Raw genomic sequence first — 114,651 nt, 5'->3', positions numbered from 1 at the left:
CACGTCCTCGCCGCCGGGGCTCGGCGTCACGCTCACCCGGTAGTCGATGACCTTCTGCTCCTCGCTCCGAGCGATGACGGCGCGGATGCGGCCATCCTGGGGCCGACGGCGCTCGGTGATGTCCATCCCGGCGAGGATCTTGATGCGGCTGACCACCTCCTGCACGGACTCGGGATCCATGTCCGTGTGGGACTGGTGGAGGATGCCGTCGATGCGGTAGCGCAGGTCCACGTCCTCGAGGTAGCTCTCGATGTGGATGTCCGAGGCCCTGCGCTCGATGGCGCCCGCGAGGATGTCGTCCACGAGCTCGACGGGGGTGGGCTGGCGGTTGGAGGCGGGGCGCTTGCGGATGACCAGGTCCGACTTCGTCTGGGCGCCGACGCCGAAGCCCGCCTCCAGGGCCTTCTCGATCTCGTAGCGGTTCAGCTTCACCGCGTGGATGGGGCGCTGCAGGTAGTCGGCGAGCTCCAGGCGCAGGGCCTGGTCCTCGGGCTCCAACATGCCAATGGTGACGGGCGCATCGGGCGTCTTCGTGTCGACCTTGCCCAGCACCACCACCACGTTGCGGCGGCAGAACGGTTCCGGCATCCGCCGGATGGAGTGACGATCGAGGGTGTACTGGGCGAGCTCGGAGAAGGAATCGGACCCCTGGGCCATGACCCAGGGCATAACACGCTCGCGCGAGGGCCCGATATGTGGCCTCCCCACCCGCGTTGTCTGTCGGCGCTCCCTGTTTGGAGGGAGCATCCAGCGCAACGTCGGCCCGGCTGGAGGGCCAGGACACGAGGGGGTTTCATCATGAGGATGTGTCGAGTGCTCGTCTCCACCGCGTGGGTGGTGGTGCTGGGGGGCTGCCCCACGCCACCTCCGGAGGAGCAGGGCCCGTTCCTGTCCGACACGCCGCTCTGGACCCTGGAGCCTCCCGAGTCGCTCCGACAATCCTGCTTCGGTGCCTCCCTCGCGCTCGGGGACGTCAACGGAGATGGGAAGCAGGATCTGGTGGTCGCGGCGCCTCCGTGCTCACTGATGCGGGGCAAGGGCTCCCTGGTCATCTATGCCGGCGAGGGGACGTCCTTCTCCACCGAGCCCGTCATCGCCGAGATGGACTGGCAGAACCCCAACCCGTCCGTGAGCGGGCGCAACATCGCGGTGTCCGTGGGCGACGTGAACGGGGATCGCTTCGCCGACATCCTCGTCCGCTCCCAGGCCGCGGGAACGCTCGTCTTCGCGGGCCAGGAGGACCTCGGGTCGATGCTCCAGGCACCGCTCTTCCGCGTGCCCTTCCTGGGCGCCCACTACAACGGCGTCCTCGTCGATCTGGATGGGGACGGGCTCGATGAGCTCGTCGTCACCCAGGGGGCGGAGCGGAGTACCACCCTCTATCGCCCCACGCCCGGGGCGGAGGCTCCGTTCACCCAGGCGCGGGTCCTTCCAGGGTGGACGCTCTCGCTCGTCCGGGTGGGTGATCTCAACGGCGACGGAGCGGAGGAGCTGCTGCGCTGGAACGGGGATGCCTCCGAGCTCTTCCTCGGGTGCGAGCAGGACCAGCCCGGCGTCTGCGAAGGGGGCCTGTCGGTCTCACCCTCCTGGACGTCCGCCGAGATGGTGCGGGGCTTCTTCCCGGATCAGAACGGGGATGGACACCCGGAGGTCGTCATCAGTGATCCGAGCCGCCTGTCGGTGCACCTCTTCCAACCGGAGGGAGGCTTCGCATCGGCGCCCATCTGGCGAGTCCTCGGGGACGGGGCGTTTCCCAGTCTCGCGCCTCCGCCCATCTTCGTGGGGGACCTGGACAAGGATGGCCAGGAGACGGAGTTCCTGCTGGGCGCCCTGGGGCGCCTGTACGCGTTCTTCCCGAAGCAGGGGCTCTCCGCCGAGCTGCGCCCGGAGTGGGCCTGGCCGAGGAGCAATGCGTTGGGGCCGGAGTACCACGGGGACGTGCGGTATGTGCCCGTGAGGGCGGGGGATCTCGACGGGGACGGCTACGCCGACATCATCGTCGGAATGGCCCCTCCGTTCGATCAACTGGCGCCGACGACGCAGCCACGGCCGGGGCGGGTGGTGGCCTTCGGCGGAGGTAGACCGCCACGCCTGGAGCCCGCGCCCTTCCTGCGGGGGGACGTGGCGTGCGGCCTGGGGAGCGGTGGGGGCAAGCCGGACGTGACGGTGGACGGGGACATCCTCTCGCGGACGGTGTTCATCGATCAGCGGAACTTCCCGGAGACGGCCTGCGAGGTGATGGAGCGCTGTGTGGGAGCCCCAGGAGACCGGCGCCTGCTGCGCTTCAGCGTCTCCATTCCGAACCTGGGCTCGAGCGCGGTGCGCATCCCATCCCCCGAGGAGCGGCCGGAGCTCTACGAGTTCGACGCATGCCACCAGCATGATCACCTCATCGGGTTCGCCAGCTACGAGCTGCTCGATACCCAGAACGCGGTGGTGGCGGTGGGCCGCAAGCAGGGCTTCTTCCTGGTGGACTACGTGGCCTACTGCGGGAACGCGCCGCCGCCGGCAAGCGTCGCCGAGGATGGCTCCCAGAGCATCTCGCCGGGTTGGTCGGACGTGTACTCGGCGGACTACCCGTGCCAGTGGCTGGACATCACGGACGTGCCGGACGGCACGTACACACTGCGCGTGGGCGTGGACAAGAATGATCTCATCGACGAGCAGGACGTACTGCCGAACTCCGCCGAAGTGACGGTGCGGCTCTCGGGCTCTACCGTGGAGGTCCTCCCGTAGGGGAGGGGCGTCCCGTGCTCCGGGGGCATGTCTCCCCGGTGCACTCGAGGCGGGAGCGCGCGCTACGGAACGGGCTGGCAGCCGCAGCCGCAGTCATCGAAGAACGGCTCCTTGCCGGTCTCGCAGACGAAGCGGATGGCCGCGCACTTGTCGGGATCCTTGGAGACGTAGGTCCGGTTCGGATCGTCGCAGTTGGGCTTCTTCTCCTTCTCGCAGATGCCGCCGCAGTCGGCGCCGCCATTGTTCGGATCGCAGGTATCCGACGGGTCGTCCACGCAGGTGAAGCCCTCGGGGCATTGAATGGCGGCGATGCCACCGCAGAAGGAACCTCCCTGGGTCTGCTCCTGCTGGGGGGAGGGCGTCACCTGCGCCTGGGCCGGGTTGCGGCACCCCGTCCCGAGGAGCGCTGCACCTACGATGAGTGCGCCACAAGAAATCAGCCGGATGGACATGAACCCCTCCTTGAGTGGGGATGAAATCGGGTGTGGAACCGCGTTGCGGTAGCCGAGAAGCAGGAAGGCAGGGCCTCTTATGGCCGCTCGGACCGCCTGGCGGGGAGATGAAATTTCCTCCCGCGCGACTTCGATGTAGATGTGAGGCCTACATGGCCAGTCGGACGATGAAGCTGAAGCAGAGCACCACCGGGAAGTCGAAGCAGGCGACCACGGGCAAGACGAGCCAGGTGGGGAAGGCGCGCCAGGTGGGCAAGGCGAAGAAGACCCCCGCGCGCGCGAGCGGTGGACTCCTGGGCCGGTTGCTGATGGTGGCGTTCCTGGTGCTCGTGGTGTTCGCGTCGTACGAGTACGCGAGCCTTCCGGACGCGGCGACCCTGCTGAAGCAGAATCCGAAGACGACGGCGCTCATCGAGCAGCGGGCGGAGGAGGCCCGGGAGGAGGGCCGCAAGCCCCGGCGCAGGCAGTCCTGGGTGGGGTTGTCGAGCGTGTCGAAGTACGCGGTCGACGCGGTGCTGCTCTCGGAGGACGCGAGCTTCTACCTGCACGAGGGCGTGGACACGAAGGAACTGGAGAACGCGCTGGAAGAGGCCATCCGCAAGGGCAAGCTGGGGCGGGGTGCCTCGACGATCACCCAGCAGCTGGCGAAGAACCTGTGGCTGTCGACGGACCGCAGCCTGCTGCGCAAGGGCAAGGAGCTGATCCTGGCGCACCGGCTGGAGGAGTCGCTGCCGAAGAACCGGATCCTCACGATCTACCTGAACGTGGTGGAGTGGGGGAACGGCGTGTACGGCATCGACGCGGGGGCTCGGGAGCACTTCGGCATCCCGGCCTCTCAGTTGTCGGCGGCGCAGGGGGCTCTCCTCGCGTCGATGCTGCCCGCCCCGCGCAAGCGCTCACTGAACTCGGGCTCGAAGGCGCTGAAGAAGCGGGCGCATTGGATCATCGATCAGATGCAGGCGGTGCGGCGGCTCGATGCCGGACAGGCCCAGGCCGCTCACGCGGAGATCGATCGGATCCTCAGCGGGAAGACGGCGGATGAGCCCGAGTCCGAGGAACCGGCCGCGGACAGCCCCTCGCCCGTTTGAGCCATGCTCCCTCCCCCTCTGGGAGAGGGCGGGGGGTGAGGGTCGTCACCCGCGCTCAGGGCCCCACGACGAAGAAGCAGTCGTCGATGCAGTCCTCGTTGGCCTCCGCGCACGTGCGCGAGTTGACACACTCCGAGCACTCGGCGACCCGCTCCTCGTGATCGTCGTCCTCCTCGGAGGCTTCCTCGCACCGGTCCACGCACCGGTCCACATTGAGGTCCGAGGCGAGGCACTCCTGGTACCGGTTGCAGTAGCTGTTGCAGTCGCTGGAGCAGCCCGTCAGACCCACCAGGGCCAGGGCCGCCACGAGCACTCCAGAAAACACGTTCTTCATTTCGTTCCTCCGTACCCGGGATGTGCTCCCTCGGGCGCGGCGTAGATACTCGATCCCTCGCCGGGTGTTCCACGAGAAGCGCAGCTTCTGTGTGGGAGCGAGCTACTACGGCTCCGCCAGACCCGTGGCGAGCAACGCGAGCCGGGGAACGATCTGCTCTTCCGTGAGGGGCACGAGCGTGCTGATCGAGTAGAGGAGGCTGATGCGTACGCCGTTGTTCCGCATCCAGCCGACGAGGTCCTCGACGGAGACGTCATCGTTCTTGATGATGAACTTCTCGTCGATGGGAACCCGGGACAGGTACAGCGCCTGAAGTGATTCCAGGGCGCTCTCGGAGTAGACCGGGTAGATGTATTTGAACCAGGGCTCGAGGTCCTCCAGGAGCCATTGGACCCGGGAGCTCTTGAAGCGTTCGATCTTCAGGAACTCCTCCAGGTGATGGCGCTCCAGGAGGATGCCGTCGTCGCCCGCGCGCCACGCCTCCAGGCAGAGATGGTGGGCCAGGATGCGATGCTGGCGTTTGCAATGATCGCGGTAGGGATCAGTGACCATGTCCGTGTCGTCCTCGTGCAGACCTGGGAGAGGTGGGGCACTGGCCGGGCCCTCGCGTCGAGCCCGGCCACGGCGTTCGCGCTCGGGAGCGCTACGGTTGCACGGACACCCAGTCGGTGTCGCTCCCGGTCATCATCTGGTTGATCCAGTCGAGGAGCACCACGCCCCGCGAGCTCGAGGCCGCCGGCTTCCCCAGCATCGTGTGACCCTGGCCGGTGGTGACGAAGTACCGGGTGTGGGGCAGGGGCTCGAGCACCGTGGCGTTGAGGTCTTCGAGCGCGTCCTGGAACTGGGTGCCGGACATCTCGAGGAAGAACCGGATCACCTGGTCCTGCTGCGAGGACAGGAGGGCCATCCGGTCGTTGGGGTACCTCCTGGCGAGCGCCGGGTAGAGCTGCGCGAAGTCCTCCTTCACGGCCGGATCCAGGGCATTCATGGGAGCGTCGTAGTTCCAGGCCTTGGCCCAGGCGGCGCGGAGCTCCGGGGACATGGCGCTGCTCTTGAACAGCGGCCCGGAGTCGTCAAGGAGGTAGACCTTCGCGTTGGGGAACTGGGAGCGGATGAGATCGTAGTTGAGCGCCGCGCCGAAGCCGCCCGCGCTCGCGCCGGTGACGACCACCTGCTCGGGGTCGGGGACCGTGGCGACGATGCGGGCCAGGAAGGCCTCCGTGTTCACTCGCCCCTTGTGGTGGAACGTCTTGGAGGTGGAGTCGGTGGTGTAGACGACCTCCGCGTTGCCGATGTGCAGGTCCCCGGTGCAGTACGGGATGAAGAACATGTTCCAGTCCTTGAACGGGTTGTTCGCGAGCTCCCGGTCGAGGATGGAGCCCGACAACCGCGAGGCCACCGCATCGAACTGGGTCTTGGTGAAGGGACCGTGCGTGGACTGGTTGTTCTTCAGGCAGGTGGTGGCGTCCCAGCAGGCTCCACCGCCGTTGAAATAGATGAGCAGGTTCTTGTTTTCGCGGAGATTGGCACCCAGGCCCGTGGGAGTCCCCTCGTCACAGGTGGAGTTGGAGAAGTCGATCCAGCTCCAGGTGTTCTCCGGAGTGGTGATGGGCGGTTCATCCGGCTCTTTGTCACAACCGGCCCACATCACCGTCACGGCGGTGAGGACGGCCCACATGCTTCTAGCCATGTTCGGGGTATGCATCGTGCGTTCTATATGTGCGTTCGCGAGGGTTGAGAAGCACGGGCCGGCTACCTGGCTCATGGCGCGCCGTGTTATGGAAGCGCCACTGCTCGTCACCGTGTGAGGCTCTCCATGAACCAGTTCAGACCCGTGGCCTTTATCTTGTTAGGCGTTACCTTGGGCGCGGTCGTCCTGGAAGTGCTGGCATACAAGTTCATTTTCAAACGAGAGTACGGCTGGCGTTCCGCCCTGGCCTCCGTCGCCGTGAGCGTGGGCCGCAACGTCACCCGGCTCCTTCCCGTCGCGGTCTCCCTCCCGGGCGCGTACTGGCTCTACGAGCATCGCCTCTTCAGCGTCCCGCAGCAGGGTGTCTGGTACTGGGTGAGCCTGTTCCTCGGCATCGAGTTCTTCTATTACTGGTATCACCGGCTCGGTCACCGGGTGCGGTGGTTCTGGCTGTCGCACGCGGTGCATCACTCGTCGAATGAGATCAACCTGCTCGCCGCGGGCCGGCTCGCCTGGACGTCTCAAATCACGGGCGCCTACGTCATCTTCGTTCCGCTGGCCGCGTTCGGCTTCACCCCCGAGTCCATCCTCGCCGGGTACGCGCTGAACCTGAGCTACCAGTTCTGGATTCACGCGGACTGGATGCCGAAGCTGGGGCCGCTCGAGGGCATCCTCAACACGCCGTCCGCGCATCGCGTCCACCATGCGGCCAACCTCGACTACCTGGACGCCAACTACGGCGGCGTGCTGGTCGTCTTCGATCGTCTCTTCGGCACCTATGTCCCCGAGCGCGACGATCTGCCCTGCCGGTACGGCCTGGTGCACCCGTTGAAGACAAACAATCCCTTCAAGATTGTCTTCCACCAGTTCGGCCCGTTCCTGCGCGATGTGATGAGCGCACGGAGCCCGCGCGAGGTGGCGGGGTACTTCTTCGCTCCCCCGGGCTGGCGGCCGGATGGCAACAGCGAGACCACCGAGGACATGCGGCGCAAGGCCGCCGCCGAGAAGCAGGCCTCGGCTTCCACGCCGGCCCACGAGGCAGGGCAGCAGGCGGTCGCCGTCTAGATTCCGCGTGGCGCACCCCGAGGGCGGTGGCCCTGGCCTCGGGCCCGGGCCGCTCTCGGGGAATGAGAGTCCCCGCACCGCTTGAAAAATACGAGCCGGGTGCAGCAGTCTGTCGGCCGTTCCTTTCTCGACAGGACCCGCCCCGCGATGCTGCCCGTAATCCTGGCCATGCTGCTCACCCAGGCCCCAACCGCCCATTCCCGTCAGCAGGGTGTTCCCATCGGAAAGGGCAAGACGCTGCCCACCGTGCGCCTCACCGCTCCCGCTGGCGGCTGGACCGTGGATCGGATGCTGCTCGTGGAGGGCACCGTCAGTGACCCCACCATCGATCCGGTGGTCCTCTCCATCAACGGCGACCGCTACCTGATGCGCACCTTCGGCGGGCGCTTCAAGCGCAAGTTCCCCGCCGCCAGTGGCAAGAACGTCGTCACCGTGATGGCCATCAACCAGGCCGGCACCGCGCGCACCCAGGCCACCAGCTACGCGCAGATTCCCCCCGTGCCGCTCAAGGCCATCCTCACCAGCGACACCGAGGGCGTCTACACCGACCTCCACGTCTACGAGCCCACCCAGGACAGCGTCTCCCCGGCCAAGGAAGGCTCGGGCCAGGTGCTCGACGTGAAGAAGATGGCCCACGTCTACTGGGCCAACACCGAGAGCCCCAGCGGTGGCACCTTCTACCTCAACGAGCAGGGCGGCAGCTTCGATGATCCCGCCTACGGCCCGTACCTCTATGTCCACCGCGCGCCCCCCAAGGGCGTCTACCTGATCGCCACCAACTACTGGCCCAGCGGCGACAAGGCCCACACCGTGGCCACCCTCAACGTGGTCCTCTACGAGGGCACCCCGCGGGAGTTGCGCCGCATGGTGCGCATCCCGCTCGCCACGCCCGGCACCACGCGCGTGCTCGCGTGGATCAACGTGCTCGGTGATGGCAAGGCCGAGGTGTACGTGCCCTCGCAGGATCCGGCCCCCAAGGCCGCCTCGTGGCCCCGCGACCTGGACGCCGCCGTCAAGGCGCTCACCAGCGGCGGCATGGACTCGGACTACTGAGGCGCCCGGTACACCATGCGCCTCCTGCTCCTGCTCCTGTCGCTCCAGGCGGCGTCGCCCGCTCCGCCCGGGTCCCTCGGGACCTTGTTGCGGCGTGAGGTCGCCCAGGGCGCGCTCGCCCAGGTGCGCCGGATGGATCCGGCCTGGCACCCGGACCAGCGCGACTGCGCGGGCCTCGTGCGCTTCGTCTTCCGCGGCGCGTACCGGCGCTTCCAGCCCGAGCGGCTCGCCACGCCCCTGTGGCGCGATGACCGGGGCCGGCCCTCCGACTTCGCCGACGCGGAGACGCTGCTGACGCACAGCTTCGTCCCGCTCGGCCGCGACGAGGCCACGCGCGAGTCGCTGCGCACCGGAGACCTGGTGGCCTTCCGCCAGGAGCGGGACTCGGGCCCCCTCTTCCACCTGATGCTCGTGGTGCGCCCCGAGGACAAGGCGCATGCCCCCACGCGCGTCGTCTACCACCCGGGTGACAAGGGGGCCGCGGTGCGCACCGGCGTCCTCCAGTCGCTCGTCACCGACGCCCCCGTGGAGTGGCGCCCGGTGCCCCAGAACACCGCCTTCCTCGGCTTCTTCCGTTTCAAGGAGTGGATGTCATGAACCCTCCGTCTCCCACGCCGGGCGCACCGCCCCCCGTTCCCTCATCCGGGGGGAGGCGTTCCCGGACCCTGCTCATCATCCTGGGCATCGTCCTGCTCATCGTGGTGGCCGTTGCCGCCTTCCTCATCGGCCGTGGCACTTCCTCCGGCTCCCCGGCCCCGGGGGCGGTGGGCTCCTCCACGGGCACGGGCCCCACTGGGACGCCCTCCAACTCCGGCCTCGTCCTCCAGGCCCTGCCTCCCGCGCCCGACAAGCCGCGGCAGATGGAGGTGCCCTCCGAGCCCGTGCGTCCCGCCATCTGGGCGGACGTCTACTCGCCGGGCGAGGTGCGCGAGGCGCTCTCCGGCAACGCGTGGGTGAAGGAGCAGCTCCAGAAGCCGCTCGGCAAGGGCTTCGTGGGTGGGTGGGCCGCGTTCCTCGACACCCGCGCCGAGGACCTGGGCGCCCAGTTCAAGGGCGCTGTGTTCGACGTGATGGCCGGGCAGTTCCTGGCCGCGCCCTTCCGCGTGGTGTGGTTCTCCGGTGACAACCGCGCGGGCACGCCCGCCGTCATCGTCCCCGAGCCGGGCAACGCCGCCATGGCCGCCTTCGACTCGATGAACAGCGTGGTGCGCCGCAACGAGATGGTGGCCCAATCCTGTCCGGGCGGGGAGGGCGAGGTGCCCTCGGAGGGCTTCAAGCTGGCGCGCTGGCTCGTGGCGGAGCAGGCGCTGTGGGCCGCGCGCACGGAGGAGCGGATCGTGTTCGGCCGGCATCCGGTGGTGGTGCTCCAGGGCCTGTGCGAGCCCCACCTGGATCTCGAGGCTCCCCGGGACGTGGACGTGGAGCTGGGCTTCGCCCCCGAGCCGCTCGGCCGCGAGGCGCAGCTGCTCACGCACGTGATGGGCATGGCCAATGGCATCCGGTTGCAGTTCGCCGTCGAGGGCAACCGGCTCGTGGGCCGCGGCATCGCCGGACGGCTCTCCGACGAGCCCCGGCTGGACAGCGCGCCCCTGTCGGATGAGCTGCTGAGGCTCGTCCCCGAGGAGACGCCGGTGCTGCTCGCGCTCCAGCTCAAGCTGCCCGAGCAGCTGGATCGCGACACCCTCAAGGCCTTCTGGTCCGGAAAGCACTACACGGGCGCCGTGCGCACGCGTCAGGTGGCGATGGTGTGGACGCCCCGGGGCTCAGGGCAGTTGCCCACCGAGGTGGCCCTGTTGTGGGGCCGGCCCGAGGACGCCGAGGCGCTCGGGCAGATCTTCTCCGGGCCCAACAGGATGGAGACGGCCACGCTCTGCGGGCACCACGTGCTGGCCTCCACTCCGGACGTGCTCGCGCGGTTGCGCAAGGCGTGCGAGGGGAAGGGGCCCAACCTGCTCAACGCCGCGGGCCCGGTGGTGCAGGGGCTCCGCGCGCCGGGCTCGGTGTCGTTTGGCGTCAACACCGGGCGGCTGCTCGGCGGGCTGATGGCGGATGGGTATGGGTCGCAGGTGACACAGGTGGATTCGAAGAAGTCGAAACAGCGCACGGCCCCGCCGGAGATCGAAGCGGCGCGACGTGACTTGGAGACGCTGCCGTACATCGGCCTGCGAGGCACGGTGGAGGGCAGCAGGTTGGTTCCGGGAGGGTTTGGCTCATGAGGTGCTTCGCTCGCATCGCGGCACTGGCCGCGCTGGTGTGCGCTGGCGTGGCCGCGGCCAAGCCGCTCTACATCACCGTTCCCCGTGCCTACGGCAGCAACGAGCCGGTGGCCGTGGACGTCGCTTTCGAGAGCAAGGGGCCCGTCGAGTTGCGGGTGCTCAAGCCCGCGGACGTCGATGCCTTCATCCGCGCGCAGGGGGACATCCGGCGCGCCTACCAGACACCCCCCACGATGGCGAACCCCGGCCACGCGCTCAGCCGCGGGCTCAACGCCACGCGCTCGCCGGGAAGCTTCCTGCTGTTCGCCCTGAACGAGGACTTCCGCAAGGCGGTGGCGCCGGGGCTGCCCGCGCGTCCGCCGCCTCCTCCGGGCCAACCCATGGCCCGCGTGTCCGAGGGTCCGGAGAAGCTCGTGGGCGTGCCTGCCGGTTTCACCGTGGTGCGCAGCCAGTGGTTGAACATGGACCTCGGTGGCTCCGAGCGCGAGTTCAACGTCCCGGGCTTCGACACCTCGCACTACTACGGCGGTTACGAGGAGCGGCGCGTGACGCTCGCGCCGCTGCCTGCCGGCACGTACATCCTCCAGCTCGTCCAGGGCCGCGTGGAGGGGCAGGTGGTGCTCGTCGTCACCGACCTCACCGTGCAGCTCAAGCAGACGGATGGACAGGTGCTGGTGCGCGTGGCGGGGAGGGATCAGAAGCCACGCGCGGGTGCCCAGGTGCGGGTGTATCTGCCCTCGGGCAAGGGACCGGCGGGCACCACGGACGACAAGGGCGAGGTGACCCTGGCCGTCCAGGAGCCGCGCCTCATCGCCACGGCCTCGGTGGGCGGGGACACCGCCATCGTGGACACGGACTTCTACTCGGCGCTGGCGGTGGCGCCGGACGTGTTCATCTACAGCGACAGGCCCATCTACAAGCCGGGTGACGAGGTGAAGTTCCGTGGCCTGGTGCGCCAGCCGGACAGCTTCCTCGCGCGACTCTTCACGCCGCGTCGGCGCGAGGTGGCGGTGAAGCTCGTCTCGGCCGAGGGCCGCGAGGTGCAGACGCGCGCGAAGGTGGACGAGTTCGGCGCCTTCAACGGCACCGTGTCCGTGCCCGCGGATCTGGGCACCGGCGTGCTGCGGGTGATGGCCGAGCTGGACTCGCAGCCGCACCAGGGCGAGGCGCGCGTGCAGGACTACGTGAAGCCCACCTTCTACCTGGAGCTGCAGCCGGAGAAGGAGACGATCGTTCCGGGCCAGACGGTGCGGGCCACGGTGCGGGCGCGGCGGTACGCGGGTGGCGTGCCTCCGGGCGCGAAGTACGAGGTGTTCCTCTACCGCACGCTGCTGGACGCGCCGGCCTGGGTGGATGACGCGGGCCTGGGCGGGCAGGGGAGCGCGGTGACGTACGGGAGCGCCTCCTCCTCGGAGGGACGGTTGAGCGTGCCCGAGCGCCTGTTCTCCACGGTGGCCCAGCGCGGCGTCGAGGAGGACCCCTGGGCGAGCGCCGCGACGTTCGATGCCGAGGGCAACGCGGAGATCGAGATTCCCGTGCCCCCGCTCGAGCCGGGCGAGGAGCGTCTGCCGTACCGCTACTCGCTCACCGTGCGCGCGCGGGATGATCAGCAGACGTTCGCCAACGCGAGCGCCGCCTTCTTCCTCTCCAAGGTGGAGGTGCTGGGGTCCACGCGTTACTCGGCGGCGGTGGTGCGCAAGGGCTCCGAGGCCACGCTGGGCATCCGCGCCACCACGCTGGGCGGCAAGCCCTATGGTGCCACGCCGGGCGAGGTGGAGTTCGTGCTGCGCAAGGCCGATGGGAGCGAGAAGAGCCTGGGCAAGAAGTCCTTCACCACGGCGGCGGATGGCTCGTACCGCGAGAAGGTACCCACCTCGGGCGTGGGCGCGGTGGTGGCTCGCGTGACGGTGAAGGACAAGGGCGGCGAGGCCTGGACGGGCGAGGACCAGATGCTCGTCATCGGTGAGTCCGATGAGCCGGTGGCGCAGGTGCCCAACATGACGCTGGCGTCGCTGTCGGGCACGCTGGAGCCGGGTGACTCGGCGCAGCTCGTGGCGCTGTTGCCGGACGGCTGGGGCCCGGGTGGCTCGGACGAGGGCCCGGTGTGGGTGACGCTCACGGGCGCGGGGGTGTACGGCACGCGGCTCGTGGAGCAGAAGGGCCGCACGCTGGTGCACTCCTTCGAGGTGGAGAAGCGCTTCGGCAGCGCGGTGTATGCCTCGGTGGCGTACCCGACGGCCTCGGGCCGCTGGGAGGAGCGCACGGTGGGCTTCCGCGTCATCCCCGCCGAGCGCACCCTCAACGTGTCGCTGCAGCCCCGCCGCGCCGAGGCCACGCCCCTCACGGAGCAGGTCATCGACATCCGGGTGACGGACCACGAGGGCCAGGGCGTGGTGGCGCAGCTCTCGGTGGGCGTGGTGGACAAGGCCGTCTACGCCATCCAGAACGAGTTCCGTCCGAAGGTGCTCGACTTCTTCTACCCGGTGGGCCGCAACAACGTGGCCACCTTCTTCTCCGCCGAGTTCCAGGGCTACGGCTATGGCGAGGCGCTCGCGCGGAAGATGGCGGGCCTGCCGGACCATGCCTTCGCCTCCATCAAGCCGCCCACGCGGCAGGCGAAGGATCTGGACAGGGACACGGCGTACTGGAGCCCCACGATCGTCACGGACCGGGACGGGCGCGCCACGGTGCGCTTCAAGCTGCCGTCCAACCAGACGCTGTGGGTGGTGACGGGCGTGGCGGCGGACACCTCGGGCCGCTTCGGCGAGTCCACGTCCGAGTTCGCCACGCGCGGCGGGCTCAACCTGTACGCCGCGCTGCCGCAGTTCCTCCGCCAGGGGGACGAGGCGCTCGCTTCGGTGCGTCTGTCCGCGGGCGAGACCTCCAAGGGCAGCCAGCTGCTGGACGTGCGGCTCGCGGCGGCCGGGGTGCTCGAGTCCGCCGAGTTGAAGCAGAAGGTGGAGCTGGGCCAGGGCGGCGAGCAGGTATTGCCCCTCACCCTGAAGGCGAAGGACTCGGGCACGGCCGAGCTGGCGGTGGAGGTGGTGGGCGGCAAGGAGCCGCTGCATGACAGGCGCGCGGTGGCGGTGCGGCCCGCGGTGCTGGACGAGCCGGTGAAGGTGTCGCAGTGGGGCGGCGGTGAGCTGTCCCTGCCCGCGGCCCCCAACGCGACGGTCTCCGGGGTGGAGCTGGTGCTGCAGCCGTCGCTGGTGGACGCGGCGCTCTCCAACGTGCGTGAGCTGCTCACCTATCCGTATGGGTGCGTGGAGCAGCTCGTGTCCACCACGGTGCCCAACGTGGCGCTGTACCAGACGCTGAAGAGGGCGGGCTCGCTGGAGTCGCTCGACACGGACAGCCAGGCGCTGCTCGCCGAGGCCCGAAGCCGCGCGGTGCAGGGCACGGCCCGCATCCTGGACGCGTCCGTCCGGGGCGGCGGCTTCGCCTGGTTCAGCGGTTACAGCTCGCCGGATCTGCCCATGACGCTCATCGCCCTGGACGGGCTGGCGTACGCGGTGGAGGCGGGGCTCGTGGACCGGAATGATTCGCGCATCACCGAGAGCATGCGCTGGCTGGAGACCCAGGAGGGGCTGCCCGTCGAGTGGGATGCCACGCGGGCCTGGGTGCTGGCGCGGCTGGACGGAGAGCGGCAGGCGGCCCGGGTGCGCGCGCTGGTGCAGGCCGCGCAGCCGGGAGACCTGTACCCGCTCGCGCTGGCGGTGCTGGCCGCGGAGAAGGCGGGCGTGATGAAGGAGCCCGAGCTCCAGGGCCGCATCGACGAGCTGGTGGCCGCGAGCACCCAGGGCTTCGTCACGCTGGCCAGCATGCCCGCGCCGAGCGAGGCCCTGTGGCGCTATCCGCTGCGCCGGGTGGGCCTCACCGCCATCCTGGGTCACGCGGCGTCCTTCGGGAAGATGGACGTGAGCAAGGCGCGCCGGCGGCTGCTGGAGGCGCTGTCGGAGCCGGGGCTGTCCACCTTCGATCGAAGCACGGCGCTGCTGCACTCGATGTGGCTCATCGAGCGAGACGCGAAGGAGTTCCGCAAGCTCTCGCCGCCCGAGGTGAAGGGGACGAAGGGCAAGGTGCGCTTCTCGCCTCGGGGCATGGGGTTGGTGGCGACGCTCGAGCCGGGGACCCGCGCGGTGGAGGTGGCGGGCTTCGAGGGCGTGGCGACGCTGCGGGCCTCGGCGGCCACGCCGCTGGCGGACGTGAAGCCCGTGGCCGAGGGCATGAGCCTCCAGCGCGCGTACTACGTGCTGCGCGAGGGCGGCAAGGTGCGGCTCGCCCCGGGTGACAGCCTCAGCCAGGGCGAGGAGGTGTACGTGGAGCTGACGCTGGACGCGCACGGCGACAACCGCAACCGCTCGGCGTACTACGTGGTGGAGGACGCGGTGCCCGCGGGCTTCGTGCCGCTGGTGGAGGACAAGGAGTTCCGCGGTCCTCCGCACGCGCTGCCGCTGGCGCCCGAGGCCCTCAAGCGGCGCTCGCTCAGTCCCGAGCGCGCCACGTTCTTCTTCGAGGAGCCGGCGTGGTGGAGCGACAGTCCGCGCACGGTGGGGTACGTGATGCGGGCGCAGTTCGCGGGCACCTTCTCCGCGCCGCCTGCCTTCATCGAGGACATGTACGTCACGAGCATCCGTGGGCGCACGGGCTCGGACGTGCTGAAGGTGACGCCGTCCCAGCGCAGCGCGGGCGACGTGAGCCAGGGCGGGTGGTGAGGACGTGATGGGGTGGGCCGCCGTGACGGTCGCCTTGCTGGCGGCCACCCCTGTCTTCCTGACTCGGGGAGACGTGACGCCCGAGGCGGAGTTGCGCGCGGAGGCCGAGGCCACGTGGAAGGCGCTGGAGGCGCGCTACGTGGCCGAGGCCGGTGGCGCGCCCGGGCGGGCCCCGGGCACCCTCTCGCTGCAACGGGGCGAGGCGTTGTTGCCCTCGCGCAACGGGCAGGGGCGGCCGGGCATGGTGGAGCTGCGGCAGGGCACGCCCGGGGTGCTGGATGCGCGGTTGCGCGTGGCGCTCCGGCACGAGCTGGCCCATCAGCTCCTGTGGTGGGCGTGTCCGGCGTCGGCGGAGGATCGGTTGTTCCATGAGGCCTTCGCGCTGTCGGTGAGCGGGGAGCTGGCCGAGTGGCGGGAGGCGCCCTACCAGTCGTTGACGAGCGCCTCGGCGGAGCTGGCGCGCAACCCGGATGTGGACACGCCACGCGCCCGGCGAGCCCTGGCGCGCGTGCTGAACGAGGACTCGGGGTTTGCAAAGGCCCTGACGCGCCGGTTGAGGCAGTGCCATGACGGGGCGCGCTGGACGGTGCCGCTGTCCGTGGACGAGCTGGTGGGCACAGCGGTGCAGGCGGTGGCCAGCGCCACGGTGGTGCTCAGCCGCCACTCGGGCGAGGTGCTGCTGGCCGAGGGCGACATCCGGACGGCGATGCCGTACGGCTCGACGCTGAAGCCCTTCGTGGTGGCCGGGAGCGCCACGCCACCGCCGGTGCTCGCCGCGCGAGCGGAGGTCGCGGAGTGGCTCTGTGGTGAGCGGCTGCCCGGGAAGGTGGACGTGAAGACGGCGCTGCTGCGCTCGTGCAACGGGTACTTCCTGGACTGGGAGGCGAGGGGGAACGCTCCGAGGAACTTCGGCCCGTGGGGCGCGGTGCTGGCCTCGGTGGGTCTGTCCAGCGCGCCCCTGGACATGGCGGATGCCATCGGCCTGCGCTCGACACTGCGGCTCTCGCCGTGGGGACTTGCCCAGGCATACCGGTTGTTGGCCGAGGCGAGGCCGGAGCTGATGGCGGTGCTGGCCGACAACGCCGCGCGCGGGACGTTGTCCGAGCTGCCAGCGTCGAAGGCCTACGCGGGCGTGGCGACGAAGACGGGCACGGTGCGGGACGCGGACAGCCGGCCGAGGCTCGGGTGGATCGTCGCGGTGGACGAGGACCTGGTGGCGGTGGTGGCGAGGCCGGGGGTGATGCCTCGCGCCTTCGCGGACGAGGTGCCCGAGGTGCTGGCGAAGGTCCGGAAGAAGCGGAGCGGGCTGGAGTCCGCGCGGGTGCAGGTGCTGGGGCTGGTGCCTCCGGGGGCCATCGAGGCGCGGTGCCGGGGCTCGGGCTTTTCCCTGGAAGAAGGCTCGCCGCGCGCCATCCCCGAGGACTTCTCGAAGCTGGAGACGCTCGTGTCGAAGGGCGCGGCGGTGTGCCTCGGGAGTCCCTGGCGGGTGCGCTTCCCGGATGCGCCAGCTGGCCGCGACTACGCCGGCATCTTCACGGGCTCTCCACCTCCGCCCTACAAACCACCCGCGGGAGTCCCCACCAGCCCGAAGGAGCTCAAGGCGCGGCGGGGCTCGGACTTCCTCTTCCGCACCACGCGACTGCAGTACACGGCGGGTGTAGTGGCGGCGGAGGATTCGGCGTTGACGGGAGAGGCGAGGGTGGCGCTGGCGCGCGTGGTGGCCCACAACGAGCGGCACGCGGACAGCCGCCACCCGGGCCGGCCGGTCTGCGACACGACGCACTGCCAGGCCTTCCTCGGAACCGTGCGGGTGCGGCCCGAGGAGGAACGGGCGCTCGACGCGCCTGCCCTCCGCTGGCGCGAGTGGCTGCCGTTCTCACAGGGAGGACAGGCGCCGTGGCGGGAGATACGTCCGCGCGGCCAGGTGGAGTCCTTGCTGGGCAGTGGCGCGGTGTCGGTGCGCTTCGCGGACGGGCGCGTGCTCTACCTGCGCACGAAGCGCGAGGGAGGCGCCGTGTTCGACGTCACCGAATCACGGCCCTGCGAGTGGCTGCGCTCCGCGCTGAAGCTCCCCGCCTGTCCCCGTTCCGTTGCCTTCGAGGACACCCAGGTGGTCTTCGAGGGGCGAGGACAGGGGCACGGAGAGGGACTCGATGTGGAGGCGGCGAAGGCGAGCGGCCTCGACGCCGGGCGGATCCTCGAGAGGGCTTACGGAGCCACCCCTGGAGCGCCACACAGGGCAGACATACCCTCACCCTAGCCCTCTCCCAGAGGGAGAGGGGAGGTTACGCGTTGAGGGTCACCTTGAAGGTGCCGGGCCGGGACTCCGAGGCCTGCCGCACGGCCTGCTCGAATTCCTCCCGGTTCCTGTACGTCTGGATGCCACCCAGCTTGAGGCTGGCCAGCGACACCCCCATCAGCACCACCTTCGAGCCGAACAGCACGCTGAGCGAGTTGATCTTCGGACCCATCGGGACCGCTCGCTCCGTCATGATGGTCCTCGCCTCGGTCGCGTAGAGCTCCATCTCCTCCCAGTCATGGAAGATGTCCATCTTCGCCTGGGACGAGATGATGCTCTCGATGGTCGTCATCGCGAGGTGGGCCAGATGGGCGTCGTACATGGCCCCCTGGAAGCGCGTGACGATGACGTGCGGAGCGGGCTGCCACAGCCGCAGCTCCCCGTTCGGGGTGGTCCAGGTCCTGGTTCCATTCACGACCGAATGAGCGAGCATGGCGGGCGAGTTATGGCAGCCGGTAATCGGAAGCAAGAGACGGCTTCCCGGACTGTGTTGTACGCATGGGAAGGGTGGAGGCGAGGAGCATACGTCATCGGTGCCTGCACTGGAGCCTCATCGTTCGAGGAAGAGATCGTTCCGTCGCAGGGTGGGGTGGCGAGCGGACGAGCCCGGGACGTCCCCTCGAGGCACGCACCTGTCCGCGCATTCGGATACGCAGAATGTCCCGCTCCCGCTGTAGGGTTGACGCCCCATGAGCCCTTCTGATGCCTCGGCCTGGACGCTCCCCTGGCGGGGACTGGGTCTCAGCAGCAATCTCGACGCGGCGGATCAGCCGCACCCCTACCGCTTGCTCGCTGGATTCCCCGGCCTCTTCGATTTCGTGGAGTACAGCGCGCCCCTGTCGCTCGACGAGACGCGGGAGCACGCCTCGCTCTTTCCCCGAATGTGGGAGCACCGCCAGGACGTGCCGGTGCTCTTCCACCCCGTGCACCTCAACCTCTACGGGCCCGAGCTGGAGCCCGTGAAGGCGCTCGAGGATCTGGATGCGCACGCGCGTGCCGTGGGCAGCGCCTGGGTGGGCAACGACATCGGCTGGTGGCACGCGGGAGGGCAGCCGTTCCCGGGCTACCTCTACTTCACGCCGCCCTTCACCGAGGCGGGCATCCGGGACTGCGTGGCGCACGCGCTTCACGTCCAGTCACACCTGTCCGTCCCGCTCGCGCTGGAGAACCCCGCCGCCTTCGCCCGACGCGGCGAGCTGCACGTGCTCGACTTCATGGCCCGCGTGCACGAGCGCACCGGCCTACCGATGCTGATCGATCTGGGGCACCTGTTCAGCTACCAGCTCGCCGCCGGGCTCCCGCTGGAGGCGGGGGTGGAGGGCTTCCCGTGGGACAAGGTCATCGAGCTCCACATCGCCGGGGGCGTCATCACCCGGCGGAGCGGGCGGGGCTACTACGTGGATGATCACACCCAGCCCGTGCGCGAGGAGCTCTTCGGGCTGTTGGAGTCACTGCTGCCTCGCTGCACCTCGCTGCGCGCCGTCACCTTCGAGGGAGACGGGCACCCGGACGAGGTGGCCCTCCTCACGCTGCGCCGCCTGCGCGAGCTGGTGCCCGCGACGCCCCGGCCTCCGCTCACACTCACTCCGGTGACGCGCGAGGCGCCGGCCCTCACCCGCGAGAGCGAGCCCTGGGCCCTCTTCGAGACGGGGTACGGCGCGAAGCCGGAGACCGGGGGCGACGTGGAGGGGGCGCGGGCGGAGACGGACTTCCGCCTCGCGGTGGTGGCCGAGACGCTCGATCGGGACTGGCCCATGTCCCGGCTGCTGCTCGCGGGCACGCGCGAGGACCTGCGTGCCTTCACGGCCTCGAAGGAGTTCCGCGAGCTCTTCGAGGGCCTGGGGCGCTCGCCGGGGCACGCCTTCGCGGCCTGGACCCGGCGCCGTCTGCGCGAGCATCCGGACGAGGGCGTGGCGGCGGCGGTCACGTTCGAGACGCTCCTGCCCAACAGCTTCATGACGCGGCCGTCCGCCGCGCCCGGGCCGGCTCAGGTGGGGCTGTCCGAGGACGTACGCGTGGGCACCTTCCCCGTGGATCTCACCGAGCTCGTCTTCGCCGCGAAGTCCCTGCGCCGCCACCTCACGGGGCGCGCCTGGGCGTGCGAGGTGCTGGACGTGAGTGGCCTGGAGGCACTCGCGCAGGTGGCGCGGCGTCCGGCCAGGGGCCCATGGAGCTTCGTCGTGCGGCGCAGGGGCCGGGGGTTGGAGGTCCTGACGGTGTCCCCGCCGTTGCTGGAGCTGCTGCGCTCGCTCGCGAAGGGACCCCGGGGCGTCGACGAGGTCCCCGCTCCGGTGCTGGCCGAGGGAAGGGCGCTCGGACTGCTCCGGCGGGGCTGACTCAGGGCGAGGAGCAGGTGCCGCAGTCCCTGGCGCAGCTATCGTACGTGGAGCCCCTGCCGGGCTTCTCGGTGAACTGGCACACGCCGTCTCCGCACGTGTAGATGTCCGCCTCGCGCAGCCGCGTGGTGATGGCCGGATAGGTGATGCCGTTGTAGGTGCAGGACACGTAGAACGTCCTCGTGGCATCCAGAGTGCAGATCTTCGCGCAATCCCGTTTGACGCGGACGAGCGGCAGGCACTCCTGCTTCTTTCCATTGCCGTGGGAGGAGAGGGCGCAGGCGCGCGCGGTGCTCTCCGCGCCATTGAGCGGGCGCCCATCGTTGCCGACGTAGATGCCCTCGGAGTTGAAGAGGTTGCCGAAGAAGCAGGCCTCCTTCTCCGGGAACTGCTGGAGCTCCCCGGTGGTGTAGGGGATGGGGTTTCCCGTGGCGCTCAGTCCCAGTACGGAGAGGGGGATGTGGACGTCGTGGTACTTCGAGGCGTGGGCCCCCAGACAGGCGGAGACGAGCCGTTGCTCGGTCAGGGTGGCGGGCGCGCCGTCGGTCCAGTCCGGCGCGAGTCCCAGATTGCCCACCCAGACATACGTCGTCCCCGTGGAGGAGGACGTGTAGGTCCGGCTCACTCCGGCGGGCGCGGCGCAGCCGACGACGTACCGCATGACCATGTCCCCGAGCTCCGGGTCCGTCTGGAACCAGGCGTCGAACTCGGGGCTGGACAGTCCCTCGAGCGACAGGCCGTTGAGGGACAGCCCATTGAGGGACAGCCCATTGAGGGACAGGCCATTGAGGGATAGCCCATTGAGGGACAGGCCGTTGAGGGCCAGGCCCTTGTGGGACAGGCCGTCACCCACCTCCAGCTCCTGGGCCTGGACGAGCGAGGCCTCGGACCCGAAGGCGCCGTCCGCCGGACCGCAGGCGCTGGTCGCCACCATCATGAGGAGCACGACACCCACATGCCGCACCCAGAGAACCTGACGACGAGAGACCTCGATCGAGCCGGTTTTCATGTCTTCCCCCCTGCGAGTGAGGTGGCGACCGGGCGCGCATGGGGTGCGCGGTTCCGGGGAGCCTCATGGGTGGGCGGGCGAGGAAGATATGCTCCAACTGCACATTAACCGTTTCACTGTAAGTAGACAGCGAGGCTTATTGGTTTGTGCAGCAGTTGTCCGGGGTGCAACACGAGAACCGTGCACTACGCGATGGATGGCCGTCCTTCAGGAGCAGGGGCCGCAGTCCGAGCAGTCATTCGGGGTGACGCCCGTGCCGCACGACTCGGTGTCCTGACACACGCCGTCGCCACAGACGAAGATGTCATCCCTGCTGATGCGCGTGGTGAGGGGCCGGTAGGAGATGCCCTCGTAGGTGCACCGCACGTAGAACGTCTGGGTCGCGTCCTTCTCGCAGAACCTGTCGCACCTGGGCTCCACGCGGACGATTGGCGGGCAGGGCTGGCTCTCACGGCCCGGCGCACTCGACAGGGCGCAGGCCCGCGTGGAGCTCTCCGTCATGTGGAGCGGCTGCCCATCGTTGCCGACGAAGACGCCCTCGTCCGTGAAGAGGTTGCCGAAGAAGCAGCCCTCCTTCTCCGGGAAGCTCGCGAGCTCCTCGGCGGAGTAGGGGATGGGAGCTCCCGAAGTGGTCGGCCCCAGCACGGAGAGGGGGACGTGGATGCCGTACTTGTTGGTGTGGGCCGCCAGGCACGCGGAGATGAGCTGTTGCTCATCCAGGGTGGCCGCGGTGCCCCGGCTCCATCCCGGCGCCAGTCCCAGGTTCCCCGTCCAGGTGTAGGTGATGCCCGTGTCGGGAGCGGTGTAGCTGCGCGTCTGCCCCGAGGGAACGGCGCACTGGACGAGGTACTTCATGACCATGTCGCCGAGCTCCGGAGCCGTCTGGAACCAGGAGGAGAACTCGGCGGAGGACAGGCCATTGAAGGCCAGGCCATTGAAGGCCAGGCCGTTGAAGGCCAGGCCGTTGAAGGCCAGGCCGTTGAAGGCCAGGCCGTTGGGGGACGAGCGGAGCGCGTCGAGCGCCTGCGTCCGGGCGGCTGCTTCCCGGCTCTTCGCGGGTGGGTCCACCGGACCGCAGGCGCTCGCGAGGGAGAGCAGCAGGAGGGCTCTCAGGAGTGGGCGGGCTGCCCGGAGGCATTTCATGGGAGTGGGATGGCTGGCCATTCGGTGTGGCATGGATGTTCCTTGTTTCAGGGGGGACACCGGGTACGCACTCGAGGGTGGATCCGGCTCCATGTGAATTCGGTCAACCCCGCTGTAACTGGAAGGGTGGAAGAACCTGGAAACGGGTGGTGTGTCCTGGGATTGACGGAGAAGGCGTGGCCCGGTGGACATCACGGAACCGCAACGTCATCGAGTGGACGCATTCCGGTGTCGTACCTGGCCCACTGCCCTCGGGGGCGCTTGCGGCCCGGCGGTCGGGCAAGGAGGGCGGGTTCCGGACAGTGTCGGGTTCTGGACGGAGCCTTGCGCGCGCCTGACCACTTGCGGTAGTTCGCGCACATGTCGTCACCCCTCGTCGTTGGCATCGCCGGTGGTACCGCCTCCGGCAAGACGACGGTCGCCCGGAAGGTCCGCGATGCGCTCGCCGACTGCCGCGTGGCCTTCGTCGATCAGGACTCCTATTACTCGGACCTGTCGGACCTGCCGCTCGCCGAGCGCCGCGAGATCAACTTCGATCACCCGGACGCCTTCGACACGGATCTGCTCCTCGAGCACCTGCGTGAGCTGAAGGCGGGCCGGCCCATCCAGAAGCCGGTCTACGACTTCGTCACCTGCACCCGGCAGAAGCACACGGTGCGCGTGGATCCCGGGGACATGATCCTCATCGAGGGCATCCTCGTGCTGCACATGAAGGCCGTGCGTGACGAGATGAACGTGCGCATCTACGTGGACACCGATGACGATCTGCGGATCCTCCGCCGGCTCGAGCGCGACATCCACGAGCGCGGGTTCGACTTCGACCGGGTGGTCAACCAGTACCTGCGCCACGTGCGCCCCATGCACATGGGCTTCGTCGAGCCGTCCAAGCACCACGCCGACATCATCGTCCCTCACGGCGGCAACAACGACATCGCCATCGGAATGATCGTGGGGGCCCTGCGCGCCAGGCTGCACCCGTCCAACGCGCAGCGGTGATTCAACCCCGGCGGCGCAGGAAGTCCCGCATCGGGCCGTGCAACCGCCTCGCCTGTGTCAGCAGGCCCGAGTGACCACACGCGGGCAGCTCGTGGTAGTGCGCCCGCACTCCCGTCGCGCTGAGCAGGTGATACGTGTCCCGTACCCGTGAAGGCGGCGCCAGCGCGTCATCCGCTCCCGCCACCAGCAACACGGGGGCCCGGACCTTCGGCAGGCTCTCGGTGACGTCTCCTCCCACGTAGGCCGTGCACAGCAGCGCCCAGGTGTTCGCGTCGAAGGTTTCCGCGAAGGCGTCGGCCTCGGCTTCCAGTGCCCGCTCGGCGGCGCACGGTTCCGGGTGCGCGGTGCGCTGCTCCTCGGGTCCGTGCACCAGCCGCAGGTACTCCAGGTACTGCTTGCGCAGCGTGCGCCGGGGGCCCTGGCCGGGCGCGTAGTGGCCCTCGTGGAAGTCCGGATCCAACCGCAGCAGGTGCCGCGTGAGGCCCAGCCGCTCGCGCAGCGTTTCGGGCAGGGCCCGCGCCGCTCCCAGCACTGCCACCGCCGACACCTGCTCCGGGAAGAGCGCCGCGAGCTGCAGGGCCACCAGCCCTCCGAGCCCCACGCCCACCAGCGCCCGCGTACGCTCCACCTTCATGCCGCGCAGCATCGCCGCCACCGCGCGCGCCATGTCCATCACCGTCACCGTGGGCAGGGCCGCGCCGTAGGGCCTCCCCGCCCGCGCGTCCACCGACACCGGCGACGTCGAGCCGAAGGGGCTACCGAGCAGGTTGGGCACCACCACGTGCAGCGTGGATGTGTCCAACGGCCGCCCCTCGCCAACGAGCTCCGTGGCCCAACCCGAGGGCCGGAACGCCGACTCCTCCGCTGGCCCTAGCGCCCGGTGTGACGACGCGAGGTCGTGCAGCAGTACCGCAACATTGTCGTCCGAGCGCTCACCGTATGCACACCAGGCAACCTGGGCACCGCCCAGAAGGCCGCCCTCCTCCAGAGGGAGTGCAACCGGTAACGTGTGGCTGCCAGTGGTCTGGTACACGCGAAGGAGGTCTCATATCACTACAGCCGTCATTCCCAGTGAGAGGAGCATCTCCGCGTGAAGCGTTATTTCGGATTCATCGTCCTCATCGTCGGCATTTTTCTCGCCGCGGTGATGACCTACCGCAGCGCGAGCGCCCGGGCCCAGGAGGCCCAGCGTGAGGCGGACTTCACCCGCATCCAGAAGGACTACCTGGAGCGGGTGGGGTGGATGCGCACCAACCCCGACGAGGCGTCGTACCGGCAGGAGCTCCCCTCCTTCTTCAAGACGTACTTCGAGCAGGTCACCTCGCACCGCAACCGCTACAAGCTGGGCAAGGAGTTCAACGAGTACCTGGCCGAGCTGGAGAAGCGCGGCGACAAGGAAGAGCGGGCCCAGGACAAGAAGGCCTTCTACGAGTACACGCGCAAGGTGTTCGACCAGATGCGCGAGGGCACCTACAGGCCGCAGTGGAGCGCCACGGACAAGGGCATGCGCCTGGACGTGCTCTCCTCGGACGTGGTGATGGTGCTCGACAGGCCGCAGGTGCGCCTGCAGCTCGTGCTCTGGGGCGCCCAGCGCGAGGAGCGCACGGACGGCAGGTTGAAGAAGATGGTCACCAGCGCCTCCTTCAAGACGCAGTGGAAGCTCACCGACGAGCGCGGGAAGCTCATCGGCGAGATGAACGGTGAGGATCCCTCCATGAAGGTCGACTTCCCGGAGCGCTTCATCGCCGAGTTCCCCCCGCAGATGGTGCTCGGCCACTACGACATGGACCTGGTGCCCAGCGAGGTGAAGAAGATGGAGATCACCTTCAACGTGAGCTCGCGCACGAACTCGGGCAGCGACGTCGCCGCCACCTACGTGTGGAAGCTGGACGTGCCCTCCGAGTGGCGGCTCGGCGCGGGCCAGACCTGGGAGGGCGCCGAGGTCACCGAGCGCTCCGAGGAGGAGATCGATCCCTCGAAGGCGGAGAAGAAGTAGGCGCCGCGAGGCGGACTCCGGGGTGGGCTCAGCCGCCCACCACCGCGAAGTGGGAGCCGAGCCGGTATGCCGAGAGCGAGCCGAGCTCGTCCAGGAAGTAGAGGTTGAGCTGGGCGTCGGCCTGCATCGCCATCAGGCCCGCGCCCGCCCGCACCTCCGCGAGCACGTGGCCGCTGTTCGGATCCACCGCGCGCACGCGCTCGCCCGGCACCAGCACCACGCCGCGCGAGATGAGGGGCTGAAGGGCCCGGGTGAGCTGCTCGCCCGCCGCGCCCACGCGCCAGTCCACCTCGCCCTCTTCGTTCACCCGCGCGGCCGCGCCCAGCGCCGACGTCACCAGCACCGCGCCCGGCAGTCGCGCCAGCGCGAACGGTCCGGGTCCCAGGTGCAGCACGCGCTGCCACCGCGTCTGTCCGCTCGAATCCACGCACAGCAGCACGCCCTCGCCCTCGAGCTCCCCGGCGATGTACAGCCGTTTCCCGCTCGGCAGGGGCGTCGAGGGCAGCGCGAGCGACATCTCGAACGTCCAGGCCGACTCCCCGGAGTGCGCGTCCGACAGCAGCAGGGCGAAGTGCGAGCCCTGGCCCAGCGTGGCCACGAAGCGCCGGCCCCAGGGCACCGGAGGCCCCAGGAAGGGCAGGGTCGCGCTCACCCGGAAGCGCACCTGTCCGTCCGCCAGATCCAACCCGTAGAGGTAGCCCGAGTCCGTCGCCAGCAGGGCGCGGTGGGCCTGGATGGTCAGGTGGCTGCGCCGCGTGCGCGGAGGCGCCAGTCGCCACATCTCCCGGCCCGTCACCTCGTTGAAGGCGAGCGCCGTCCGGTCATCGGACAGGGTGAGCAGCAGGCCGTCCTGCCTCAGCAGCGTCGGGCCGATGCGCAGGCCATCATGGTCGTGCAACCAGCGGGCTCCAGCGCCCTTTCCCTGGAAGCCGCAGACGCGCACGGCGCTCGCCGCGAGGCTATAGCCGTCCACCGAGGCCGCCACCCCATGTGTCGCCGCCCTCCGCCAGAGCTGCTTGCCGGTCTTGCGGTCGAAGGCGCAGGCCATCTGCGGTGACGAGTACACCAGCGACTGGCGTCCCATCATGAGCCGGCCCTCGTCCGCGGCCGTCAGCTTGCGCTGCTCCCACAGGTTCTCGAAGCGCAGGCGCCGCAGGCGTCCCGGTACCTTCAACGGGCGCGAGGCTCCGGGCGACGGCGCCATCCTCGCCGGCATCACGGCGGCGCCCTGCTGGGGCGGCTGCACCGCTCCGCGCAGGTGCGAGAGTCCCTCCCGGCAGCGCTCCGTCAGTTCCACCAGGTAGGGGTTGCTCGCCAGGGAGCGCTCGCGCTCGGACAGGGCCACCGCCAGGGCCTGGCCCAGGTGGTACATGGCCGCCACCAGCGCCTCGCCCTGGAGGGGGAGGGTGACTCCGCCGAGCCGCGCCTCGCCCGCCTTCAGGTCCAGCGACATCTCCGGACGGACCCCGGCGGGCTCCAGGCCGTAGCGCGACTCGCCCAGCTCCACCGCTCGCGCGAGGTCCGCCGCCTGCCGGGCCAGCTCCAGCGCGGTGAGGAAGGGCGGCCCCGGCGCGCGCCAGGCCACGGGGCGCTCCGGCAGCGCCAGCCACACCTCTCCCGGGCACAGCAGCGAGGCCAGCGCCGGGCCCTTCTCCCTCGCGGAGCGACGCAGCACGTCGTCCGTGTCGTCCAGCGCGAAGCCGAAGCCGGGCAGGGCAGGGGGCGCCACCCGCCGGGTGAAGGGCTCGGGACGCGGCTCTTCCCGGTGGTGGGTCGGCTCCTCCAGCTGTTCCAGTGCCCGCTCGAGCACCTGCCGGTGGGGCTCGGTCAGCCTCCGGGGGGCCACGCGGGCCATGTCTTCCCGGAAGGCCCGGCCGCATTCCAGGGCCGCCTCGGCGAGTTCCTCGGCGTCCAGCCTGAGCGGTGGGCGCAGCAGCCGGGCCGGCCGGGAGAGGCTCGCGACCTGGAGCTCGATGTCCGCTCCTGAACGTCGCAGCACCAACTCCAGGTGCGCCTCCGGCAGCGACACCTGGGCCAGCCTCCGGCCGCCCGAGTGCAACGCGGCCACGGCCTCCACCAGCGCCGGCACCGTCTCCACGAGCGATTCTTCCACCGCGCCCGGCAGCAGATTCACTCCGTCCAGTTCCAGTGCGACGGAATCGTGCGGTGGGTCCGCGGGTTCGCGCTTCCACCGATGTCCGATGCGAAAGCGGATCATCCCTTCCCCATTCGTTGACAAGCCAGAATAGCGATGGCTAGCATCCGCCGCCTATACGGACCTACATTTTTGTAACCGTTCGAATTTGTTGGGGAATCGCCGATGACTTTTTATGAGGCCGCTCTCCGCGTGTTGGAGAGCGAAGGTCGTCCCCTCACCTTCCTCGAGATCACCGAGAAGTCGATCGCCCAGAACCTGCTGTCCCACGTGGGTAAGACGCCCGAGCTGACGATGTTGTCGCGGCTCGCGGCGATGGCTCGCCGGACGCGCGATCGCAAGGTGGTCGTCACCGCCAAGGACACCTTCGCTCTCGCCGACTGGGCGTTGCCGGAGGATGCCGAGGCGCTGGCGCTGACGGGGGTGATGGAGGCGCATCCAGAGGAAAGCCTGCCGCCCCTGCGGCCTGCCGAGCGTCACCCGGACCCGCGCACGGACAACGTGAGGGTGGCCGGCCGTGGCAGTGAGCGCAAGCGCCGCCGGGAGGACGAGGATGAGGCGGGCCGTGGAGGCCGCCGTCGCCGCTTCCCGCCCATGCCGGAGGTGGTGTTCGAGATCCTCAGCGAGAGCGAGCAGTCGCTGCGCCCGGAGCAGATCCTCGAGCAGGCGCGCTCCAAGGAGCTGGCCGCCGAGGACACCACGGTGGAGCTGCTGCTCACCGCGCTGTTGGAGGACAACCAGCGCCGCATCGACGCGGGCCGCCGTCCGCAGTTCTCCTTCTCCCGGGAGACGGGGGCGGTGACGCTGGAGCGCGCCGGTGCGCCGAGCGAGGCGCCGCCGCTGGAACTGCAGGCCGCGTTCGCCGCCGCGCTGGGGATTCCGCTGGAGGACGGGCGTCCGGTGTTGCCGAGGACGGGCGCCGCCGCCACCGCCGCGACGCCCGAGGCCCAGGCCGATGCCGCGCTGCTGACGACGGCGCGCACCGCGGTGAAGGACGCGCGCAAGGCCGTGGCGCGGGCGCTGCGCAAGCGCCTGGGCGAGCTGGACGTGGGCACCTTCGAGAAGTCCGTCGTGAAGATGATGCACGCGTTGGGCTTCCGCGAGTTGAAGGTGGCCAAGCGCTCCAAGGAGGGCCCGCTGCTCACCGCCCGCAAGCGCGAGGGCAGCGTGGAGCTGCGCTACGCCATCCGCATGCTCAAGGGCACGCCGTCGCTGGACCGTAAGGCGGTGCAGGAGCTGCGCAAGGACCTCGGCCACTACTCGGCCCAGGTGGGCCTGCTGGCGTGCGCCGGGGACGTGCGGGGCGATGCGCGCACCGAGGCCCAGGCGACCGGCTCGCTGGTGATGCTGTGGTGCGGTGACGCGCTCGGCGAGAAGTTCCTCGAGGCGAAGGCCGCGGTGAGCGTCACCACGGTGGAGCTGTACGACGTGGACGACCGCTTCTTCGAGGTGGCGAAGCTCGAGGCCGAGGAGGCCCAGAAGCGCCGCGAGGAGCGCCAGCGCGAGAAGCAGGCCCGCTCCGAGGAGGGCGAGGAGGCCGGCGAGGAGACGGAGTCCCCGCGTGCCGCCGCGACCGCCGAGAGCGAGGAGGCGCTCGCCCAGAAGCGTCAGCGCCGCGAGGAGCGCCAGCGCGAGCGGGAGCAGCGTCGCGAGGAGCGCCGCCGCGAGAGGCAGGAGCGGCAGGCCGCCCAGGGCGAGCAGCAGGGTGAGGCCGCGGCCGGAGAGCCCGGAGCGGTCGCCGTCGCGCCCACCGAGGCCATCGCGCCCGCGGCGCTTTCCGAGGACGAGCAGGGCGAGGAGGGTGACGACGAGGGCGAGGACGACGATCTGGAGGCCGCGAGCGCCTTCGTCGGAGGCCAGGCCGAGGGGGGTGCTCCGGGTGAGGGCGCCGCCGCGGGTGAGCGCAAGCGCCGCCGCCGTCGCCGCCGGGGCCGTCGCGGTCGGGGTGGCCGGAGTGCCGAGGGCGGCGCTCCGGGGACTCCGGGTGAGGCCGCTGGGGCCGCCGAGGGAGCCGCCGTGGCCGTCGCGGTGACGTCCGCCGAGGTGTCCGTCACGACCACCGAGGTGACCGTCACTCAGGCCGAGGTGTCTCCGACCGCCGAGGCCACCCCCGCCGAGGCCTCCACCGCCGAGGCCACCCCCGCCGAGACCGCTCCGGCCGCCGAGGCCGCTCCGGCCGCCGAGGCCGCTCCGGCCGCCGAGACCGCTCCGGCCGCCGAGGCCGCTCCGGCCGCCGAGCCCGTGCCCTCCGAGGGGCTCGCCACTTCGGGCGAGGCCACCCGGACGGCCGCCGAGTGGCAGACGCCCTTCCCGAGTGTCGAGAGCGCGGCTCCGGCCGAGGCCCAGCGCACCGCCGCGGAGGAGTATGCCCGGGTGGCCGCCAGCCACGCGGAGTCCGCCGCCGAGGGGGCCCGTGCGCCCTCGGAGTCGGAGCCGGAGACCGCCAGTGGGCCTGCTCCCTCGGGGGGCGGCTCGCCGGAAGGTGGGACGACCTGACGTCCTCGCGCTCTCCGTGGGTGAGGGGAGCGCGAGACTGGGCTAGGGTAGGCCGGTATGAAGCCCGGCCTGCTCATGACCCTCGTGGCATTGATGCTCGGCGCCTGCCGCTCGCGGGAGCCGCGCTTCCCGGTGGAGCAGCTCTCGCTCAAGGGCGCGACGGTGGTCGACAACGGCCTGCTCGGCTGGGCCCCATCGGATGTCCAGGAGCTCTTCGCCGACACGCTGCGCGCCCGCCGCCACTTCGAGCTGCTCGAGGAGGACGACAAGGCGAAGCGCGTGAAGGGCTCCTGGTCCCTCACGCTCGAGCTGCCCTTCACCCGCGAGGCGCTCCGCGACGGCAGCGCGTATTCCTTCGCCGAGGTGGGCGCGACCCTGTCGCTGGAGCGGCGGGGCGCGGAGGACGACCAGCACTACCAGGTGGTGGGCCTGGGCGAGGTGCGGGTGGAGGCGAAGGACGCCGAGGCCCGGCGCAAGGCCCTGCGCGAGGCGCTGCGGCGGGCGCTCGCCCAGGTGGCCGAGGCCGCCGAGCTCCAGATGTTGGCGGCGGATCGCGAGGACGCGGCGCTGCTCCAGGATCTGCAGTCACAGGATGAGCGGATACGCGAGTTCGCGCTGCGCGTGCTCGCCGAGCGGCGCAACCCCGCGGCGGCGCCGCTGCTCATCCGCCAGCTCCAGGACGAGGATCCCCAGGTGGTGCGCCAGGCCATGGGCGCGCTGGTGGAGATGAAGGCGCGGGCCGCCGTTCCCGCGCTCATCGATCTGGTGAAGGACCGGGAGAGCGGCTTCGTGCAGGAGGTCGTCTTCGCCATCGGTGAGCTCGGCGGTACCGAGGCCGAGGCGTACCTCTTCACCGTGGCACAGGGGCATGATCAACCCGACGTCCAGGCCGCGGCCCAGCAGGCGCTCGACACACTCTACGCAGCACACAAGCTCGCCAGTCCGGAGGCGCGCGGCAAGGACCGCGCGGAACACTGAAAACATGAAGCTTTCGTCTGTCGTCGTTCGAGCGGGCCTCGGGGCCGCGCTGGTGATGGAGCTGGCCGCATGCGCGGGCCGGCAGCAGGTGTCCGCCGAATCCGAGTCCCGTCCCTCCACCTCCCTGGCCGCGTACTACCCGCTGGCGGTGGGCAACCGGTGGACGTACCGGATCAACGGCCGCGCGGACAAGACCGTGGACGTGGAGGTGCTCAAGGAGGAGGACGGGTACTTCCATGACAACCAGGGGGGGCAGCTGTCCGTGGACGGCTTCGGCATCCGGGATCGCAAGCGCTACCTGCTGCGTGGGCCGCTCACCGAGGGGAACGAGTGGACGAACGTGGTGTCCGTTTCCTCCACCGAGCGCTACCGCATCCTCCAGGCGGGAGTGCCCTGCGAGGCACCCGCCGGCTCCTTCTCCCACTGTGTGCGGGTGGAGGCGCGCAACCGCGTGGATGCGACCACCACGCTGGTGAACGCGCTCACCTTCGCCGAGGGCGTGGGGCTGGTGCGCGTGGAGGTGTCCGCCGAAAAGAGCAACGGCGAGCGCATGCCGCAGACGTGGTTGGAGCTGGCGTCCTATAAACTCCAGGACTCGGGCACCTGACGACGGGCAAGGGGACACATGAAGGAGATCGGCATCGCGCTGTTGGGGCTGGGCAACGTGGGGTTGGGGACGTATCGCATCCTCAATGATCACGCGAAGGACATCGAGCGGCGCCTGGGCGCGCGGGTGCGTGTGCGCCACGTGCTGGTTCGCGAGGTGGGCAAGTCCCGTCCCGAGGATGTGCCCACCGCGATCATCACCCATGACATGAAGACCATCCTCGAGGATCCGGAGGTGGCCGTCGTCGTGGAGGTGATGGGCGGGCTGAGTCCGTCGCGCGAGTACCTCGAGCAGGCCATCGCCTCGGGCCGCCATGTGGTGACGGCCAACAAGGCGCTGCTGTCCACGCATGGCGAGGCGGTGTTCTCGCGGGCGCTGGCGCGCGGGGTGGACGTGTACTTCGAGGGCGCCGTCTGCGGCGGCATCCCCATCATCCGCACGCTGCGCGAGGCGCTGGCCTCGGATCGGGTGGAGTCGCTCACCGGCATCGTCAACGGCACCACCAACTTCATCCTCTCGGCCATGGCGGGCGAGGGGGCCTCCTACGCGGACGCGCTCCGGCGGGCGCAGGAGCTCGGCTACGCGGAGGCGGATCCCACGCTGGACGTGAGCGGCATGGACGCGGCGCAGAAGCTGTGTCTGCTGGCCTCGCTGGCCTTCTCCGCGCGCGTGTCTCCCGAGTCCATCCTCGTGGAGGGGATTACGAGCCTCACGCCCGCGGACATCTCCCACGGGCGCGAGGCGGGCTATGTGCTCAAGCTGCTCGCCCAGGCGCGCCGGTCCGCCGAGGGCCTGGACGTGCGCGTGCACCCGGCCTTCATCCCCGCCGCCAGTCCCCTGGCGGACGTGAGCAGCGCCTTCAACGCGGTGCTGCTCCAGTCCGCGGCGCTGGGGGCCTCGCTCTACTCGGGTCGGGGCGCCGGAGCCCTGCCCACGGGCAGCGCGGTGGTGTCCGACATCATCGACACCTGCCGCAACCTCCTGGCCGGGGTGTCCGGGCGGCTGCCGTTGCCGGTCGCGCCGAACGTGCAGGACGTGCCCCTGCTGCCCTCTGGCGAGCGCCGCGGGCCCGTCTACCTGCGCTTCTCCGTCAGCGACGAGCCCGGTGTGCTGGGGCGCATCGCCGGCGTGCTGGGTGAGAAGGGGGTGAGCATCAACTCGGTGCTCCAGCGCCCCCCTCGTCCCGAGGATGCCCACGCCACCATCGTCGTCTTCACCCACGCGACGCGCGAGGCGGATGTCAGCGCCGCGGTGAAGTGGATCGACTCGCTGAGCAGCACACGTGCACCCACCCAGCTCATCCGGATCGAGGAGGGTCCGGGAGTGTTGCTTGCCAGCCGGTAGGAGGGCAGGCGAGCATTCAGCCGATGGCCCCCCGCCCGGCGGGGCTGTTGAAAGCCGGGTCGCCGATCCCTACCCTGGGAGCCCTTTTTCCAGGGAGGTTCGCGGAATGGGTGTCACCGAGAACGCCGAGCAGACACAGCAAGAGCTCATCCTCGGCTTCCTGGCGGACGGGCGAGACGAGTACACCTCGGGAGAGGCGCTCTCCGCCAAGCTGGGCCTGTCGCGCACCGCGGTGTGGAAGCACGTGCAGTCGCTGCGCGGCAAGGGTTACCGCATCGACGCCGTGCCCGCTCGGGGCTATCGGCTGGTGGACGTGCCGGATCGGCTGTCGCCCCTGGAGCTGACGCCGCTGTTGTCCACCCACCACGTCGGGCAGGCCATCCACTTCCACCCGTCGCTGCCATCCACCAACGAGGCCGCCTTCCGGTTGGCCGCGGACGGCGCCGAGCACGGCGAGGTGGTCATCACCGAGCAGCAGACGGCCGGCAAGGGTCGCCGGGGCCGCACGTGGGTGTCGCCCACCGGGCTCAACCTGTACTTCTCCGTCATCCTCCGGCCGGAGCTGCCGCCCCAGCGGGCCCCCGAGCTCACCCTGGTGGCCGCGGTGGCGCTCGCCGAGGCGCTGCGCGAGACGGAAGCCGAGGCGCTCATCAAGTGGCCCAACGACGTGCAACTGGGCGGGCGCAAGGTGGCGGGCATCCTCACCGAGCTATCCGCGGAGCCGGAGCGGGTGCACTTCGTGGTGCTCGGCATCGGCGTGAACCTCAACGCGGGCCCCGAGGATTTCCCGCCCGAGGTGGCCGCCACCGCCACGTCGCTCTCCCAGGTCCTGGGACGGCGCGTCAACCGGGCCCTCTTCACCGCCGCTCTCTGGGGTCGCCTGGAGGAGTGGTTGGACCTGCACCACGAGGTGGGGTTCGATCCGGTGCGCCAACGCTGGACGGAGCTCTCCTCCACGCTCGGTCAGGAAGTGCTGGTGCGTACCGACCGGTCGGAATTGCGTGGTGTGGCTGAAGACATCGACGTGTCGGGTGCACTCATGGTGCGGACGGCGGAGGGCTCGTTGGAAAGGGTGCTCGCCGGGGATGTGGAGCAACTCCGGCCCCGCTAGACTGCGTGGCGAGCCATGCTTCTCGCCATCGACGTCGGCAACACCAACACCGTTCTCGGGGTGTACGACGGCAAGCGCCTCCTGGACCACTGGCGCCTGGAGACGAGCGCCCGCCGTACCTCGGACGAGTACGGCATCCTGCTGCGCCAGCTCTTCCTCTCGAGTGGCATCGACCCGGACCGGGTGGACGCGGTGGCCGTCTCCAGCGTGGTGCCGCCGCTGCAGTCCAACCTGGAGCGGATGAGCGAGCGCTACTTCAAGACGCGCCCCATGTTCGTCGGGCCCGGTGTGAAGACGGGCATGCCCATCCTCTACGACAACCCGCGCGAGGTGGGCGCCGACCGCATCGTCAACGCGGTGGCCGCCTATGACAAGCACCACCGCGGCCTCATCGTCGTGGACTTCGGAACCGCCACCACGCTGGACACCGTGACGCCGAAGGGCGAGTACCTCGGCGGCGCCATCTGCCCCGGCATCGGCATCTCCATGGAGGCGCTCTTCCAGAATGCCTCCAAGCTGCCCCGGGTGGAGCTCGCCCGGCCTCCGCACGTGGTGGGCCGCAACACCATCCACTCCATCCAGTCCGGCCTCTTCTACGGCTATGTGGGCATGGTGGACGGCATCTGCGCCCGCATGCAGGCGGAGCTCGGCTTCGAGGTGCGGGTGGTGGCCACGGGGGGCCTGGCGTCCCTGGTGGCCAGCGAGTCGAAGATCATCCACGAAGTCGACGAGTTCCTCACGCTCGAGGGCCTGCGCATCATCTACGGAAGGAATCACGCGTCATGAGCACCGCTCCCCAGACCTCTCCCGCGGCCCCCGGTGGCTGTCCCATCTCCGCCGAAATCCTCCCTCCCAACATGCGCAAGCACGTGGATCCGGCCGCGCCCGTGCCCCTGCGGATGATGGCCGCCAAGGCCCTGGTGCCCGCGGCGCCCGCGGACATGCTCGGCACGCTCTTCATGCTCACGTTCGATCCGGACGCGAGCGTGCGGGAGACGGCAGCCAGGACGGCCGCCGCGCTCCCGGACCGTTTCTCCGCCGGCCTGCGTGACGAGCACGTCGCGGCCCCCGTGCTGGGCTGGTTCCTGCCGCTGCTGCGCGCCAAGGACGTCTACGCGGAGATGCTGGTGCTCAACCCCTCCACGCCCGACGAGGCCGTGGCCGAGGTGGCGCGCGACTGCAGCGCGAAGATCTGCGAGATCATCGGGCACAATCAGCTGCGCGTGCTGCGCCACGAGAACATCCTGCGCGCGCTCTGCTCCAACCCCAACGCCAGCCCGGCGCTGATCGACAACGTCTGCGACTTCGCGGTGCGCAGCGGCACGGCGATCGCGGACGTGCCCCAGGTGCAGGCCGCCCGCGTCCGGCTGTTCGGTCCCCAGGCCGCCGCCGCTCCCCCGGATCCCGGCCCCACCGCCGAGGAGATCCTCAAGGAGTTCGGGGAGGACGTGGCTCAGGAGAAGAAGGAGGAGGAGGAGGCCGCCGCAGCCATGCCGGAGGGCAAGAAGCTCAACCTCACCCAGCGCATCATGAAGATGAGCATCGCCCAGAAGATCAAGCTCGCGACGCTGGGCAACAAGGAGGCGCGCGGCATCCTCATCCGCGACACCAACAAGCTCGTCTGCACCGCCGTCATCCGCAGCCCCCGCATCACCGATGGCGAGGTCCTCACCTGCGCCGCCAACAAGGCCGTCAACGAGGAGGTGCTGCGCATCATCTACAGCAGCCGCGAGTTCACGAAGAACTACAAGATCAAGATGGCGCTGCTGAAGAACCCCAAGCTGCCGCTCTCCGTGGGCATGAAGTTCCTCAACACGCTGCGCGAGAACGACGTCAAGGAGCTCAGCCGGGACAAGAACGTCCCGTCCGCGCTCCAGGGCGTGGCCAAGAAGATGATGGAGAAGAAGAACGAGCCCAAGAAGGACGAGAAGTAGGGCTCGGGGTGATGCGGTTCTCCCTCTCCTGTGCGGAGAGGGAGGGGGGCGGCGGAATCAGGCGACGGCTTCCTCGTCGTCGTCGATCGCCGGCTGCTCCTCCAGGAGCTGCGTGGCGATGGCCAGCGCCTTCTTCGTCTTCTCGCGCAGCTTCTCGTCGGACTTGATGCGCGTGTAGAGCCGCGCCACCCGGTCCTCGTTGCGCGCCACCGACTCCTCCATCTCGGCGATGCGCTTGCGCAGCTCGTCGGCCTCCTGGCTCGACTGCGCCCTCACCGCCTCCACCTCTTCGCGCAGGATGTCCGCCTCGCCGCGTGCCGCCGCCAGCTCCGCGTCGAGCTGATCCGCACGCGCCCGGAGCTCCTCCACCTCGGCCGCCTGCGCCTGGTACTGCTCCAGCTCGGCCTGCAGCGCCGTCAGGCGGGCCGTGGCGCCACGCGCCTCCTCCTTGACCGTCGTGAGCTGCTGCTCCATCCGACGGCGCTCCGCCATGAGCTGGTCCGCCTTCGTCTGCAGCGTCTTGAGCTGCGCGTCCCGCCGGGCGATCTCCTCCGAGGTGCCGTTGGCCTGCTGCTCCAGCGCGAGCGTGCGATCCTGCAGCTCGACGATCTCCTGCTCCTTCTGGTTCAGCTCGGTCTTCAGCCGGAGGATCTCCCGATCCTTCCGGTTGGAGGCCTCACGCAGCGCCAGGGTGGCCGAGTCGTTCTTGCCGACGGAGGCCTTCGCCGTCTCCAGCTCCGTCGTCCTGGTCTCGAGCTCGGACTCCAGCTCCTGCACCCGCGTCTCCGCGGTGCTGGCCTGACTGCGCGCGTCGTCGAGGGCACCTTCCAGCTCGGCCACGCGGGCGCGCAGGTTGCGCAGCTCGGCCGCGTCCGCCGCGGACATGGCCGGGGCCGCGGGCGTGCTCACCGCGGGACGGGCGGGCGCCGCCGGGGTGGGGCGGGCCGCCGACGGGGTGGCCACGGGCACGGACGCGGGCCGGGTCACCGCCGGAGCGGGAGTGGGAGCGGGGCGGGCCACGGGAGCCGGCGTGGGCGCGGGAGCCGGGGGCATGTAACCCACCACCGTCTTCTCGTTGTCCAGGCCCAGCGCGTCCAGCGCGTTCTCGTCCTCGCCGCTACCGTCCAGGCCATCCAGTCCGGAGAAGTCGTCCTCCGGCGAGCTCAGCTCGGGCGGGGCCTCCACGGGCTCCTCGAAGCTGCCCGTCACGGGCTGATCCAGGCTGTCGCCGAAGGGGTTGTCGAGCAGCGCCAGCTCCTCCCCGTGGCTCTCCAGCGGCTCGCCCTCGATGGCGAGCTCCTCGCCCTGCACCGGCTCCTCGCCGAGCCCATCCAGCCCACCCAGCGCGAGCCCGTCATCGACGAGCTCCCCCGCGGGCAGCTCCGGGAAGCCGATCAGCCCACCCACACGCTCCACCAGCTCGTCGGCGTCCACCGGCTTGGCCACGTAGTCGTCCGCGTGCGCCTTCAGCTTGCGGTGCTGCGCGAAGCCATCCGGGTTGCCGATGATGATGATGGGGACGGTCTTGAGATCGTCGTCCTTCTTCAGCTTGCCGCAGATGAGGTAGCCGTTCTGGCCCGCCGACAGGTCCACCGCGAGCACCACCAGCTCCGGCCGATCCCGACGGATCTGCTCGACACTGCCCTTGCCGTCGGTGGTCTCCTGCACCGCGAAGCCCCGGGCCTCCAGGGCCTGGCGCAGGGTCGCGGAGAGGGCGGTGTCACTTTCGACGATCAGGATGTTCTTGGACATGGAGGAGATGCCAGACCGGAAGGGCGTGCGCGTCCCGCGTCGGTACGGGGGAACGGCGGCGCTGGAAAAGTCGCTCGGGGAGGCTATCGGTGCCTCCCCGGACCGTCAATCTTCGGTCCAGTCGGATTTCCAGGCAGTCCAGCTCGTGGGGCGAGCGGGCAACCCCGGCGCGCGGAGCCGCGCGTCCTCAGGGCTGCAGGGAGACGGGCCGGGCGGCCACGTCCGGAGTCACCGGGCGGGAGGGCAGGGCCTTCGCCTTGGCGGCGCTCTGCTCGGCGATCATGCGGCGGATGTCCGATTCGTCGAGATCGCTCACCAGCTCGTAGACGATCTCCCCCTCGCGCCACACGGCCACGTTGTAGCCGAGGCTGGAGCCCACCTGTACGGAGGGCAGGGGAGGGGCCTGCACCTCGCGCCGGGCGTCGTCGAAGACGAAGAGGCCGATGCGCCTGGACGGCTTGCCCTCGTTGTCCGGCTTGCGCTCGTAGCTGATGTACGCGGCGGGACGATCCGTCACGTTGGAGATGCGCGCGCCGGACAGCTTCACATCGGGCAGCCGGGGCACGGAGACGCGGTGATCCAGCTTGCCGTCGAACCAGGCCTCCACGTTCTCGTGCGAGGCGCCGGAGATCTCCGCGGGCAACAGCTTGGCGTGCCGCCGCGCGGCGTCCTCCAGGAAGCGCTGGTGCCGCATGGGCTGCAGCGCCGTCCACGTGCCGCCCGCCACCACCACCACCACGGCGGCCGCGGCGCTCGCGCGCAACCACCAGAGCCGCGTGGCCCGGCGCTGCTCCTGATGGATGCCCAGCTGGATTCGCGAGCGCAGGGCGTCCGGAGCCCGGGTGGCCTCCACGGCGTGTCGCGCGGCCCGGCGCAGCGAATGCCTCAGCCGGGCCTCCTCGTTGACCCGCTGGGTGCACTCGGCACAGCCAGTGAGGTGCGCTTCCACTTCCATACGTTCCTCGGCTTGGAACTCACCGTCGAGGTACGGGTAGAGGATCGAATCGAGTTCCTGGCAGGTCATGGCGCTCAGGGGAGGGGGCAATGGTGAAGGGCCCTCGAGGAAATATCGTGAAGAAATATTTCCGGGCCCAACAACCTCGATCTACCCCACCTTCTTCCTGCGGCGATATTCGTCGAGGCTCGTCGGAGAGTCCGCGTTGGCGGCACCATTGGTGCCCGCGCCCTCGACGTTCCCCTCTTGACGCAGCACGCCAGTGCCCTCGGCGTACTCGCGCAGCGTCTTCTGCAGCAGCTTGCGTCCGCGGAAGAGCCGGCTCATCACCGTTCCCACGGGGCACTCGAGGATCTCGGCGATCTCCTTGTAGGAGAACTCCTGCAGGTCCGCGAGGATGACCACCAGCCGGAAGTCGATGGGCAGCGCGTCGATGGCGCGCAGCACGTCGTCCGACAGGAGGCGATCGAAGAAGTACTGCTCGGGGTTGGCCGCGAAGTCCGTCGCGTCCCGGCTCACGAAGCGCTCGTGCACCGCCTCACGCTCCACGCCCTCCACCACGCTGCGCTCCTTCACCTTGCGCCGGTAGCGGTTGATGAAGGTGTTGGTGAGGATCTTGAAGAGCCAGGCCTTGATGTTGGTGCCGCGCTCGAACTTGTCGAAGAAGCGGTAGGCCCTCATACAGGTGTCCTGCACCAGGTCCTCGGCATCCCGCTCGTTCTTCGTCAGCCTCAGGGCCGCGGAGTACAGGGGGTCGAGATGGGCCAGGGCCAGCTCCTCGAATTCCGCTTTCGTCCGGTTGTTCTGCCTGAAGTCCAGCATGCTCCCGCCTTCCAGAGGCCCGAAATCACAGGCAATTGAGTCGTTACCTACCCGGCAATGTATGCACGGGAACAGACTGGGCAACAACACAAAGCCCACCGGGCGCCGTTTGCACGGCTGCCCCGGCGGGCGGGAGACGTCTGGCGGAGGGATTTATTCCTCCTTTTCCGGAGGATATGTCCTCCGGACGCATGTCGCAGTGTTGACTACCGGCCAGCCTTCGCGCCGATGGCGTCGAAGATGGAGACGTAGTTGTAGCCGAGGTCCTTGGCGACGGCCTCGTAGGTGACCTGGCCGTTGTAGGTGTTGAGGCCGCGGGCCAGGGACTTGTCGGCCTTGATGGCCTCGACGAGGCCCATGTCGGCGATCTTCCGGGAGTAGGGCCGGGTGGTATTGGTGAGGGCGTAGGTGGACGTCTGGGGCACCGCGCCCGGCATGTTGGCCACGCAGTAGTGGACGACGCCGTGCTTCACGAAGGTGGGGTTGTCGTGGGTGGTGGGCACGCACGTCTCGATGCAGCCGCCCTGATCCACCGCCACGTCCACCACCACGGAGCCGGGGCTCATCTCGGCGACGAGCGCCTCGGAGACGAGCTTGGGCGCGGCCGCGCCGGGGATGAGCACGCCGCCGACGACGAGATCCGCCTCGCGCACGCTCCGGGCGATGCTCTCGGTGTCCGAGGCCAGGGTGGCCACGCGGCCGAGGAACACGTCGTCCAGGTAGGTGAGCCGCTCCAGGTTGATGTCGATGAGGGTGACCTCGGCGCCCATGCCCACGGCGACCTTGGCCGCGCAGGTGCCCACCACGCCACCGCCGATGATGGTCACGCGACCGCGGCGCACGCCGGGCACGCCGCCCAGGAGGATGCCCTTGCCCCCGTGCGCCTTCTCCAGACACGCGGCGCCGACCTGGATGGCCATCTTGCCGGCCACCTCGGACATCGGCTTGAGCAGCGGCAGCGAGCCGTCATCCAACTGGATCGTCTCGTAGGCCACGGCCGAGGCCTTCTTCTTCAGAAGGGTGCGGGTGAGCTCGGGGTCCACGCCGGCGAGGTGGAAGTACGTGTAGATGATCTGCCCGTCCTGGATGCGCTCGTACTCGGGCGCGATGGGCTCCTTCACCTTCACGATCATCTCGGCGCGCTTCCACACCTCGTCCGCGCTCTGGACGATCTGCGCGCCCACGCGCTGGTACTCCGAGTCGGGGATGCCGGAGCCGACGCCGGCGTTCGTCTCGACCAGAACCGTATGGCCCGCGCTGGTCAGGGCACGGACACCCGCCGGAACCATGCCGACACGGTACTCGCGGGTCTTGATCTCCTTGGGAACACCGACAATCACTTGAGGAACCTCCGAAATGTCCGCGATAAGGGACGAAAAAGCGGGCGGACCCTAGGCAGGGGCCTGAGGGGAGTCAAGACGCGCTCCGGCAAGGAGCCGTACGGCTCGTGAATGCGCGTTGCGTCGAATGGCCCGCCCGGCAGTGATAGTTAACGAGGTCATGACTTTGGCACCGAAGCTGTTGTTCGCGGATCCCAAGGGCCGGGTGATGGAGCACCCCTACCTGCTGGCAACCCTGCGCAGCGGGGAGGAGCTCGTTCCCCCGCAGGACAAGCCCATCCCCCTGCCGTCCGCTGGCCGGCTCGTCCATCTGCCGGGCCGCCTGCCCGTGGGCATCCACCCCGAGACGGGCGAGCTGGAGCTGGTGCGCGAGATGAAGGTGGGTGGGAAGACCTTCGTGCCCAGCGCGGTGGGCGCGCTGCTGCCGCCGGGCTACACCCGCACCTTCCTCCCCGGCGAGGTGAAGGCGGACGGCCCCGTGCTTCCGCAGTGGGCGTACACCGCCGCGGCATGGGGCGAGGACGGACCGGTGGCCTGGGCCATCCACACCGACAAGCGCTCGCACTGGGATCCGGAGAAGTACTCCACGCCCGAGCTGAAGAAGATCGTGGACGCGCACCTGGCGCGCTTTCCGGACAACCGCGTCCTCAAGCAGCTCACCACGTGCGCGCTGCTGTACCGGTGCTTCACCTCGCAGAACATCTTCTACGTGCGTGACGAGGGCGCCATCCCCGCGTCGGTGATGTGCAACGCGCGCTGCGTGGGCTGCATCTCGGATCAGCCGGCGGACGGGCCTCCCGCCTCGCACGAGCGCATGAACGACGGGCCCACCGCCGAGGAGATGGGGCAGATCGGGCTGTTCCACCTGGAGAACGCCCCCGGCCGCACCATGGTCAGCTTCGGCCAGGGCTGCGAGGGCGAGCCGCTCACCCGGTGGAAGTTCATCGCCGAGGCCATCCGCTACATGCGCGCGCGCACCTCGCGCGGCTCCATCAACATCAACACCAACGCGAGCCTCACGAAGGGACTCGAGGCGCTCTTCGACGCGGGGTTGGATGCCATCCGCGTGTCGCTCAACTCTGCGTCGAAGGAGCTCTACGAGGCCTACTACAAGCCGGTGAAGTACGGCTGGGAGGACGTGGAGGCGTCCATCGCCCTGGCGCGCGAGCGTGGCGCGTACCTCGCGCTCAACCTGCTGCTCTTCCCGGGTGTCACGGACCGCGAGGGCGAGGTGAAGGCGCTGGAGCGGTTGGTGAAGAAGTACAAGGTGGACCAGGTACAGACGCGCTCGCTGTGCATCGATCCCATCCAGTACCTGGAGGTTGCGCGAGACAAGGGCGCCGGGGGAGAGCCCGTCGGCATCCGCGAGCTGCTGCGCCGGCTCAAGGCGGCCCGGCCAGGGTTGGTTATCGGTAACTTCGCGCGCGGGCTGGAGGAGCGTCAGAACGCGGCCAGTACCGGTCGGTAGAATGAGGGCCTTCTCCTCGGGGGGCCATCATGCAAGAGCTCGTCTTCCTTCCAACGCACCGGTTGGCCAGGCTGGTGCGCGCACGCGAAGTGTCCGCCATTGAATTGTTGGAGGCCCACCTCGGGCAGGTGGCCCGGCACAACGTGCGGCTCAACGCGCTGGTGACGGTGGACGGGGCGCGGGCCCGTGCCCGGGCGCGCGAGGCGGATGCGGCGCTGGCTCGCGGCGAGGTGTGGGGCCCGCTGCACGGCGTCCCGGTGACCGTGAAGGACTCCTTCGAGACGGCGGGGCTGCGCACGACGAGCGGCTTCGACAGGCTGGCGCGCTACGTGCCCCGGCAGGACGCGACGGTGGTGGCGCGGCTGAAGGCGGCGGGGGCCGTGCTGGTGGGCAAGACGAACCTCCCGACGCTCGCGCTGGACACGCAGACGCACAACCCCCTCTTCGGCCGGACGAACAACCCGTGGGACGTGGAGCGCACCCCCGGAGGAAGCTCGGGAGGAGGGGCCGCGGCGGTGGCCTCGGGGATGAGTCCGCTCGAGGTGGGCAGCGACATCGGCGGCTCCATCCGCATCCCCTCGCACTACTGCGGGGTGTTCGGCCTCAAGCCGAGCGAGGGCCTCATCCCCCTGTCCGGCCACATTCCCGGACTGCCTGGAGCACCGCGCGGCGTACGTCACCAGGGCGTGGCCGGGCCCCTGGCGCGCTCGGTGGAGGATCTGCGGTTCGCGCTGCGGCTGCTGATGGGACCGGATGGCCGGGACTCCGAGGTGGCGCCGGTGTCGCTGCCAGAGGAGTCCCGACGGGAGCTGCGCACGTACCGTTTCGCGTGGACGGACAGCCTGGGGGGATTGCCCGTATCGGCGGAGACGCGCTCGGCATTGGATGGCCTGGCGCGCGAGCTGCTCCGGGCGGGCTGCACGGTGGAGCACTGCTCACCGGAGCTCGACTTCGAGCAGGTCTGGGACACGTGGGGGCGGCTGCTGGGAGGGGAGGTCGGCTCGGTGATGTCGACGATGCCGCGCCTGCTGACCGCCTTTCAGTTCGGTTCCATGAAGGGAACCTCCGCGCTGAATCGCGGCATCCTCCGAGGTCTTCAGGGGAGGATGGTGGACTACGCGGAGGCGCTCACGGTGAGGGATCGGCTGATGTGGAAGCTGGAGTCCTTCCTGTCCCGATGGGATGCGTGGCTGTGCCCGGTGACGGTGGGCCCGGCCTTCACGCACCGCTCATCCGGCGAGTGGCTGGAGGTGGACGATCAGCGCGTGCAGTACCTCTCCGGCACGCTGGGCCACACGAGCCTCTTCAACGTGACGGGGCACCCGGTGGTCGTGGTGCCGCTCGCTCGATCGCGGGTAGGGGCCTTGCCACTCGGCGTCCAGGTGGTGGGCCGACGCTGGCAGGACGAGGCGCTGCTGTCCGTGGCCGAGGCGCTGACGGACGTGACGGGCACCTTCCAGCGCCCGCCGGACGTGTGAGCCCCGACGCTACTCGTTGCCGGTGGCGGAGGGATTGAGCTCCTTCGCCACCAGGTGGCCCAGCACGGCGTCCTTCGGCACGTAGCCATCGGCGCCGGCCTCGCGGCAGATGCGCTGCAGCTCCTCCACGTTCTCACCGGAGCACAGCAGCACCTTGATGCCCTTGAAGAGGCTGTTGCTCTTGATGAACCGGCAGAACTGCTCGCCGTTCACGTTGGGCATCCGCACGTCCAGCAGGACCAGATCCGGACGCGTCTGCTTCTTCAGGATGATCTTCGTCGCCTTGTCCGCGGAGTCGGCGATGTGCACCTCGAAGCCCTTGGTCACCAGATCCGCTTCGATGATGCGCGCCGTCATCTCGCTGTCGTCGACGATGAGGATGCGGGGCTTCCTTCCAGCCGCCGCCGCCATCTTCGCGGCGGACGGGAATCCACCCGGCGCGGCCGGAGCGGCGGGCGCGGGCGTGGCGGCGGGGGAGGGGGCCGCTGGAGCCGGAGCCTGCGCGGGCGAGGCCGCCGGGCCCTGCGCGGGAGCGGCCGAATGTGCCGGGGCCGCCGGAGCGGTGTGGGCCGTCGGCGCGGTGTGGGCCGTCGGCGCGGTATGAGCCGCCGGAGCCGGGTGAGCCGCCGGAGCCGTGGGATGCGCCGCTGCGGGGGCCATGGGCCGCGTCGGAACCTGCGTCGCCGGAGGAGCGCCATGCGCCGTGGCCGCCGGAGCGGGAGCACGAGGGGCCGCCGGAGTCATCGCTGGATGCGCCCCCGGCGTGGGCACCTGCGCGGCCGGGCGGGGCGTGGCCACCTGTCCCGCGACGGGAGCACGAGGAGGGGCCGCCGGAGTCATCGCCGGATGCGCCCCCGGCGTGGGCACCTGCGCGGCCGGACGGGGCGTGGCCACCTGTCCCGCGACGGGAGCACGAGGGGCCGTCGGAGTCATCGCCGGATGCGCCCCCGGCGTGGGCACCTGCGCGGCCGGGCGGGGCGTGGCCACCTGTCCCGCGACGGGCACACGGGGGCCGGGGATCGCCTGGGCCTGGGTCCCCGGAGCGACGCGCGGCGGAGGGGCGACATTCGCCTGGGGCGCTCCAGGGCCGACAGGCCGGGGAGCGGCCGCCGTGGGGGGCGGCCGGGTCGCCGGAGCCACGGTGGGCGGGCGAGGGGCCGCGGCGGTGCCCGTCGGACGAGCAGCCGGCGCGGCGGGCGAAGCCACGGGCCGTGCGGGTGCGGTCCCACTCGCAGTGGGTGCTCCGAGTATCCTCATGATACCGCCGATGACCGCCTCGAGACCTCCGCCCTTGAGGATGTAGGCATCCGCGCCCGAGTTGCGGGTCTTCGCCGCCAGTTCCTCCTCGGAGATGTCCGAGTAGAGGACCAGCTTGGACGTGACCTTCTTCTGCGTCCGGAGGTACTCGACGACGTCGTCGCCGAACATCTCGGGCATGTTCACATCCATGAGGATGAGCGCGAACGGTCCCTCGGTGAGCTTCTGGTCGAGGCTCGCCAGGTCCGTCGCCCCGGTGGCCTGGTAGCCAGCCGAGGCCAATGCCCGGACCGTGAGTTCCACCAGCATCGGGCTATCATCGATGACCAGTACGCGAGACATCTGCCTCCCCAGGAATACGACAGTCACCCTACACCGTTGAGACGGCCCGGACCATGTGATTCGGTCCACCCTTGACCCACTTCGCTCGCCTCCGGATACTTTGGCGCCTTGACCAATACTCCCCTTCAGCGTGCGCTTCGAATGGCGCCCGACCGAGCCATCGCGGGTCAGGCTCGGCCGGAGCAGGAATTCTTCTGTTTCCGCGCGGGTGAGCTTCGCCTCGCGGTTCCCAGCGAGAATGTCCTCGAGGTCATCCGTACGGGGCTCCTCACGCCCCTGCCTCGAACCCCGTCCTTCCTCCTGGGTGTTACCGGCCATCGCGGCGAGGTACTCCCGGTGATGGATCTCCTGCGCTTCCTTGGCAAGGGGGAGGCCCGAGTCGGGCCCAGGACCCGACTGTTCATCGGAATCAGCGGCAACTACCGCGTCGGCGTGGTGGCGGACGCGGTGCTCGGCCTGCGGCGCATCCCCCTGGCCAACATCCTTCCTCCTCCCCTGGGTGGAGACGCGGCCGTCGAGCACCTGCTCGGTGTGGCCGAGGGGGCCTCGGCCCAGGAGTCGATCGCCCTGATCAACTTCACCAAGCTGCTGCAGAGCGCCCGGCAGCGGGCGGTGGTGCGATGATCTACGGCGATGATCAGTCGCCCGAGCTCGACGAGGTCGACGTCCTCTTCTTCGAGGTCGGCGACATCGTCTATGGCACGGATGCCTCGCAGGTGCTGCGCATCGATCGCTCGCACCCGGACGATCTCGAGCTGCCGGATCTCGGTCCGCTCAAGCGCGGCAATCGCGCGATCGTCTTCGACACTCCCGAGGGGGAGGGGCACCTCAAGGTGGACGTCATTCGCGGCGTGCGCCCCGTCCCCATCATGGATTTGCGGCGGCTGCCCCAGGTGGCTGGCGCCGCCCCCTACGCGGTCGGCGTGTTCCTGGATCAGGAACGCCCCGTGATGCTCATCGATCTTGTTGAAACCTTGAATGCTCAAGGAAGGCACTGACGGCAATGTCCCCCGCTGACACGAAGAACGAAGTTGTCCCGACGGAGGGCTCTGTCCCTCGTGCGAAGAAGGCCGGCTCCCTCAAGCCCCTCACCGACACCGTGATCGCGGTGTTGGCGGGCAACCTCGAGGCGCGCGTGCCCAAGAACGCCGTCGACGACGATGCCGCCGATCTCGCCAACCTCTTCAACCAGCTGCTCGATCGTCACGCCGCCGCCGAGCGCCGCAAGCAGGTGGCCGCCCAGGAGATCGATCAGGCCATCGACGCGCTCATCACCCTGGTGCGCGAGGGTGACCTGGCCCAGTGGAACACCTCCACCGAGGATCCCCAGCTCGGGCCCCTGCTCGAGGGCTTCGGCAAGGTGATCGAGACGCTGCGCACCTTCGTGCGGGAGATCAACGAGGCGGCCCTGCGCCTGTCCTCGTCCGCCAACCAGGTGCTCGCCGCCTCCACGCAGCACGAGACGAGCTCCACCGAGCAGGCCGCGGCCATCCACGAGACTACGGCCACCATGGAGGAGCTCAAGCACGCGTCGGCGCAGATCGCCGAGAACGCCGGCAGCGTGGCGCGCGTGGCCGAGGAGACCCTGGGTGCCGCTCGCGCGGGCCGGGGCGCCATCGGCGAGTTCATCCAGGCCATGCAGCAGATCCGCAGCGACGGTGTCGCGGTGGCCGACTCCATCGCCAAGCTGTCCAAGCGCGTGGAGCGCATCGGCACCGTGGTCGAGGTGATCGACGAGATCGCCGACCGCTCGGACCTGCTCGCGCTCAACGCGGCCCTCGAGGGCAGCCGCGCCGGTGAGGCGGGCAAGGGCTTCTCCATCGTCGCGGCCGAAATGCGCCGCCTGGCGGAGAACGTCATGGAGTCCACCAAGGAGATCAAGAACCTGATCACCGAGATCCGCGAGGCCACGGCCGCCGCCGGCACCGCCGCGGATGCCTCCAAGGAGGCCACGGAGTCCGGTGAGAAGCTGGGCGCGGTGGCCGCGCAGGCCGTCGAGGGCATCCTCGCCGGCGTGCAGGAGACGAGCGACGCCGCCCGCGTCATCAACCTCGCCACCCAGCAGCAGCGCACCGCCACCGAGCAGGTGGTGGCCTCCATGGCGGAGATCGAGGACGTCACGCGTCAGACCACCCAGGCCTCCAAGCAGGCCACGGGTGCCGCCGCCGAACTCACGCAGCTCGCCGGTCGTCTGGCCGAGCTCATCAAGCGCTTCAAGGCCGACTGACAACAGGAGAGGGAGGGGCACGGGGCGGATCTCCGTCCCGAGGCCCTCCGGTCATGGACACCGAGTCCCTCAAGAGATCCCTCCTGCAGAAGTTCCAGGAGGTCAGCGCAGACCGTCTCCAGAAGATCCAGTTGGGCGTGCTCGATCTCGAGAAGCCCACCGCGGATCAGGCGGCGGACGAGGTCGCGCGCGAGCTGCACACGATGAAGGGCGAGGCCCGCATGCTGGGCCTGGCCGCCATCGGTCAGCTCGCACACGCGGCCGAGGACGTACTCCGCGCCGAACGCGACGGGAGGACCGCCACCGAAGTGGCGACGGACCTCCTGTTGCGCGCGTGCGACATCATCTCGGATCTCCTGGAGGACACCGAGGGCGCCCAGACGGGCACCCCGGCCTCGCAGGAGATGGTCGAGGCGCTCGCCGCCGCTTCCGGGCATGCGATACCGCCGATCGGGGGCATCAAGTCGCCCTCGCAAACGGCCATTCCGGTGGTGCCCGCCGCGAACGTGATCGTGGAGCCCGCCGAGCCCGTCTTCGTGCCTCCTCCGGCTCCGCCTCCCGCCGCCGTGGCGCCTCCCGCGCCGCAGCCCCGGGCCACCAAGGCCGAGCACGCCCACGAGGAGACGCACACCACCAAGGCGCTCGCCGATCGCAGCATCCGCGTGAACGTCGAGGTGCTCGACTCACTCGGCCTGCTCGCCGGTGACCTGTTGGTGGAGAGCGCGCGCGGACGCCTGCGCGCCTCCGAGATCGAGGCCCTGCTCAACCGCTTCTCGCGCCTGGGCGACCGCTTCCTCAAGCTGGCCGAGAAGCTGGACGTGCCCAACGTGCTGCGCAACGACCTCGAGCGCATCGAGGGCGATCTGCACATGCTGCGCGACGATGCGTTCCGCTTCGTCCGCAACAACGGCGACGGCATCGAGACGCTGCACGGCAACCTGGCGATGATGGCGGACCACGTGGCCGAGGCCCGCCTCGTGCCGCTGTCCACCGTCTTCGACGCCTTCCCGCGGGCCGTGCGCGACATCGCTCGCGCCCAGTCCAAGGAAGTGGACTTCATCGTCGAGAACGCCGACCTCGGCGTGGATCGCTCGATGTTGGCCGACGTGCGCGACGCCCTGGTGCACCTGCTGCGCAATGGCGTGGACCACGGCATCGAGTCACCCGACGAGCGCCGCATGCTCGGCAAGCCCGCCGCGGGCCGCCTGCGCATCCGCGTGCGTGCCGACGGTGACATGCTCAGCATCGAGCTGGACGACGATGGCCGCGGAATGGATCCGCAGAAGCTGCGGGCCGTCGCCGTCCGCAAAGGCCTGCTGACCGAGTCCCAGGCCGCCTCCCTCTCCGAGCGCGAGGCCATCGAGCTCGTGTTCCGGGCCGGCTTCTCCACCCGCGAGGAGATCACCGACATCTCCGGCCGCGGCGTGGGCATGGACGTCGTCAAGAAGAAGGTGGAATCGCTGGGTGGCTCGGTGGGCATCGTCAGCCGCCTGGGCCGTGGCTCCACCATCACCCTGCGCCTGCCGCAGTCGCTGGCGTTGATGAAGGTGCTTCTGGTGCGCCTGGGTGACGATGTCTACGGCATGCCCGCCGCCGACGTGGTGGCGGTGATGCGCGTGAAGCCGGACGACCGCATGGAGGTCTTCGGCACCCTGGCGGTGAAGCACCGGGGCAAGCCCATCGCGCTGGTGGGCCTGGGGCCGCTGCTGGGCGTCAACGGAGGCAACCGCTTCGACAAGCCGCCCGCCGTGGTGGTGCGTCATGGCGACGACCTGGCCGCCCTGGTGGTGGACGGCTTCGTGGACGAGCGCGAGGTGGCGGTGAAGCCCTGCGGCGGCGAGTTCCTCAAGGGCGCCGCCTTCATCGCCGGTACCGCCGCGCTGGAGGACGGCCGCATCGCCGTGCTCCTCCACGTGCCGGACATCATGTCCGAGGTGCGCCGCATGGCGCGGCCCGTCACCCAGAACCAGGCCACCAAGCGCCTGCGGGTGCTGCTGGTGGACGACTCGCCCATCGCGCGCGCCACCGAATCCGCGCTCGTCAAGGCGCTGGGGCACACCGTGGACGAGGCCCAGGACGGAGAGGAGGGCTATCTCAGGGCCCAGTCCCAGCAGTACGATCTCATCCTCACGGACGTGCAGATGCCCCGGCTGGACGGCTTCTCCCTCACACGGAGGCTCAAGACCACCGTGGGGCTGGCCCGCATCCCGGTCATCATCCTCTCCTCGCTCGCGTCGCCGGAAGACCGGCGGCGCGGCGCCGAGGCGGGGGCCGATGCGTACCTGGTCAAGGGCGAGCTCGGTGTGGAGAGCCTCGCGCAGACCATCGATCGTCTGACCTGATCAAGGGGGCCGCTTGGACGTCGGCGCGTCCGCATACCGGGTGTTGCTCGTGGGCGAGGTGCTTCGGAGCGCCTCGCGGGGGTTGTTCGACGGGGTGGTGCTCGCCCCGGCCGGCAACGTCTGCGAGTTCTCCGAGGCCCTGGAAGGGGTGCAGCGCTTGCACCCGGACGTGGTCGTGGTGGACCTGTCGGGCCCGGAGGCGCTCAAGGCCATTCAACGGGTGATGGCGGAGCGGCCCGTGCCGGTGCTCGCGCTCCACCCGGGCGCGCTCTCCGGCGCGGAGGCCTTCCAGGCGCTCGCGTACGGGGCCGTGGACGTGGTGGATCGGCCCGCCGAGCCGGGAATCGACTTCTGGCAGACGGTGGGCCGCAAGCTGATGTTGCTCGCCGAGGTGCGCGTGTCGCGCCCCGTGCAGGCCCAGAAGCCGAACGTTCGTCCCGCGCCCACCGACGCGCCCTATCCGTTGGTGGCCATCGCTTCATCCCTGGGAGGGCCCAAGGCGCTCTCCGTGTTGCTCAAGACGTTGCCCCGCGACTTCCCCGCGCCCGTGTGCATCTGCCAGCACATCAGCGACGGCTTCACCGAGGGCCTGGCCCAGTGGCTCGGCTCCGAGACGCCGCTGCGCGTGGTGGAGGCCAACGACGGCGAGGAGATGGCGCCCGGCTCCGTCTACATCGCGCGCTCGGGCACGCATCTGGTGGTGCGCCCCAGGGGCCGGCTGGTGTTGGACCCGAGCCCGCCAGTGCGCGGCTTCCGGCCCTCGTGTGACGTGCTGCTGACGTCGGCGGCGGAGTCCTTCGGGACGCGCGTGCTGGGCGTCATCCTCACGGGCATGGGCCGCGACGGCGCCCGGGGACTCAAGGAAATCCGCGAGCGCGGTGGGCGTACCATCGCCCAGGACAAGGCGAGCTGCGCCGTGTACGGAATGCCCAAGGAGGCCGTGCGGCTCGGTGCCGCCGAGGAAATCCTGCCGCTCGATCAGATAGGACCAATGCTCGTCCAGTGGGTGCAGACATGCTGACGGTGACCTCCAGGGCCCTGCAGCAGCTGGCCTCCCTCCTGCTGGAGCGGGCGGGGTTGAAGATCACTCCGGACGGCTATCACAGCCTCCGGCTGGCGCTGTCCACGCGCATGCCCGCGGTGGGCATCGAGGACGCCGAGGAGTACGTGCGGCGCCTGCGCACCGCGGAGGACGAGCTGCGCGCGCTGCTGCCGCTCGTCACGGTGGGGCACACGGAGTTCTTCCGGGATCCCAAGCAGTTCCGGGCGCTGGAGAGCCGCATCCTCCCGGAGGCGCTGGCTCGGGCGCGGCGGGAGAACCGCCGGGTGTCCATCTGGTCCGCCGGGTGCGCCACCGGTGAGGAGCCCTACAGCCTGGCCATGGTGCTGGCCGAGCTGGGCGCGCTCCCCTTCGAGGTGGACCTGTGGGCCACCGACCTGAACCTCGCCGCGGTGGAGGCCGCGAAGCAGGGGCGCTTCTCGGGGCGGCGCGTGTCCGGCATTCCCCATGATCGTCGGGTGCGCTTCTTCCGGCCCGTGATGGAGGGGTACGAGGTCGTCTCGTCGCTCAAGGACTACGTCCGCTTCGACGGGCAGAACCTCGCCGTCCCCGTCTTCGAAAAGGTCAAGCCGGAGTCGTTGGACCTCATCCTCTGCCGCAACGTCATCATCTACTTCGACCTGCCCACCATCCGCGCGCTGATGGATCGTTTCCTCGCGGCGCTGCGGCCCGGGGCCCTGCTGCTGCTGGGCTACTCGGAGAGCCTCTTCAAGGTCTACGACCGCTTCGAGATGGTGGAGATGGAGGGCTCGTTCGTCTACCGGCGGCCCGTGAAGTCTCTGTCGCCGCGCGCTCCGGGCTCCGGCCCGAGGCCCATGACGATCGGCTCGCTGCCCACGGTGGGTGAGCGCCCGATGGACACGAAGCCCCGGGACTCGCTGTCCATGATGCCGTCCACCCGGGCCCTTCAGAAGACGCTCGAGGTGTCCAAGCAGCCCCCGCCGGCCCCCCGCAGGACGATGGAGGTGCCCGCGGCGAAGGCGCCCGAGGCGGCCGCGTCGACGAGCCCCTCGGCCCTTCCCACCGAGCCGCCCCGGAAGTCGCTCGAGATGTCCTCGGCGAGCGCCGAGATGCCACGGACGCGCACGGGTGAGATGCCCGCGTGGTCGCTGATGCTGGCCCCGGGCGAGCGGCTCAACGCGGCCGTGCGGATGATCGAGCGCGGTGACTTCGTGTCCGCCGTGTCAACCGTGGAGCAGCTCCTGGTTGACGAGCCGGGCCACCTGGACGCGCTGCTCACCGTGGGCAACCTCTACTCGCTGACGGGGCGGATCGTCGATGCGCGCGAGGCCTTCGCGCAGGCCATCAACCGCGAGCCCCTGTGCGTGGAGGCGCGGGTGTTCGGCGGACTGGCGGCGCTGCAGGCCGGAGAGCTCGACGAGGCCCGCTCGGAGCTGGGCAAGGCGCTCTTCCTGGAGCCCTCGCTGGCCATCGGGCATTACCTGATGGCGCAGGTGCACGAGCGGCTGAAGGACCACGATGCGGCGCGGCGCAGCTACCGCAACGCCATCTCGCAGTTGCGCTTCCCTCAGCGCCCGCTGGCCGGCCACTACCCGGAGCTGCCGGACTCGGCCGAGGCCATCTCCCGCGCGGCTCGTTACGCGCTCGCCGCGCTGGAGGAGGGCCCGCTGCTGTAGGCCGCTACGCCAGGCCCTTGTCCACCTCGTCGGCGCTCTTGCTCGGGTCGAGCACGGTGCTGAACTTCTTCTGCAGGTAGGACTTGGCCTGGCCGCGCAGCAGCATGCCGGGGTCGGTGCCCTCGCCCTGGATGGCACCGTCGGTGATGGTGAAGCTGGCATCCAGGTTGATGCCCATCACCTTGCCGATCACCTTCGCTCCGTCACCGGACCAGTCGGCCTTCACGCCGTACTTGTCCGTCCAGTACTTGAGGAGCTGCTCGACGCGCTTCCTGGCGTCGTCCTTGGAGAGGGTGTGGGGGACCTCGAACTTCATCATGCCCATATGGCGCTCCTGGGAGTCGTGATGTTCCCGCCCGGTCTGTCTATCGATCCCCGGGCGGTAGGGGAACCCGGGTCTCGCCGCCGGGCGCGCGGAAGTCAACAGTGCTGTGACTTTCTGTCGGATCCACGCTCCCCCGAATCCACGAGATTCCCGCTGCATCGGTCCCCGATTGGGGTTTGATGCCGCCCCGTGTCCGGACAAGGAGTGATTCGAGTGTCCTCGTTGACCCGTTGGTTGTCCTTCGCCGTCGTCCTCCTGCTCGCCGCGCCGGGCGTCGCCCGGGCCCAGGAGGAGTATTCCGCCGATGCGCCGGTGCTTCCACCGGACACGGCCTCGCTGCGCACCGAGCCCCAGGCGCCGCTCTCCCAGGAGGAGCAGCTGCCTCCCGCCGCCACCTCGATACCCGAGAGCGAGGATGGCGCCATCCTCGATGGCCGGGTGCGTTACGGCGCGTTCCTGTCCGGGCCGGGCAGCCTCACCTTCATCATGCACCACTCCCTCATGGGGGCCCTGGGCGGCTTCTTCACCCAGGGGATGGCCAACGGCTTCAACTTCGATCGCAGCGCGCGCGAGGCCATGCTGGCGGGCACGCTCATTGGCGCGGGGCTCGGCTTCGGCGCGTCCGCGTGGTGGCAGTTCCACAACTGGGTGGACAGGCCGATGAGCTACTTCGGCATCGCCAACTCCGTCATCGGCGGCATGTTCGCCGGTGGCTTCATGGACATGCTCACGCGTGATCAGAGCCTGCTGACCTGGTCCGCCCTGGTGGGCGCCGAGTTGGGCGCGTGGCTCACCGCGGCCGTCGGCGGCGGCCAGCTGCCGCTGGATGATGGCCTGCTGATCGCCTCGGGTGGCGGGTGGGGCCTCATCTACGGCGCGCTGCTGCTGGCCATCGTCCACTTCTCCGGCTCGAAGATCGAAGGGAAGACGTGGGTGGACTCGCTGCTCATCGCGCCGGGGATTGGGGCGACGGCGCTCGCGCTGGCCACGATGAAATACAACCCCACGCCCTCGCAGATCATGCGGGCGAACCTCTTCGGCGCGGGCGTGGGCGCCGTGGTGCTGGCGCTGTCCGCGCTGGTGCTCGGCGGCTTCGACCAGCCCACCCCCTACGTGCTGTCCTTCCTCGGCTCGGCGGGTGCCATCACCACCGTGAGCCTCCTCTGGGAGGAGGCCGCCGAGCGCCCCAACATGGCGCGGAGCGGCTCGAGACGCTCCAAGGCCTACCGCTGCGTCTGGTGGTAGCTCGTCCGCCGAGCGGCCGAGAGGGCCCGGTGGCCGGGGCGAGGGCGCATTCACATTGTTGTGGATATGGCGCGTGTCCTCCCTTTCTCCGCACTGCTCCCTTCTCTCGAATCGCACCTGTCGGCCGATGAGGCGGGTTGTCCGTTCAACGCGCCGCCCCGGTCCTCGTTCATCCGCCCGCTGTTGGATCGGGTGGACCCCACGGCCGAGCTGGGGCGGTTGAGGGCGGCGGGCGCGGTCCTTCGCGACACGAGGCCGGCCCTGTATCTGGCCGAGGTGTACAGCCAGGCGGGCGGGCTCGGAGGACCGCCGGTGCGCTTCCTCCTGTGCGGCCTGGCATCCGACGCGGCCGAGCCCCTGGAGACCGAGCCCTACCGGCCCCGCTCGGCGCAGGTGGAGCCGGCCGTCACCCTGGCGGCGGATGATCATGGGGTGCTCCGCGCCCTGCTGGCGGAGGCGGCCGAGCGTAGCAGCGTCGTGTGGCAGGGCACGTTCGAGGATGCCCCGGTGTCGCTGCGGCGCATCGAGCCCTCGCCGATGGCCCGGCGCATCCAGGAGGTGCTCGACGATGCGCCACTGCGTCCCCTTGCCGAGCTGGATGAGCGCAGGCCCAGTCTGGCCGCCATCGTGCCGCTGTCGGATCCGGGGCTACACTTCGAGCCGGTGCACCGTGCCATCCAGGGGCTGGAGACCTTCGAGGAGGAGACGTTCCTCGCGCTCGTGACGGCGTACGCGCGCATCTATGACCTGGAGGAGCCACTCACGACACCTCGAGGCGTGGCGCTGGCGAACGAGCGGCTGGCCACGCTGGTGCGTGGACACCACGCGGTGATGCTGGTGCTGCCTGGAGGGCGGGGGAAGATCCTCCGCTTCCGTCAGGGGTTGGATCTGGCGCACCTGAAGGCCGCGCCGCGCAACCCGACGCTGCGCAGCCTGGACCTGGCGCTGCTCAACGCGCTGGTACTGCGCACGGTGCTGGGCATCAAGGATCCCGAGGATCCCGGTCACCCACAGGTGTTCGCGGTGCAGGGGCTGGAGTCATTGGTGCGAGGCGTCCACGCGGGGATGTTCCAGGTGGGCTTCGCGCTCAACCCGCCGCCCCTCTGGGAGGTGCGCGCGGTGATGGAGGCGGCGCAGACGCTGCCACCCAAGACGCTCCGGGTGGAGCCCGCGCCACCGGCGGGACTCCTATTCCTGGATCCAGAGGCCTAGTCCCGGAGTGGGCGTCCTGCTGACAGAAGCGCTGGAGTGGCCCCAGCGCATGCCGCTCGAGCTCCGGCCCGGGGCCGGAGAGACGCTCGATTCCATCTGTGGCGGTGAGGTGAAGGTGCTCCAGCGCCGCCGCGGCTATCGCTTCACGTTGGATCCGGTGCTGCTCGCGCACTTCGCCGTCTACGATGCCGGGACGATCCGGGGGCCGTTGATGGACCTGGGCACGGGCTGCGGCATCATCCCGCTCATCCTGGCGCGGCGGTTGGGCTGCGACAGCATCACCGGGCTGGAGTTGCAGCCGAGCCTGTTCTCCCTCGCCGAGCGCAACGTGTACCTCAACCGCTGCGAGCGGGAGGTGTCGCTGGTGCGGGGCGACCTGTGCTGCGTGTCCCGGCTGTTCCCGAAGGCGAGCTTCTCCCACGTGCTGTGCAACCCGCCGTACCGGGCGCGGGAGCAGGGGAGGATCAGCACGGACATGGAGAAGGCCATCGCGCGGCACGAGATCGCCTGCGAGCTCGAGGACGTGGTGCGCTCGGCGGCGTATCTCCTGCGGTGCCGGGGGAGCTTCTGCGTGGTGTACCCGGCCTCACGGCTGTCCGAGCTGATGGCCGCGCTGCGCGTGGGGAGGCTGGAGCCGAGGACCGTGCGCATGGTGCACTCGCGCTCGGGGCGCCCCGCGAAGCTCGTGTTGATGCACGCCGTGAAGGGCGCTCCCACCGGGCTGAGCGTGCTGCCCCCGCTCGTCATCCACGCCAATGACGAGCAGGCGTTCTCCCACGAGGTCAGCGCGATGGTGGAGTAGGCAGGCGCGTCCGGCTACGAACCCTTCTCCCGAAGGGTCCGGAGCACGATGCGATCGACCAGCCCTGGCGCGACGAGCTTGAGAAACATGCTCACCTTCGCCCTGGCCGTCATCACCACCTCACGCTCGCGGTTCTCCATGGCGCGAGTGATCCACGCCACGCAGGTATCCACGTCCATGGTGTCGCGGTCCTCGTCGCGCTTGCTCTCCAGGAGTGGCTGGCCGTCAGGACCGAGCGCCCGCGCGCGGATGTCCGTGGCGACGAACCCGGGAGACACGACCAGCACGTCCACGCCCGTGCCGAGCAGCTCGATGCGCAGTGAGTCGAAGAACCCCTGCATGGCGTGTTTGCTCGCGGCGTAGCCGGACCGTGTGGGCACCCCGGTCTTCCCGGTGAGCGAGGAGATGGCCACCAGGAGCCCCTTGCGCGCCTTGATATGGGGCAGGGCGTAATGGGTGCAGTACACGGAGCCCAGGTAGTTCACGCGCATGACACGGTCGAAGAGCGAGAGGTCGGTCACCTCCTCGAAGCGCACCCACATGGAGATGCCCGCGTTGTTGATGAGGATGTCGACGCCACCGAAGGCCTCGACGGCGCGCTCGACCAGGCGCCGGCACGCCTCTAGATCCGTGACGTCCGTCCCCACGGCGATGGCGCGTCCCCCGGACTGCTCGCACCGCCGCTTCACCTGGGCAAGCGCCTCCTCGCCCCTCGCCGCGAGCACCAGGTTCGCACCTCGTGAGGCGAGCGTAACGGCGAGCTCTTCCCCGATCCCCGCGGAAGCTCCCGTGATGATGATTGTCTTGCCTTGCATGCTGGACGTACGGGCATTCTTCCAGCGGCGCGGTGTCCTGGTATCCATCGCCATATCCTTTTCGTGTCTCTTCGGCTTCTTCAGGGCTTCGGCGGCAGGGTGATGCGCAGTCGGTCTCGGCCCACCACGACTCGTCCGTGGTAGTGCTCGCTCATGCCGCGCTCGAAGACCTTCTCCGCGAGCCAGTTCGGCGGGCTGGGGATCAGATGGGTCAGCACCAGCGTCTTCACTCCGGCGCGTTCAGCCAGCTTCGCCAGCTCGAGTGTGTCCGCGTGGTAGTGGATGATCTCCGCGATGTGCTGGGATTGACCGGTGTAGCCCTCTCGCTTGCCGACCTCGAGCGCACGATCGATCAGCGCACGGCACAAGGCTTCGTGGACGAGGATGTCCGCACCCGCGGCAGCCGCGGCGACATGCGGGGACACCTTGGTATCGCCCGAGATCACGATGCTCTGGCCCGCGTAGTCGATGCGGTAACCCAACGCGGGCGTGACGGGCTCGTGCTCGACGAGAAAGGCGCTGACGCGAACGTCGCCCGCCCGGTAGATCTCCCGGAGCTCGCCGTGTGCGGTGGGTTCTACCTCGTGCGCGGTGGTGGCGGCTTGTTCTGCCCTCAGTTGGTCCGGACGACCGGCCGTGCGGAAGCCGATATCGATGCTGTAGGCCTGCGCGAGCCCGGTAAGCACCTGCTGCACCCCTCTCGGACCATAGACCGGCAGCGCGGTCTTCCGGCCGTAGATCCAGGAGTCGTTGATGAGCATGTCGAGCCCCCCGAAGTGGTCTGAATGCCAATGGGTGATGAACACCGCATCGACTTCGCGCGTGTGCAGGCCCAGCAGATTCAGACTGCGGCTGGTGCCCTCGCCCGCATCGAAGACCAGGAGTTGATCCCCAGCGACGATCGCCAGACAGGGAGGCAGGTGCTTCTCGTCGGCCTGCGGCGTTCCGGTCCCGCACAGCACGAGATGGAGGCCGGGACCGAGCTCTACCGGTGCGTTCGCATGCTCCAGCGTCTGCCGAATCTTGCTATCGACGTAGGGATCATAGGCGGCGTAGCCGATCAGGAAGAGCGCGAGCGGTAGGAGCAGCAATGAATATCGCATCAGTGAGCTCCTCGGGATTCGTCCACGACGTGGTTGCGCTGCACACCGAGGTTGATGGCGCCGTCTGGGCTGACAATGCGTGACTCGACCACGTCGCCAGCCTTCAAGTATTGGGTCCTCCGCGCCTGAACCTTCACGAAGAGCTCCCACTTCTTCTTTTCCGGTAGGAGCGCTCCCATGCGCTGCATGGCGGGGGAGGGGATGGAGAGCGCGCAACCGGCTGGCGTTCCGGTGGCGATCAAGTCCCCGGCGAAGAAGTCCTGCAGGCCCGAGAGCTCGGTGAGCGTCTCCGCCGGGCCGAACACGAGGTTGGCGGTGGAGTCCCGCTGCCGTACCTCTCCGTTCACCGTGAGCGTGAGCTGGAGTTGCTCGAGCCGTGGGATGTCCTGGGCCTCCAGCAGGCACAGATAGGGGCCGACCGGTCCGAAGGTACGGTAGCTCTTCCCCTTGTAGAACTGCATCTGCGGAATCTGAACGTCGCGCGCCGAGTAGTCGTTGACGATGACGATGCCGGCGATGAACTCGTGCAGGTTGGCCTGGGTGACCGTGACCCCGCGGTCGAGCTCGCGTTTGAGCACCAGGCCCAGCTCGATTTCGTAGTCCAGGAAGCGCACGTGCGAGGGCTTCACCAGTTCGCTGTCCGCGGGCACGATGCAGCTCTGCGCCTTGGTGAAGATCATGTTGAAGGTCTTGGTGTCCGGATCCATGCCGGACTCGATCATGTGCTGCCGGTAGTTCGCGCCCTGGCAGACGAACTGCTGGTTGCGCGTTACCGGCGAAAGCAGCTTGACCTCTGTTTCGGCGAGGCTCGGGCCCGAAAGCGTGGAAAGCTCGCCGATGCTCGTGCCGCGGATGAAATCACCCGTGGTCGCGAAGTCGGCTGGAACCGGTGTGATCCGGTTCTCGCGTATCACGCCCCACCGGGCGCGGCCCTGATGCTCGAAGCGCACGACATGCAATGCCATGACGGTCTCCCTCGAAGGTGTCTAGCCAAACAGACGTGCCAGCGTGATCAGCTTGCCGACGCTCAGGTCCGGGCTACGGCGCAGGTGGCGCAGGGTCCGGATGAGAGTCGCTGGCGTGAGCCTGGGCTGGGTGAAGCCGCGTGGCATCGGCTGGCCCCATTGCGCCATCGCGTCGCGAGAGGTCGGGTGGATGCCAGTGGCCACGTCAGCGGTGAAGAGATCGCCATCGGTGTAGTGCTCATGCTTGTCGCCGTAGGGGTCGTGCCAGTAGTCGAAGATCTGGCTGCCGAGGATGTGGCGGCCGATGCCCCAGGCATGCCTCCACCCCTTGTCGCGCAGCACGCGCTGACCCATGCCGACGGCGTCCGCGTCCACGACTTCGTAGGCGCTGTGGCTGTAGGTCGGCACCACGCCCTGCGCCAGGGCCAGCGTGTGATGGTCGGCCGGACGGTCGCCGAGATCCAGGCGCATGAAGGCGACGGCCGGCGAGCCATCCGGCAGGACCTGCACGTCGGAGGGGATGAAGCCGAAGTGCCGCGTGTACCAGTCGGCGGTCGCCTGGAAGTCCGTCACTTCGAGCACCACGTGGCCCAGGCGGATGACTTCCGGCGGGGAGACGGGTGGCCGCTGCGTGTCGTTGATGCGCGGGCGCTCGTCCGCGAAGTTGAGCTGCACCGGCGCTCGGTGCGGCAGTCCCGTGGCCTCGGCCGCGCCGGACACGGCGTGCACCGTGAATCCGGAAGGATCGGTCAGGCGGATGCGCTCACCGCCGCCCGGCCAGGGCACCGGCTCGATCTCCGAGGCGCCTGGCAACGTCGCGAGTTTCTCCAGGTCCTCGCGCGAACCCAGGCGCAGGCCGAAGCCGACGAAGCGCGGTTTGTTGCCTCGGAGTGCGACATAGCAGAACGGCGTGGGTGCCGTGCCGCGCAGGAATAGCGCTTCGTTCGTGCGCGCGACCACGCGCAGGCCGAAGTCCGCGAGGAAGCGCTCGGTGAGCTCGAGATCGGGACGCTCGAACATCAGGTAGGCGAGTGCCTGCGCCTTCACCGTCGGGTTGGGATGACGGGCAGGGTGGGGGGTCGGAAGTCTCGTCATAGGACCGCTCCATCGTTCATGCGGTAGGGGAGGGCGGGGGCGATGTCGGCCGCTCGTGGCGCGCCGAGCAGAACGAGCGCTTCGCGCACGAGGCGATTCACCTCGGTCACTGGACCGTCGTGCAGCACGGTGCGGTCCGGGCGTACGATCGCCGCCCAGCCGAAGGGGGCCGCGCCTGGAATCAGCGCTTCGTGCAGGTCCTCCCAGGAGTCGCCGTGCGCCGCTCGATGCAGGCGCTGGCCGCGATGGCGGATCTGCACGACCTTGCCGCCGCAAGCGGCGAAGTCGGCCCGCGTCGCCTCGTCGAGCCGCGCGCCGGCGTCCAGGCCGAAGCCGATCAGCGTCAACGAGGGGCCGAACACGTCGTCGCTCAACCGCGTCGAACCCTCGGCGCCGCGCAGCCAACCCTGGGGCAGCACACCGCCGCGGACGAGGTGCGAGGACGCGCGCCCCGCCACGAACAGTCCGCGCGCGAAACGGTTCTTGGGCTTGATGCCCAGCTCCGCGACGTAGGTGCTCAGCGGCGGCACGAGCCGGATCAGCCGCATCAGGCCATGCATCAACATCGCGACGGCGGCGTTGCCTGGCATCACCAGCCTGCCCATCCGTCTGGCCAGTGCGATCATGGCCTTCGCATGCGGGCGGCGCTCGGTGTCGTAGCTGTCGAGAATCGACGGTGCGGCACGGTGCCGCAGCACCCAGGCGAGCTTCCAACAGAGGTTGGCGGCGTCGCGCAGGCCCGCGACCAGGCCCTGGCCCACGAAGGGCGGTGTGATGTGGGCGGCGTCGCCAGCCAGGAACACGCGGCCACGGCGGAAGGCATCGGCCACGCGCGCGTGGAAGCGGTAGACGGCCTTGCGCTCGATCACCATGTCCTCGGGCCGGCCCCAGCGTGAGAGCAGGCGCCGGATGCTTTCGTCGGTCGCGATCTCCTCGGGCGATTCACCCGCTTGCAGCATGAATTCCCAACGTTCGCGCCCGCCCGGCGCCACCATGTGCGGTGTGGGCCGTCGCGGGTCGCACAGGAACTCCACGTGGTCGATCGGCCGTGGCACGTTCCGAGCGTCGACGATCAGCCAGTCCTCGGCGTAGGTGCGTCCCTGGAAGTCCAACCCGATGAGCCGACGCACGATGGAGCTGGCACCATCCGCGCCGACGACGTAGGTCGCCTCCACCGAGGTCGTGCTCCCGTCGGCCCGCTTCAGTATCGCGATGACCGTCTCGCCGCGCTCCTCGAGCTCCGTCAGCTCCACGCCCAGCGCCGTGTGCACGGTGGGATGGGACGCGACGTTCGCCCGCAGCGCCTGCTCCAGCTCGGGCTGGAAGAAGGTGACCAGCTTCGGGTGGCCGTCGATGGAACCGCCGGTGTTGAAGCGCGCGAACTCGCCGCAGTAGGGCGAGTGCATGCACACGTAGGGAATCGCGAGGGTGGCGAAGGCGTCCTCGGAGAGCCCGGCGAGCTGCAGGATGCGCAGTGCTTCGTTGTCGAGCGCGATGGCGCGGGGATGTGTGAGCAGCTCCGGCGAGCGGTCGATGACGAGCGTTCTCACGCCATGGCCACCGAGCAGGTTGGCCACCACGGCGCCAACCGGGCCGAAGCCGACCACCAGCACATCAATCTTCGAGGGCAGGTTCATTCCTGAAGTTGATATGTGCATCATAACTGATGATTTTGTCAACTTTGAGCCGGATGCCTATATTGGCCGCTGTCTCCTCTTTCCCGACACCATGCCGAAGACCACCGTCCCGAAGCGCCCGCAGCGGTCGCGCCAGTCCCCGAAACCGTCGACGGATGAGCCCACGGAGAAGGAGCCGCGCGGCGCACGCCGCAAGCGTGAGACGCGGGCGCGTCTGCTGGAGGCGGCGCTGCAGTTGATGTCCGAGCGCGGAATGGAAGGGGTCGCGATCAACGAGATCACGGAAGCCGCCGACGTCGGCTTCGGCTCGTTCTACAACCACTTCGAGTCCAAGGAGGCGATCTACGAGGCGCTGGTGGACACCGTCTTCGAGGACTTCGCCGATGCACTCGACCGGCTCACGGCGGACATCAGCGATCCGGCGGAGGTTCTCGCGGTCTCTGTCCGCCACGCCCTCCGGCGTGCACAGCGGGAGCCCGTGTGGGGCCGCTTCCTGGTCCGCGAGGGCCTATCGGCACGCGCGGTGTCACGCGGCCTCGGCCAGCGCCTGCTGCGTGACATCCAGAAAGGCCTCGCGGCCAAACGCTTCAAGGCCGAGGATCCGCTGATGACCTTCATCGCCGTCGGCGGCACCGTGCTCGGTGCGCTCTCGGCGGAACTGCATTTTGGCACGCTCGACGCGTCGCAGGCCGCGCCGCTCGACAGCCTGGGCCTGCGGGGTGATGAGTTGCCGGAGCGCACGGCCGCCATGCTGCTGCGCACGCTCGGGCTTTCCTCGGCGGAAGCGGGGGCCGTCTCGCGGCGTCCGCTTCCCGAGGGGGGATTCGTCACGGACCCGGCCGGGAGCACCCCATCGGAAATGCGCACGAAGGCCAGGTGAGGTGGCCCCGCGCCGGAGTCACCGCTGCTCCGCGGCCTTCTGCTCGCCGTTCTCCTGGGGCTCCTGTTGCTCGCGGCAGAACGCGAGCTGCTGCTTGATGGCCTCGAGCGGCACCGCCAGCTCCAGCTTGAACTCGTCGCCATCCGGCCGCACCTTCGCGAAGTCCAGCAGCTGCGCCAGCTTCTCGTCGCCGTCCGCCTGCGCCTTCATCCGCGCCAGCGACAGCGCTCCTCCCAGCGACTTGCCCAGGTCCGTCACCTTGTCCGCGTTCGGCCCCTTCACCTGCGCCGTCATCGCGAAGTCCGAGCTCGCGTCCACGTGCAGCTCCACGTTCTCCGCCACCTCGGCCAGCCTCGTCGCCAGCTCCTGCTGATCCGGCGGGAACATCTTCTTGAGCCGCTCCACCGAGATCACCCCGTACATCTCCCCGTACGTGCTGCCCTCGGAGATCACCGGCGGCTCGTCCGGTCCGCGTCCCTCCACCCGATCGATGACCTCCTTCACGCTGTCCGGCGTCCTTCCGAACACCAGCATCTGGTTGTTCCACAGGCCCACCGGCGGTCCATTCCTCTTCGCCAGGGTGCCGTCCGGCAGCTTGCGCTCGGACTGGAGCTCGAAGAGCCGTGCCCCGTCGCCGTAGTCGTAGTTCGTCGAGCCCCGCCCGGTCAGCAGCTCCTTCAGGCGCTCGTCCCCGAAGTTGCCCGAGATGATCACCCCGTCGTCCGTGAGGACCATCCGGTCCAGGTCCTGCAACGGATCCACGCCCGTCTCCTGCTTGAACTGCTCCAGGTCCTTGCCACCGCGGTTCATCAGGCACTCGAGCAGCAGCTCCCCGATGGGGGAGTGGCGGATGGCGTTGGCCTCGATGACCATCGCCGTCTTCCCCTTGCCCCGGGGCAGCGCCGCCAGCACCGGATCGCTCGGGCGCACCGGCTTCTGCTCCGCCGCCGTCCCCGCGTCCACCACCGGCATCACGTACGTCCGCCGGCGCTCCATGCGCTCGCGCTCCTGCGGCCGGAGCCGGTTCGGGAACGCGACCCTCTGCGGGGCGGGGGCCTCCTGCTCGCCCTGCCCGGACAGCATCAGCCATGCGGCCAGGCCGAACAGCACCACCGCGAACACCAGCCACAGTCCACGACGCCGCTGCATCAGTAATCCCTCCCCTCGAACCACCAGAAGCCCACGGTCAACACTCCCAGACCGAACACGAACACGCCCACCAGCAGCATCGTCAGCGATTGCACCCCCAGCGGCGCCGAGGCCGCCAGGTCCATGCTCGCCTGCGCCAGCGAGGACAGCCGCGGCAGCAGCAGCGTCACCCCCTTGAAGAGGTCGCGGCTCAGCCCCTCCTCGAGGAAGGGCGCGATCTTCGTCCGGAAGCCCGCGATGATGCCCGCCACCAGGGTGACTCCCCCCAGCGCCGCGCACAGCGCCGCGCTGCGGATCAGCGTCGCCGTCGTCAGCATCACCGCGTACACCGCCGCGAAGCTCACGCACGCCAGCATCGCCGCGATCACCGGGCCCGCCGTCCAGTACCCCGTCTTCACCCCGAAGATGAGCACCAGCCCCACCGAGCCGTACAGCGCCCCCATCACCGCCAGCGTCATCACCCCGAGGAACGTCCCGGCCAGGATGTTCCAGCGGCGCAAGGGCAGGGCGAGCAGGTGCTCGATGCGGCCCGGCGACAGCAGGCTCGGCGCGAAGTCCGAGCACGAGACGGTGCCGAACAGGATGCCCCCGTAGAAGACGATGGCCGATGCCGCCATGAACACCGGCTTGAGCGCCACGTCCACCGCGCGGATGTCCGTGCGCATCACCTCGCCGAACAGCCGCGAGGCCGCCAGCGCCCCGTCCACCACCTCGATCTTCAGGCTCAAGGACAGCGTCACCAGCACGGCCGTGACGCCCAACAGGAAGGCCAGGATGAACTTACGCGAGGCCGCCTCGCGCAACACGTAGCCCGCGATTCCCAGCACGCCCCTCATGCCGCCACCCCCATGGCCGAGGCCAGCACGGCCTCCAGATCCTGTCCGTCCCGCTTGAGCTCCACCAGTAGCGCTCCCGTGGCCCGCGCCTTGTCCAGCGCCGCGTTCAGCCCCGCCACGTCCGCCGCCTCCACATGGTACAGCCCCTCGGCGCCTCCCGCGGTGAAGCCCGCCGCGGTCAGCGCGCCCGCGTCCGCTCCCGGCGCGAAGCGCACCGCCCACCGCGAGCCGGCTCGCGACAGCTCCTCCAACCGCCCCTCGCGCAGCACCTTGCCCTCCCCGAGGATCGCCACCCGGTCGCACAGCCGCTCCGTCTCCGCCAGCAGGTGCGAGTTGAGGAAGAGGGTCGTGCCCCGCTGCACCTCCTCCTGGAGGATCCGCCGCACCTCCACCCGGCCCAGCGGATCGATGCCGTCCGTGGGCTCGTCGAGGATCAGCAGCTCCGGGCTGCCCAGCAGCGCCGCCGCCAGCCCCAGCCGCTGGCGCATGCCCTTCGAGTAGCCGCCGATGCGCCGGCCCAGCGCGTCCGCCAGCCCCACGCGCTCCAACAGGCGCAGGTTCGCGTCCTTGTCCGGCTTCTGCCCCTTGAGCCGCGCCACCGTGGCCAGGAAGACCGGCGCCACCCACGAGCCCGGCAGGTGCAGGCGCTCGGGCAGGTAGCCGATGCGGGCCCGGATGGCAGGATCCTCCGGCGAGCCGCCCAGGACCCGAACCGTCCCCTCCGTGGGCTGCACGATGCCCAGGATGCTCTTGATGAACGTCGTCTTCCCCGCGCCGTTCGGCCCGATCAACCCGAACGCACTGCCCTCCGGCACGGAGAGATCCACACCCCGCAGCGCCTCGTGTCCGGCTCGGAACGCTCGCCGGTAGATCTTACGGAGTCCGATGACTTCGATGGCTGGCACGATGGCCACTCTACGACAGGGCCCTCTGTTCATTGCCTCGCACCCCATGCGAGCCACCTGCCGAGCCCGTGACGCACCCGCTTGCTACCTTTTTTGCGCACCCGGGAAATGCTGTTCGCACCTTTTTTCCAGGTCCTTTTGTCTTCCAATTATTTCGGGTTCCCTCGTTTCGCGCCCTTGCAGGGCCCGTCGCATGTGGCCTGGGGTGTGCACTGACCTGGGAGCACAGGAGGAATCACCCATGTCCACCCTTGAACTGATTGAGCAGGAGTTGCGCGAGGCGCGGCGAGAGTTGGCGGAGGCGGAGCGCGGTCTGCCGGCGAACACCGAGGCGGCCCGGACGCGCTATGCCCGCGCGGTCCATGAAGCGGAGCTGGCCGAGCGCCGGGTCGATCGCCTGCGCAGGCAGCGAGAGCGGCTTAACGAGAGCTGGCGCCTGGCTACTGTCTAGGCAGCCCCGAGGAGAGAATTCCTCCCCGGGGTGCGCCGAGGGTTTATACCGTCGGCCCATGTCCTTTCCGATCCATCGCCCCCGCCGCCTGCGCCGTTCCCCGGCCCTCCGTGAGATGGTGCGAGAGACCACGCTCGCGCCCTCGGACTTCATCTATCCGCTCTTCGTCGTCGAGGGCCGGGACATCCGCCGTCCGATCGGCTCCATGCCCGGTGTGTTCAACCTCTCGCTGGAGCATGCCGTCGCCGAGGCGAAGCAGGCCAGGGCCCTCGGCGTGCCTGCGGTGCTCCTCTTCGGCATCCCGGATCACAAGGACGCCCAGGGCTCGCAGGCCTATGCGCGCGACGGCATCGTCCAGCGCGCCGTGCGGGAGATCAAGAACGCCATCCCGGACATGCTCGTCATGGTGGACGTGTGCCTGTGCGAGTACACGGACCATGGCCACTGCGGCGTCATCGAGGGCGGCCACGTCGCCAACGACGCCACGCTGCCGCTGCTCGCGCAGATGGCGGTGACGTGCGCCCAGGCCGGCGCGGATGTCATCGCCCCCTCGGACATGATGGACGGGCGCGTCGCCGCCATCCGCTCGGCGCTCGACGAGGTGAGGCTCACCGAGGTGCCCATCCTCTCCTACGCGGCCAAGTACGCCTCGGGCTTCTACGGGCCCTTCCGCGAGGCCGCCCAGAGCACGCCCCAGTTCGGCGATCGCCGCACCCACCAGATGGATCCCGGCAACGTGCGCGAGGCCCTCAAGGAGGTCGATCTGGACCTGGAGGAGGGCGCGGACATGATCATGGTGAAGCCCGCGCTGTCCTACCTCGACGTCATCCACCGGGTGCGCGAGCGCGTGGACGTGCCGGTGGTCGCCTACAACGTGTCCGCCGAGTACTCCATGGTGAAGGCCGCCGCGCAGAACGGGTGGGTCGACGGAGATCGGCTGATGCTGGAGATTCTCACCTCCATCAAGCGCGCCGGCTCGGACCTCATCATCACGTACCACTCGCTCGAGGCCGCGAAGCTGCTCGGTTGACGGTTGGGGCGAGCATCTCACGAGGGGGGGCTTGCGCCCACCCCCCCGCCTGGGAGCAAAGATCCGGATCGGCCATGGCCACCCGCAAGAAGAAACGGCCCCCCAATCGAAAGGCGGCTCCCCCGACCGCGACCCGGCGCCCGCTGCGCGCTGGCAAGCGTCCGGGTGCCGCCCGCACCGCCGTGCCCGCCGCCGCGCCTCGTCCCGCGGGCCCGCTCCAGTACAAGGTCGTCGAGCTGTCCACCGTCGACGAAGGGACGCTCGAGCGCACCGTGAATGAGTGGAGCTCCAAGGGTTGGACGTTGGACGGCGTGCAGTTCGCCATGCGCGAGTCCTCCAAGCGTCCGGCCATGGCCTTCGTCTTCTTCACGCGCGAGGGCGAGCCGGCCACCCATGACGTGGAGGCCGCGCGCGGCCGGCTGCGGGAGATGTCCGAGACGGGCTCGCCCACGGCCGCGCTGGTGTCCTCGCCGGACTTCACCGGCAATGCCGCCGTCACTTCCTCGTATACCTACCAGCGGCCCCCGGGCACGGTGAGCGCCCATGAGCGGCTCGCGCAGCTCGCGGGCCTGGACGAGCCCGAGCGCCCCGAGAGGGGTCTCATCCTGGAGCCCGAAGAGTGAGCGCCTCGCATCCGGTCTACTCCGCCCCCCGCCGTCCCGGCCTTCGCGTGGTGCACGATGGGGAGGAGCTCGGCTCGCCCTATCCCAAGGCCTCGCTGTGGATGAGGCTGGGCGCGCGCATCGTGGACGTCGCCGTGGCGTGGGGACTCCACGTGGTGTGCGGCGCCGCGGGCGGCGTGGTGGCGCTGCTCTTCCTGCTGCTGGCCGATGGCATGCTCCAGGGCCAGAGCGTGGGCAAGCGCATCTTCGGCGTGAAGGTGATGCACCTGCCCACGCAGTCGGCCGCGCGCCACCGCGACAGCACCCTGCGCAACGCACCCCTGGCGCTCATCGTCCTGCTGGGGATGATGCCTCCGCCCCTCGGCCTGGTGGCCGGTCTGGCGGGTCTGGTGGTCATTGGGGGCATCGAGGCCCTGCGCGTGGTGAGGGATCCGCTTGGTTGGCGGCTCGGTGATACCTGGGCCCAGACGCAGGTGGTGGACGGGAAGGTCGTCGCCGGAGCAACGGTTGCTGCACGCACGCCCGTGGCGCCCGCTCGCGTCCCAGGCCGGTTTTTGTCCGCGGCCCGGGTCCGCCGGTGCCGCACGTTCAAGAAGTCCAGAAGGGGAAAGCCTTGCGCATCGCGCTGACCTACAACCTCAGGTTGTCCGACTCGGAAGACGAGGCGGAGTTCGATACCCAGGAGACGGTGAACACGCTGGCGGCCGCCATCGAGCGGCTCGGCCACCGTCTGGAGCGCTTCGAGGTGAGCGGCCCGGCTTCCCGCACCGTCGCCCGGCTCGAGGCCTACAGCCCGGACCTCATCTTCAACATCGCCGAGGGCCGCCGCGGCCGCTTCCGCGAGGCCTTCTACCCGGCGCTCTTCGAGGAGCTCGGCTTCGCGTACACCGGCTCGGACGCGTACGCGCTGGCGGTGACGCTGGACAAGCAGCTCACCAAGCTCGTCCTCTCCAAGCACGGCATCCGCACCCCCGGCTGGCAGTTCGTCGAGAAGCTCAACGAGCTCAAGGTCGAGGATCTGCGCTTCCCCGTCATCATCAAGCCCAACTTCGAGGGCTCCTCCAAGGGCATCACCCAGGAGTCGGTGGCCGAGACGGTCGAGCAGGCCCGCGAGAAGGTGACGCAGGCGCTGTCGCGCTACCCGGCCGGCGTCCTCGTCGAGGAGTTCATCAACGGCAAGGACATCACCGTCCCCTACCTGGCGGCGGTGCAGAACGACCATGACGGCGTGCTCAGTCCGGTGGAGTACGACATCGACCCGGCCGCCGTCGCCGGGCGCAAGTACGCCATCTACGACTACGAGCTGAAGACGAAGCGGGAGAGCGCCGTGAAGGTGAGCGCCCCGGCCAACCTTCCCGTGAAGGTGGCCGAGGAGATGCGCAACATGTCGATGAAGATCCTCCAGGTGCTCGACTGCCGGGATCTGGGGCGCATCGACTTCCGGCTGAGCGACGCGGGCGTGCCGTACTTCCTGGAGCTCAACGCGCTGCCCAGCCTGGAGCCGGGCGCGGGCATCTACGCCGCCGCGGCCCTGGAGGGCATGCACCTGGACGGCGTCGTCAACGCCATCATCCAGAGCGCGGCGCGGCGCTACAAGATCAAGGACGGCAAGCGCCAGGGCAAGCCGACGCGCAAGTCGGGCCCGCTGCGCGTGGGCTTCACCTACAACGTCAAGCGCGTGAAGCCCGTGGCGGAAGGCGCTTCCGTGGAGGACAGCGAGGCCGAGTACGACTCGCCCACCACGCTGCAGGCCATCCGCGAGGCGATTGCCTCGTGGGGCCACGAGGTGGTGGACCTGGAGGCCACGGCGGAGCTGCCCAGCGTGCTGGCCAGCACGCCGCTGGACATCGTCTTCAACATCGCCGAGGGCTTCAAGGGCCGCAACCGCGAGAGCCAGGTGCCGGCCATGCTGGAGCTGCTGGACATTCCGTACACGGGAAGCGATCCGGCCACGCTCTCCATCGCGCTGGACAAGGCACTGGCCAAGAAGATCGTCCGCCAGGCCGGCATCCATACGCCCAACTTCCAGCTCATGCACACGGGCAAGGAGCGGCTCAACAAGGACTTCACCAGCTTCCCGCTCATGGTGAAGCCGGTGGCCGAGGGCTCCTCCAAGGGCGTGGTGAGCAAGAGCGTCTGCCACAACGAGGCCGAGCTGCGCGAGGTGGTGAAGGAGATCGTCACCAAGTACCAGCAGCCCGCGCTCATCGAGGAGTACATCGGCGGGCGTGAGTTCACCGTGGGCCTGCTCGGCGAGCGCCGCCCGCGCGTGCTGCCGCCCATGGAGATCGTCTTCCTGGACAAGACGGAGAAGACGCCCATCTACAGCTTCGAGCACAAGCTGGATTGGACGGATCGCATCCGCTACGACGCGCCGGCGAAGCTCGAGCCCGCGCTGCTGGAGAAGCTGAGGGCGGCGGCGCGCAACTCGTTCATGGCGCTGGGGTGCCGCGACGTGGCGCGCATCGACTTCCGCATGGACGACAAGGGCCGCATCTACTTCATCGAGTGCAACCCGCTGCCGGGCCTCACGCCGGGCTGGAGCGACCTGGTGCTCATCGCCCAGGGCGCCGGCATGGACTACCGGGGCCTCATCGGGGAGATCATGGCGCCCGCCATCCGCCGCTACAAGGAGCGCGAGGCCCGTCGCGCCGCCGACGAGAGCGCCCTGATGAAGCTGGCCCTGGAGAAGGCCGCCCTGGAGAAGGCCGCCATGGCCGAGGACAAGGCCGCGTCCGTCTCCACCGGCGGCTCGTCCGGCTCTGGTTCATCCTCGTCCGGGGATGCGCCCGCCCGCGTCAGCATGGAGATGAAGTCTCACTGAGGACCGGCGGGTGCCCCTCGGGGCGTCGCGTCGTCACGGCCCGGTACGTGGGTGGAGTTCGCCCCGTGTGCCGGGCTTCGTCGTTTCCAGCCACCGGGCGTCAGCGGGATGGATCGAGCAGGCCGTGGAACGCGGCGCCGATGAGTCCTCCGGCGCTGTTTTTGCCGACAGCAACCGCGGATTGTACTGTGGACCCGTCCACGTTCGCACCTTCCAGCTCGTTCGGTGCGAGCCCACGGGTCTCGCTCCTGCACATGAAAAAGCTCACCACCACCACTCCGCTCTTTCTTTGGAGTCTGAACCTCAAACGGAAGACGTTGCAGACTGTCTACCAACAGGTCAGGTGGGTGAGCACCCAGACATCGCTCGATCATCTGCCCCATGTGGACCTGCAAGAGCAGCATGAGAAGCTGAACAAGCTCCTCACCCTGCTCAAGAGCGTGAAGGTCGCGACTCCGCATGAGTATGGGGTCGTCACGAAGAAGCAGACCTTCATCCATGGGAAGTGGAACGAGAAGACCCGCACCCTCGTGCCTTCCAAGAAGCAGGAGCTCGAGGAAGACGACATCGTCTTCGCCTTTCCGCCCGGGAACTACCAGGGCCTGGAGGACGAGCAGGGGGTGCAGCATGTGCGGCTGGGCTCGTACGACACTGTCACTTCTTCGACGGGCTCTCGGAAGACGGTCGCCAAGAGTCTCGCGGTCGAGAGGATCGCGGACCTGCTGCTCGGCGTGAATGCCGTGAATGACATCACGCAAGACCTCAGCACCCGGGCCATCCGCTGGGCGAACTCGCTGGGCAATGCGAAGGCGATCAAGCACGCCCTCCTGGATGTCGATGCACGCTCCATCCTCCCGGACTCGGCCATCGAGCTCGATCTCATCCTCCAGGATGGCCTCTCCGCTCCTCTGGGGGTACTCGACTGGTCGGAGCGGGTAATGGAGAAGATCCTCAAGGCCTCGAGCCTTTCCCAGCGCCATCTCGAGGCCAGCGCGAGGTTGCTGGCGGAAGCGGTGGAGCGCCTCGATTTCCTGGGGCCCTTTCCCGACCTTCCGGGTGTGACCGATGGCTTCGAATTGATGCAGCAGACGTTCCAGATGATGGGGGTCGCCAAGAGCAGCACGAATCCCAAGGTCAAGGCGAAGTACGTCGAGCATGTCCGCACGAAGATCATGCCCGAGCTCAAGTCCGAGCTGGCCTTCTATCAGGGCATCGCCATGCTCCTGGGCTACATGCCGCTCGAGGTGGGCACCAAAATCCCATGCCGGCCCACGGTCTTCGAGACGGATGCGAACGGGAGCTGGGGACCCCTCCCGAACACCTACGAGGTGGTGGGGACCTTCACCCAGCAGATTTCCGAGGAGAGCTTCGAGACCTTCACTCGGATGGGTCTGGAGTGGCACCCCTCCGTCAAGGTGACGATCTGGAAGGGGCGCAACGTCAAGGGAGAGGATCACTTCATCGTCAGCTTCACCGGAACCACGTCCTACCCGCAGATGGACGACTCCTGGAAGGCGCATGACGTGACGACGGGAGCCCTGGGCAACGCGGACCCGAAGGGCATCAGCAGACAGGGATTCGAAGCGGTGCGGGACATCATCCTGGAGATGCTCAAGAACAACGGCTGGAAGCTTGACAGCAAGACGATCGTGACAGGGCATAGCCAGGGCGGTGCGCTGGCCCTTCGCTTCTATACGCTGGCGCACAGCCTGGGCAGGGATCAGACGAAGTGTGTCGCGTTCAGCGCGCCAGGGCTGGATGAGGAGACGTTCTCCGTCCTGGCGCTTCATGCCGGTCTTGGGGAGTCCGCCAAGAACGTGTACATGATTGAGGATCCGAAGGACAAAGTGCCCTGGGGCGGAGAGGAGACGCCATTTGGGACGAAGGTGGCGGTCCCGTACCGGACCGCCCGCTTCGGGCAGCACGGTATCATCCCCTCGAAATTCGATGACCTGCTGCTGGGGCATGGGACCCCGAACCTGGTCTGGTTGATGATCTACGGAGGGCCGTATCACCCGTCTGATAAGATCGTCGAGTACAACCGCAACACAGCGTGGAAATCCGCGGACTTCCTGCGCCACTATTACTGGCTGAGCAGGACAGTGATGTCGCGGCTCGCCTTCAAGGCCAGCAAGAAGGAGTTGGAGTTCGCGGCTCGTGCCGGGAAGGACGAGAACAAGACGGAATAGTGAGAGCGCCTGAGTCATGGCCTTCCAGGAGAAGCTGAAGCTCGAGTTCTCGCTCACCATCGGGGGTGAGTCCTTCTCCATTCCCGGCGGCCAGGTGAAGCACTTCGCCGTGCGGCTCGCGAATCATGGCTTCACCGCCTCGGTGTCCTTCTGGACCGCGCTGGAGAAGGCCGACGCGCCCCTCTTCGTCGCCTTCAAGAAGAACGACCTCATCCAGGTCCGGCTCTCCGTGGCCGGCGTGTACCCCACCGAGGTCACTCCTCCCGGCCCGCTCGTCGTCCAGGGGCTCGTCCGGGCCCGGAGCCTCGCCGGGCTCTCCCACGGGCCGCACGAGGGAGAGGAGCGCGCCTTCCGTCTCTACTCGCTCGAGTTCGCCGATCCCGCCCAGGTGCTCTGGCGCCAGCACCGCCCCACCGAGCTGCACACCCAGAAGAAGCTCGTGGACCTGCTCGACGCGCACAAGGGGCCGCTGACCCTCTCCTATGACTGGGACGTGCTCCAGGCCGAGCAGCCGCTGCTCTGTCTCGCCCTGGGCTCGGACGACCGGCGCACCAGCTTCTACGACTTCGTCCTCTGGTTCGTGCACACGCGCAACGGCGTGTGGACCTACGACAGCCAGCAGGACCAGTACGTCCTATCCGATAGCAAGTCTTCCTCGGGACGCGCGGCCGTGCTCGACAGCCGCGAAGTCGAGCGCATGGATGTCCAGGTCCAGCTCCCCGCTCCCATCCGCCACGGCGCCCGTGTGCTCAACGCGCTCGCCAACGGGCCCACCGCGGTGGCGCTGGCGCAGGACCAGGCCGCGCAGGGCATCTCCCACGACGTGCTCCTGCGCACCCCCATCGCCTCCGAGGCCGAGCAACGTCAGACGCTCGAGAAGAGCCGGCTGAAGCTCCGGCAGCGGCGGCTCCAGGTGACCTTCCAGCAGTTCCCCACGGTGGCCGTGCACCCCGGTGCGCTCCTGCGCCTCCAGGGCTTCCACTGGCTCCCCGACCTGAGGGGCACCGGTGAGGACCTCCGGGTGCTCGCGCTGGATCTGGAGCTCCGCGCTCTTCGACAGGGCCCCTACGACGAGCAGCAGTCTCCCGATGCCGGCTACTCGCTGGAGATGTCCGCCCTGCTCGAGCAGAAGACCGACCCGGTGCCCACGCTTCCCGCGTACCGCGCGCCGCGCTATCCCCTCTACGTCGAGGGGAAGGTCCACAGCCCCGGGGGACAGGAGACGGACCGGTCCTGGTTCGTCGTCGAGGACGACAAGACCTCCGTCTCCAACTACCGGGTGACGGTGCCGCTGTGGAACAAGACGGTGAGCGTGCCCGCGCAGCCGCACTTCTTCTCGGGGCACTTCTACTTCCCGCCCTACAAGAACGAGCGCGTGCTGCTGGCCCTCCACTTCGATCGCGCCGAGCTGCACCGCTTCCTCGACTGGGGCGAGACCGTACGCCTGCCTCAGGACGGGCAGGGCGATCAGATGTTGCTCGGGAAGAACAAGACGAGCCAGACGGCGATCACCCACGACTACCAGGAAGCCAACCCGGTGTGGAACCTCCAGCGCGTCTCGGCCGGGGACACTCAGACCGTTCGCATCAGCGAGGGCAACCTTCTCATCAAGGTCGAGGAGAAGCAGGGCGTCGCGCCCGCCAGCTCCACCTATGACGTGACGCCCCAGGTCGAGGCGGCCAAGGGAGATCTCGCCCTGGGCGTGGGCGGTGCCATCGGCGAGACCACGACCGCCTACCAGGGCGCGGTGGCGAACGTGAAGGGCCGCATCGAGGCCGCCACCACGGAGACCGTGGCCGCGCTCGAGTCCGCTCGGGCCGAGGTGAAGGCCAAGGTGTCCGCCGCCAAGGCCGCGCTCTCCGGGGCGCTCTCGGGGATGTCGGGTAAGGCGGCCCCGCTCTCGAGCGCGGCGGCGGAGGCCAAGGTGGCGCTCGGAAAGCTGCGCTGATGCCCCGGCTGGGGTAGGGAGGAAGTCCATGCAGGAGTTGCGTGCCCAGGTGACGGACCTCCGAGGGGAGCTGGAGTCCTTTGGCGGCTCCGTGGGTGCTCGCGTCGGGAGCACCCGGGCCGAGCTCGAGTCGCTCGTCAGCGGGGTGGTGGACGCCATCGCCAGCCTCCGCCCCGAGGCCGAGTCGGCCGTCTCGGAGCTCTCGTCCCAGATCGACGCGCTCGACGCCGAGCTGGCGGAGCTGGAGCCCTGAGCCGATGAAGGCGCTGTGGGCCAGATTCGACGAGACGGCCTCCGAGGTGGGCATCCTCGAGCAGCAACTCGGGGCGTCCGCCGGCCGCGTGCGGGGTCCCCTCGAGGAGCTCGACTCCGAGGTCTCGGCCCGTTGCGAGGCGCTGGAGGGCAAGGCCCACGAGCAGGAGCAGTCCGCCCAGGCGGAGCTCGAGGCGCTGAAGCAGGAGCTCGGGCAGAAGTGCGAGGTGCTCGCCGCCGGGCTCGATGACCGCCGCCGGGCGCAGGGGAGGGCGCTCATCGCGCGGACGCGGGCGCGGCTGGAGCAGGAGTTGAAGGACACGGCCGCTCAACTCTCTGCCTCCACGCAATCCCTGCTCGGACAGATCACCTCGGCGCGAGAGAGCGCTGGCGCGAGGACCTCCGAACTCTCCCAGGCCGTGGATGCCACGGTCGCCACGCCATCCGAGACCTTGCGGTCCCTCCAGGAGGAGATCCAATCCGCGGGGACGTCGCTGAAGGCCGAGGTGAAGCAACGGGTGGAGCAGCTCCGAGCGGGGCTCGCACCGCTGCGCTCCCAGGTCCAGGGCGTGGCCCAGACGACCACCGAGCTCCTCGACTCGCTGGAGACCGAGGTGGCCGGGTCGCTCGACAGCGCGAAGGCGCAGGCTTCCCAGGCGCTCGACACCTTGCAGGGGACGCTGTCCGGGCAGGTGGAGTCCCTGGGCGGGCAGATCCAGGTGGTGGAGTCGTTGATCGATCAGGTCCAGGAGCAGATCGACACGCTCATCACCCAGGTGGGCAATGGCCTCGACTCGCTCGTACAGGGGGCGCTCGCCAGCATCGCCGCCATCCAGACGCCCCTCCAGCAGACCCTGGATGCGACCTTCGCCACGCTCGACACCCTCCTGGCTCAGATCGATGCGCTCAAGGAGCAACTCCTGGCCCTCCTGGAGGCGCTGCCGGCGCAGCTCAGTGCCCTCCAATCCTTGTTCCAGACCCTGGTTGGCACACTTCAGGCCCTGCTCGCCCGGGCCACCGATCTGCTGGATGCCATTCCCGCCTCGGCTTTGCCCAAGCCGCTGGTGAATCCAGCCATCCAGGCGATCGGCCAGGTCGTCACGCGGATCACCACCCAGCTCCAGACAATCTCCAGTCAGGTGGCCCAGCAGATGACGACGGTGCAGGACCAGATCCTGGCGCAGGTGGAGAACGTCCAGGCCCAGGCCGTGGGGCAGGTCCAGACCATGCAGCAGCAGCTCCTCCAGCAGATCGACACGTTGACCCAGTCCATCCAGAGCGCCATCGAGCAGGCCATGACACAGGTGGATCAGGTGGTGGCCAGCGTGGTGCAACAGATTGGCACTGCTCGAGATCAGGCAGTAGGCCAGGTGGGGACCCTGAAGGAGCAGGTGGCCTCCCAGGTGGAGACGCTGAAGTCCCAGGTCCAGCAGCAGCTCGGGACGCTCCAGGGGAGCCTCGATGGGGGGCTCCAGACATCCATCGAGCCCCTGAACGCGGCCCGGAGCTCCGCCGAGAGCCAGATTGCCTCCTCCCAGGAGCAGATGCGCTCCGGGCTCGACGCGACCCGCTCGTCGGTGGGCACCGGGCTCGACACGGCGAGGCAGGGCAAGGCGCAGCTCGAGGAGGAGCTGGCCGGCCGGGTGGAGGCGACGCTGAGCGGCTTCCAACAGAGGGCCAGTGGGGTGGAGGACGCGACGGCGACGCAGATGGAGCAGCTATCCGGCCGCGTCAGCTCGGCCCGAACGGAGCTCCTCGCGCCGCTCGACTCGCTGGAGACCCAGGTGGATGCGGGAACAGCCACCTCGCAGCCGCTGGAGGCGGCTCGCGCGCGGATCTCGGCGGAGCTGGAGGCCCTGAACGCCCAGGTACGTGCGCTGGCCTGAGGAATGGAAGGAGGGCCGACCTACTCGAACGGGTGTGCAGGGCCGGACCGTCACGCCCTGTCGCTCTCTGACGTCCCTGGCCAACTCGTCTGATTTTAGATTGGTGGAAAGTATGAATATTGATCTGTGCCTTGGAGCGGCTGTGTTGTGGGGCGTGCTCGCATCGGGTTGCTTGGCTGGTACGGTGGCTGTGGGTCTGAGCGACTGCGGAAACAACACCATGACCTGTTGCATCCAAAAGCACCCATAACGACCCAGTGGGAGCATGCGGTGCCACTGCTGCGGACATAGAGGAGGCGGTAGAGGCTGGAGTGATGGTTGATGAATTCGTGCCAATGCCGATAATGCCGATGGTTGAGGAGGACGAATTCGCCAACAACAAAGATCTACCGGAGTGGAAGCAGCGATGCATCAAGGCCTACGTCAGCTGCAAGAACAACGGATGGACCGGCAAATGTGACGACTGCCTCCGATATTGTGAAGGACAGCACGAATGGCCAATCCGCAAGTGTAGGCCCCGCAGTTGATTGAAGGAGAGGCGATGCATGGAGACAGTAGAAGAGGAAGAGGGCGACTGGCACGAGATACGGGTGCTGGACAACCGGGTTCGGCGAGGGGAGCCTCTGGAACTGACCAATGACGTGCGCGATCTACTCAAACGCACGGCCCCGACGGTGGCCATCCCCGAGAGCGACGCGGAATCCGCCCTCGCCAGTGTGGAGAGTGGCACTGCTCTACTTCATGAGATTCGGCGTCGCATTACCGAAGGCTCAAACCGGCTCATCGATGCACTCCACCGGATGTACCAGTTTCGAGACAGAGGGGATTTTGACGGCGCACGCCAACAAATGCGCGACGTCCTCGCCGTAGAGGTTGTGCCGCTGTATCGGGATGTAGCCGTGAAGGAAATAGAGAAGCTAAACAGGCTTTCGTTCTGAAGACTTCGCGGACGTTCCGCTATTTCTTGTCGGCTCCGGGCGCCTTCGGGGCCTCCACCTTCGGCGCTTCCATCTTGGGCGCCTCGGGCGGTTTGGCCTCGGCTCCGGAGGGGAGTCCTGGCGACATGTCCGTCTGGATGCGGCCTTCCATCAGCTCGATGTCGACCGAGGATGGCAGCGGCTCATTGAGCAACATCTGCCATGAGCCATTCGGAGCGGTGAAGAGGAAGGAGACCGCCACCGACGCCGCCTTGGGCACCTTCACCTTGATGTTCTGGAAGGTGCCGGGATAGATGACATCCGCCTGCAGCACCGACTCGTCCGGGGAGATGACCTTGGCGGCCACGTCGTTGTACGACTCGGTGGAGTACTGCTTGGGATCCACCGTGCGGACGATCATGTAGAGCGGGCGCCCGTGGTTGGTGCCGGGCGGGGACTTGATGCTCAAGGTGACGTGGCCGGGCAGGCATCCGCCCAGCAGCAGCGCGGCGAGCGCCACCAGCGGAGCGGGCCCAAGGCGCGTGCGGTTCATCTCGGCACCTCTCGGAACGGTGCCCAGGGCTCACCTTTCACGCCGAAGCTGATCTCCAGCACGCGCTTGGAGGCCTCGTCGCCGCGGTTGTTCAGACGCCACATCCGGTGCTGATCGGTGGTGAGGGTGGAGGACTCCAGCAGGCGGAAGCAGCTCCAGGACGAGCGGGCCTTCTCCAGCCAGTGGTACTGCTTGGCCTCGCGCTTGGGCGAGCGCACCTCCAGCACGAGCGAGGCCGTCTGCTGGTCCCACCACTCCACCGGGAACTCCTGCCAGGCGGGGCTCTGGTTGTAGCCGAACGCGGCCGTCTTCCCGCACTTGAGCGACGCCATGGTGACGAAGCTCCCGGGATCCGGCGGAGCGGGCAGGGGCAGCGGCATCATCTGCAGCATCAACGGCCGGGGCTGCCCCTTGTCGTCCCACAGCGTCTTCGACATCTTCGCCAGCCGGCTGAGCGTGGGCAGCACCCGCGACGGCAGCACCAGCCTGCCCCCTCGCAGCGGACTGCGCAGCGCCCACTCCGTGCCGCGCTCCACGCACACCGGCGAGAACACCCGCTCCACGAGCTGCCAGAAGTCGCCGTCCTTGCGGCGCAACATCTCCAGATCGGCGGGGTCCACCTCCTCGGTCGCGTTCGGGTTGAACGGGTAGCGCTCGAGCAGCGGCAGGAGCATGCGAGAGGCCGCCTCGTTCCACTGCCGGGCCAGCACCCGCTCCAGCTCCGCGCGTCCCAGTTCCTTCGCCGCCAGGAAGGGCAGGCGGAAGGGCTCCCGCAGCTCGCCGATGAGGCCCTGCTGGTCCAGCCAGGCGTCCACCTTGCGCAGGTACGAGCCCTCTTCCTCCAGCATCATCGAGAGCCCCACCTGCCCCAGCGGCGTGAGCATGTCCGTGAGCTGGGCGGGGCCGTCGGCCTCGCTGTCGTCCGAGGCTTCCTCGCCCGCGGCGGCCTTGTCCGCGGAGGGCTTGCTTCCCTTGGCCGCCTTGCCCTTGTCGCCGCCGGCCTTTGTCACGGCGTTGAGTTCGTCATGCAACTGCGCCACCAGCGCCCGGTAGGGATCCATGGCGGTGTAGTTGCCGTTCTTGTCCTGCACCATCAGCTGGATGACGGGCTTGAAGGGCGCCACGGCATTGCGCAGCGGCTCGTAATAGGGCCCGTCCAGCGGCTCCAGGTTGGCCCGGTTGGCCACGTCGCGCAGCATGTCCACCAGCTTGGAGGAGGGCTGGGTGAGCTCCGACAGCTCCTTGGTCAGCGTGGTGCGGGAGGCCGCGAAGAAGCGGTAGTCGCGCACGCTCATGAAGAGGCCCTCGCGGTAGGCCTGGGAGAACTGGTCCATCCGCCTGCGCACGTACTCCTGGCGGGCCGCGGCCTCCTCCGGCGAGAGTTGCGCGTTCTTCAGCCGCTGGGTGAACTCGTCCACCAGCGGCTTGATCTTCGTGTCGAACTGCAGCCGGTCCAGCACGGAGAGGACATCCGAGGCGTCACCCGCCTCGGCACCCGTAGCCTCCGGCAGGTGGTTCCCCGAGGCGTCCGCCACCGCGCCATACAGGGACAGGCTGGAGGTGTGCGGGCCCACGCCACGGAAGGGCATGCGGCCGGTCGTCTCGTAATGGCGGATGAGCATGCGCAACAGCTCGAGCGAGTGCTCCCGGGGGCGGAACGTGAACGACTCCTGGAGCACGGTGACCTTGAAGGGGCCACTGCCACCGCGCGGCTCCCACAGCCCGTCCCGGGTGAGCAGCTCGGCCGCGGTCATCCTCTCCACCGCCTTGAAGCCGTCGAACGCCTCCTGCTCCATGCGCAGCACCGACGAGAGCTGCTCGCGGTTCTCTTCGTCGTTCAGCCAGTCGAGGGTCCGGATGGTGGACTTGATGCCCGCGAACTGACCCACGTTTGCGCCGGCCCGGGAGTCGTTGAGCAGATCCAGCACGCGGGGCAGATCCGCGAACAGAACGCTGTCGTCGAGCCAGGCCTGTAGCCTGGCGCGCTCCTCGCTCAGCGTGTTCAGCTCCTCGGTCAGGGCCTGGGGCCCGGCGTTCAGCAGTTCCTGCACGCGGTTGCCCTGCAGGAGATTGGATAGGCGCTCGAGATGGAGCTGCCAGGGCTTGAGCTGATTTTCGCGTGTCAGCTCATCCTTGAAGGGCCAGCGGGCCCAGTTCGCACCCGAGGGCGGCGTTTCCCAGGGGCTATCGCTGGTTTCGACGTAGTCGCCGACAATGGCCTCGTTCAGCTTGAGGGACTTCACCCAGGTGGGCCGCGAATCGTGGCTGGAACTGGTCGACAGCTCCTCCTCGTCATCCGAGTTCCACCGCCACTTGTGCCGGTTGCGGAGCCCGGAGAGGATGAACTTGCCGAGCTCCTGCTTTTCCGAGGAATGGAGCACCGCCAGCAGATAGACCACCTGCTCCGGGCGACACTCATCGAGCTTCTCATGGCAGCGAGCGAGGGCGGGCCGGATGTGCGCTTCGCGGATGGCCGTGGCCAGCTGCTGGCGCAGCTCGTTCTTCTGCTTGGGGAAGCTCTTCTTCAGCGGCGGCCAGTAGCGCTCGGCGTGCCACAGCTCGTCGAGCGACTCGCCCGCCTTGTCCACCTTCTCCTCGACCAGGGTGCCGACACTCTCCAGCTTCTGATCGTGCAGCCGTTCGGCCGTCTGCTGGAAGCTCTTCATCAGCTGCTGCGTCTCTTTCAGCAGCAGGTAGTAATGGCCGTACGCGGCCACCACGGGCAGGGTGCACACGGCGGCGATCAACGCGCAGCGCCGCAGGTGGGTCCTCAGGTAGCGTGCGCGCAGGGCCTGGGAGCTGGTCTCCTCGGTGGTGACGGAGAGCACCCCACTCGCACGAGCCTCGGGAGAGGGGGAGGAGAGGTACACCCGCGAGAGGCTGGGCTTGAAGGAGAGGGTGTTTCCCTCCAGCAGCGCGGTGACGAAGCGGGCGAGCGCCGAGAAGGAGCGGCCTCCCGTGGAGTAGAAGCGCTCCAGGCGCTCGAAGGCGTCCACCGGGAGCGAGGTCAGCCCCAGGGCGAGGTATTGCTCCTGCGCCTCCAGGAGCGTGGCCAGCTTCCCCTCCTCGCCGCGCCTGGGGATCTCGAAGGAGAGCGGCACCCCGTGCTTGTGCAGGAGCTGCGCGAAGTCGGAGTAGCCCTCCAGCGCGTCCATGTTCGTCAGGCAGACGCGCGCCTCCACCGGGCCCCGGCTCATCTCGGAGATGAGGTTGAGCTTTCCGCGCAGCAGCTGGGCGGTGCGCCGCACCTCGTCGGGCGCGGTGTCCGCGAGCCAGCGCACGTCGAGCGCGATGATGGTCACGCCGCGCTGCTGGCGGCTGAAGCTGGACTTCCACAGCCGCCGCAGGGCCGTGCGGGCCTGGGGCGAGTCGTCCTCGAGCAGCGGCGCGGAGAGCTCCTGCACCACGCTGTCCGGGCCGAGGTAGATCTGCAGCAGCGGATCACTGGTGTAGCTGGGGAGGAACTGGCGGGCCTGCCGCTCCCAGTCCACGTCGAGCCCGATGAGCTTCGTCTTGCCGCAGCCCGCGGGCCCGAGCACCACCACGTGGGGCAGATCCCGGATGGCGGCGCGGTTGAGCCACGGCAGCCCGTTGAGGAAGCGCTCGCGGATCTTCAACAGCTGGTTGGCCTGCATGGGCCTGGGCTCGCCGACGGCCGGGGCGCTCATCCGCCGCTTGCGCCACCACCAGAAGAGCGCCACGCCGAGGCCCACGACGAGCAGCACCAGCAGCACCCATACCAGGTGGGGACTCACCACGGCCCAGACCTTGCCGAGCGTCTCCACGCGTCACGCCCCCCTTCGAGTCCGCGCGGCGAGCTGGAGGGCCTCGAGGATGTCCTCCAGCTGGTCCAGGGTCCCGGCCAGCTTCTCGCGCCGCGCCTGCTGCTCCTTGGGTGGCAGGAGGGTTCCCTCCGGTCCGGGGTAGAGCGCCTCGAGGGCCTGACGCACCTCGCCCAGGAGCGGCTCCACGCCCGCGCGCAGTGAGCCGAGCTCGGAGTCGATCCGCTTCTCCAGACGCGCGAACAGCGTCGCGGCCGTCACGGGCGCGGCGGCACCCGCCGGACGGGTGCGGCGTGAACCCGCTCCCCCCCGGTTCGCTTGCGTGACCCGGGGAGCGCGGCCGTCTTCAGCGGTAACGGTCGGCTCCTTCATCCCCTCGCCTTTGTTGAACGTCCGTCAGAGTACCACCGGGATGGCCGGGATGAAGAAACCGGCCCTTCATCCCATGACGGGCGCCCGCCCTCCCTCAGTAGCGAGAGAGCAACCACAGTCCCACCGGTACCGCCACGACGAGAATCGCGGTCCCGATGTAATAACGGAGGGGGAACTCGTAGAGGAGGGGAGGCTCTGAGGAAGGGGGAGGCGGGGGCGCCGCCAGGGTCTCCGGCTTGGGGATGCAGGCCGCGAGCTTTTCCTTGTACTCGCGCAGCCTGGCCACGTTGCCCACGTAGCGGCCGACGAACCCGGCGGCCAGGCAGAAGTGGAGCATCTCGAAGACGATCGTCGAGGGCCCCGGCCGGTGCAGCTTCCGGTCGGCGAGATCGTAGAAGAGGTCTCCTCCCGAGTCCTCGCCGAAGCACTGGTACTGCAACAGCGGCCAGTCCGGTTGCTCGTCCTCGGAGAGCCGCCGGAGCACCATTTCATCCACCAGGTAGATGAAGGGGCGGACCGCCTCGTCGATCTCCTCGGCGTCGTAGACGGTGCCCAGCCCGGACTGAAGGGACAACACCGTCTCCAGGAGCTGCTGCTGGAGTTGGTTCAACCCCACGCGGCCCACGTGCGCCATCGCGCGCTCCTTGCCCCGGGCCGACTCGGTCGGCAGCCACTGGTCGAGCAGGGTGATCACCTGACGGTAGGCCTTGAAGAGGATCTGCCAGTGTTCGAGCTTCATGGGGAGACCCGCGGGGAGATGGGGCCACCGCCCGCCATGGACGGCCTGAGCTCCACTGTCGCCTCGCCATTCCAGGCATCGAGCAGTTCCTTCACCTGCTCGAGGAGGCAGACCACCAGGGGCTCGGCGCTGGAGTCGAAGGGCTCGAGCTGCATTTCGTACAGGTGCCGCAGGCCCGTGCCGCGCAGCGCGCCATCCGGAAGGACGGACACCTTCGTCTTGCGGATCCACGGGATGATGGCGCGGAACGGGCCCTCCACGGGCGTGCCGAGGTAGGAGAGCAGGGCGATGAGCTCGTTGCGCTCGAGCGTCGACTTGACCTTCCAGGACAGCACCTGGGTGAGGGCCGCCACGTCGTTGCGCAGCGGGCTGTCCCGGTGGGGCTGGAGACCGCCCACCATCTGCCAGCGCAGGCCCTCCACGTGACGGCTCGGCGTGCTCACCTCGATGCGACCGCTGGCCTGCGAGGCGAAGCGTGGCTGGTACCAGAGCGCCTCCACCAGCACCTTGCGCGGCTCGTCGAAGGCCTCCGGCATGCGCACCAGCAGGCGTTGGCGCGGGCTGAGATCCTCGGCGAGCTCCTCGTCGATCTCGTAGCTCGGTCCGTCTCCCGGGAGGTAGGCCGGACGCAGGGGCTCTCGCCCCGTCTGGGTGAGTTGATAGACGCCGGTCACCGACTGCAGGCGGAAGTCGCGCCCGGCGCTCAGCCCGAGGATGGGGAACTCGGAGCGGGTGCCGTCGACGGTGAGGGGCTGCGCGGGCTCGGCCTTGAGGTTCACCACCGGCACGACGCAGGGATGGAGGATGTCCGGGTGGGGCGAGCGGCCCACCGTCCACTCCTTCTTCAAATCCAGGCAGAGGGAGAAGCGCGTCCAGGCCTGGCGGGTGGGGGCCACCTGCACGTGGAGGAAGAGCCCCTGCTCGGGCATCTGGAAGAAGGCGCGCACGCGCTGCACGGGGTGCGCGTACTCGGTGCCATCCTCGGGGGCGGGCCGGTCGCGGCCGAAGGTGTGCTCGCAACGGGTGCCGACGGTGCGCTCGTCGGCCGTCTGATCGTAGACCACCGACACCTGCTCCAGGTGCTTGCTCAGCGCGTGGTACACGGCCAGGGAGGAGCGGTAGTCGTCCAGGTGGCGGACGTGGAGGCTGAACAGGCCCACCGGATCCTTGCGAGGGTGGGCCGAGGCGAAGCGCAGGATGAGGCGGTGGCCGCCATTGGCCAGCCGCACCACACTCGAGTCCTCCAGGAAGATGGGCAGGATGTGGAGGTCGCGCTGGAGGCGGAAGGAGCCGGCCACGCCATCGGTGGGCGTCAGCCGCAGCTCGGTGCCGCGGGGGAGCACCACCGCCTCGACCATCTTCTCCGTGGGCACCGCCTGCACCATCGCCGCGGCGGGGAGCGGCTCCAGCAGGAAGTCGAAGAAGCTGGAGAAGAGGCGCAGCCAGGTGGAGCGCAGGTTGTGCAGCGTGGCCTGCCGCGTCTGCACCGAGAAGAAGGCCATCGACTCCATGAGCCGGCGCACGTCCGGATCATCCCGGTCGATGGGGACGGAGGGATGGTTGCGCTGGTAGCGCTGGCGGAAGCGCTCGAGCGAGTCCATCTCCGTGAGGAAGTCCTGGTAGAGCTGGTCCGTGGAGTCCATCACCGGTCCCTCACCCGAGCTTCACGATACCGCCGACGTTGGTCATGGTGCCCTTGAGGTCCGCGAGGCCCGTGGACTCGAGGCTGAGCTTGCCCTGGGCGGACACCGTGGCCAGGGGAGCGGCCATCTCGGCCTGGGCCTGACCGTTCAGCTTGAGCATCACGCCGTCCACCTTCGCCTCGCCCGCGGTGGCCTGGAGGGTGGCCTGCATGCCCTTGAGCGTGATGTTGCTGGTGGCCTCCACGTTCACGTTGGCGGTGGAGGAGAGCTTCGCGTCCTGGGTGGCGCTCTGGGTGAGCTTCGCGCTGGAGGTGAGGGTCATGTCCTGCGTGCTCTCCAGCGTCAGCTTCTGCTGGCTCGTCCACTTCGAGTCCTTCGTCGACGTCAGCGTGATGGTGTCGGCGTTGACGGTGAAGTCCTGGACGGTGACGGTGATGCTGTCGGCCTTCTGGACGATGGTGCTCGTGTTGGACTGGTTCTGCATCTTGATGGTGATGCTCTGGCTGTCCATGGTCATCACCTGGGTGATCTGACCCTGAGGGTCCTCTACCTTCACGGTGATGCCATTCGTCTTGTCCATCTCGATGGTGCAGACCAGCTTGGCCATGGACGCTCGCCCTCGTGGCGCATGAGACCCCGCACCCGGGGGAGCGGCAAGTTTCCCGCTCTCAGCCCTCGTCTTCCTTCACCTGGAGGAACAGGTTGCCCTCCTGGATGCGGAGCGTCCCGGTGTCCTTGTCGTTCGTGCGCTTGAGCAGGAACACGGGTCTGGCGTCGTCGTAGTAGTGCTTCATCGACGTGTTGCTCTGCGTCGTCTTGCCCATCAGCAGGTGCACGCCCTGGCCGTCCTGGGGCATGCGGGCGCCGGTGCGCCAGTCGAGGAAGCGTTTGATCCACGCACGCTGGAAGTCGAGCCCCACCAGCACCTTCTCGCCCTTGTAGGCCGGGAAGTAGTAGTGGCCCGGCAGCAGGTTGGGGTTGAAGGGGGCGGTGATGATCTGATCCTCCCAGAGAGGGATCTTCACCTTGTAGCCGTCCAGCGACGTGGCCTCGTCGGTGTAGGCCTGCCACGTCTCGTCCGCGTCCTCGCCCACCTCGCTGACGATGAGCCCCTCCACGTAGCGGGGGTAGGGCGGTGGGATGTACTCGGGCAGCTCGACCCAGGTCTCGTCCTTGCGCTCCAGCCGGGTGCGCATCTGGAAGTGGAAGCCGGCGTCTGGCTGGTCGCGCTCCGCGTCGGGACCGGGCTGGAGGGCATCTCCCCGCAGGAGCATGTGGCGGACGCGGAAGGTCTCGCTCGCGGGCACTCCGGCGGCGTTCCACCCCGCGGTGGAAGGCAGCTTCACCAACGTGCCCGGGGTGAAGGCGATCGCGGGGAAGCGGTTCCACTCCAGCTCCAGCTCCAGCCCGCGCACCTTCAGCCGCGCCGTCTCCAGGTCCACCCGCGCCTGCACCTCGTCCGCGATGGCGGTGCGCAGCAGCACGTCCTGGCGGATACCGGAGACGGCGCTCGTCTGGGTGATGGCCTGGTTCTGGGGGCCCTCGGCGACGGCGTTGAGCACCGCCATGTCGTGGCGGATGACCTCGGGGAAGCGGACCTCCAGCGAGGCCACCTCCTGGGGCTTCAGCTCCAGCGGCGTGCCCGTGCCGTCCTTGGTGGCGGAGAGCTCGTACCCCTGCGTCGAGTAGTCATAGGCGAGCACGCCGTTGTGGCCGTCCACGTACCAGAGCAGGAGATCGTAGAAGCTGGACGCCTTCTCCGGATCCAACCCGAGGAAGATCATCGGGCAGGTGGTGTCCAGCACGGCGCTCCAGTCGTACGTGAGGGAGATCTTGTCTCCCTTGTGCGCGTCGAGCACGTCCTTGAAGGACTTCTGCGTGTAGAGGACGCAGGGGAAGTGCTGCGACCAGAGCAGGCGCGCGGCGTCGCGGAAGGAGACGCCATAGCGGCGGTAGAGGATCGGATCTCCCTGCGCGGGCGTGGCCCGGAGCTCGGTGAGCGTCTTGTCGTGTACCAGGCCCTTCACCGTCAGCGAGGTGGGGGTCGGCTTCGCCGGAAGGTCGGTGTGGAGGGACTTCAACTCGAGCGACACCTCGGCCAGATCCGGCTTCAGGAAGTCGGCCAGGAGCGTGTCCTGCTGCTGCCCACCGAGCCCCTGGTTGTCGGCGATGATGAACTCGACGTGGCCCTCGTGGCCCCAGCCGCGCAGCTCCAGCGAGAAGGACTTGATGTTGCCGGGAGGGATGGCGTGCGCCGTGCCGCCGATCGTCACGGTGAGTGAGACGACCAGCCGCTCCTGGAAGGGTCCCGCCATGTCACTCTTCCTTCTTCTGGACGCGGACCCGGCTGCTCACGGTGTCGAAGAAGAGCCGCAGCTCGACGGGTTGGCCGCCCAGCGTGGCGGTCAGCTTGAAGTGCAGCCACAGCGTGGCGTCGCGGCCCTCGAGCGTCACCTCCACGTCCTTCAGGCGTGGCTCGTTGGTTTCGATCTCGCTCTGGATCTCCGAGGTGAGCGTCTGCACGAGCGCGCGGGTGCCGCGCTTCTCCATGTACTCCCCGAGCCCGAAGTCCCGCCTGAAGAAGCCGTAGCCCTGCTGCGTGTTGAGCACGGCCTCCAGGTTGCGTAGCACCTGCACCAGCTCGTCGCGCGTGCCGTCACGGCGGTTGTTGCCGAACTTGTCCAGGAAGGCCTGACGCGCCATTCACTGCCTCCGCCAGAAGAGGGAGATCTGGGTGCCGTCGAGCGCGGGGGTGACGAAGAAGGCCAGGCCGTCCTCGCGCAGGGCGTACTGCCACTCCTCGCCCGTGGCGGTGAGCTGGTACCAGTCGATCTCCGGGCCGAAGGCGTGGGGGAAGGCGGGGTGGGGCACGTGGCGGTAGCTGATGCCCTTGAGCGCCAGGCGGCGCACCACCGGCAGGCGCAGCGGGCTGGCCAGCTTCACGCCCTCCAGCGGCAGCGGCCTGCTCGGATCCTTGCGCTGCACCAGCAGATAGAAGTCGTTGGGCGGAGGAGTCTCCTTGGGCAATGGCGACAGGATGAAGCGGCCATCGCGGCTGGTGAAGGCGCGGTGGGTGAGGCGCGTGGCCTCGGGGCGGAAGCTCCGGTTGAGTAGCTCCATCCACCGGCGCAGGGCCGGGCCGAGATCCTCGTGATGGTAGGTGGGGAGGTTCTCGTCGGGCTCGGCCTCCAGGTAGCAGCACGCCTCGAAGTAGAGCCCGCGCAGCGCGTCGAGGAACTTGTACGGGTGCGGGTAGACGTGATGCCGCATGTCGGCCCGCAGGGCCTGCAGCCGGCGCACCTCGCACAACGCGCGGCGGGCGGTGGTGAGCCGATCACTTCGCAGGTAGCTGTCCTGCAGGCGCGTGCGCAGCTGGCCCTGGGCCTGCTCGAGCAGACTGTCCAGGTCCGCGAGCACCGGCTCCAGGAAGGGGTTGGGGCCCACCAGCAGCAGCGGGGGCACGTTCTCCGCGGACAGGTGCCACTGGCCCTCGGTGTCCTTGGAGAGCGAGGCCAGCTCCAGCGTGGACACGGCGCCATCCACCGCGTGCTCGGTGGAGAGCAGCAGCGTGTGGAGGGTGCGGTGGACGGTGGGCGGATCCTCCGTGTAGAGCGGGATGCCCTCGCTGCCGCTCGTCTCCGCCAGGAGGTGGAGGAAGAGGGTGACCTCGGAGCGGCCGGTGTCTTCCAGCGACAGGGGCGACACCGTGGCGTTGCCGGGGACCTCCACCAGGAAGCCGCCCGGCATCACCGCGGTCAGTGAGGAAATGCTGAAGGTGCCCTCGCCGAGCAGCACCTCGTTCAAATCCAGGGCGGCGACGCCCCGCAGAGGGAGGCCGGACAGCTCGGCATACAGCCGGGCCTCCTCCGACAGGGCGCCGTCCTGGGTACGGAAATGCTCGGGAAGCAGCGTCTGGCCCACCTGCCAGCGGACCCGCGCGAGCTTGTGAGGCTGCATGGCTCGGTTCATCCGTTGGAAGAGGGGCCGCGCGCGGCTAACCCGCCGCGGTCTCCGTGACGCCCCACTGCTTGACGATGTTCTTGCCCGAGGCGACCGCCACGTTCACCGTCTGCTCGAGCGTCTGGGGCTTGATGCCGATCTGGAAGGTGTAGTTCTTCGGCGACTGCACCTCGGTGGACGGGTTGTCCGCGATCGCCAGGTTCAGATCGTCCCCGTTCTTCTCCAGCAGGCCCTTGACCGCCGCGTCCACGAAGTTGGACTTGAAGTACTTCTTGGCGAGCGGATCGTACTCGTAGACGACGTACTTGAACTCCACGTCGATGCTGGACCAGGTGCCCAGCAGCATCTCCGCGAGCATCTGCTTGTTCGCGGTGGACACCTGACCGGACATGTAGATGGCGTCCGTGGCGCCCGTCTCCCACAGGTAGTGGTTGAGCACTGCCACCACCTTCTCCGCGATCGCCTTGTCCGGCTCCTCGGGGTTCTTGATGGTCTCCTGGTCGGCCGTCAGGGTCTTGTCGCCGATCTTGATCGACAGGATGTAACCCACGGGGGACTGCTTGTCCTTCTTGAAGTTGAAGCCCTGGTAGACATCCAGGGCGCGCGAGAACTGGGGCATGTCTTGCTCCTATTCCAAAACGGTTGGGGGAGGGCCTAGCCGAGCCGGGACTCGAGCATCAGCTCCACGTTGAGGCCTTCGAACTGGATATGGGGAAGCACGGCGACCTTGCAGTCGTACCAGCCGATCTCCCCGGCGCGGCGCGCCACCGCGACGTTGGTGGCCTTGAAGGGGAAGCGGCGCAGCGTCAGGTCATCCGGGTTGACCACCGTGGTCACGTACCCGCCGAGCCACGCGTCGATCTGCCGCTGGATGTAACCCTCGTCCGCGGTGCTGCCGATGTTGTCGCGCATGATGCACTTGATGTAGTGCGCGATGCGGGTGATGGAGAACGTGTAGGCCAGGTTGGTGACGAGCTGCGAGTTCTCCGAGTCCTTCGGATCCTTGAAGCGCTTGGATCGCTTGATGGACTGGGTGCTGAAGAAGGACGCCTCGGCCTCGTTCTTCCGGTAGACGAGCGGGATGAAGCCATTCCGGGCGAACTCGAACTCGCGGTAGTCCGGGATGGTCATCTCCAGCGGCGGCTGGATCATCTTCTGGCCGCGCAGGGTGAAGGTGTCCACCGGCAGGCCCTTGATCTGTCCGCCGCCCTTGGGGCCGCGGATGGACTGGCACCAGCCGGACTGCTCGAAGGCCTTCACCAGGTTGCGGGCGAAGAGGATGGCGGAGTTGCCCCACAGGTACTTCTGGGGATCGCCCGAGGCCTCCTCGGTGAAGTTGAGCACGTCACACGGGTTGGTGACGGGGTTCCACGGCAGGCGCAGCACGAAGCGCGGAAGCGTGAGACCGATATAGGCGCCCGACTCGGAGTCGCGCAGCTCGGCCCACTTGCTATAGCGCGGGTGGGAGAGCACGCCATCCAGGTTCTTGAGCGTCTCGAGTTGCTGGACGCTCTCACAGTCGAAGAACTTGTGGGTGGCCGAGGCGACGAAGGGGCAGTGCGCCGCGTTGGCCACCCAGCTCATGCGCTCCAGCCAGGTGAGGTCCGCCTTGGTGGCCGCGAACTCATACAGACCGATCATCGCGCCGTAGGGACGGCCGCCGTACTGGTCGTACTCCTGGATGTAGACCTTGTCGAAGAGGGCGCTGGAGAAGATGCTGCTCGAGTTCTTCTCGAAGTCCTCGCCCAGCTCCTGCTTGGACACGTCCAGCAGCTCGATGGTGATGTTCGCCTGGAAGTTGGTGTGCTGGACCAGATCCTCCAGCCCGCGCCAGGCGGACTCCATCTGCTGGAACTTCTCGTTGTGGAGGATCTCGTTCATCTGCGCCTCGATGAGCTCATCGACGCGCTTGACGGCCTTCATCACCTCGCCCTTGTCGAAGCGGACCTTGCCCTCGTCGTCCTTGATGGGCTCGACGTTGTAGAGCAGGGCCGCCAGCGAGGAGAGGAAGCGGCTCTCACCGGGCACCGCCGACTCGTCCAGCGGGGCGGGCACCAGGTTCTTCTCGATCAGCGGTTGCGGAGCGGCGGGCGGCGCCTCGTAGCTCCGGTTCTTGAACAACTCGATCAGATAGTCTTTTTCAGCCATGAAAGGATGGCTCCTCGGAGAGGAAAGGGTTCAGGACGGGGAGTGGCTCAGTTGGGCTTGGCGGCCGGCACGTCGGGACCGGAGGCGGGCTTGGCGGTGGGCTCGGAGCCGGTGTCGGCGGGCAGGCGCAGGGGCTCGTAGGCCTTGAGCTTCTCGCTCTCCATCAGCTTCTTGAGCTCCTCCGGGTTGGAGTACAGCTCATAGAGCGTGCGCCGCAGCTCCTTGCGGTTGTCGATGTCCGACTGCATCTCCAGCAGCAGCTTGCGCAGCAGCAGGAGCGCCTTGAGCTTGGGCACCTGGTGGACGATCTCGTCCGGGTTGAAGGACTTCATCCGGTCGATCTTCAGCTGGACCTGGATGTTCTCCTCGGCGCTCGGGTTGATCTTGTTGGGCACCTCGAACTCGACGGACATGTCCATGTCCTTCATGAGATCGTTGATGTTGTTGCCCGTCACCGAGCGCAGCTTGCGATCCTCGAGGTCCTGCTTGCGATCCTTCGAGGAACCCAGCGAGTAGTCGCCGAGGACGAGGACCCGGAAGGGAAGATCGACCTCCTGCTCCTGCCCGCTGATGTTGGTGCGATATGTGAGTGTGATACGGGATTTGGGAAGCTTGTCCTGGATGGGCACTGTCTCTCCTTACGCTTACGCGGAAGTGGTGCGCGTCCCTTGTTCAAGACGCCCAGAATGCCCCCTCCCGCCCCAGGACACGGTCCGCCGCGTGTTAGTTAGTGAAAATATCCCTGACTTCAGGTGGAGCAAGAATTCAGCCCGCGCGCCGGATTTCCGGTCCCGGCTCGTTTGGATCCACGGGCTTGTAGCGGGCTGTATCGTCTGAGAAGAGGACGACGTGCCGCACGTCCTCGCCAAAGACGAGTGGATCGTAGCCGACATAGCTGTCGTCCTCGATGCGCGCGTAGCTCTCGTAATCGCGCAGCACGAGCACGGTGGTGAGCAGCAGCGAGCGCTCGGAGAGCAATGGGAGGATCCGTGTGAACAGGCGGCGCGGGGCCTCCTTCGACCACGGGACGCCGGTGCCGCACCAGGGCTCGTCGCAGTGGATGGAGACCTCCATGCCTCCGGTGGGCACGTAGGCGAAGCCCCCCATGGAGGTGGTGTCCCCGAGCGTGGTGGTGCCGAGCCGGAGGTTGGTGGAGGGCACCTGTTGGCGGCGGAGCTCGCGCCGCACGGAGATCTCCGCCTCGGGGTAGACGCTGGAGAAGAGCCAGTGAAGCGTGCTGGGGCTGTTGGGGCGCAGCAGGAGCAGCCGGTGCCGCGCCGTCTCTCCCCACCCCGGGAGCAGCGACGCGTCCCGCTCCGGATGGAGCCCGGCGAAACGGGCGTGGAGCAGCAGGTGATCGAAGTAGCCCAGGAAGAGCTCCATCCGATCATTGTCCTGTCGCTCCAGGGCCTGGAGGAGGAAGGAGGGCAACAGCGACTGTACGCTGAGCAGTCCCACGTTCACCGTGATGACGGCGCGCCGGTTCGGTGGAGGCAGGAATTGGATGTCGTGCACGAGGTGGCCCTGGTGCACGTTGGTGCGCTGGCTGCGGTACTCGATGTCGGCCGCGCGGTAGCCCATGCGGGCCAGCTGCTCCAGCAACGCGGGGATGTCGAAGGAGCGGATGCGCTCACGGATGCGCTGCTCCAGAGGGGGCTGGCCGTTCGGTGACACGGCGGAGAGGGTGCCCATCCGCTACTCCTCCGACGACAGGGAGCTCGGCGGCGCGGCCATGAAGGCGTCGAGGTCCACCCGGTAGAGCTGCTCGAGCGCGCGGAAGGCCAGGGTGTCGGTGCTCTGCAGCAGCCGCTCGATGACGTCGGCGTGCATCCCCAGGCCGCCGAAGAAGCGCGCGAAGAGCGAGGGCAGGTAGACGCGCGGATCGAAGTGCTCGAGGGTGTGGAGCACGTCCGAGGCCACCACGCTGGCCCGGGCCAGGTCCCTGCGCTCCACGAGCGTGTCGAAGGCGTCCAGCTTGCGCATCAGCAGGGCGAGCGCTGGCGAGACGGGGATGACGGGGCCCTTGGGCGCTGGTGCCTCGGGGGGCCGGGCGGCCGGTGTGGGCCTGGCCCGGGCTTCTGGCTCCTCGTCCTCGTCTGGGTGGGTCGCGCTGGCTCCCTCGGGGCTCTCCTCGTGGGCCGGCTCGTCCGCGGGAGGCGGGGGCTCGCTCGGGAGGGCCGACAGGTGCGTGCCCAGCCAGTGGGTGATCTGCCGGAAGGGCCCCTCGCAGCCGCTCCCCGGCAGCGTGGTGGCGAGGGCCTCGTTCACCTCGCCCGCGAGCGTCAGCGCGTCCTGCAGGGGGACCCGGTTGTCCGCCGTGTTCCACTGGTGCCACGTCTCGTCCTTGGCTATCTCGTGGTGCTGGAGATGCTTGGACAGCGTCTTGAACAGCCAGAGCAGGCCGCTCCGGGCGAAGACGGTCTTCTTCTCGGCCGGACCGAAGCTCTCCCACTGGCTCGTCAGGACCTTGGCGAGCGAGGAGAAGATGACCGGCATGGCACGCAGGCCGTGCTCGAGGAAGCCCCCGAAGAGGTAGGGCGTCACCAGCCGCACGTCACGCATGCCCTCGCTCAGCAGTGCCTCGGCGGCGCGCGACGCCTCCGCGTAGGCGCCCCGGGCCACCAGTCCGAGCACCCTCTCCAGGCGCTCCTCCGCGCTCTCCGCATCCGGTATCTCGACCTTGTCGCGCGGCTGCTCCAGGAGGGTGGAATCGAAGGGCGCGGCGGTCGGGGACGTGTCGGCCATGGGTTACTCCGTCACCGTGAACTGGCCGGGCATGACGATCTGGATGACGCCGCCGAAGCTGCACATGAGCTTCGAGTTGCTCTCCAGGGCCGGCATGTTGCCGATGAGGACCTTGGGGCATCCGGGGACCCAGGGCGCCGCCGTGGCGGGCACGCACGGCATCTGGGTGAGCACGCCCTTGTTCGCCGCCGTGGCCGCGGCCACCGCGGGGTTCGCCATCGACTTGCACATCCCGAAGGGGAGGATGTTCACGAAGGGCTTGTTGTCCATGATGTTGGCCGCCGGTGTCGTGCCCATCACCTTGTTGGTGGGCAGCACCATCAACGAGGAGGGCGACAACCCGAAGCTGCACTGCATCATGGCGCCCATGACGATCTGGAGTCCCATGGCCCGTTTCCTTTCACGGCTGGCCTGCCGGATCATCGTCACCCGGCTTTCCCTCCGTATCCAGAACGTGGCCGCGCAGCGCCGTCAGCGCCTGGGCGAGCGCATCGGTGCTCTTCTTGTGCAGCGCGCCCGTTTGGTATTGCCAGTGGCACCAGGCCTCGTCGATCCGGCCCTTCTTCCGCCGCGGGTAGAGGGGGAAGAACTCGTAGCGATCCGGCAGGTGCTCGGCGCCGAGCTGCAACTCGATACAGCGGCGGATCTCCTGCTGGAGCGTGCCGCCGTCCGGCTGCCGCGCGCCGGTGAAGGCGAGCAACAGGTGGCGATGTTGACCGGACGTGCCTCCAACGGGCACGGCGAACACGGAGGTGCCGCGCAGTGAGGCGAGGGACTCCAGCGTCTCCATCACCTCGGCGGCGGGGTAGACGCGCCCCTCCCGCCGTGCGTTGCGCGTGCCACCGTAGAGGTACTGGCCATGGACGCGCGAGAGGATGACATAGGGGAGTGGCCGGTCCTTGTCGGGCAGCAGGGTGAAGAGGCCCACGTCGCCCGGTGCCTCCTGGCCACTGAGGTTGAGATCCTTCAGCGCCCAGCGGCGGCCCGGGGCCGGGGCCGCGTCGAGGTGGATGTCACCCACGCGTCGCGGGGAGCAGAGCACCGCGCCTCCAGCCGCCGCGTCGACGAGCACGTTGGAGGTGGGCACCGAGGACAGCCCGCACTGCTTCACCCACTCGCGCCAGCTCTGCCAGTCGAGCGGCTCCTCGGGGTTGCGGAACCAGTGGCCCACCTTCTCGAGCCGGGTGCGCGTCTTCAGCAGCACGTCACGCAGGGCCGGGGTGACGCCGAGCGCGCGCAGCGGGTGCTCCGTCAGCGGGGCGGGGTTCGTCTCGAGGTCGGCCGGCTCGAGGTGGAGGAAGGTGGCGCCGCGCAGCAGGGTGGCGAAGAGCAGGGCGGGCAGGTGCTGCAGCGGGTGGAAGCCGGGCGCGGCCAGGTGCTCGCCGGGGCCCAGGCCGAAGGTGAGCAGTCCATCCACCAGCGCCCCATGCCAGGCGTCGTCCGCGGTGAGGGGCACGGGGACGTCCGGTGGCTCCGCCAGCGGCGAGAAGAGGAGCCCCACCGGCTCGGCCGGCTTGTAGGTGTGCGAGGTGAAGGCGGGCGAGGCGTTGCCACGGCCGTGCAGCAGCAGCTTCTCGAAGTCCCCGAGCAGGAGCGCCTGGTGGGGCTCGGCGGCGATGTGCTCGGGGGCGAGCGCGGTGAGGCGGCGCGTGAGGAAGCCGCGGCCCTGGGGGGGCAGGATGCTGATGCAGGCGCCCAGGCCCAGCGCCGCCGCCAGCGAGACGAGCAGCTCGGGCCCCGGGTGGTAGAGCAGGCACACCCTCGCCCCGGGCTTCACGCCCTGCTGCGCCCACGTCGTGGCCCGCCGCGCCGCCTGTTCGTGGAGCTGGCGATAGCCGAGCGTCCGCCAGCCGTGTGCCTTGCTCCAGGTGCGCAGGGCGATGAGGTCCGTGTTCGCGTGGCGGGCGATCAGATCGTGGAAGAAGTCATGGTGCTGGCCGGGGCGGCTCTTGAGCGGCGGGCCCCGGCCCACGCTCGCGGTGGCCAGCGCGACGGCGAACCCTTCTGGATCGCCCCAGCTCTCCTGGAGCCAGGCCGGCACGCCCACGTCGGCGGAGCCCGTGCCGAGCTGCTCGAGAATCTTCCTCACGTCGAAGGGCATGGTCACCTACGGTACGGGCATCGCCGTCGCACCCGGGGGCGGCGCGGTGAGGATGAGCAGCTCCGCCCGGCGGTTCAGCCGGCGGCCCTCCTCGGTGGTGTTGGTGCTCGCGGGCCAGTCCGCGCCGAAGCCACGGAGCTGCAAGCGCTTCGCGGCCACGCCCCGATAGATGAGGTACTTGCGCACGGCCTTGGCGCGCAGCATCGACAGTGCCCGCCGGTACGCCACGCTGCCCTCGGCATCCGAGTGCCCCTCGATGAGCACGGTGGCGCTCTCCGGCAATTCCTGGAGGATCTGGGCCATTTGATCCAACAGCGGCAGCGAGTCCGGCAGCTTCGCGCTGCCCTGCTCGAAGAGCACCGTGCCGCGCAGCACGAGCCGCTCGGGCGAGCTCGGCTGGAAGGGCCGCGCCTCCCCCTCGTAGGGCTCCGGAGGCCCGGAGGAGCCGGTGCTTCCCTCCAGGGGCCTGGGGTCCGGCATCATCTTGTCCGGATCCTCGAGGGAGAGGGCGTTGAGCTCCCAGACGCTGACGGGCCTGGGGCCTCGCGCGTCCTCCTCTGCCTGGCGCATCGCCTGCCTCACGGCTTCCTGGAGCTGGAGCTGGCGGGCCGGGATCTCGTCGATGAACACGAGCCGGGGCGGCGGCTCCATCGTGTAGGTCAGGCCGGCCACCACGCGGAAGAGGGGCGTGCCCGGGAACAGGCCGAAGCCAGGGCCTCCCATGCCGAAGAGCTCCATTCCGGGGCGGATCTGGTAGCGCAGGCCGCCCATCACCTCCACCGAGGCCTGGGGGGACGTGGACGGGAGCGAGGCCCGCGCGGACAGCTCCCCGCGCAGCGGAGCCGTCACCGTGCTCAGCCCCAGGCCCACGCGGATCTCCGGGCCGGCGATCTCCTTCGCGCCCACGCTGGCACCGAGCGGTACGGAGGGGTGCAGCAGCACGCCCGCCTCGAGCGACGGCCGCACCTGACCCATCCGCCCGCCCAGCACCACCCGGGACAGGAAGCGCAGCCCCGGATCGCGGGACAGCGCATCCGCGCTCCCCACCGGAATTCCCAGCACCAGATCCATCGACAGGTCCACCGGCTGCTGGGCGCGCTGCGACAGCAGCCCCAGCCGCGCGTGGACCTGGGGCGTTCCGAGACCCTGCGGGGCGAGGGTGGTGAAGCCACCGATGCGCGGATCCTCGCCGCGCTGCCAGAGCACCACGGGGAGCTGGGCGCCCACCTCGAGCCAGGAGAACACGCCATAGGAGCCGGACAGCACCCCCACCACCCGATTCTTGACGATCTCCAGCTGCTGTTCCTCATCCAGCAGCCGCAGGGGCTGGTGTTGGTAGTTGCCCAGGAGCATCAGGCGCAGGCCGCCAATGGGCAGCGTCTCGCCGCTCCCCACCAACAGCGAGCCGAGCCCCGGGTTGGGATCCAGGCGCTCCAGCTCGAAGCCGGGCAGCGGCGTGGGCTCATCCTGCGTCCAGGCCGGGGATGCCGCCAGCACCGCGAGCGCCAGGAGCATCCGGGGAGAAGGTCGTGGGCACATGGAACGCGGGGTCCTCATCTCAACCCGCCTTCGACCGGCGCCGCGCACGCACGGACGCGAGCGCCAGCAGCGCCAATGCCAGCAGGCTTCCGTTGCCGCTGCTGTTGCACGTACACCCGCCGCCCTCCGCGTCGAGGCTGCGGCCCGTGCCGCTCACCGCGATCTGCACCTCGGGGTTCTCCTCTCCCTGGAGCGTCACCTGCAGGTTGCCCTCGCTCGGTCCCCCCTGCTTGGGGAGGAAGCTCACCGTGAAGGTGCTGGTCCCGCCCGCCGGGATGGCGGTGGCCAGCAACTCCTTGGCGTTCACCTGGAAGGCCTCGCTGTCGGACTGCACGCTCTGCACGAGCTGCGGCGAGGAGGACTGGTTGGTGAGGGTGATCGTCTTCGGCGCGCTCTGGGCACTGATCTCCACCCGGCCGAACTCCACGCTCATCGGCTCGACGATGAAGAGGCTCGACACCGCCTTGCCGGCCAGGGCCACCACCGACTTCTGGGGCTGGGTCGGTGTCGATTGGAAGGACAGAGAGGCCTCGGACACGGCCGCCACCGGCGAGATGTAGTTCACCTGGATGGTGGCGGATTCGCCCGGCCCGAGCGTGCTCTTGTCCAGTGGCTCGATGGAGAAGTGATCTTTCTGACGGCCCTCCAGCTCCGGAGGTTTGAGGGTGATCTCCTTGCTGCTGATGTTGACGAGGGTGAAGGTCCTCTGCTCGTCCGTGGCCGGTGCGCGCACCGTTCCGAAGTCCAGCCGGGCGATGGACGCCGAGAGCACGGAGGACACACCGAGGCCACGCAGCTCCACCTTTAGCGGTGCCGCTTGCGACGAGTCGCTGGAGATGGGGAGGGAGGCCAACACCTCGGCGTTGGCTGCCGGAGTGAAGGACACCTTCACCTGGAGGCTCTCCGCCGGCTTCACCAGGACCGGTGTCCCTGTTTCTGGAGAGACGACACTGAACTGGGACTTCCCGGCTCCCTCCGGCTTCTGGATGGTGACGGAGATCTCCTTGGAGCTGATGTTGGTGAGGGAGACGGTGCGCTGCGCGGGGTCGCCCACCAGCAGCGCGCCGAAGTCCAGGATGTTCTCCGAGAGCTGGAGCTCCTGGTTGATGCCGTCGCCGGTGATGGGCACCGTCACGCTCGGCTTCGACAGGTCGTCCGATTTCAGCACCAGCGTGGCGGAGAAGCGTCGCGTCTCGTCCGGGTTGAACGTCACCAGGAGCTGCGAGGAGCTCTTCGGCTGCACGATGATCGACTGGTTCTTCGGCTCCAGGAGGAATTTGCCCGGATCCACTCCGCTCAGGTCGGTGATGGTGAGCGTGAGCGCCCCATCGCCCTCGTTGATGACGTCGAGAGACCTGTCGGCGGGAGTTCCCACCAGCACACCCCCGAAGTTGATCGACGGCGACGAGATCTTCAATACCGGCGAGGTCCCCGTGCCGGTGAGATCGATCGACACCTCCTTGCTGCCCGGGTTGATGGCGGTGGTGAGGAAGGTGAGCCGGGCATTGCGCTCTCCCACCACACTGGGGAGGAAGCGCAGCTTGAAGTTGACGGTCTCGCCGCTCTTCACCACCTTCGGGAGTTGGTCATCGGGATCGAACTTGAAATCCCCCGTGGCGCTGGGGCCCGTTGATGCCGACGAGAAGATGAACGCGTTGATCGTGACCTCGGTGTCGCCCTCGTTCTTGATGAGGATGTCCTGCAGGGACGAGGGATCGGGCTCGGGATCCCTCACGATGGCCGAGCCGAACCGGAGCGGGTTCGACGTGAGCAGTACCAGCTGGGGCCCCACGCCCACGCCCGTGAGCGCCTGATTGACGTTGGGGTTCCCCGGGGCATCGGTTTCGAAGGTGAGGGTGCCCGAAGTTCGGCCGCGGGTGGTGGGGTTGAAGTTGACGTTGAACGTCCTGTCCTCGTTCGGCTCCAGGTCGATGTCGAGGCCACCGTCGGGGGGCGGCGGATCGATGGCATACTGGGCGCTGGTCTTGACGTTCAGGATCTTCAGCTTCGCGTTCCCGGTGTTGACGAGGCGGACGCTCTTCTGGTTCCCCGAGAGGCTTCCGATCTGCACCTCTCCGAAATCCAGGGTCACTCCCGCATCCACATCCAGTGTCGCTCGGCCTCCGATGCCAGTCCCCCTGAGGTCCAGGAGGGTGGGGCTCGTGCGGGCGTTGCTGTGGATCTGGATCGTTCCAACACCCGCGTCGGGGCCCAGCATCTCTGGCGTGAAGATCACCGAGAACTCGGCGGTGTTCCCCCCATCGGTGCCTCCATCGGCGCCCGCCACGTCGAGGATCTGTGAGATCTGGAGCCCGTCGACCCTGTAGGCGGCCGGAACCTCGATCTTGGAAATCTGCAGCGGGGCCGTGCCAGTGTTGGTGAGGGTGGCGGTCAAGGTGGCGGGCTCTCCCATCCGCTGCGGCCCGAAGTCGAGCTGGGCCGGCCACAGCGCTGCTTCCGCCCGGATGCCATTGCCTCGAAGGGTGAGCAATGCCTTGGGGGTTACGCGCGAATCCGAGTTGATCGTGAGGGATCTGTTGATGGTTCCCGTCGTGGTGGGATTGAAGAACACCTGGAATTCGGTGCCCGCGTCCGCCTTGACCACCTGATTCGCGCTCAATCCAGAGTAGGTGAACGGAGCGCCGGGTTCATCGATGCTCCTGATGGTGAGGTCGGCGTTGCCCGTGTTGATGAGTCGAACCACCATCGGACTGCTGGGCGAGCCCACCTGCAGATCCTTGAAGTCGGCGATGTTGGGGCTGAACACCATCTCCGAGCCCAGGCCGTTGCCCTCCAGTGGCACCCTCACGACGCCGTCCGCGGTCGCGATGTTGAGGTCCCGGGTGGCCAGGCCGATCGTGGTGGGGCTGAAGGTCAATTTCAGGGAGAGGGAACTGATTCCACCATCGCTGCCCCCGTCCGCATCGCCCGCGCTGTTCTGCCCCGAGAGCACGAACGGAAGCTTCTGGCTGATCGACTCCAGCTTGAAGGGAGGGGAGGTATCGATCGCGTCGATCTGAACCGAGTCGGTGCCGACGTTGGAGAGGAGGAGCGAGAACTCCGTGCTGGTGGTGGTCACCGGATGGTTACCGAAGTCCACCTTCGTGGGCGAGGGCTCCAACTTGGCGCCGATGCCAATACCGCTCAGCTTCAGCACCCGGGGCCCACTGTACGCGTCGGACTCGATGAGGAGATCCGTGTTCCTCAGACCCAGGTTGGTGGGCGTGAACTCGACCTGGAACTCGATGTCTTCGTGCGCCTCCACCGTGGTCCCGGCGTTCAATCCCAGGATCTTGAACGGCACATCATCCACCCCGGCATCCGAGGAGGAGGTCGGGGAGAGGGTGTATCTGGAGATCGTGAGGCGGTCCTCTCCCGGATTCTCGAGGCGCACGGTGATCCAGTCGCTCTGGCCCACCTTCCGATTTCCGAAGTTCACGAAGGAAGGATTGAGCGAGATGTCCGGAGCGACGCCCCTGCCCGTGAGCGTGATCTCATGCGGGCCTCCAGTGGCATCCGACAGCACGGAGAGCGTCTCCGAGTAGGAGGTGAGTCTGTCGGGGGTGAATTCCACCTCGAAAGAGAGGGGGGGGCTCCCGGAAGCGAGGCTCAGCGGCAGTCCGAGCCCGGCGAGATTCCTGATTTTGAAGGGGGGCGCCACCACCAGGTTGTTGATCCGGACCGGCCCGGTGCCGATGTTGCGGACGGTCGCGGTTTGAACGCCGGTGGTTTTGTACCGTTGGTCGCCGAACTTCATCCCCGCCGCCGGGTCGAGCGCGATCAGTCCGGTGGTTCCCGTGCCCCGCAGCGTGATGACGATGGGCGAGGTGGGGGCGTTGCTCGGAATGGAGAGCTCGCCCGTGTACGACGTGCCGCTGTCGGGCGCGAAGTGGACCAGGAATTCGGTGCTCTTCCCTGGTTCGAGCGTGCTCGGCAGGCTCCCGACCCTGAAGGGGGCGTTGATCGTGGGTCTGCCCAGAGTGAGCGTGCCCGCCCCGGGATTGCTGAGGGTGACCGGCAGCGAGTTGTCGGTCCCGATCCGCTTCTCGCCGAACTCGAGTGACTTGGGGTCCGCCTCGATACCGGCCTGCACTCCATTGCCCCGGAGCTCCACTTCGATTTCCGGATAGGTGGGATCGGTGGTGATGAGCTTCAGCGTGCCCGTGGCGAGATCCTTGGCCGTGGGCGTGAACATCACCGGGATGTTCGTCGTTTCGCCGGGATCCAGCTCGAGCGGAGGAGAGAACCTGGCGCTGTCCCAGTCGAAAGGCCCGGTGACGATGACGTCGGTAATGGGGAGAGAGGCCTCGGCAGCGCTGCTGTTGGTGATGGAGACGTTCTTGGAGGTACTCGGGGTCCCCACGAGCTGGTTGCCGAAATCGAGCCCGGTGGTGGGGCTCACCGTGATGTCAGGAGCGATGCCCCTGCCGGACAGGCTCACGGAGGTCGGGGAGGAGGCGGCATTGCTCTTGAGGGTGAGGGTGCCCCTGGCATCGCCCTTGACGGTGGGGCTGAAGCTCAACTGGATCTCCTGCTGGCGGCCCGGTTGCACCGTGAAGAAGGTGGGCGAACTGGGGTCGAGCGCGAAGGTGCCGCCGTCGGGGGGGCCGGTGGTGGAGGTGACGGTGACGCCGTTGACGATGAGCTCGGCGGTCCCTCTGTTGGCGATCATCACCTTCTGGAACGTGCTGGATGTCCCCACGCGCTGATTGCCGAAGGAGAAGGGAGAGGGGCTCGGCGAGATGACGGGCGCGGGAGAGGTGCCCGCGTCGGAGGAGGTGCCCGCGTCGGAGGAGGTGCCCGCGTCGGAGGAGGTGCCCGCGTCGGAGGAGGTGCCCGCGTCGGAGGAGGTGCCCGCGTCGGAGGAGGTGCCCGCGTCGCCCGCCAGCGCATCGCCGCGCTCCTGCGAGGGCCATGCCGTATCGTCCGTGCGCGGCTCCTCCGACGTACAGGCGGTGAACAAGCCCAGGCAGCTGAGGAGGGCCAGGAGATTCAGTCGGATCATCACGTTTTCCCCTCTCCCAGAGTCGAGGGAGCGGCTCCAGCTCAATCTCCGGAGCCTAAGAGGGAGCCCCGGGAGCGCCAGTTTTCCGACACTCGGGAATCGACGGGTGACCCTCGCTCGAGGGGCTCGCCTCGACGGCATGAAGCCGCCGTGGACGGGTGATGAGAACCGGGGCTCCGGGCGCTCAAAGCATGGCGGTATTGGCTTCCAGGCCGAGCAGCACGCTGCCAATGAGCTCCAGGGTGGGCGGAGCCACCATGGCGTGCTGTGTCGCTACATGGATGTCGCGCATGCATCGCTGCAAGGGATTGGAGCGATAGACGGCCGCGCCTCCCGCCGCCTCGTACATCCGGTCCACCACGCGCGCGGAGCTCCGCATGGCGTGGGTATAGGCCAGCCGCAGCTCCGCCCGGTGGCGCAGGGTGACCTCGCGGCGCGTGGCGGCCTCGTAGGTGGCGTTCACCGTCTCCAACAGGAAGGCACGTGCGGCGCGCAGGGTGGCCTCGGCCTCGGCCACGGCTTCCTGCACCGCCGGCCGGGTGGCGATGGCGTGGCGGCCGAGCGGCATGATCTTCTTCTTGTGCGCCAGCTCCGTCAGCTCATCGATGGCGCGGCGGGCGATGCCGAGCCCGACGGCCGGCAGGCCCAGCCCCAGCAGCCCGAAGGCGGGGAGGCCGTAGAGCGGCCGATCGACACGCGGGCGCTCCGTGACGAGTGACAGGCCGCGATCGGCGGGCACGAAGACGTCCCGCACCTCCATGTCGCCGCTGCCCGTGCCGCACAGGCCCGTGGCATGCCAGGTGTCGTGCAGCGTCACGTCCTCGATGGGGAAGAGGAGCACGCGCGTCTCGGGGATTCCCTCGCGCACCATGCGGGGGGCGCCATCCTTCGTCACCACCACGCCTCCCGTCAGCCAGCGGCAGTTCTGGCTGCCACTCGCCCAGGACCAGCGCCCGGTGACGCGGTAGCCGCCCTCGACGAGCTCGGCGCGTCCCTGGGGGGCGGCCACTCCTCCGGTGATGACGTCCGGGGCTCCGTAGATGGCGCGCGCCGCCGGCTCGGGCAGCCAGGCCGAGCACATGGCGGTGAGCGCGCCGATCATGACGCACCAGCCCGTCGAGCCATCCGCTCGCGAGAGCTCCTCGACGGCCTCGATGACGAGGGCGGGGTGGAGCTCGAAGCCGCCGTAGGCCTCGGGCACCACCATGCGGAAGAGCCCGGCCTCGGCCAGCTCGCGGGCGAGATCGGCCGGCAACCTGCGGGCTGTTTCGATTTCCTCGGAGCGGGCAGTCACCCTGGGGGCGAGCTGTCGTGCGGCGGTGAGCACCGGGTGCTCTCCAGGCGTCTTCACGGCGGGGGAAGCGGGAAGGGTCATGCGGCGAGCGTACGGGGCCTGGAACCGGGCACGCCAGTGGAGTCTCGAGGGTGAACGGCCCGAGACGGGACGTGTTGCGATGCCGCGCTGCTTTTTCCAGTGTCGTTAGGGGGGCACGACATGCGCATCTTCGCCAGGGGGTCTCACTTCGCCGGCATGAAGCCGCCGTGGAAGGTGATGGGGAATGCGTGCTCGAACCACGCCTTCGCCAGCGGCTCCGCTCCGGGGTCGCGCGCGTCCAGCACCGCCACGTGCGTCTGGCCGCTCGGCGCGTCGTACACCTGGGTCAGCACGTAACCATCGTCTTCCTGGGTGGCCCCCGCGCGCGGCACGAACACCGGCTCCGTGGCGTACTGCTCCCCGCCGAGCCCGAAGCGCTCCTCCCGGCCCGTCGCCATGTCCATCTTCGCCAGCGCGTCGAACGGGCCGCTCAGCGCCGCCGGCCCCGAGTGCACCGCCTGGTAGAGATAACGATGCTCGCGCGCCTGCACCGAGGGCGATACGCGGGGGTACTCGGAGGACACCGCCGAGCGCTCCTCGGTGCGGAAGGCGCGCGCCTTCAGGTCCACCGTCGCCCGGTGCAGCCGGCCCCCCACGTTGGGCGAGGGCACTCCGCGCGGCAGCTCGCGCAGCCACGTGTTGATGCCGAAGTCCGGGAAGCGCACGTAGTCCACCACGAGGCTCCCGTCCTGCTCGTATGCATTGGCGAAGTGCCACGTGAAGAAGGGCTCCGTCTCGATGCGCACCGGGTTCGCCAGATCGTCGATGGGGATGACCAGCACCTCCGTTCCCAGCTCCGGCCGCCACTCCAGGTTCTCCGAGTACGCCCCCAGCCCCAGGAGCATCCGGAAGACCTTCAGCCGCAGCGGCGTCACGAAGAAGATCAGGTGGCGCTCGGTGGCGATGTAGTCGTGGATCATCGTCGGCCCGGGCAGCGGCACCTGGCCCATATGTCTCACGGCCCCGCCGTCCGGCATCTCGTACAGCTCCAGCGTGGTGACGCGGCCGAACCGCATGCCGAAGTTGTACGTCGCCCTACGTGCCGGCACCCGGTGTGGATGCGCGGAGAAGTTGCTCACGATGACGCCCAGGTTCGTCTCGCCCAGGACGTGCAGATCCTCCGGGGAGAGCTCCGTGGGCACGCTCCCCTCGAACAGCGCGAAGATCCGCCCGTTCCACGCCATCACCGAGGTGTTCGCCGCGTTCTTGTTCCCGCCGCGCCCCGTCAGCTTCATCCACGGGGGAATGCTCGTGCCGTAGTTGCTGTGGGTGATCCTGCCCGCCTCGCGCTCGGCCAGGATGCTCCGTGTCTCGATCCGCCGTGCCGCCCCCTGTGCGCCGCTCCCGTCGAAGCGCACCGCCAGGATGCCGCCGTCCCCGTCGAACCAGTGCCCGTAGCGCTGCGTGCCCACCCCGAAGCTCACCGGGCCCACCCGCATCAGCGTGCCCCGCAGATCCTCCGGCGGCTTCCCCTCCACCCGGAGCGGTTGGAAGCCGTGGTCCCGCGTGAAGTCACGGAAGGCCCCACGCCAGCCGGGCTGCGCGGGGGAGGAACGCTTCGTCGCCGTGCTCGTCATCTCGTGTGTCCTCCGGTTCGGGCCGCCCCTGGGAAGCCCCCTGCCCACCAGCAAGATGTAGACACCGAAGTTTCCGGTGTCAACATTGGAAGTTGACGGTGATTACATGTTGCGCGCGAATGCCCGTTGAGCGAGGAGGGTGGCATGGCCACCCGAGGTACCCGGAAGAAGACGGCGGACAAGCCGCACTACCACCATGGCGATCTGCGCCGGGCGCTGTTGGACGCCTCGCTGGCGCTCATCTCCGAGGAGGGCTTCGGGGCCCTGTCCCTGCGCGAGGTGGCCCGGCGGGCCGGGGTGACGCACGCGGCGCCGTACCGTCATTTCGCGGACAAGGAGGCGCTGCTGGTGGCGGTGGCCGAGGAGGGCTTCCGCGTCATGACGGCCCGGATGAAGGAGCGCATGGCCCGGGAGACGACACCCGAGGGGCGGCTGCGCGCCTGCGGCGTGGCCTATGTGCTCTTCGCCATGGAGCACCCCTCGCACTTCCGGGTGATGTTCGGCCCGCACTTCACCCAGCCGCCGCAGTTGGGCCCGCCCGGTGGGGACACCGATGCATTCGGTCTGCTGGTGGACTCCATCACCGAGGGCCTGCGGGCCGGCGTGTTCCGCGAGGGCGAGCCCCCGGTGCTCGCGCTGACGTGCTGGTCCCTGGTGCACGGGCTGGGCTCGCTGCTGGTGGACCGGAAGCTGGAGTTCGCGGGCGTCACCACCGTCGCGCAGGCGGAGGCGCTGGCCGAGGCGCACACGCGTGTGTTGCTGCAAGGGCTGGTGCGCGCAACGAGCGATTGACCGGAGGTGAGTCTCGGCTAGTTTGAGCACCCATGGCCAACCCACCCGAGACCGAGCCCACCGAGAAGCGCGTCCGAGCCCGGGAGCTCGGCATTCCACTGGGCCGCTTCAAGCCAGGCCGGCACAACGCCATCACCGACGTGGAGGGCGTGCTCGTCGGGCACAGCACCATCATCCGGGGCGAGGGGCCGCTGCGGCCCGGCCACGGGCCCGTGCGCACCGGAGTCACCGCCATCCTGCCCAACCGGGGCAACATCTTCATGGAGCGCATGAACGGCGGAGGCTTCGTGCTCAACGGGGCCGGCGAGGTGGCCGGCATGACGCAGCTCATGGAGTGGGGCCTGGTGGAGACGCCCATGCTCCTCACCAACACCATGTCCGTGGGCGCGGTGTCCGACGCGGTGGCCCGCCACATGGTGGAGAAGTATCCGGGCATCGGCGACGAGCACGACGTCATCATCCCCATCGTCGGCGAGTGCGACGACAGTTACCTCAACGACATCGCCGGCCGGCACGTGCGCGCCGAGCACGTCTTCGAGGCCATCCGCAATGCCTCGGACGGCCCGGTGGCCGAGGGCAACGTGGGGGGCGGCACGGGCATGGTGACGTGCGACTTCAAGGGGGGCATTGGCACCTCCTCGCGCAAGCTCCCCGAGGCCCTGGGCGGCTACACCCTGGGCGTGCTGGTGATGTCCAACTTCGGGAAGATGCACAACCTGCGCGTGGGCGGCCTGCCGGTGGGCGAGGTGCTCGCGGAGAAGTTCAAGGGCTCGCCCCGGCGCGGGCAGACGTACGGCTCCATCATCGCGGTGGTGGCCACGGACGCACCGTTGCTCAGCCATCAGATCAACCGCCTGTGCAAGCGCGTGGCGCTGGGCATCGGCCGGGTGGGCAGCTACGCGGCGCACGGCTCGGGGGAGATCGTCGTGGGCTTCTCCACCGCCAACATCATCCCGCGGCGCACCCAGAAGATGGTCTACAAGCTGAAGATCCTCCTGGATCAGCGCCTGGATCCTCTCTACGAGGCGGTGATGGAGGCCACCGAGGAGGCCATCCTCAACGCCATGTGCATGGCCACCTCCATGAAGGGGGTGAACGACAACGTCGTCCCGGCGCTGCCGTTGGACGAGGTGCGGCGCTTCGTGCAGGCCTGCCGGCCCATCTTCGCCTCGGTGAAGAAGCGCCCCCAGCAGACGAGCGCACCGGTGGCCCTGGACAAGCCGGCGGACGTGGACAAGGAGGGCGAGGTGACGGCCGGGAAGGTGCTCCCCACCGAGGTCCGGGGGGCGGAAGGCATCCCTTACCCCACACGTCCCGCCCCGGATGACATCGAGGACTCCTCTTCCGGGGGAAGTTCTGGTACTTAGGCGCCTTTCGTCTGTCCTACCTGCATCAGGAGACACCTCCATGGCCCGTAGCAAGAGCAAGCACCGCCGCGTTCAGCACAAGATCCGTCAGAAGTGGAAGCGCCAGTTCAAGCGCAAGGCGGCGAAGGCGGCCGAGGGCGAGAAGAAGTAGTTCTCGCTGCTTGCCTCGTCGGACCCGCTCCGCCGGAGCACGCCCGCCTGCCTACTGGCGGGTCGCCGTGAAGGGGCGGGTCACCGAGCATCGCCGGGTGGTCCCGGACGATGTGCTCGAGAAGTTCCCCTGCCAGTCCCCCACCAGTCTGGGCACGCCGCCGTCGCCGACCGCCGGGACGTAGCTGCCGGAGAGGCTCGCCGACTCGGGCCCGCTGGTGCCTCCATCCGTCTGGACGGAGCGGAAGCCGATCAGGTTGAAGTCATTTGTCGGGTAGAGCGTGCCGCGGAGCGTCAGCCCGTCCAGCGCGGCGGTCACGTCGCTGTCCTGACGGCTCACCTCCAGAGGCCCCTCGGGCAACTCCACCGTCACCCCACCGCAGGAAGCGGGAGTCGTTCCCTGCTCGAGCTCCAGGGTGTAGCGGCCCTCGATGGGGGCGCACTGGGAGCACCCGGGTGAAAAGCCGCCGCCACAGGCGGAGGCGGTCAGGGTCAGGGTTCCCATTGTGATGAGGGAGAAGGTGGGGAACCGGAAGCGTCCAGAAGTCATGGATCATCTACCTGGGAGAGAGTGCGCGGACTTCCCGTGAGGAAGTGACGTTCCTACGTTTTGTCACGTCCTGGGCGGGCGTGTGGTGGTGGGGTGGGGGTGGGGGCGTGACGGGTTTCGACACCAAGCGGTGGTCCAATCTTATCTTCGCCGGGCTGTTCGCCCTGGCGTTGATCCTCTTCTCGAGGATTCTTCTTCCGTTCCTGATGCCGGTGCTGCTGGGAGGCTTCCTGGTGGTGCTGTTCCTGCCGCTCCAGGATCTCCTGTTCCGCACCCGGCTGAGGGCCTGGCCGTCGCTGTGCGCGGGCCTGTCCACGCTGGCCATCTTCCTGCTCATCCTGGTGCCCCTGTCGGTGGTGGGGTGGCTGGTGGTGCGCGAGGTGTTGGGGATGATGGAGCACGGCCAGGAGCTGCTCGACCGGGTGGATCTGCGGCAGCTGCTCGCCACGAACCTGCCGCGCGGGCTGCGGCGCTACGTGCCGGCGAACCTGGAGGGATCGCAGACGGAGCAGGCGCTGGTGGGGGCCATGGCCAGCGGGGCCTCGGTGCTCAGCGGGTTGCTGGGGGCCGGCACGGCGCTGATCATCGATTTGTTCCTGATGATGGTGGCCATGTACTACTTCTTCCTGGATGGCCGCCGCCTGTGGACCGAGGCCACGCAGCTCATCCCGCTGGACAAGCGCTACATCCAGGCGTTCGCGCAGGAGTTCACCGACGTGGCGCACGCCATCATCTACGGCAACACCATCACCGCGCTGGTGCAGGGGACGCTGGGGATGGTGGGGCTGATGCTGGCGAAGGTGCCGCACGCGGGGGTGTGGGGCGCGGCCATGGTGCTGGTGGCGATGGTGCCGGTGGGGGGCACGGCGCTCGTCTGGGGGCCCATTGGCGTGGTGCTGCTGCTGGCCGGCAAGGTGAACGAGGGCGTCTTCCTGCTGGCCTGGGGGGCCTTCGTGGTGGGCAGCATCGACAACGTCATCCGGCCGAAGCTGTGCGGCTCGAGGATGACGCTCCACCCGCTGCTCGTCTTCCTGTCCATGTTCGGCGGGCTGGCGGTGTTCGGGATGATGGGGCTGCTGGTGGGGCCGCTCATCGCGTCCCTCTTCATGGCCATGGTGCGCATCTACCGCCGCGACTTCCTGAAGCTCCAGCCCGTGGTGCTGATGCCTGGGTCCGAACCCTCGTCCCTGTCGGTCCCCGCGCCCGTGGTCGCGCAGCAGTCGGTGGTCGGGCCCACGCCCTCGGTGGTCGAGGGCTGACGACGCTCTCGAGTCTGGACAAGGGCCCGCGCGCTGGGTGAGGCTGCCGGGCATCCATGAAGGCCTCCGGACGCTGGATGTGTCGATGGGGCGGCGCGGCATTGGCCCTGGCCCTGATGCTCACCTCACAGGTGGCGCTCGCCGAGCGCGTTGCCGTCTCGACGCTCGAGGGAGACAAGAGCTATCGGCTTCGGGCGCAGGTGACGGCGGCGCTGCGCAAGACGCGCAAGGTGCAGGTGTCGCCCCCCGCGGCGTGGGGAATGGCGGCCGGGAAGCTGGGACTGAAGGGCCCCGCCATGGTGGGACCCGAGGCGATGTCCCGCCTGGCACCGAAGCTCAAGGTGGATGCCGTCCTCACGGGCTCGGTGGTGCGTGACTCCTTCAATGCCCGCCTCGTCGCGAGGGATGGCCGGGAGCTGTGGTCCGGGCGCTACCCGCTCAAGAAGGGGCTGCTCCCGCCCCAGGCGGCGAAGAAGCTCGCCCTGGCCGTGGCCGAGGCGATGAAGGCGGCGAAGCGGGCCCCGCCCCCGCCCGAGCTACCGCCCACGCCGCCCGAGCCCGTGGCGAAGGCCCCGCCCGAGCCATCACCCGCGCCCCAGGTGGTGCAGCCGGCCCCCGAGCCTCCCGTGGTGGCCCGGGCGGAGCCGGTGCCCCAGGCGTCGAAGGAGAAGCCGGCGCCGGTCGCCGAGGAGCCGCTACCCCGGGCGCCGAGCGCCTCCGGGACGAAGCTCGCCGCCAGGTGGGTGGAACTGGACGACGAATCGCACACCTACACCCCGGAGTTCGCGGGCAGCGGTGGAGGTTTCCCCCTGGCCGAGGATGCCCAGGCCCCGGAGGAGGGGACGTCGGCCCGGGGCCTGTTCCCGCCGAGGGCGCGGGTGTTGCTCGGGGCGGCGGTGACGTGGCGCAGGTACTGCGCGCGGCCGGGAGTGGCGTCGTGCGCGGCGTACGACGCGCTGCCCGAGGAGCAGCAGGTGGGGGACATCGCGGACTTCAACTCGAACGCGCCGTACGCGGGGCTGGCGGTGGAGGCGGAGGTGTTCCCCCTGTCGCACTGGCCGTCGCTGCTGCGCGGCGTGGGGCTCACGCTGGGCTACCATCGCGGCTTCGCGCGGACGACGGTGACGGTGTCGACGCCCGTCGGCTCGACGCCCGAGCGCGAGGTGTACGCGACGGACACGGACTACGAGGCCATGCTCGCGTACCGCTACTTCTTCGACCTGGGGAATCAGGGGGCGCCGCAGTGGGGCTACGCGGGGTTGCGGCTGGGGGCGCACGGCCGGGAGTTCGACGTGGACGAGGCGGTGGAGTCGCCGCTGCCGGTGACGCACCGTTTCTACCCGGTGGTGGCGCTGGACGCGTCGGTGCCGCTGATGCGCTCGGTGCGCATCGTGGGCTCGGGCCAGTTCTTCCTCCTGCCGACCCCCGGGCATTCGCTGGGCGGTGATGAGGACGGCTCGCTCGTCGCGGAGGTGCGCGACTACGGCACGTCGGTGTCGACCCTCGGCTGGGCGGCGGAGCTGGGCCTGGCGGGCGACATCTGGGGCCCCTTCGGCTTCTCCGCGCGCTTCCGGCTGGAGCACTACGTGGATCGCTTCGAGGGGCAGGGCACCCGGCGCGGCTGGACGGCCGGAGGCGTGGCCGAGGACACCTTCTCCAGCATCCTCGCGGGCGTCACCGCCTCCTGGTGAGGTCCGGGCGCCTCACACCGAGATGAGGCCCTTGCGGATGCCCTCCGTGACGGCCTCCACGCGGTTGGTGACCTCGAGCTTGCGGTAGATGTGCTCGAGGTGGGTGCGGATGGTGGCCTTGGAGAGGTTGAGCAGCCGGGCCGCCTCGCTGTTGGACACGCCCTTGGCGATGAGCTGGAGCAGCTCCGTCTCGCGGTTGGACAGCGGCTTGCTCGGGGGCTCGTCGGCCGCGGCGGTGGGTGGCGGCTCGGGAGTTGCGGGAGCCGGGGGCAGGGGCTCGGTGGGCACGGGGCTGGGATCTGGCTCCACGCGGAAGTGGCGCAGCAGCCGGCGCGCCAGGCTGGGCTGGATGACGGTGCCGCCGGCGCGCACCTCCTTGATGGCCTCGATGATCTTGTCCGCGGGCGTGCCCTTGAGCAGGTAGCCCGAGGCGCCGGCCTTCACCGCCTCGAGGACTTTGTCCTCCTCGTCGAAGATGGTGAAGATGAGGATCTCCACCTGGGGCCACTGTGCCTTGACGTGGCGGGTGACGTCGATGCCACTCATGCGCGGCAGGCCCAGGTCCAGCAGGAGCACGTCCGGGGTGGCCCGGGCCACCTCCTCGAGCGCGGCCTCGCCGGACAGCGCGGTGCCGACGATCTCGATGTCCTGGTGGTTCTCGAGCAGGCGGAGCTGGTTCTTGAGGATGCGCGTCTGGTCCTCGACGACGAAGACGCGGATGGGGGAGGACGCGAGCTCTTCGGTCATGGGCTGGAGGGGAGGGAGAAGGAGACGCGGGTGCCGTTACCCGGCGCCGAGTCCACGATGAGGGTGCCGCCGAGCTTCATGGCCCGCTCGCGCATGTTGAGCAGGCCGTAATGGCCGCGGGGAGTCTGCCGCGGATCGAATCCCTTGCCGTCGTCGTTGACGCTGAGGTGCACCCGGTCCTGATCGTAGTCGAGCTTCACCCGCACCTGCCGGGGGGCGGCGTGCTTGACGGCGTTGGAGAGGCTCTCCTGGAGGATGCGGAAGAGGGCGAGCTGGGCGTCCGGGGACAGCTTCTGGGGCAGGCCGCTGCGCTCGAAGCGGATGTCCACCTGGGTGCGCTCGTGGAACGTCTTCACGTAGTCCTCGAGCCCCTGGGTGAGCTCGAAGTCCTCGCGCATCATCTGCAGGTTGCGGCGCAGCTCCTCGATGGACTCCTCGGCGGTGCTCTTGAGCTCCTGGATCTCCGCGCGCAGGGAGTCGTCCTTCGCCATGCCCAGGAGGTACTCGGCCTGGATGATCATCGAGGAGAGCGAGGCGCCCAGGCCATCGTGGATCTCCCGCGCCAGCCGGTTGCGCTCCTCCACCACGGCGATCTCCTTGAGGTCACCCTGCAGCTCCACCACCTCACGGTGGGCGGTGGCCTCGCGCTCGTTCAGGTACACCAGCACGTAGATGATGATGAAGTTGAGCGCCGAGTACCACAGCAGGGTGAGCACCTCGACGGCGGTGACCTCGCGCTCCAGGAGCAGATCCAGCCGCGCGGTGATGGGCAGCGTCAGCATGGAGGGGAGGATCGCCAGCGGCTTGGGGAAGAGGATGGCGAACAGGGCGGTGAAGAGCAGCTGCGTGCCGAGCAGCGGGCTCTGCAGACCTCCGCCGACCTGGGGCTTGTTGATGAGCACCACCACGATGGTCAGGTCGAGGCACAGGGTGATGTAGGTCACCCACCGGCCGGCCTTGGGATGATCGATCACCAGGAAGTTCGCGACGCTGTAGAGCAGCATCGTGAAGTAGCCGGCGAAGGCGAGGGTGCCCTGGAAGCCGAAGTAGAGGGACCACCGGGGGACGGCGAGGATGAGCAGGCCCAGGGTGAGGAACATGAGCCGCGCGTAGAAGAGGGCGCGGGCACGGGCCACGAAGCGATCCTGCTCCCAGGAGGCGGCGGCCTGCTCGGCGGAGACGCTGTCGGTCAGCTTGCGTCGCTCGAGCACCTGGCGCACGCGGGCGCGCCGGTGCGAGTCGGGATTGTCTTCGTCGAGCGAGAGGGCGGGTTCCATCTGGCCGGCGAGCTTAAGGGACCTGCCGGGTTTTCGGGAATCCCATCCTCTGGCGGGACGCCTGCCCCCCTGGTCGCGGGGGGCGGCGAGGGGGAGGGACTATTGGGCGCTCTTGTCGGCGCAGGCCTTGCGGGCCTCGGGCTGACGCGAGAAGACGTACTCGAGCCGGTCGCGGCTCTCGCCGGTGGCCTCGTTGAAGAGCGGGGTGCCGCCCGCGTACATGGTGCCCTCGGGGTGGCCGTAGGTGTCGAGCTTGCGCTCCTGGAGCCAGCGGTCCACGCAGGCCTCCACCGCCGCGCGGTTGCCGCCCTGGGCCTGGGTGCCCGAGTCGGCGGTGCCCGAGTCGGCGGTGCCCGGGTTGGTGGGCGTTGCGCCGGAGAGGGCGGCCCCGGTCGAGCCGGTCTGTCCGGCATCACGGTAGGAGGGGTTGTCCGCCGGCGGGTTGGGGCTCTCCCCGGTCTTCTTGGGGCAACCGGTGGCCAGGAGGGCGAAGGTGATCAATGCGAGCGCGTGTCTCATGGGTCCTCAGGGGGAAGGGTAGGGGCTCCGGAGCGGGTGCGCGGGTGTGAGGGACGACGGAGCGGGGCGGGAAGATATTCGGTCGGTGTGGGCGGCGTGCGGCTTTTCGCCGGGCCGGGTTGACGGCCAACGGGGGCTCGGCGAGGGTCACGTGCCATGGCCACGGTTCGAATTCCCACGTCCCTGAGGAGCTTCACGGGGAACAAGGGCGAGGTCCGCGTCGCGGGCGCCACGGTGGGCGAGGTGCTGATCAACCTGGAGAAGGCGCACCCGGGGATCGGCGCGCGCGTGCTCGACGACAAGGGCGCGGTGCGGCGCTACGTCAACGTGTTCCTCAATGACGAGGACATCCGGTTCCTCGGGGAGCTGGCCACGCCGGTGGCGGACGGAGACCGCATCACCCTGATCCCCGCCATCGCCGGAGGGTAGGGGCACGGGTGAGCCCCGCGCTGCCAGAAGATCTCTCGGAGGTCGCCCGACACCTGGAGTCGTCCTATCCGCGGGAAGGCTGTGGGGTGCTGCTGCGCGCGGGACGGGAGGGCCCCTGGCGGGTCCGCCCCTTGGGCAACGCTCATGCCACGCCCAGGACCGCCTACGCCTTCGAGCCGCGCGAGTGGCTCGCCGTCCTGCTGGAGGCCGAATCCCGCGGCGAGCACGTGGCGTGTGTGTTCCACTCGCATGTGGACAGCAGTGCGGATTTCTCCGACGAGGACCGCCATCAGGCGGCACCGGACGGACATCCGCTGCTTCCCGGCGTTTCCTACCTCGTGATGGCTGTCCACTCCGGGTGTGTCAGGGATACGAGAATTTTCTGGTGGGAACGTGGAGAATTCAGGGGATTTCGCGTTTCGCGGGGTTCTTGAATCATCCAACCCTTGGAAATCCCTTGAGAAGACGGGCACCTGGCCGCCTGTCCCCCCTACCTGCGGAAAGGTGGGCACGAATTGTCAAACGACGTGATTTTCGTCTATAACGCCCCCGACTTTTGATCTGCCGCGCTCTTGGGGGGCACGGAGTTGAAGCCCCCGGAAGGCGCAGGGAGTTTGGGACCCGTATGGCGCAGATGACTGGTTTTACCGTTTGGCTGACCGGCATGTCCGGTACCGGCAAGAGTACGATGGCTGCCTACATCGCGGCCCGGCTCCGGCAGGTCGATCGCAACGTGGAAATCCTCGATGAGAACGAGCTCGAGGGTGCTCTGTGGCAGGGCATGGGAGACAGCAAGGACGAGCGCAATA

General features: G+C 68.9%; 95 protein-coding genes and 2 pseudogenes (2 of these 97 running past the window's edge). 48 read left to right on the top strand and 49 right to left on the bottom strand.

All coding sequences use genetic code 11. The features are described from left to right. Window positions 1–657: the 5' end (the start) of a GspE/PulE family protein gene (locus JQX13_RS44465; RefSeq protein WP_203405469.1), read on the bottom strand. It extends 891 nt beyond the left edge of the window; only the first 657 of its 1,548 coding nucleotides appear in the window; its start codon is at window positions 655–657; the stop codon falls past the left edge of the window. A 141-nt stretch (window positions 658–798) separates the two neighbouring features. On the opposite strand from JQX13_RS44465, the gene JQX13_RS44460 reads away from it, so the two are divergent. Beyond that, window positions 799–2,736 carry an FG-GAP-like repeat-containing protein gene (locus tag JQX13_RS44460; protein ID WP_203405468.1) on the top strand — a complete coding sequence of 646 codons (1,938 nt, stop codon included), beginning with the start codon at window positions 799–801 and terminating at the stop codon, window positions 2,734–2,736. A 62-nt stretch (window positions 2,737–2,798) separates the two neighbouring features. Here the strand turns inward: JQX13_RS44460 and JQX13_RS44455 are convergent, their stop codons facing one another. Then, the gene (locus JQX13_RS44455; RefSeq protein ID WP_203405467.1) at window positions 2,799–3,188 is read right to left on the bottom strand and encodes a hypothetical protein; all 390 of its coding nucleotides are present in this window, start codon (window positions 3,186–3,188) and stop codon (window positions 2,799–2,801) included. A gap of 152 nt (window positions 3,189–3,340) precedes the next feature. Here JQX13_RS44455 and mtgA point away from each other — a divergent pair, with 152 nt between their 5' ends. Then, window positions 3,341–4,276: a monofunctional biosynthetic peptidoglycan transglycosylase gene (gene mtgA, locus JQX13_RS44450; RefSeq protein WP_430384120.1), complete on the top strand. Its 936-nt coding sequence runs from the start codon at window positions 3,341–3,343 to the stop codon at window positions 4,274–4,276. Window positions 4,277–4,331: 55 nt separating this feature from the next. Here mtgA and JQX13_RS44445 read toward each other — a convergent pair whose 3' ends face one another. The 3 genes from JQX13_RS44445 to JQX13_RS44435 form a co-directional block, all read right to left on the bottom strand. Beyond that, window positions 4,332–4,610: a hypothetical protein gene (locus JQX13_RS44445; protein ID WP_203405466.1), complete on the bottom strand. Its 279-nt coding sequence runs from the start codon at window positions 4,608–4,610 to the stop codon at window positions 4,332–4,334. A 105-nt stretch (window positions 4,611–4,715) separates the two neighbouring features. Further along, complete coding sequence (locus JQX13_RS44440; protein WP_203405465.1) at window positions 4,716–5,162, bottom strand: hypothetical protein; 447 nt, start codon at window positions 5,160–5,162, stop codon at window positions 4,716–4,718. A gap of 91 nt (window positions 5,163–5,253) precedes the next feature. Beyond that, window positions 5,254–6,300 carry a pectinacetylesterase family protein gene (locus JQX13_RS44435; RefSeq protein WP_239014228.1) on the bottom strand — a complete coding sequence of 349 codons (1,047 nt, stop codon included), beginning with the start codon at window positions 6,298–6,300 and terminating at the stop codon, window positions 5,254–5,256. A gap of 171 nt (window positions 6,301–6,471) precedes the next feature. On the opposite strand from JQX13_RS44435, the gene JQX13_RS44430 reads away from it, so the two are divergent. The 6 genes from JQX13_RS44430 (at window position 6,472) to JQX13_RS44405 (ending at window position 17,609) form a co-directional block, all read left to right on the top strand. Continuing rightward, window positions 6,472–7,365: a sterol desaturase family protein gene (locus tag JQX13_RS44430; protein WP_239014227.1), complete on the top strand. Its 894-nt coding sequence runs from the start codon at window positions 6,472–6,474 to the stop codon at window positions 7,363–7,365. 147 nt (window positions 7,366–7,512) lie between these two features. Further along, window positions 7,513–8,418: a DUF2135 domain-containing protein gene (locus JQX13_RS44425; RefSeq protein WP_203405462.1), complete on the top strand. Its 906-nt coding sequence runs from the start codon at window positions 7,513–7,515 to the stop codon at window positions 8,416–8,418. Between the two features lie 15 nt (window positions 8,419–8,433). After that, a complete protein-coding gene (locus JQX13_RS44420) occupies window positions 8,434–9,015 on the top strand; it encodes a DUF1175 family protein (protein WP_203405461.1) in 582 nt (193 codons plus the stop codon). Beyond that, the gene (locus JQX13_RS44415) at window positions 9,012–10,634 is read left to right on the top strand and encodes a hypothetical protein (RefSeq protein ID WP_203405460.1); all 1,623 of its coding nucleotides are present in this window, start codon (window positions 9,012–9,014) and stop codon (window positions 10,632–10,634) included. Before JQX13_RS44420 ends, JQX13_RS44415 begins: the two co-directional genes overlap by 4 nt. Then, window positions 10,631–15,349 (top strand): MG2 domain-containing protein, encoded by a 4,719-nt coding sequence (locus JQX13_RS44410; protein WP_203405459.1) that lies wholly within the window; start codon window positions 10,631–10,633, stop codon window positions 15,347–15,349. Before JQX13_RS44415 ends, JQX13_RS44410 begins: the two co-directional genes overlap by 4 nt. A 7-nt stretch (window positions 15,350–15,356) precedes the next feature. Then, window positions 15,357–17,609: a SpoIID/LytB domain-containing protein gene (locus JQX13_RS44405; RefSeq protein WP_203412495.1), complete on the top strand. Its 2,253-nt coding sequence runs from the start codon at window positions 15,357–15,359 to the stop codon at window positions 17,607–17,609. Window positions 17,610–17,634: 25 nt separating this feature from the next. Here JQX13_RS44405 and JQX13_RS44400 read toward each other — a convergent pair whose 3' ends face one another. Further along, on the bottom strand, window positions 17,635–18,081 hold the full coding sequence (locus JQX13_RS44400) for a hypothetical protein (protein ID WP_203405458.1): 447 nt from the start codon (window positions 18,079–18,081) through the stop codon (window positions 17,635–17,637). A gap of 256 nt (window positions 18,082–18,337) precedes the next feature. Here JQX13_RS44400 and JQX13_RS44395 point away from each other — a divergent pair, with 256 nt between their 5' ends. Continuing rightward, on the top strand, window positions 18,338–19,984 hold the full coding sequence (locus tag JQX13_RS44395) for a DUF692 domain-containing protein (protein WP_203405457.1): 1,647 nt from the start codon (window positions 18,338–18,340) through the stop codon (window positions 19,982–19,984). A gap of 1 nt (window position 19,985) precedes the next feature. On the opposite strand, the gene JQX13_RS44390 is transcribed toward JQX13_RS44395, so the two are convergent. Beyond that, window positions 19,986–20,993 (bottom strand): hypothetical protein, encoded by a 1,008-nt coding sequence (locus JQX13_RS44390; protein WP_203405456.1) that lies wholly within the window; start codon window positions 20,991–20,993, stop codon window positions 19,986–19,988. A gap of 207 nt (window positions 20,994–21,200) precedes the next feature. After that, the gene (locus JQX13_RS44385) at window positions 21,201–22,169 is read right to left on the bottom strand and encodes a hypothetical protein (RefSeq protein WP_203405455.1); all 969 of its coding nucleotides are present in this window, start codon (window positions 22,167–22,169) and stop codon (window positions 21,201–21,203) included. A 327-nt stretch (window positions 22,170–22,496) separates the two neighbouring features. Here JQX13_RS44385 and udk point away from each other — a divergent pair, with 327 nt between their 5' ends. Further along, complete coding sequence (gene udk / locus JQX13_RS44380) at window positions 22,497–23,132, top strand: uridine kinase (RefSeq protein WP_203405454.1); 636 nt, start codon at window positions 22,497–22,499, stop codon at window positions 23,130–23,132. 1 nt (window position 23,133) lies between these two features. Here udk and JQX13_RS44375 read toward each other — a convergent pair whose 3' ends face one another. Continuing rightward, entirely contained in the window at window positions 23,134–23,934 is an 801-nt protein-coding gene (locus JQX13_RS44375; protein WP_239014226.1) for an alpha/beta fold hydrolase, read from the bottom strand. Window positions 23,935–24,222: 288 nt separating this feature from the next. On the opposite strand from JQX13_RS44375, the gene JQX13_RS44370 reads away from it, so the two are divergent. Further along, window positions 24,223–25,128 carry a hypothetical protein gene (locus JQX13_RS44370; protein ID WP_203405452.1) on the top strand — a complete coding sequence of 302 codons (906 nt, stop codon included), beginning with the start codon at window positions 24,223–24,225 and terminating at the stop codon, window positions 25,126–25,128. 28 nt (window positions 25,129–25,156) lie between these two features. On the opposite strand, the gene JQX13_RS44365 is transcribed toward JQX13_RS44370, so the two are convergent. Beyond that, window positions 25,157–27,346 carry a PQQ-binding-like beta-propeller repeat protein gene (locus JQX13_RS44365; RefSeq protein WP_203405451.1) on the bottom strand — a complete coding sequence of 730 codons (2,190 nt, stop codon included), beginning with the start codon at window positions 27,344–27,346 and terminating at the stop codon, window positions 25,157–25,159. 129 nt (window positions 27,347–27,475) lie between these two features. On the opposite strand from JQX13_RS44365, the gene JQX13_RS44360 reads away from it, so the two are divergent. The 7 genes from JQX13_RS44360 (at window position 27,476) to JQX13_RS44330 (ending at window position 35,753) form a co-directional block, all read left to right on the top strand. Continuing rightward, a complete protein-coding gene (locus JQX13_RS44360) occupies window positions 27,476–29,779 on the top strand; it encodes a restriction endonuclease (RefSeq protein WP_430384119.1) in 2,304 nt (767 codons plus the stop codon). Between the two features lie 57 nt (window positions 29,780–29,836). After that, window positions 29,837–30,757: a HEAT repeat domain-containing protein gene (locus JQX13_RS44355; protein ID WP_203405450.1), complete on the top strand. Its 921-nt coding sequence runs from the start codon at window positions 29,837–29,839 to the stop codon at window positions 30,755–30,757. Window positions 30,758–30,761: 4 nt separating this feature from the next. After that, window positions 30,762–31,364, top strand: coding sequence for a hypothetical protein (locus JQX13_RS44350; RefSeq protein ID WP_203405449.1), 603 nt, complete (start codon window positions 30,762–30,764; stop codon window positions 31,362–31,364). A gap of 18 nt (window positions 31,365–31,382) precedes the next feature. After that, window positions 31,383–32,708 (top strand): homoserine dehydrogenase, encoded by a 1,326-nt coding sequence (locus tag JQX13_RS44345; RefSeq protein WP_203405448.1) that lies wholly within the window; start codon window positions 31,383–31,385, stop codon window positions 32,706–32,708. 106 nt (window positions 32,709–32,814) lie between these two features. Next, a complete protein-coding gene (locus JQX13_RS44340; RefSeq protein ID WP_203405447.1) occupies window positions 32,815–33,819 on the top strand; it encodes a biotin--[acetyl-CoA-carboxylase] ligase in 1,005 nt (334 codons plus the stop codon). A gap of 15 nt (window positions 33,820–33,834) precedes the next feature. Further along, window positions 33,835–34,605, top strand: coding sequence for a type III pantothenate kinase (locus JQX13_RS44335; RefSeq protein WP_203405446.1), 771 nt, complete (start codon window positions 33,835–33,837; stop codon window positions 34,603–34,605). Next, entirely contained in the window at window positions 34,602–35,753 is a 1,152-nt protein-coding gene (locus JQX13_RS44330) for a hypothetical protein (RefSeq protein ID WP_203405445.1), read from the top strand. The genes JQX13_RS44335 and JQX13_RS44330 overlap by 4 nt, the downstream gene beginning before the upstream one ends. A 57-nt stretch (window positions 35,754–35,810) precedes the next feature. Here the strand turns inward: JQX13_RS44330 and JQX13_RS44325 are convergent, their stop codons facing one another. From JQX13_RS44325 to ald, 4 genes are all read right to left on the bottom strand, one after another. Beyond that, window positions 35,811–37,505 (bottom strand): response regulator, encoded by a 1,695-nt coding sequence (locus JQX13_RS44325; protein ID WP_203405444.1) that lies wholly within the window; start codon window positions 37,503–37,505, stop codon window positions 35,811–35,813. 187 nt (window positions 37,506–37,692) lie between these two features. Next, on the bottom strand, window positions 37,693–38,529 hold the full coding sequence (locus tag JQX13_RS44320; RefSeq protein WP_203405443.1) for an anti-sigma factor family protein: 837 nt from the start codon (window positions 38,527–38,529) through the stop codon (window positions 37,693–37,695). A gap of 81 nt (window positions 38,530–38,610) precedes the next feature. Further along, the gene (locus tag JQX13_RS44315; protein WP_203405442.1) at window positions 38,611–39,282 is read right to left on the bottom strand and encodes a sigma-70 family RNA polymerase sigma factor; all 672 of its coding nucleotides are present in this window, start codon (window positions 39,280–39,282) and stop codon (window positions 38,611–38,613) included. Between the two features lie 206 nt (window positions 39,283–39,488). Then, complete coding sequence (gene ald / locus JQX13_RS44310; protein WP_203405441.1) at window positions 39,489–40,622, bottom strand: alanine dehydrogenase; 1,134 nt, start codon at window positions 40,620–40,622, stop codon at window positions 39,489–39,491. A gap of 160 nt (window positions 40,623–40,782) precedes the next feature. On the opposite strand from ald, the gene JQX13_RS44305 reads away from it, so the two are divergent. Together JQX13_RS44305 and JQX13_RS44300 are read left to right on the top strand one after the other, a co-directional pair. Continuing rightward, the gene (locus tag JQX13_RS44305; RefSeq protein ID WP_203405440.1) at window positions 40,783–42,090 is read left to right on the top strand and encodes a radical SAM protein; all 1,308 of its coding nucleotides are present in this window, start codon (window positions 40,783–40,785) and stop codon (window positions 42,088–42,090) included. A 29-nt stretch (window positions 42,091–42,119) separates the two neighbouring features. Next, window positions 42,120–43,568 carry an amidase gene (locus JQX13_RS44300; RefSeq protein ID WP_203405439.1) on the top strand — a complete coding sequence of 483 codons (1,449 nt, stop codon included), beginning with the start codon at window positions 42,120–42,122 and terminating at the stop codon, window positions 43,566–43,568. Window positions 43,569–43,577: 9 nt separating this feature from the next. Here JQX13_RS44300 and JQX13_RS44295 read toward each other — a convergent pair. Next, window positions 43,578–44,099, bottom strand: a pseudogene (locus JQX13_RS44295) (response regulator); the annotation flags it as partial. Between the two features lie 813 nt (window positions 44,100–44,912). After that, a pseudogene (locus tag JQX13_RS56620) lies at window positions 44,913–45,134 on the bottom strand (response regulator); the annotation flags it as partial. Window positions 45,135–45,308: 174 nt separating this feature from the next. On the opposite strand from JQX13_RS56620, the gene JQX13_RS44285 reads away from it, so the two are divergent. From JQX13_RS44285 to JQX13_RS44260, 6 genes are read left to right on the top strand one after another with little or no spacing between them, the layout of a single operon-like run. Further along, window positions 45,309–45,791: a chemotaxis protein CheW gene (locus JQX13_RS44285; protein WP_203405438.1), complete on the top strand. Its 483-nt coding sequence runs from the start codon at window positions 45,309–45,311 to the stop codon at window positions 45,789–45,791. Then, complete coding sequence (locus tag JQX13_RS44280) at window positions 45,788–46,165, top strand: Frizzy aggregation protein FrzB (RefSeq protein ID WP_203405437.1); 378 nt, start codon at window positions 45,788–45,790, stop codon at window positions 46,163–46,165. The genes JQX13_RS44285 and JQX13_RS44280 overlap by 4 nt, the downstream gene beginning before the upstream one ends. 5 nt (window positions 46,166–46,170) lie before the next feature. Next, window positions 46,171–47,394, top strand: a complete 1,224-nt coding sequence (locus tag JQX13_RS44275) for a methyl-accepting chemotaxis protein (RefSeq protein ID WP_203405436.1) — start codon at window positions 46,171–46,173, stop codon at window positions 47,392–47,394. 53 nt (window positions 47,395–47,447) lie between these two features. Further along, window positions 47,448–49,736 (top strand): hybrid sensor histidine kinase/response regulator, encoded by a 2,289-nt coding sequence (locus JQX13_RS44270; RefSeq protein ID WP_203405435.1) that lies wholly within the window; start codon window positions 47,448–47,450, stop codon window positions 49,734–49,736. A 13-nt stretch (window positions 49,737–49,749) separates the two neighbouring features. Further along, window positions 49,750–50,757: a chemotaxis protein CheB gene (locus JQX13_RS44265; RefSeq protein ID WP_203405434.1), complete on the top strand. Its 1,008-nt coding sequence runs from the start codon at window positions 49,750–49,752 to the stop codon at window positions 50,755–50,757. Next, the gene (locus JQX13_RS44260; RefSeq protein WP_203405433.1) at window positions 50,751–52,433 is read left to right on the top strand and encodes a protein-glutamate O-methyltransferase; all 1,683 of its coding nucleotides are present in this window, start codon (window positions 50,751–50,753) and stop codon (window positions 52,431–52,433) included. The genes JQX13_RS44265 and JQX13_RS44260 overlap by 7 nt, the downstream gene beginning before the upstream one ends. A gap of 4 nt (window positions 52,434–52,437) precedes the next feature. Here JQX13_RS44260 and JQX13_RS44255 read toward each other — a convergent pair whose 3' ends face one another. Next, complete coding sequence (locus JQX13_RS44255) at window positions 52,438–52,758, bottom strand: polyhydroxyalkanoic acid system family protein (protein ID WP_203405432.1); 321 nt, start codon at window positions 52,756–52,758, stop codon at window positions 52,438–52,440. Window positions 52,759–52,971: 213 nt separating this feature from the next. On the opposite strand from JQX13_RS44255, the gene JQX13_RS44250 reads away from it, so the two are divergent. The 3 genes from JQX13_RS44250 (at window position 52,972) to JQX13_RS44240 (ending at window position 56,017) form a co-directional block, all read left to right on the top strand. Further along, window positions 52,972–54,003: a hypothetical protein gene (locus tag JQX13_RS44250; RefSeq protein WP_239014224.1), complete on the top strand. Its 1,032-nt coding sequence runs from the start codon at window positions 52,972–52,974 to the stop codon at window positions 54,001–54,003. A gap of 66 nt (window positions 54,004–54,069) precedes the next feature. Continuing rightward, window positions 54,070–55,215 carry a DUF1015 family protein gene (locus JQX13_RS44245; protein ID WP_203405431.1) on the top strand — a complete coding sequence of 382 codons (1,146 nt, stop codon included), beginning with the start codon at window positions 54,070–54,072 and terminating at the stop codon, window positions 55,213–55,215. A 49-nt stretch (window positions 55,216–55,264) separates the two neighbouring features. Next, window positions 55,265–56,017, top strand: coding sequence for a tRNA1(Val) (adenine(37)-N6)-methyltransferase (locus JQX13_RS44240; protein WP_203405430.1), 753 nt, complete (start codon window positions 55,265–55,267; stop codon window positions 56,015–56,017). A 14-nt stretch (window positions 56,018–56,031) separates the two neighbouring features. Here JQX13_RS44240 and JQX13_RS44235 read toward each other — a convergent pair whose 3' ends face one another. From JQX13_RS44235 to JQX13_RS44215, 5 genes are all read right to left on the bottom strand, one after another. Beyond that, entirely contained in the window at window positions 56,032–56,832 is an 801-nt protein-coding gene (locus JQX13_RS44235) for an SDR family oxidoreductase (RefSeq protein ID WP_203405429.1), read from the bottom strand. Between the two features lie 80 nt (window positions 56,833–56,912). Further along, complete coding sequence (locus JQX13_RS44230) at window positions 56,913–57,935, bottom strand: MBL fold metallo-hydrolase (RefSeq protein ID WP_203405428.1); 1,023 nt, start codon at window positions 57,933–57,935, stop codon at window positions 56,913–56,915. Continuing rightward, window positions 57,935–58,900: a fumarylacetoacetate hydrolase family protein gene (locus JQX13_RS44225; RefSeq protein ID WP_203405427.1), complete on the bottom strand. Its 966-nt coding sequence runs from the start codon at window positions 58,898–58,900 to the stop codon at window positions 57,935–57,937. Before JQX13_RS44225 ends, JQX13_RS44230 begins: the two co-directional genes overlap by 1 nt. 21 nt (window positions 58,901–58,921) lie before the next feature. Beyond that, window positions 58,922–59,995, bottom strand: coding sequence for a 2,4,5-trihydroxytoluene oxygenase (locus tag JQX13_RS44220; RefSeq protein WP_203405426.1), 1,074 nt, complete (start codon window positions 59,993–59,995; stop codon window positions 58,922–58,924). Then, window positions 59,992–61,632: a bifunctional 3-(3-hydroxy-phenyl)propionate/3-hydroxycinnamic acid hydroxylase gene (locus JQX13_RS44215; RefSeq protein WP_203405425.1), complete on the bottom strand. Its 1,641-nt coding sequence runs from the start codon at window positions 61,630–61,632 to the stop codon at window positions 59,992–59,994. Before JQX13_RS44215 ends, JQX13_RS44220 begins: the two co-directional genes overlap by 4 nt. A 13-nt stretch (window positions 61,633–61,645) precedes the next feature. Here JQX13_RS44215 and JQX13_RS44210 point away from each other — a divergent pair, with 13 nt between their 5' ends. Then, window positions 61,646–62,512 (top strand): TetR/AcrR family transcriptional regulator, encoded by an 867-nt coding sequence (locus JQX13_RS44210; protein WP_203405424.1) that lies wholly within the window; start codon window positions 61,646–61,648, stop codon window positions 62,510–62,512. A gap of 18 nt (window positions 62,513–62,530) precedes the next feature. Here JQX13_RS44210 and JQX13_RS44205 read toward each other — a convergent pair whose 3' ends face one another. Genes JQX13_RS44205 through JQX13_RS44195 form a run of 3 tightly spaced genes read right to left on the bottom strand, consistent with a single transcriptional unit; the run spans window position 62,531 to window position 65,435 of the window. Then, window positions 62,531–63,661 (bottom strand): hypothetical protein, encoded by a 1,131-nt coding sequence (locus JQX13_RS44205; RefSeq protein ID WP_203405423.1) that lies wholly within the window; start codon window positions 63,659–63,661, stop codon window positions 62,531–62,533. Beyond that, entirely contained in the window at window positions 63,661–64,497 is an 837-nt protein-coding gene (locus JQX13_RS44200) for a hypothetical protein (RefSeq protein ID WP_203405422.1), read from the bottom strand. Before JQX13_RS44200 ends, JQX13_RS44205 begins: the two co-directional genes overlap by 1 nt. Then, the gene (locus JQX13_RS44195) at window positions 64,494–65,435 is read right to left on the bottom strand and encodes an ABC transporter ATP-binding protein (RefSeq protein WP_203405421.1); all 942 of its coding nucleotides are present in this window, start codon (window positions 65,433–65,435) and stop codon (window positions 64,494–64,496) included. The genes JQX13_RS44200 and JQX13_RS44195 overlap by 4 nt, the downstream gene beginning before the upstream one ends. A gap of 208 nt (window positions 65,436–65,643) precedes the next feature. Between JQX13_RS44195 and JQX13_RS44190 the strand changes: the two genes are divergently transcribed. The 10 genes from JQX13_RS44190 (at window position 65,644) to JQX13_RS44145 (ending at window position 77,543) form a co-directional block, all read left to right on the top strand. After that, window positions 65,644–65,853 carry a hypothetical protein gene (locus JQX13_RS44190; RefSeq protein ID WP_203405420.1) on the top strand — a complete coding sequence of 70 codons (210 nt, stop codon included), beginning with the start codon at window positions 65,644–65,646 and terminating at the stop codon, window positions 65,851–65,853. 58 nt (window positions 65,854–65,911) lie between these two features. Then, window positions 65,912–66,883 carry a porphobilinogen synthase gene (hemB, locus tag JQX13_RS44185; protein ID WP_203405419.1) on the top strand — a complete coding sequence of 324 codons (972 nt, stop codon included), beginning with the start codon at window positions 65,912–65,914 and terminating at the stop codon, window positions 66,881–66,883. A gap of 74 nt (window positions 66,884–66,957) precedes the next feature. Next, window positions 66,958–67,506, top strand: a complete 549-nt coding sequence (locus JQX13_RS44180) for a hypothetical protein (protein WP_203405418.1) — start codon at window positions 66,958–66,960, stop codon at window positions 67,504–67,506. Further along, window positions 67,503–68,135: an RDD family protein gene (locus JQX13_RS44175; protein ID WP_239014222.1), complete on the top strand. Its 633-nt coding sequence runs from the start codon at window positions 67,503–67,505 to the stop codon at window positions 68,133–68,135. The genes JQX13_RS44180 and JQX13_RS44175 overlap by 4 nt, the downstream gene beginning before the upstream one ends. After that, on the top strand, window positions 68,120–70,330 hold the full coding sequence (locus tag JQX13_RS44170) for a D-alanine--D-alanine ligase family protein (RefSeq protein WP_203405417.1): 2,211 nt from the start codon (window positions 68,120–68,122) through the stop codon (window positions 70,328–70,330). The genes JQX13_RS44175 and JQX13_RS44170 overlap by 16 nt, the downstream gene beginning before the upstream one ends. Before the next feature lie 347 nt (window positions 70,331–70,677). Next, window positions 70,678–72,519, top strand: coding sequence for a lipase family protein (locus JQX13_RS44165; protein ID WP_203405416.1), 1,842 nt, complete (start codon window positions 70,678–70,680; stop codon window positions 72,517–72,519). Between the two features lie 16 nt (window positions 72,520–72,535). Then, window positions 72,536–74,467: a hypothetical protein gene (locus JQX13_RS44160; protein ID WP_203405415.1), complete on the top strand. Its 1,932-nt coding sequence runs from the start codon at window positions 72,536–72,538 to the stop codon at window positions 74,465–74,467. A gap of 28 nt (window positions 74,468–74,495) precedes the next feature. Further along, window positions 74,496–74,720 (top strand): hypothetical protein, encoded by a 225-nt coding sequence (locus JQX13_RS44155; RefSeq protein WP_203405414.1) that lies wholly within the window; start codon window positions 74,496–74,498, stop codon window positions 74,718–74,720. Window positions 74,721–74,724: 4 nt separating this feature from the next. Beyond that, window positions 74,725–76,605, top strand: coding sequence for a hypothetical protein (locus JQX13_RS44150; RefSeq protein ID WP_203405413.1), 1,881 nt, complete (start codon window positions 74,725–74,727; stop codon window positions 76,603–76,605). Between the two features lie 545 nt (window positions 76,606–77,150). Next, a complete protein-coding gene (locus JQX13_RS44145; protein WP_203405412.1) occupies window positions 77,151–77,543 on the top strand; it encodes a DUSAM domain-containing protein in 393 nt (130 codons plus the stop codon). A 19-nt stretch (window positions 77,544–77,562) separates the two neighbouring features. Here the strand turns inward: JQX13_RS44145 and JQX13_RS44140 are convergent, their stop codons facing one another. From JQX13_RS44140 to JQX13_RS44045, 20 genes are all read right to left on the bottom strand, one after another. Continuing rightward, window positions 77,563–78,075, bottom strand: coding sequence for a hypothetical protein (locus JQX13_RS44140; RefSeq protein ID WP_203405411.1), 513 nt, complete (start codon window positions 78,073–78,075; stop codon window positions 77,563–77,565). Next, a complete protein-coding gene (locus JQX13_RS44135) occupies window positions 78,072–81,860 on the bottom strand; it encodes a type VI secretion IcmF C-terminal domain-containing protein (RefSeq protein WP_239014221.1) in 3,789 nt (1,262 codons plus the stop codon). Before JQX13_RS44135 ends, JQX13_RS44140 begins: the two co-directional genes overlap by 4 nt. Window positions 81,861–81,863: 3 nt before the next feature. Then, a complete protein-coding gene (locus tag JQX13_RS44130) occupies window positions 81,864–82,118 on the bottom strand; it encodes a hypothetical protein (RefSeq protein ID WP_203405410.1) in 255 nt (84 codons plus the stop codon). Window positions 82,119–82,323: 205 nt separating this feature from the next. Then, window positions 82,324–82,968: a DotU family type IV/VI secretion system protein gene (locus JQX13_RS44125; protein ID WP_203405409.1), complete on the bottom strand. Its 645-nt coding sequence runs from the start codon at window positions 82,966–82,968 to the stop codon at window positions 82,324–82,326. Beyond that, entirely contained in the window at window positions 82,965–84,611 is a 1,647-nt protein-coding gene (locus JQX13_RS44120) for a type VI secretion system baseplate subunit TssF (RefSeq protein WP_239014220.1), read from the bottom strand. The genes JQX13_RS44125 and JQX13_RS44120 overlap by 4 nt, the downstream gene beginning before the upstream one ends. A 10-nt stretch (window positions 84,612–84,621) precedes the next feature. After that, window positions 84,622–85,218 carry a hypothetical protein gene (locus tag JQX13_RS44115; protein ID WP_203405407.1) on the bottom strand — a complete coding sequence of 199 codons (597 nt, stop codon included), beginning with the start codon at window positions 85,216–85,218 and terminating at the stop codon, window positions 84,622–84,624. 61 nt (window positions 85,219–85,279) lie between these two features. Further along, the gene (locus tag JQX13_RS44110; protein ID WP_203405406.1) at window positions 85,280–86,926 is read right to left on the bottom strand and encodes a hypothetical protein; all 1,647 of its coding nucleotides are present in this window, start codon (window positions 86,924–86,926) and stop codon (window positions 85,280–85,282) included. 1 nt (window position 86,927) lies between these two features. After that, complete coding sequence (locus tag JQX13_RS44105) at window positions 86,928–87,314, bottom strand: GPW/gp25 family protein (RefSeq protein ID WP_203405405.1); 387 nt, start codon at window positions 87,312–87,314, stop codon at window positions 86,928–86,930. After that, window positions 87,315–88,568 (bottom strand): type VI secretion system baseplate subunit TssK, encoded by a 1,254-nt coding sequence (gene tssK, locus JQX13_RS44100; RefSeq protein ID WP_203405404.1) that lies wholly within the window; start codon window positions 88,566–88,568, stop codon window positions 87,315–87,317. Between the two features lie 37 nt (window positions 88,569–88,605). Beyond that, window positions 88,606–89,190, bottom strand: a complete 585-nt coding sequence (locus tag JQX13_RS44095) for a hypothetical protein (RefSeq protein WP_203405403.1) — start codon at window positions 89,188–89,190, stop codon at window positions 88,606–88,608. Window positions 89,191–89,225: 35 nt separating this feature from the next. Further along, window positions 89,226–90,719 carry a type VI secretion system contractile sheath large subunit gene (gene tssC / locus JQX13_RS44090; RefSeq protein WP_203405402.1) on the bottom strand — a complete coding sequence of 498 codons (1,494 nt, stop codon included), beginning with the start codon at window positions 90,717–90,719 and terminating at the stop codon, window positions 89,226–89,228. A 47-nt stretch (window positions 90,720–90,766) separates the two neighbouring features. Then, on the bottom strand, window positions 90,767–91,348 hold the full coding sequence (gene tssB, locus JQX13_RS44085; protein ID WP_203405401.1) for a type VI secretion system contractile sheath small subunit: 582 nt from the start codon (window positions 91,346–91,348) through the stop codon (window positions 90,767–90,769). 136 nt (window positions 91,349–91,484) lie between these two features. Further along, window positions 91,485–92,411: a hypothetical protein gene (locus tag JQX13_RS44080; RefSeq protein ID WP_203405400.1), complete on the bottom strand. Its 927-nt coding sequence runs from the start codon at window positions 92,409–92,411 to the stop codon at window positions 91,485–91,487. 3 nt (window positions 92,412–92,414) lie between these two features. Beyond that, the gene (locus JQX13_RS44075) at window positions 92,415–93,464 is read right to left on the bottom strand and encodes a type VI secretion system protein IglI family protein (RefSeq protein ID WP_203405399.1); all 1,050 of its coding nucleotides are present in this window, start codon (window positions 93,462–93,464) and stop codon (window positions 92,415–92,417) included. A gap of 3 nt (window positions 93,465–93,467) precedes the next feature. Further along, window positions 93,468–93,851 carry a DUF4280 domain-containing protein gene (locus JQX13_RS44070; RefSeq protein ID WP_203405398.1) on the bottom strand — a complete coding sequence of 128 codons (384 nt, stop codon included), beginning with the start codon at window positions 93,849–93,851 and terminating at the stop codon, window positions 93,468–93,470. 13 nt (window positions 93,852–93,864) lie between these two features. Beyond that, the gene (locus JQX13_RS44065; RefSeq protein WP_203405397.1) at window positions 93,865–95,565 is read right to left on the bottom strand and encodes an AMP-binding protein; all 1,701 of its coding nucleotides are present in this window, start codon (window positions 95,563–95,565) and stop codon (window positions 93,865–93,867) included. Window positions 95,566–95,571: 6 nt separating this feature from the next. Then, window positions 95,572–97,104 (bottom strand): OmpA family protein, encoded by a 1,533-nt coding sequence (locus tag JQX13_RS44060; RefSeq protein ID WP_203405396.1) that lies wholly within the window; start codon window positions 97,102–97,104, stop codon window positions 95,572–95,574. Between the two features lie 19 nt (window positions 97,105–97,123). After that, window positions 97,124–102,109, bottom strand: coding sequence for a choice-of-anchor D domain-containing protein (locus JQX13_RS44055; RefSeq protein ID WP_239015482.1), 4,986 nt, complete (start codon window positions 102,107–102,109; stop codon window positions 97,124–97,126). A gap of 184 nt (window positions 102,110–102,293) precedes the next feature. After that, entirely contained in the window at window positions 102,294–103,484 is a 1,191-nt protein-coding gene (locus JQX13_RS44050; RefSeq protein ID WP_203405394.1) for an acyl-CoA dehydrogenase family protein, read from the bottom strand. 143 nt (window positions 103,485–103,627) lie between these two features. Then, window positions 103,628–105,061, bottom strand: a complete 1,434-nt coding sequence (locus JQX13_RS44045; RefSeq protein ID WP_203405393.1) for a carotenoid oxygenase family protein — start codon at window positions 105,059–105,061, stop codon at window positions 103,628–103,630. Window positions 105,062–105,205: 144 nt separating this feature from the next. On the opposite strand from JQX13_RS44045, the gene JQX13_RS44040 reads away from it, so the two are divergent. The 3 genes from JQX13_RS44040 to JQX13_RS44030 are packed head-to-tail and all read left to right on the top strand — an operon-like array spanning window position 105,206 to window position 107,371. Further along, complete coding sequence (locus JQX13_RS44040) at window positions 105,206–105,853, top strand: TetR/AcrR family transcriptional regulator (protein WP_203405392.1); 648 nt, start codon at window positions 105,206–105,208, stop codon at window positions 105,851–105,853. 32 nt (window positions 105,854–105,885) lie between these two features. Beyond that, a complete protein-coding gene (locus JQX13_RS44035) occupies window positions 105,886–107,220 on the top strand; it encodes a P1 family peptidase (RefSeq protein ID WP_203405391.1) in 1,335 nt (444 codons plus the stop codon). Window positions 107,221–107,260: 40 nt separating this feature from the next. Next, complete coding sequence (locus JQX13_RS44030; RefSeq protein WP_203405390.1) at window positions 107,261–107,371, top strand: aminopeptidase; 111 nt, start codon at window positions 107,261–107,263, stop codon at window positions 107,369–107,371. Between the two features lie 51 nt (window positions 107,372–107,422). Here JQX13_RS44030 and JQX13_RS44025 read toward each other — a convergent pair whose 3' ends face one another. Then, window positions 107,423–107,920, bottom strand: coding sequence for a hypothetical protein (locus JQX13_RS44025; protein ID WP_203405389.1), 498 nt, complete (start codon window positions 107,918–107,920; stop codon window positions 107,423–107,425). A 107-nt stretch (window positions 107,921–108,027) separates the two neighbouring features. Here JQX13_RS44025 and JQX13_RS44020 point away from each other — a divergent pair, with 107 nt between their 5' ends. Beyond that, entirely contained in the window at window positions 108,028–109,179 is a 1,152-nt protein-coding gene (locus JQX13_RS44020) for an AI-2E family transporter (RefSeq protein WP_203405388.1), read from the top strand. 56 nt (window positions 109,180–109,235) lie between these two features. Continuing rightward, complete coding sequence (locus tag JQX13_RS44015; protein WP_203405387.1) at window positions 109,236–110,870, top strand: hypothetical protein; 1,635 nt, start codon at window positions 109,236–109,238, stop codon at window positions 110,868–110,870. Window positions 110,871–110,882: 12 nt separating this feature from the next. On the opposite strand, the gene JQX13_RS44010 is transcribed toward JQX13_RS44015, so the two are convergent. The 3 genes from JQX13_RS44010 to JQX13_RS44000 all read right to left on the bottom strand — a co-directional run bounded on the left by JQX13_RS44010 (window position 110,883) and on the right by JQX13_RS44000 (window position 113,413). Further along, window positions 110,883–111,617, bottom strand: coding sequence for a response regulator transcription factor (locus JQX13_RS44010; protein ID WP_203405386.1), 735 nt, complete (start codon window positions 111,615–111,617; stop codon window positions 110,883–110,885). Further along, window positions 111,614–112,894, bottom strand: coding sequence for a sensor histidine kinase (locus JQX13_RS44005; protein WP_203405385.1), 1,281 nt, complete (start codon window positions 112,892–112,894; stop codon window positions 111,614–111,616). Before JQX13_RS44005 ends, JQX13_RS44010 begins: the two co-directional genes overlap by 4 nt. Before the next feature lie 99 nt (window positions 112,895–112,993). After that, a complete protein-coding gene (locus tag JQX13_RS44000; RefSeq protein ID WP_203405384.1) occupies window positions 112,994–113,413 on the bottom strand; it encodes a hypothetical protein in 420 nt (139 codons plus the stop codon). Between the two features lie 156 nt (window positions 113,414–113,569). Here JQX13_RS44000 and JQX13_RS43995 point away from each other — a divergent pair, with 156 nt between their 5' ends. The 3 genes from JQX13_RS43995 to cysC all read left to right on the top strand — a co-directional run. After that, a complete protein-coding gene (locus JQX13_RS43995; RefSeq protein ID WP_203405383.1) occupies window positions 113,570–113,842 on the top strand; it encodes a ubiquitin-like small modifier protein 1 in 273 nt (90 codons plus the stop codon). Window positions 113,843–113,850: 8 nt separating this feature from the next. After that, window positions 113,851–114,276 (top strand): Mov34/MPN/PAD-1 family protein, encoded by a 426-nt coding sequence (locus JQX13_RS43990; protein WP_203405382.1) that lies wholly within the window; start codon window positions 113,851–113,853, stop codon window positions 114,274–114,276. A 191-nt stretch (window positions 114,277–114,467) separates the two neighbouring features. Next, on the top strand, window positions 114,468–114,651 hold the 5' portion of the coding sequence (cysC, locus tag JQX13_RS43985) for an adenylyl-sulfate kinase (RefSeq protein ID WP_203405381.1). Its footprint extends 560 nt past the window's final position; 184 of the gene's 744 nt are visible here — the first part of the coding sequence; it begins with the start codon at window positions 114,468–114,470; the stop codon falls past the right edge of the window.

This window comes from Archangium violaceum (assembly GCF_016859125.1).
Lineage (GTDB): Bacteria > Myxococcota > Myxococcia > Myxococcales > Myxococcaceae > Archangium > Archangium violaceum_A.
The sequence above is the reverse complement of the archived record's forward strand: the minus strand, read 5'-3'. Positions and strand labels throughout refer to the sequence as shown.

Bases quoted from the DNA above. Each gene is read 5' to 3' on its own strand.
- JQX13_RS44200 (WP_203405422.1), bottom strand. From the start codon at position 64,497: ATGAGGGGCGTGCTGGGAATCGCGGGCTACGTGTTGCGCGAGGCGGCC.
- JQX13_RS44415 (WP_203405460.1), top strand. From the start codon at position 9,012: ATGAACCCTCCGTCTCCCACGCCGGGCGCACCGCCCCCCGTTCCCTCA.
- JQX13_RS44015 (WP_203405387.1), top strand. From the start codon at position 109,236: ATGAAGGCCTCCGGACGCTGGATGTGTCGATGGGGCGGCGCGGCATTG.
- JQX13_RS44120 (WP_239014220.1), bottom strand. From the start codon at position 84,611: ATGGACTCCACGGACCAGCTCTACCAGGACTTCCTCACGGAGATGGAC.
- JQX13_RS44030 (WP_203405390.1), top strand. From the start codon at position 107,261: ATGGCCCGTAGCAAGAGCAAGCACCGCCGCGTTCAGCACAAGATCCGT.
- JQX13_RS44320 (WP_203405443.1), bottom strand. From the start codon at position 38,529: ATGACCTGCCAGGAACTCGATTCGATCCTCTACCCGTACCTCGACGGT.
- JQX13_RS44205 (WP_203405423.1), bottom strand. From the start codon at position 63,661: ATGCAGCGGCGTCGTGGACTGTGGCTGGTGTTCGCGGTGGTGCTGTTC.
- tssC (WP_203405402.1), bottom strand. From the start codon at position 90,719: ATGGCTGAAAAAGACTATCTGATCGAGTTGTTCAAGAACCGGAGCTAC.
- JQX13_RS44010 (WP_203405386.1), bottom strand. From the start codon at position 111,617: ATGACCGAAGAGCTCGCGTCCTCCCCCATCCGCGTCTTCGTCGTCGAG.
- JQX13_RS44325 (WP_203405444.1), bottom strand. From the start codon at position 37,505: ATGTCCAAGAACATCCTGATCGTCGAAAGTGACACCGCCCTCTCCGCG.
- JQX13_RS44255 (WP_203405432.1), bottom strand. From the start codon at position 52,758: ATGGGCATGATGAAGTTCGAGGTCCCCCACACCCTCTCCAAGGACGAC.
- JQX13_RS44005 (WP_203405385.1), bottom strand. From the start codon at position 112,894: ATGGAACCCGCCCTCTCGCTCGACGAAGACAATCCCGACTCGCACCGG.
- JQX13_RS44390 (WP_203405456.1), bottom strand. From the start codon at position 20,993: ATGAAAACCGGCTCGATCGAGGTCTCTCGTCGTCAGGTTCTCTGGGTG.
- JQX13_RS44155 (WP_203405414.1), top strand. From the start codon at position 74,496: ATGCAGGAGTTGCGTGCCCAGGTGACGGACCTCCGAGGGGAGCTGGAG.
- JQX13_RS44110 (WP_203405406.1), bottom strand. From the start codon at position 86,926: ATGGCGGGACCCTTCCAGGAGCGGCTGGTCGTCTCACTCACCGTGACG.
- JQX13_RS44385 (WP_203405455.1), bottom strand. From the start codon at position 22,169: ATGCCACACCGAATGGCCAGCCATCCCACTCCCATGAAATGCCTCCGG.
- JQX13_RS44195 (WP_203405421.1), bottom strand. From the start codon at position 65,435: ATGAACAGAGGGCCCTGTCGTAGAGTGGCCATCGTGCCAGCCATCGAA.
- JQX13_RS44350 (WP_203405449.1), top strand. From the start codon at position 30,762: ATGAAGCTTTCGTCTGTCGTCGTTCGAGCGGGCCTCGGGGCCGCGCTG.
- JQX13_RS44330 (WP_203405445.1), top strand. From the start codon at position 34,602: ATGAGCACCGCTCCCCAGACCTCTCCCGCGGCCCCCGGTGGCTGTCCC.
- JQX13_RS44050 (WP_203405394.1), bottom strand. From the start codon at position 103,484: ATGACCCTTCCCGCTTCCCCCGCCGTGAAGACGCCTGGAGAGCACCCG.
- mtgA (WP_430384120.1), top strand. From the start codon at position 3,341: ATGGCCAGTCGGACGATGAAGCTGAAGCAGAGCACCACCGGGAAGTCG.
- JQX13_RS44000 (WP_203405384.1), bottom strand. From the start codon at position 113,413: ATGAGACACGCGCTCGCATTGATCACCTTCGCCCTCCTGGCCACCGGT.
- JQX13_RS44340 (WP_203405447.1), top strand. From the start codon at position 32,815: ATGGGTGTCACCGAGAACGCCGAGCAGACACAGCAAGAGCTCATCCTC.
- JQX13_RS44245 (WP_203405431.1), top strand. From the start codon at position 54,070: ATGGCGCGTGTCCTCCCTTTCTCCGCACTGCTCCCTTCTCTCGAATCG.
- JQX13_RS44070 (WP_203405398.1), bottom strand. From the start codon at position 93,851: ATGGGACTCCAGATCGTCATGGGCGCCATGATGCAGTGCAGCTTCGGG.
- hemB (WP_203405419.1), top strand. From the start codon at position 65,912: ATGTCCTTTCCGATCCATCGCCCCCGCCGCCTGCGCCGTTCCCCGGCC.
- JQX13_RS44270 (WP_203405435.1), top strand. From the start codon at position 47,448: ATGGACACCGAGTCCCTCAAGAGATCCCTCCTGCAGAAGTTCCAGGAG.
- JQX13_RS44435 (WP_239014228.1), bottom strand. From the start codon at position 6,300: ATGGCTAGAAGCATGTGGGCCGTCCTCACCGCCGTGACGGTGATGTGG.
- JQX13_RS44460 (WP_203405468.1), top strand. From the start codon at position 799: ATGAGGATGTGTCGAGTGCTCGTCTCCACCGCGTGGGTGGTGGTGCTG.
- JQX13_RS44315 (WP_203405442.1), bottom strand. From the start codon at position 39,282: ATGCTGGACTTCAGGCAGAACAACCGGACGAAAGCGGAATTCGAGGAG.
- JQX13_RS44280 (WP_203405437.1), top strand. From the start codon at position 45,788: ATGATCTACGGCGATGATCAGTCGCCCGAGCTCGACGAGGTCGACGTC.
- JQX13_RS44180 (WP_203405418.1), top strand. From the start codon at position 66,958: ATGGCCACCCGCAAGAAGAAACGGCCCCCCAATCGAAAGGCGGCTCCC.
- JQX13_RS44345 (WP_203405448.1), top strand. From the start codon at position 31,383: ATGAAGGAGATCGGCATCGCGCTGTTGGGGCTGGGCAACGTGGGGTTG.
- JQX13_RS44240 (WP_203405430.1), top strand. From the start codon at position 55,265: ATGCCGCTCGAGCTCCGGCCCGGGGCCGGAGAGACGCTCGATTCCATC.
- JQX13_RS44400 (WP_203405458.1), bottom strand. From the start codon at position 18,081: ATGCTCGCTCATTCGGTCGTGAATGGAACCAGGACCTGGACCACCCCG.
- JQX13_RS44055 (WP_239015482.1), bottom strand. From the start codon at position 102,109: ATGATCCGACTGAATCTCCTGGCCCTCCTCAGCTGCCTGGGCTTGTTC.
- JQX13_RS44355 (WP_203405450.1), top strand. From the start codon at position 29,837: ATGAAGCCCGGCCTGCTCATGACCCTCGTGGCATTGATGCTCGGCGCC.
- JQX13_RS44080 (WP_203405400.1), bottom strand. From the start codon at position 92,411: ATGGGCACCCTCTCCGCCGTGTCACCGAACGGCCAGCCCCCTCTGGAG.
- JQX13_RS44455 (WP_203405467.1), bottom strand. From the start codon at position 3,188: ATGTCCATCCGGCTGATTTCTTGTGGCGCACTCATCGTAGGTGCAGCG.
- JQX13_RS44150 (WP_203405413.1), top strand. From the start codon at position 74,725: ATGAAGGCGCTGTGGGCCAGATTCGACGAGACGGCCTCCGAGGTGGGC.
- JQX13_RS44225 (WP_203405427.1), bottom strand. From the start codon at position 58,900: ATGGCATTGCATGTCGTGCGCTTCGAGCATCAGGGCCGCGCCCGGTGG.
- JQX13_RS44300 (WP_203405439.1), top strand. From the start codon at position 42,120: ATGCAAGAGCTCGTCTTCCTTCCAACGCACCGGTTGGCCAGGCTGGTG.
- JQX13_RS44285 (WP_203405438.1), top strand. From the start codon at position 45,309: ATGGCGCCCGACCGAGCCATCGCGGGTCAGGCTCGGCCGGAGCAGGAA.
- JQX13_RS44275 (WP_203405436.1), top strand. From the start codon at position 46,171: ATGTCCCCCGCTGACACGAAGAACGAAGTTGTCCCGACGGAGGGCTCT.
- JQX13_RS44305 (WP_203405440.1), top strand. From the start codon at position 40,783: ATGACTTTGGCACCGAAGCTGTTGTTCGCGGATCCCAAGGGCCGGGTG.
- JQX13_RS44405 (WP_203412495.1), top strand. From the start codon at position 15,357: ATGGGGTGGGCCGCCGTGACGGTCGCCTTGCTGGCGGCCACCCCTGTC.
- JQX13_RS44230 (WP_203405428.1), bottom strand. From the start codon at position 57,935: ATGCGATATTCATTGCTGCTCCTACCGCTCGCGCTCTTCCTGATCGGC.
- JQX13_RS44420 (WP_203405461.1), top strand. From the start codon at position 8,434: ATGCGCCTCCTGCTCCTGCTCCTGTCGCTCCAGGCGGCGTCGCCCGCT.
- JQX13_RS43995 (WP_203405383.1), top strand. From the start codon at position 113,570: ATGGCCACGGTTCGAATTCCCACGTCCCTGAGGAGCTTCACGGGGAAC.
- JQX13_RS44065 (WP_203405397.1), bottom strand. From the start codon at position 95,565: ATGCCCTTCGACGTGAGGAAGATTCTCGAGCAGCTCGGCACGGGCTCC.
- JQX13_RS44045 (WP_203405393.1), bottom strand. From the start codon at position 105,061: ATGACGAGCACGGCGACGAAGCGTTCCTCCCCCGCGCAGCCCGGCTGG.
- JQX13_RS44115 (WP_203405407.1), bottom strand. From the start codon at position 85,218: ATGGCCAAGCTGGTCTGCACCATCGAGATGGACAAGACGAATGGCATC.
- JQX13_RS44220 (WP_203405426.1), bottom strand. From the start codon at position 59,995: ATGACGAGACTTCCGACCCCCCACCCTGCCCGTCATCCCAACCCGACG.
- JQX13_RS44210 (WP_203405424.1), top strand. From the start codon at position 61,646: ATGTGCATCATAACTGATGATTTTGTCAACTTTGAGCCGGATGCCTAT.
- JQX13_RS44445 (WP_203405466.1), bottom strand. From the start codon at position 4,610: ATGAAGAACGTGTTTTCTGGAGTGCTCGTGGCGGCCCTGGCCCTGGTG.
- JQX13_RS44215 (WP_203405425.1), bottom strand. From the start codon at position 61,632: ATGAACCTGCCCTCGAAGATTGATGTGCTGGTGGTCGGCTTCGGCCCG.
- JQX13_RS44125 (WP_203405409.1), bottom strand. From the start codon at position 82,968: ATGAAGCTCGAACACTGGCAGATCCTCTTCAAGGCCTACCGTCAGGTG.
- JQX13_RS44040 (WP_203405392.1), top strand. From the start codon at position 105,206: ATGGCCACCCGAGGTACCCGGAAGAAGACGGCGGACAAGCCGCACTAC.
- JQX13_RS44410 (WP_203405459.1), top strand. From the start codon at position 10,631: ATGAGGTGCTTCGCTCGCATCGCGGCACTGGCCGCGCTGGTGTGCGCT.
- JQX13_RS44060 (WP_203405396.1), bottom strand. From the start codon at position 97,104: ATGTGCCCACGACCTTCTCCCCGGATGCTCCTGGCGCTCGCGGTGCTG.
- JQX13_RS44395 (WP_203405457.1), top strand. From the start codon at position 18,338: ATGAGCCCTTCTGATGCCTCGGCCTGGACGCTCCCCTGGCGGGGACTG.
- JQX13_RS44145 (WP_203405412.1), top strand. From the start codon at position 77,151: ATGGAGACAGTAGAAGAGGAAGAGGGCGACTGGCACGAGATACGGGTG.
- JQX13_RS44365 (WP_203405451.1), bottom strand. From the start codon at position 27,346: ATGATCCGCTTTCGCATCGGACATCGGTGGAAGCGCGAACCCGCGGAC.
- JQX13_RS44235 (WP_203405429.1), bottom strand. From the start codon at position 56,832: ATGCAAGGCAAGACAATCATCATCACGGGAGCTTCCGCGGGGATCGGG.
- JQX13_RS44095 (WP_203405403.1), bottom strand. From the start codon at position 89,190: ATGCCCCAGTTCTCGCGCGCCCTGGATGTCTACCAGGGCTTCAACTTC.
- JQX13_RS44075 (WP_203405399.1), bottom strand. From the start codon at position 93,464: ATGGCCGACACGTCCCCGACCGCCGCGCCCTTCGATTCCACCCTCCTG.
- JQX13_RS44260 (WP_203405433.1), top strand. From the start codon at position 50,751: ATGCTGACGGTGACCTCCAGGGCCCTGCAGCAGCTGGCCTCCCTCCTG.
- JQX13_RS44335 (WP_203405446.1), top strand. From the start codon at position 33,835: ATGCTTCTCGCCATCGACGTCGGCAACACCAACACCGTTCTCGGGGTG.
- JQX13_RS44425 (WP_203405462.1), top strand. From the start codon at position 7,513: ATGCTGCCCGTAATCCTGGCCATGCTGCTCACCCAGGCCCCAACCGCC.
- JQX13_RS44025 (WP_203405389.1), bottom strand. From the start codon at position 107,920: ATGACTTCTGGACGCTTCCGGTTCCCCACCTTCTCCCTCATCACAATG.
- JQX13_RS44035 (WP_203405391.1), top strand. From the start codon at position 105,886: ATGGCCAACCCACCCGAGACCGAGCCCACCGAGAAGCGCGTCCGAGCC.
- JQX13_RS44160 (WP_203405415.1), top strand. From the start codon at position 72,536: ATGGCCTTCCAGGAGAAGCTGAAGCTCGAGTTCTCGCTCACCATCGGG.
- tssK (WP_203405404.1), bottom strand. From the start codon at position 88,568: ATGCAGCCTCACAAGCTCGCGCGGGTCCGCTGGCAGGTGGGCCAGACG.
- udk (WP_203405454.1), top strand. From the start codon at position 22,497: ATGTCGTCACCCCTCGTCGTTGGCATCGCCGGTGGTACCGCCTCCGGC.
- JQX13_RS44105 (WP_203405405.1), bottom strand. From the start codon at position 87,314: ATGGCGCGTCAGGCCTTCCTGGACAAGTTCGGCAACAACCGCCGTGAC.
- JQX13_RS44140 (WP_203405411.1), bottom strand. From the start codon at position 78,075: ATGAACCGCACGCGCCTTGGGCCCGCTCCGCTGGTGGCGCTCGCCGCG.
- JQX13_RS44440 (WP_203405465.1), bottom strand. From the start codon at position 5,162: ATGGTCACTGATCCCTACCGCGATCATTGCAAACGCCAGCATCGCATC.
- JQX13_RS44190 (WP_203405420.1), top strand. From the start codon at position 65,644: ATGTCCACCCTTGAACTGATTGAGCAGGAGTTGCGCGAGGCGCGGCGA.